This is a genomic window from Salinicoccus cyprini (assembly GCF_007713705.1).
Lineage (GTDB): Bacteria > Bacillota > Bacilli > Staphylococcales > Salinicoccaceae > Salinicoccus > Salinicoccus cyprini.
This window is the reverse complement of record NZ_VMSJ01000001.1, coordinates 344,475-459,817: the sequence shown is the minus strand read 5'-3', so window position 1 is coordinate 459,817 and position 115,343 is coordinate 344,475. Positions and strand designations below refer to the sequence as shown.

At 49.5% G+C, this 115,343-nt stretch carries 117 protein-coding genes and 1 pseudogene (2 of these 118 cut by a window edge); 31 read left to right on the top strand and 87 right to left on the bottom strand.

Annotated elements, in window-relative coordinates; translation table 11 throughout:
• From ftsA to bshC, 9 genes are all read right to left on the bottom strand, one after another.
• Positions 1-582: the 5' portion of a cell division protein FtsA gene (gene ftsA / locus FO441_RS02235; protein ID WP_145285167.1), read on the bottom strand. 876 nt of this gene lie to the left of the window's left edge; only the first 582 of its 1,458 coding nucleotides appear in the window; it begins with the start codon at positions 580-582; its stop codon lies beyond the left edge, outside the window.
• A 116-nt stretch (positions 583-698) separates the two neighbouring features.
• Positions 699-1,829: a cell division protein FtsQ/DivIB gene (locus FO441_RS02230; RefSeq protein ID WP_145285165.1), complete on the bottom strand. Its 1,131-nt coding sequence runs from the start codon at positions 1,827-1,829 to the stop codon at positions 699-701.
• A gap of 17 nt (positions 1,830-1,846) precedes the next feature.
• Entirely contained in the window at positions 1,847-3,178 is a 1,332-nt protein-coding gene (gene murD / locus FO441_RS02225; RefSeq protein ID WP_145285163.1) for a UDP-N-acetylmuramoyl-L-alanine--D-glutamate ligase, read from the bottom strand.
• Complete coding sequence (gene mraY, locus FO441_RS02220; protein ID WP_145285160.1) at positions 3,179-4,141, bottom strand: phospho-N-acetylmuramoyl-pentapeptide-transferase; 963 nt, start codon at positions 4,139-4,141, stop codon at positions 3,179-3,181.
• A gap of 11 nt (positions 4,142-4,152) precedes the next feature.
• Entirely contained in the window at positions 4,153-6,303 is a 2,151-nt protein-coding gene (locus FO441_RS02215) for a penicillin-binding protein (RefSeq protein ID WP_145285157.1), read from the bottom strand.
• Positions 6,290-6,661 carry a cell division protein FtsL gene (gene ftsL, locus FO441_RS02210; RefSeq protein ID WP_145285154.1) on the bottom strand — a complete coding sequence of 124 codons (372 nt, stop codon included), beginning with the start codon at positions 6,659-6,661 and terminating at the stop codon, positions 6,290-6,292. Before ftsL ends, FO441_RS02215 begins: the two co-directional genes overlap by 14 nt.
• Before the next feature lie 11 nt (positions 6,662-6,672).
• Complete coding sequence (gene rsmH / locus FO441_RS02205) at positions 6,673-7,602, bottom strand: 16S rRNA (cytosine(1402)-N(4))-methyltransferase RsmH (protein WP_145285152.1); 930 nt, start codon at positions 7,600-7,602, stop codon at positions 6,673-6,675.
• 11 nt (positions 7,603-7,613) lie between these two features.
• A complete protein-coding gene (mraZ, locus tag FO441_RS02200; protein WP_145285149.1) occupies positions 7,614-8,045 on the bottom strand; it encodes a division/cell wall cluster transcriptional repressor MraZ in 432 nt (143 codons plus the stop codon).
• A gap of 131 nt (positions 8,046-8,176) precedes the next feature.
• Positions 8,177-9,757, bottom strand: a complete 1,581-nt coding sequence (bshC, locus tag FO441_RS02195) for a bacillithiol biosynthesis cysteine-adding enzyme BshC (protein WP_145285146.1) — start codon at positions 9,755-9,757, stop codon at positions 8,177-8,179.
• A 112-nt stretch (positions 9,758-9,869) separates the two neighbouring features.
• On the opposite strand from bshC, the gene FO441_RS02190 reads away from it, so the two are divergent.
• Positions 9,870-10,334 carry an N-acetyltransferase gene (locus FO441_RS02190; RefSeq protein ID WP_145285144.1) on the top strand — a complete coding sequence of 155 codons (465 nt, stop codon included), beginning with the start codon at positions 9,870-9,872 and terminating at the stop codon, positions 10,332-10,334.
• Positions 10,335-10,397: 63 nt separating this feature from the next.
• Here the strand turns inward: FO441_RS02190 and rpmF are convergent, their stop codons facing one another.
• Together rpmF and FO441_RS02180 are read right to left on the bottom strand one after the other, a co-directional pair.
• Entirely contained in the window at positions 10,398-10,571 is a 174-nt protein-coding gene (gene rpmF, locus FO441_RS02185; RefSeq protein ID WP_145285141.1) for a 50S ribosomal protein L32, read from the bottom strand.
• Positions 10,572-10,573: 2 nt separating this feature from the next.
• The gene (locus tag FO441_RS02180) at positions 10,574-11,089 is read right to left on the bottom strand and encodes a YceD family protein (protein ID WP_145285138.1); all 516 of its coding nucleotides are present in this window, start codon (positions 11,087-11,089) and stop codon (positions 10,574-10,576) included.
• A gap of 137 nt (positions 11,090-11,226) precedes the next feature.
• On the opposite strand from FO441_RS02180, the gene FO441_RS02175 reads away from it, so the two are divergent.
• Entirely contained in the window at positions 11,227-12,363 is a 1,137-nt protein-coding gene (locus tag FO441_RS02175; protein WP_145285135.1) for a nucleotidyltransferase, read from the top strand.
• On the opposite strand, the gene coaD is transcribed toward FO441_RS02175, so the two are convergent.
• Entirely contained in the window at positions 12,350-12,835 is a 486-nt protein-coding gene (gene coaD / locus FO441_RS02170) for a pantetheine-phosphate adenylyltransferase (RefSeq protein ID WP_145285132.1), read from the bottom strand. The genes FO441_RS02175 and coaD overlap by 14 nt on opposite strands.
• A complete protein-coding gene (gene rsmD / locus FO441_RS02165) occupies positions 12,835-13,377 on the bottom strand; it encodes a 16S rRNA (guanine(966)-N(2))-methyltransferase RsmD (RefSeq protein WP_145285129.1) in 543 nt (180 codons plus the stop codon). The genes coaD and rsmD overlap by 1 nt, the downstream gene beginning before the upstream one ends.
• A gap of 60 nt (positions 13,378-13,437) precedes the next feature.
• Here rsmD and FO441_RS02160 point away from each other — a divergent pair, with 60 nt between their 5' ends.
• Entirely contained in the window at positions 13,438-13,809 is a 372-nt protein-coding gene (locus tag FO441_RS02160) for a DUF7147 family protein (RefSeq protein WP_145285127.1), read from the top strand.
• Between the two features lie 3 nt (positions 13,810-13,812).
• Here the strand turns inward: FO441_RS02160 and FO441_RS02155 are convergent, their stop codons facing one another.
• A complete protein-coding gene (locus FO441_RS02155) occupies positions 13,813-14,076 on the bottom strand; it encodes a DUF2129 domain-containing protein (RefSeq protein WP_145285124.1) in 264 nt (87 codons plus the stop codon).
• An 88-nt stretch (positions 14,077-14,164) separates the two neighbouring features.
• On the opposite strand from FO441_RS02155, the gene FO441_RS02150 reads away from it, so the two are divergent.
• Positions 14,165-15,085, top strand: a complete 921-nt coding sequence (locus FO441_RS02150) for a glycerophosphodiester phosphodiesterase family protein (protein ID WP_145285121.1) — start codon at positions 14,165-14,167, stop codon at positions 15,083-15,085.
• 34 nt (positions 15,086-15,119) lie between these two features.
• Here the strand turns inward: FO441_RS02150 and FO441_RS02145 are convergent, their stop codons facing one another.
• Positions 15,120-15,563 (bottom strand): YlbF/YmcA family competence regulator, encoded by a 444-nt coding sequence (locus tag FO441_RS02145; RefSeq protein WP_145285118.1) that lies wholly within the window; start codon positions 15,561-15,563, stop codon positions 15,120-15,122.
• Between the two features lie 139 nt (positions 15,564-15,702).
• Between FO441_RS02145 and FO441_RS02140 the strand changes: the two genes are divergently transcribed.
• Positions 15,703-16,059: a YugN family protein gene (locus FO441_RS02140; RefSeq protein WP_145285115.1), complete on the top strand. Its 357-nt coding sequence runs from the start codon at positions 15,703-15,705 to the stop codon at positions 16,057-16,059.
• Positions 16,060-16,101: 42 nt separating this feature from the next.
• Here FO441_RS02140 and FO441_RS02135 read toward each other — a convergent pair whose 3' ends face one another.
• The 7 genes and pseudogenes from FO441_RS02135 to cyoE all read right to left on the bottom strand — a co-directional run bounded on the left by FO441_RS02135 (position 16,102) and on the right by cyoE (position 22,827).
• On the bottom strand, positions 16,102-16,557 hold the full coding sequence (locus tag FO441_RS02135; protein ID WP_145285113.1) for a DUF420 domain-containing protein: 456 nt from the start codon (positions 16,555-16,557) through the stop codon (positions 16,102-16,104).
• 21 nt (positions 16,558-16,578) lie between these two features.
• A complete protein-coding gene (gene ctaG, locus FO441_RS02130; RefSeq protein ID WP_145285111.1) occupies positions 16,579-17,532 on the bottom strand; it encodes a cytochrome c oxidase assembly factor CtaG in 954 nt (317 codons plus the stop codon).
• A gap of 127 nt (positions 17,533-17,659) precedes the next feature.
• Complete coding sequence (locus FO441_RS02125; protein ID WP_145285108.1) at positions 17,660-18,001, bottom strand: cytochrome C oxidase subunit IV family protein; 342 nt, start codon at positions 17,999-18,001, stop codon at positions 17,660-17,662.
• 1 nt (position 18,002) lies between these two features.
• Positions 18,003-18,629 (bottom strand): cytochrome c oxidase subunit 3, encoded by a 627-nt coding sequence (locus FO441_RS02120; protein WP_145285105.1) that lies wholly within the window; start codon positions 18,627-18,629, stop codon positions 18,003-18,005.
• A complete protein-coding gene (locus FO441_RS02115) occupies positions 18,629-20,545 on the bottom strand; it encodes a cytochrome c oxidase subunit I (RefSeq protein WP_145285102.1) in 1,917 nt (638 codons plus the stop codon). The genes FO441_RS02120 and FO441_RS02115 overlap by 1 nt, the downstream gene beginning before the upstream one ends.
• 266 nt (positions 20,546-20,811) lie before the next feature.
• Positions 20,812-21,876: pseudogene (gene coxB / locus FO441_RS02110) on the bottom strand (cytochrome c oxidase subunit II); the annotation flags it as partial.
• A 30-nt stretch (positions 21,877-21,906) separates the two neighbouring features.
• On the bottom strand, positions 21,907-22,827 hold the full coding sequence (gene cyoE / locus FO441_RS02105) for a heme o synthase (protein ID WP_145285097.1): 921 nt from the start codon (positions 22,825-22,827) through the stop codon (positions 21,907-21,909).
• A 310-nt stretch (positions 22,828-23,137) separates the two neighbouring features.
• On the opposite strand from cyoE, the gene FO441_RS02100 reads away from it, so the two are divergent.
• The gene (locus tag FO441_RS02100; protein ID WP_145285094.1) at positions 23,138-24,031 is read left to right on the top strand and encodes a COX15/CtaA family protein; all 894 of its coding nucleotides are present in this window, start codon (positions 23,138-23,140) and stop codon (positions 24,029-24,031) included.
• 30 nt (positions 24,032-24,061) lie between these two features.
• Here FO441_RS02100 and FO441_RS02095 read toward each other — a convergent pair whose 3' ends face one another.
• The 3 genes from FO441_RS02095 to FO441_RS02085 form a co-directional block, all read right to left on the bottom strand.
• Positions 24,062-27,499, bottom strand: a complete 3,438-nt coding sequence (locus FO441_RS02095) for a pyruvate carboxylase (RefSeq protein WP_145285092.1) — start codon at positions 27,497-27,499, stop codon at positions 24,062-24,064.
• Positions 27,500-27,649: 150 nt separating this feature from the next.
• Positions 27,650-28,834 carry an FtsW/RodA/SpoVE family cell cycle protein gene (locus FO441_RS02090; protein ID WP_145285089.1) on the bottom strand — a complete coding sequence of 395 codons (1,185 nt, stop codon included), beginning with the start codon at positions 28,832-28,834 and terminating at the stop codon, positions 27,650-27,652.
• 31 nt (positions 28,835-28,865) lie between these two features.
• The gene (locus tag FO441_RS02085) at positions 28,866-29,165 is read right to left on the bottom strand and encodes an Fpa/YlaN family protein (RefSeq protein WP_145285086.1); all 300 of its coding nucleotides are present in this window, start codon (positions 29,163-29,165) and stop codon (positions 28,866-28,868) included.
• 147 nt (positions 29,166-29,312) lie between these two features.
• Here FO441_RS02085 and FO441_RS02080 point away from each other — a divergent pair, with 147 nt between their 5' ends.
• Entirely contained in the window at positions 29,313-29,795 is a 483-nt protein-coding gene (locus tag FO441_RS02080) for a hypothetical protein (RefSeq protein ID WP_145285084.1), read from the top strand.
• Positions 29,796-29,845: 50 nt separating this feature from the next.
• On the opposite strand, the gene FO441_RS02075 is transcribed toward FO441_RS02080, so the two are convergent.
• Entirely contained in the window at positions 29,846-30,175 is a 330-nt protein-coding gene (locus FO441_RS02075) for a YlaH-like family protein (protein WP_145285081.1), read from the bottom strand.
• 24 nt (positions 30,176-30,199) lie between these two features.
• Positions 30,200-32,041: a translational GTPase TypA gene (gene typA / locus FO441_RS02070; RefSeq protein ID WP_145285078.1), complete on the bottom strand. Its 1,842-nt coding sequence runs from the start codon at positions 32,039-32,041 to the stop codon at positions 30,200-30,202.
• A gap of 156 nt (positions 32,042-32,197) precedes the next feature.
• On the opposite strand from typA, the gene FO441_RS02065 reads away from it, so the two are divergent.
• The 3 genes from FO441_RS02065 to FO441_RS02055 all read left to right on the top strand — a co-directional run bounded on the left by FO441_RS02065 (position 32,198) and on the right by FO441_RS02055 (position 33,441).
• Positions 32,198-32,389 (top strand): DUF5325 family protein, encoded by a 192-nt coding sequence (locus FO441_RS02065; RefSeq protein ID WP_145285075.1) that lies wholly within the window; start codon positions 32,198-32,200, stop codon positions 32,387-32,389.
• 168 nt (positions 32,390-32,557) lie between these two features.
• On the top strand, positions 32,558-33,115 hold the full coding sequence (locus tag FO441_RS02060) for a hypothetical protein (RefSeq protein WP_145285072.1): 558 nt from the start codon (positions 32,558-32,560) through the stop codon (positions 33,113-33,115).
• 14 nt (positions 33,116-33,129) lie between these two features.
• On the top strand, positions 33,130-33,441 hold the full coding sequence (locus tag FO441_RS02055) for a hypothetical protein (RefSeq protein ID WP_186365447.1): 312 nt from the start codon (positions 33,130-33,132) through the stop codon (positions 33,439-33,441).
• On the opposite strand, the gene FO441_RS02050 is transcribed toward FO441_RS02055, so the two are convergent.
• A complete protein-coding gene (locus FO441_RS02050) occupies positions 33,423-34,241 on the bottom strand; it encodes an inositol monophosphatase family protein (RefSeq protein ID WP_145285067.1) in 819 nt (272 codons plus the stop codon). The genes FO441_RS02055 and FO441_RS02050 overlap by 19 nt on opposite strands.
• Positions 34,242-34,317: 76 nt before the next feature.
• On the opposite strand from FO441_RS02050, the gene FO441_RS02045 reads away from it, so the two are divergent.
• Positions 34,318-34,926: a YktB family protein gene (locus FO441_RS02045; RefSeq protein WP_145285064.1), complete on the top strand. Its 609-nt coding sequence runs from the start codon at positions 34,318-34,320 to the stop codon at positions 34,924-34,926.
• 123 nt (positions 34,927-35,049) lie between these two features.
• Here FO441_RS02045 and ilvA read toward each other — a convergent pair whose 3' ends face one another.
• The 21 genes from ilvA to FO441_RS01940 all read right to left on the bottom strand — a co-directional run bounded on the left by ilvA (position 35,050) and on the right by FO441_RS01940 (position 58,764).
• Positions 35,050-36,009, bottom strand: coding sequence for a threonine ammonia-lyase (gene ilvA / locus FO441_RS02040; RefSeq protein WP_145285061.1), 960 nt, complete (start codon positions 36,007-36,009; stop codon positions 35,050-35,052).
• Positions 36,010-36,129: 120 nt separating this feature from the next.
• Positions 36,130-36,720 carry a 3-isopropylmalate dehydratase small subunit gene (leuD, locus tag FO441_RS02035; protein ID WP_145285059.1) on the bottom strand — a complete coding sequence of 197 codons (591 nt, stop codon included), beginning with the start codon at positions 36,718-36,720 and terminating at the stop codon, positions 36,130-36,132.
• Positions 36,721-36,731: 11 nt separating this feature from the next.
• Positions 36,732-38,141, bottom strand: a complete 1,410-nt coding sequence (gene leuC, locus FO441_RS02030; RefSeq protein WP_145285056.1) for a 3-isopropylmalate dehydratase large subunit — start codon at positions 38,139-38,141, stop codon at positions 36,732-36,734.
• An 18-nt stretch (positions 38,142-38,159) separates the two neighbouring features.
• Positions 38,160-39,266 carry a 3-isopropylmalate dehydrogenase gene (gene leuB, locus FO441_RS02025; protein ID WP_145285053.1) on the bottom strand — a complete coding sequence of 369 codons (1,107 nt, stop codon included), beginning with the start codon at positions 39,264-39,266 and terminating at the stop codon, positions 38,160-38,162.
• A 23-nt stretch (positions 39,267-39,289) separates the two neighbouring features.
• Positions 39,290-40,834, bottom strand: coding sequence for a 2-isopropylmalate synthase (locus tag FO441_RS02020; RefSeq protein WP_145285051.1), 1,545 nt, complete (start codon positions 40,832-40,834; stop codon positions 39,290-39,292).
• Positions 40,821-41,855, bottom strand: a complete 1,035-nt coding sequence (gene ilvC / locus FO441_RS02015; RefSeq protein WP_145285048.1) for a ketol-acid reductoisomerase — start codon at positions 41,853-41,855, stop codon at positions 40,821-40,823. The genes FO441_RS02020 and ilvC overlap by 14 nt, the downstream gene beginning before the upstream one ends.
• Before the next feature lie 46 nt (positions 41,856-41,901).
• Positions 41,902-42,417: an acetolactate synthase small subunit gene (gene ilvN / locus FO441_RS02010; RefSeq protein ID WP_145285045.1), complete on the bottom strand. Its 516-nt coding sequence runs from the start codon at positions 42,415-42,417 to the stop codon at positions 41,902-41,904.
• A complete protein-coding gene (ilvB, locus tag FO441_RS02005) occupies positions 42,405-44,138 on the bottom strand; it encodes a biosynthetic-type acetolactate synthase large subunit (protein WP_145285042.1) in 1,734 nt (577 codons plus the stop codon). The genes ilvN and ilvB overlap by 13 nt, the downstream gene beginning before the upstream one ends.
• 589 nt (positions 44,139-44,727) lie before the next feature.
• Positions 44,728-46,431 (bottom strand): dihydroxy-acid dehydratase, encoded by a 1,704-nt coding sequence (gene ilvD / locus FO441_RS02000; RefSeq protein WP_145285038.1) that lies wholly within the window; start codon positions 46,429-46,431, stop codon positions 44,728-44,730.
• A gap of 29 nt (positions 46,432-46,460) precedes the next feature.
• Complete coding sequence (locus FO441_RS01995) at positions 46,461-47,432, bottom strand: bile acid:sodium symporter family protein (RefSeq protein ID WP_145285036.1); 972 nt, start codon at positions 47,430-47,432, stop codon at positions 46,461-46,463.
• Positions 47,433-47,656: 224 nt separating this feature from the next.
• A complete protein-coding gene (locus FO441_RS01990; RefSeq protein WP_145285033.1) occupies positions 47,657-48,718 on the bottom strand; it encodes a DUF4064 domain-containing protein in 1,062 nt (353 codons plus the stop codon).
• A gap of 101 nt (positions 48,719-48,819) precedes the next feature.
• The gene (locus FO441_RS01985; protein WP_145285030.1) at positions 48,820-49,890 is read right to left on the bottom strand and encodes an ABC transporter substrate-binding protein; all 1,071 of its coding nucleotides are present in this window, start codon (positions 49,888-49,890) and stop codon (positions 48,820-48,822) included.
• A complete protein-coding gene (locus tag FO441_RS01980) occupies positions 49,887-50,675 on the bottom strand; it encodes an ABC transporter permease (protein WP_145285027.1) in 789 nt (262 codons plus the stop codon). The genes FO441_RS01985 and FO441_RS01980 overlap by 4 nt, the downstream gene beginning before the upstream one ends.
• Entirely contained in the window at positions 50,672-51,481 is an 810-nt protein-coding gene (locus FO441_RS01975) for an ABC transporter permease (RefSeq protein ID WP_145285024.1), read from the bottom strand. Before FO441_RS01975 ends, FO441_RS01980 begins: the two co-directional genes overlap by 4 nt.
• Complete coding sequence (locus FO441_RS01970; RefSeq protein WP_222927798.1) at positions 51,481-52,569, bottom strand: ABC transporter ATP-binding protein; 1,089 nt, start codon at positions 52,567-52,569, stop codon at positions 51,481-51,483. The genes FO441_RS01975 and FO441_RS01970 overlap by 1 nt, the downstream gene beginning before the upstream one ends.
• Positions 52,570-52,788: 219 nt before the next feature.
• Positions 52,789-53,061, bottom strand: coding sequence for a UPF0223 family protein (locus tag FO441_RS01965; RefSeq protein WP_145285019.1), 273 nt, complete (start codon positions 53,059-53,061; stop codon positions 52,789-52,791).
• A gap of 67 nt (positions 53,062-53,128) precedes the next feature.
• Entirely contained in the window at positions 53,129-54,535 is a 1,407-nt protein-coding gene (lpdA, locus tag FO441_RS01960; protein ID WP_145285016.1) for a dihydrolipoyl dehydrogenase, read from the bottom strand.
• A gap of 6 nt (positions 54,536-54,541) precedes the next feature.
• A complete protein-coding gene (locus FO441_RS01955; RefSeq protein ID WP_145285013.1) occupies positions 54,542-55,855 on the bottom strand; it encodes a dihydrolipoamide acetyltransferase family protein in 1,314 nt (437 codons plus the stop codon).
• 21 nt (positions 55,856-55,876) lie between these two features.
• Positions 55,877-56,854 (bottom strand): alpha-ketoacid dehydrogenase subunit beta, encoded by a 978-nt coding sequence (locus FO441_RS01950; RefSeq protein WP_145285010.1) that lies wholly within the window; start codon positions 56,852-56,854, stop codon positions 55,877-55,879.
• Between the two features lie 3 nt (positions 56,855-56,857).
• A complete protein-coding gene (gene pdhA, locus FO441_RS01945; RefSeq protein ID WP_145285007.1) occupies positions 56,858-57,967 on the bottom strand; it encodes a pyruvate dehydrogenase (acetyl-transferring) E1 component subunit alpha in 1,110 nt (369 codons plus the stop codon).
• Positions 57,968-58,137: 170 nt separating this feature from the next.
• Positions 58,138-58,764 (bottom strand): YkyA family protein, encoded by a 627-nt coding sequence (locus tag FO441_RS01940; protein WP_145285004.1) that lies wholly within the window; start codon positions 58,762-58,764, stop codon positions 58,138-58,140.
• A 111-nt stretch (positions 58,765-58,875) separates the two neighbouring features.
• On the opposite strand from FO441_RS01940, the gene def reads away from it, so the two are divergent.
• Positions 58,876-59,427 (top strand): peptide deformylase, encoded by a 552-nt coding sequence (def, locus tag FO441_RS01935; protein WP_145285001.1) that lies wholly within the window; start codon positions 58,876-58,878, stop codon positions 59,425-59,427.
• Positions 59,428-59,483: 56 nt separating this feature from the next.
• On the opposite strand, the gene FO441_RS01930 is transcribed toward def, so the two are convergent.
• Positions 59,484-59,747 carry a hypothetical protein gene (locus tag FO441_RS01930; RefSeq protein ID WP_145284999.1) on the bottom strand — a complete coding sequence of 88 codons (264 nt, stop codon included), beginning with the start codon at positions 59,745-59,747 and terminating at the stop codon, positions 59,484-59,486.
• Positions 59,748-60,028: 281 nt separating this feature from the next.
• Here FO441_RS01930 and FO441_RS01925 point away from each other — a divergent pair, with 281 nt between their 5' ends.
• Both FO441_RS01925 and rnjA read left to right on the top strand, forming a co-directional pair.
• Positions 60,029-60,244: a DNA-dependent RNA polymerase subunit epsilon gene (locus FO441_RS01925; protein ID WP_145284996.1), complete on the top strand. Its 216-nt coding sequence runs from the start codon at positions 60,029-60,031 to the stop codon at positions 60,242-60,244.
• Complete coding sequence (rnjA, locus tag FO441_RS01920; RefSeq protein WP_145284993.1) at positions 60,244-61,932, top strand: ribonuclease J1; 1,689 nt, start codon at positions 60,244-60,246, stop codon at positions 61,930-61,932. The genes FO441_RS01925 and rnjA overlap by 1 nt, the downstream gene beginning before the upstream one ends.
• A 42-nt stretch (positions 61,933-61,974) precedes the next feature.
• On the opposite strand, the gene FO441_RS01915 is transcribed toward rnjA, so the two are convergent.
• From FO441_RS01915 to auxA, 10 genes are all read right to left on the bottom strand, one after another.
• The gene (locus FO441_RS01915; protein ID WP_145284990.1) at positions 61,975-62,631 is read right to left on the bottom strand and encodes a potassium channel family protein; all 657 of its coding nucleotides are present in this window, start codon (positions 62,629-62,631) and stop codon (positions 61,975-61,977) included.
• Between the two features lie 24 nt (positions 62,632-62,655).
• Positions 62,656-63,681, bottom strand: a complete 1,026-nt coding sequence (locus FO441_RS01910; protein ID WP_145284986.1) for a cytochrome d ubiquinol oxidase subunit II — start codon at positions 63,679-63,681, stop codon at positions 62,656-62,658.
• On the bottom strand, positions 63,678-65,033 hold the full coding sequence (locus tag FO441_RS01905; RefSeq protein ID WP_145284984.1) for a cytochrome ubiquinol oxidase subunit I: 1,356 nt from the start codon (positions 65,031-65,033) through the stop codon (positions 63,678-63,680). The genes FO441_RS01910 and FO441_RS01905 overlap by 4 nt, the downstream gene beginning before the upstream one ends.
• A 145-nt stretch (positions 65,034-65,178) precedes the next feature.
• Positions 65,179-66,474 carry an MFS transporter gene (locus FO441_RS01900; protein ID WP_145284981.1) on the bottom strand — a complete coding sequence of 432 codons (1,296 nt, stop codon included), beginning with the start codon at positions 66,472-66,474 and terminating at the stop codon, positions 65,179-65,181.
• A gap of 77 nt (positions 66,475-66,551) precedes the next feature.
• On the bottom strand, positions 66,552-68,279 hold the full coding sequence (gene ptsP / locus FO441_RS01895) for a phosphoenolpyruvate--protein phosphotransferase (RefSeq protein ID WP_145284980.1): 1,728 nt from the start codon (positions 68,277-68,279) through the stop codon (positions 66,552-66,554).
• On the bottom strand, positions 68,279-68,545 hold the full coding sequence (locus tag FO441_RS01890) for a phosphocarrier protein HPr (protein ID WP_145284977.1): 267 nt from the start codon (positions 68,543-68,545) through the stop codon (positions 68,279-68,281). The genes ptsP and FO441_RS01890 overlap by 1 nt, the downstream gene beginning before the upstream one ends.
• A 220-nt stretch (positions 68,546-68,765) precedes the next feature.
• Complete coding sequence (locus FO441_RS01885; RefSeq protein WP_145284975.1) at positions 68,766-69,221, bottom strand: hypothetical protein; 456 nt, start codon at positions 69,219-69,221, stop codon at positions 68,766-68,768.
• A 77-nt stretch (positions 69,222-69,298) separates the two neighbouring features.
• The gene (locus tag FO441_RS01880; RefSeq protein WP_145284972.1) at positions 69,299-70,477 is read right to left on the bottom strand and encodes a class I SAM-dependent rRNA methyltransferase; all 1,179 of its coding nucleotides are present in this window, start codon (positions 70,475-70,477) and stop codon (positions 69,299-69,301) included.
• Entirely contained in the window at positions 70,474-71,379 is a 906-nt protein-coding gene (gene hutG, locus FO441_RS01875; RefSeq protein ID WP_145284969.1) for a formimidoylglutamase, read from the bottom strand. Before hutG ends, FO441_RS01880 begins: the two co-directional genes overlap by 4 nt.
• A gap of 3 nt (positions 71,380-71,382) precedes the next feature.
• A complete protein-coding gene (auxA, locus tag FO441_RS01870) occupies positions 71,383-72,597 on the bottom strand; it encodes a lipoteichoic acid stability factor AuxA (protein WP_145284966.1) in 1,215 nt (404 codons plus the stop codon).
• Positions 72,598-72,788: 191 nt separating this feature from the next.
• On the opposite strand from auxA, the gene FO441_RS01865 reads away from it, so the two are divergent.
• On the top strand, positions 72,789-73,079 hold the full coding sequence (locus FO441_RS01865; RefSeq protein WP_145284963.1) for a hypothetical protein: 291 nt from the start codon (positions 72,789-72,791) through the stop codon (positions 73,077-73,079).
• Between the two features lie 54 nt (positions 73,080-73,133).
• On the opposite strand, the gene purD is transcribed toward FO441_RS01865, so the two are convergent.
• The 11 genes from purD to purE are packed head-to-tail and all read right to left on the bottom strand — an operon-like array spanning position 73,134 to position 84,280.
• Positions 73,134-74,378 carry a phosphoribosylamine--glycine ligase gene (gene purD / locus FO441_RS01860; protein ID WP_145284960.1) on the bottom strand — a complete coding sequence of 415 codons (1,245 nt, stop codon included), beginning with the start codon at positions 74,376-74,378 and terminating at the stop codon, positions 73,134-73,136.
• Positions 74,379-74,436: 58 nt separating this feature from the next.
• Positions 74,437-75,915: a bifunctional phosphoribosylaminoimidazolecarboxamide formyltransferase/IMP cyclohydrolase gene (gene purH, locus FO441_RS01855; protein WP_145284958.1), complete on the bottom strand. Its 1,479-nt coding sequence runs from the start codon at positions 75,913-75,915 to the stop codon at positions 74,437-74,439.
• The gene (gene purN, locus FO441_RS01850; RefSeq protein WP_186365446.1) at positions 75,896-76,483 is read right to left on the bottom strand and encodes a phosphoribosylglycinamide formyltransferase; all 588 of its coding nucleotides are present in this window, start codon (positions 76,481-76,483) and stop codon (positions 75,896-75,898) included. The genes purH and purN overlap by 20 nt, the downstream gene beginning before the upstream one ends.
• Complete coding sequence (gene purM / locus FO441_RS01845) at positions 76,473-77,495, bottom strand: phosphoribosylformylglycinamidine cyclo-ligase (RefSeq protein ID WP_145284955.1); 1,023 nt, start codon at positions 77,493-77,495, stop codon at positions 76,473-76,475. Before purM ends, purN begins: the two co-directional genes overlap by 11 nt.
• A 1-nt stretch (position 77,496) precedes the next feature.
• A complete protein-coding gene (gene purF, locus FO441_RS01840) occupies positions 77,497-78,915 on the bottom strand; it encodes an amidophosphoribosyltransferase (RefSeq protein WP_145284952.1) in 1,419 nt (472 codons plus the stop codon).
• Positions 78,894-81,071, bottom strand: a complete 2,178-nt coding sequence (gene purL, locus FO441_RS01835; RefSeq protein ID WP_145284949.1) for a phosphoribosylformylglycinamidine synthase subunit PurL — start codon at positions 81,069-81,071, stop codon at positions 78,894-78,896. The genes purF and purL overlap by 22 nt, the downstream gene beginning before the upstream one ends.
• Positions 81,055-81,732 (bottom strand): phosphoribosylformylglycinamidine synthase subunit PurQ, encoded by a 678-nt coding sequence (gene purQ, locus FO441_RS01830; RefSeq protein WP_145284946.1) that lies wholly within the window; start codon positions 81,730-81,732, stop codon positions 81,055-81,057. The genes purL and purQ overlap by 17 nt, the downstream gene beginning before the upstream one ends.
• Positions 81,732-81,989, bottom strand: a complete 258-nt coding sequence (gene purS, locus FO441_RS01825) for a phosphoribosylformylglycinamidine synthase subunit PurS (protein ID WP_145284944.1) — start codon at positions 81,987-81,989, stop codon at positions 81,732-81,734. Before purS ends, purQ begins: the two co-directional genes overlap by 1 nt.
• Positions 81,989-82,693: a phosphoribosylaminoimidazolesuccinocarboxamide synthase gene (gene purC / locus FO441_RS01820; protein WP_145284941.1), complete on the bottom strand. Its 705-nt coding sequence runs from the start codon at positions 82,691-82,693 to the stop codon at positions 81,989-81,991. Before purC ends, purS begins: the two co-directional genes overlap by 1 nt.
• On the bottom strand, positions 82,690-83,811 hold the full coding sequence (purK, locus tag FO441_RS01815; protein WP_246094980.1) for a 5-(carboxyamino)imidazole ribonucleotide synthase: 1,122 nt from the start codon (positions 83,809-83,811) through the stop codon (positions 82,690-82,692). Before purK ends, purC begins: the two co-directional genes overlap by 4 nt.
• The gene (gene purE, locus FO441_RS01810; protein WP_246094978.1) at positions 83,798-84,280 is read right to left on the bottom strand and encodes a 5-(carboxyamino)imidazole ribonucleotide mutase; all 483 of its coding nucleotides are present in this window, start codon (positions 84,278-84,280) and stop codon (positions 83,798-83,800) included. Before purE ends, purK begins: the two co-directional genes overlap by 14 nt.
• Before the next feature lie 282 nt (positions 84,281-84,562).
• On the opposite strand from purE, the gene FO441_RS01805 reads away from it, so the two are divergent.
• A complete protein-coding gene (locus tag FO441_RS01805) occupies positions 84,563-85,414 on the top strand; it encodes a bifunctional 5,10-methylenetetrahydrofolate dehydrogenase/5,10-methenyltetrahydrofolate cyclohydrolase (protein WP_145284936.1) in 852 nt (283 codons plus the stop codon).
• A 182-nt stretch (positions 85,415-85,596) separates the two neighbouring features.
• Here the strand turns inward: FO441_RS01805 and FO441_RS01800 are convergent, their stop codons facing one another.
• The 4 genes from FO441_RS01800 to FO441_RS01785 form a co-directional block, all read right to left on the bottom strand.
• Entirely contained in the window at positions 85,597-86,568 is a 972-nt protein-coding gene (locus tag FO441_RS01800; protein ID WP_145284932.1) for a nuclease-related domain-containing protein, read from the bottom strand.
• A gap of 110 nt (positions 86,569-86,678) precedes the next feature.
• The gene (locus tag FO441_RS01795) at positions 86,679-87,635 is read right to left on the bottom strand and encodes a calcium/sodium antiporter (protein ID WP_145287293.1); all 957 of its coding nucleotides are present in this window, start codon (positions 87,633-87,635) and stop codon (positions 86,679-86,681) included.
• 92 nt (positions 87,636-87,727) lie between these two features.
• Positions 87,728-88,138, bottom strand: coding sequence for a hypothetical protein (locus tag FO441_RS01790; RefSeq protein WP_145284929.1), 411 nt, complete (start codon positions 88,136-88,138; stop codon positions 87,728-87,730).
• Positions 88,139-88,323: 185 nt separating this feature from the next.
• Positions 88,324-89,460 carry a globin domain-containing protein gene (locus FO441_RS01785; RefSeq protein ID WP_145284926.1) on the bottom strand — a complete coding sequence of 379 codons (1,137 nt, stop codon included), beginning with the start codon at positions 89,458-89,460 and terminating at the stop codon, positions 88,324-88,326.
• A 181-nt stretch (positions 89,461-89,641) separates the two neighbouring features.
• Here FO441_RS01785 and FO441_RS01780 point away from each other — a divergent pair, with 181 nt between their 5' ends.
• Both FO441_RS01780 and FO441_RS01775 read left to right on the top strand, forming a co-directional pair.
• Positions 89,642-90,052: an RrF2 family transcriptional regulator gene (locus FO441_RS01780; protein ID WP_145284924.1), complete on the top strand. Its 411-nt coding sequence runs from the start codon at positions 89,642-89,644 to the stop codon at positions 90,050-90,052.
• Between the two features lie 2 nt (positions 90,053-90,054).
• The gene (locus FO441_RS01775; protein ID WP_246094977.1) at positions 90,055-90,798 is read left to right on the top strand and encodes an immunoglobulin-like domain-containing protein; all 744 of its coding nucleotides are present in this window, start codon (positions 90,055-90,057) and stop codon (positions 90,796-90,798) included.
• 389 nt (positions 90,799-91,187) lie between these two features.
• Here FO441_RS01775 and FO441_RS01770 read toward each other — a convergent pair whose 3' ends face one another.
• Positions 91,188-91,700, bottom strand: coding sequence for a type 1 glutamine amidotransferase domain-containing protein (locus FO441_RS01770; RefSeq protein WP_145284920.1), 513 nt, complete (start codon positions 91,698-91,700; stop codon positions 91,188-91,190).
• Positions 91,701-91,846: 146 nt separating this feature from the next.
• On the opposite strand from FO441_RS01770, the gene FO441_RS01765 reads away from it, so the two are divergent.
• A complete protein-coding gene (locus tag FO441_RS01765; protein WP_145284918.1) occupies positions 91,847-92,086 on the top strand; it encodes a hypothetical protein in 240 nt (79 codons plus the stop codon).
• Between the two features lie 55 nt (positions 92,087-92,141).
• Here the strand turns inward: FO441_RS01765 and FO441_RS01760 are convergent, their stop codons facing one another.
• Positions 92,142-92,585, bottom strand: coding sequence for a hypothetical protein (locus FO441_RS01760; RefSeq protein WP_145284915.1), 444 nt, complete (start codon positions 92,583-92,585; stop codon positions 92,142-92,144).
• 97 nt (positions 92,586-92,682) lie between these two features.
• Here FO441_RS01760 and FO441_RS01755 point away from each other — a divergent pair, with 97 nt between their 5' ends.
• The 3 genes from FO441_RS01755 to FO441_RS01745 all read left to right on the top strand — a co-directional run bounded on the left by FO441_RS01755 (position 92,683) and on the right by FO441_RS01745 (position 93,507).
• Complete coding sequence (locus tag FO441_RS01755) at positions 92,683-92,877, top strand: hypothetical protein (protein WP_145284913.1); 195 nt, start codon at positions 92,683-92,685, stop codon at positions 92,875-92,877.
• 69 nt (positions 92,878-92,946) lie between these two features.
• Positions 92,947-93,129, top strand: coding sequence for a CsbD family protein (locus tag FO441_RS01750; RefSeq protein WP_145284910.1), 183 nt, complete (start codon positions 92,947-92,949; stop codon positions 93,127-93,129).
• A gap of 108 nt (positions 93,130-93,237) precedes the next feature.
• Positions 93,238-93,507 (top strand): hypothetical protein, encoded by a 270-nt coding sequence (locus tag FO441_RS01745; RefSeq protein WP_145284907.1) that lies wholly within the window; start codon positions 93,238-93,240, stop codon positions 93,505-93,507.
• Between the two features lie 34 nt (positions 93,508-93,541).
• On the opposite strand, the gene FO441_RS01740 is transcribed toward FO441_RS01745, so the two are convergent.
• The 8 genes from FO441_RS01740 to FO441_RS01705 all read right to left on the bottom strand — a co-directional run bounded on the left by FO441_RS01740 (position 93,542) and on the right by FO441_RS01705 (position 104,947).
• Positions 93,542-94,261, bottom strand: a complete 720-nt coding sequence (locus FO441_RS01740) for a hypothetical protein (RefSeq protein WP_145284904.1) — start codon at positions 94,259-94,261, stop codon at positions 93,542-93,544.
• 152 nt (positions 94,262-94,413) lie between these two features.
• The gene (locus FO441_RS01735; protein ID WP_145284901.1) at positions 94,414-95,838 is read right to left on the bottom strand and encodes an APC family permease; all 1,425 of its coding nucleotides are present in this window, start codon (positions 95,836-95,838) and stop codon (positions 94,414-94,416) included.
• A 476-nt stretch (positions 95,839-96,314) separates the two neighbouring features.
• Positions 96,315-97,925: an SLC13 family permease gene (locus FO441_RS01730; RefSeq protein WP_145284898.1), complete on the bottom strand. Its 1,611-nt coding sequence runs from the start codon at positions 97,923-97,925 to the stop codon at positions 96,315-96,317.
• Positions 97,926-98,054: 129 nt separating this feature from the next.
• Complete coding sequence (locus tag FO441_RS01725; RefSeq protein ID WP_145284895.1) at positions 98,055-99,452, bottom strand: YfcC family protein; 1,398 nt, start codon at positions 99,450-99,452, stop codon at positions 98,055-98,057.
• Positions 99,445-100,647, bottom strand: a complete 1,203-nt coding sequence (locus FO441_RS01720) for a M20 metallopeptidase family protein (protein WP_342782175.1) — start codon at positions 100,645-100,647, stop codon at positions 99,445-99,447. Before FO441_RS01720 ends, FO441_RS01725 begins: the two co-directional genes overlap by 8 nt.
• Positions 100,648-101,678: 1,031 nt before the next feature.
• Positions 101,679-102,044 carry a PH domain-containing protein gene (locus FO441_RS01715; protein ID WP_145284890.1) on the bottom strand — a complete coding sequence of 122 codons (366 nt, stop codon included), beginning with the start codon at positions 102,042-102,044 and terminating at the stop codon, positions 101,679-101,681.
• A gap of 90 nt (positions 102,045-102,134) precedes the next feature.
• The gene (locus FO441_RS01710) at positions 102,135-103,109 is read right to left on the bottom strand and encodes an LLM class flavin-dependent oxidoreductase (protein ID WP_145284887.1); all 975 of its coding nucleotides are present in this window, start codon (positions 103,107-103,109) and stop codon (positions 102,135-102,137) included.
• A 59-nt stretch (positions 103,110-103,168) separates the two neighbouring features.
• Positions 103,169-104,947 (bottom strand): SLC13 family permease, encoded by a 1,779-nt coding sequence (locus FO441_RS01705; protein WP_145284884.1) that lies wholly within the window; start codon positions 104,945-104,947, stop codon positions 103,169-103,171.
• Positions 104,948-105,187: 240 nt separating this feature from the next.
• On the opposite strand from FO441_RS01705, the gene FO441_RS01700 reads away from it, so the two are divergent.
• The 3 genes from FO441_RS01700 (at position 105,188) to FO441_RS01690 (ending at position 106,635) form a co-directional block, all read left to right on the top strand.
• Positions 105,188-105,403 (top strand): hypothetical protein, encoded by a 216-nt coding sequence (locus FO441_RS01700; RefSeq protein WP_145284881.1) that lies wholly within the window; start codon positions 105,188-105,190, stop codon positions 105,401-105,403.
• Positions 105,404-105,492: 89 nt separating this feature from the next.
• Positions 105,493-105,966, top strand: a complete 474-nt coding sequence (locus tag FO441_RS01695) for a glutathione peroxidase (RefSeq protein WP_145284879.1) — start codon at positions 105,493-105,495, stop codon at positions 105,964-105,966.
• 75 nt (positions 105,967-106,041) lie between these two features.
• Positions 106,042-106,635: a pyridoxamine 5'-phosphate oxidase family protein gene (locus tag FO441_RS01690; RefSeq protein WP_145284876.1), complete on the top strand. Its 594-nt coding sequence runs from the start codon at positions 106,042-106,044 to the stop codon at positions 106,633-106,635.
• Positions 106,636-107,309: 674 nt separating this feature from the next.
• Here FO441_RS01690 and FO441_RS01685 read toward each other — a convergent pair.
• Positions 107,310-108,758: a protein adenylyltransferase SelO gene (locus FO441_RS01685; RefSeq protein WP_145284873.1), complete on the bottom strand. Its 1,449-nt coding sequence runs from the start codon at positions 108,756-108,758 to the stop codon at positions 107,310-107,312.
• 175 nt (positions 108,759-108,933) lie between these two features.
• Between FO441_RS01685 and FO441_RS01680 the strand changes: the two genes are divergently transcribed.
• The 6 genes from FO441_RS01680 (at position 108,934) to FO441_RS01655 (ending at position 114,898) form a co-directional block, all read left to right on the top strand.
• Complete coding sequence (locus FO441_RS01680) at positions 108,934-110,118, top strand: M20 metallopeptidase family protein (RefSeq protein ID WP_145284870.1); 1,185 nt, start codon at positions 108,934-108,936, stop codon at positions 110,116-110,118.
• Positions 110,119-110,148: 30 nt separating this feature from the next.
• Entirely contained in the window at positions 110,149-110,859 is a 711-nt protein-coding gene (locus FO441_RS01675) for a DUF5058 family protein (RefSeq protein ID WP_145284867.1), read from the top strand.
• Between the two features lie 24 nt (positions 110,860-110,883).
• Positions 110,884-111,612, top strand: a complete 729-nt coding sequence (locus FO441_RS01670; protein ID WP_246094976.1) for a small-conductance mechanosensitive channel — start codon at positions 110,884-110,886, stop codon at positions 111,610-111,612.
• The gene (locus tag FO441_RS01665) at positions 111,605-112,846 is read left to right on the top strand and encodes a M20 family metallo-hydrolase (RefSeq protein WP_145284864.1); all 1,242 of its coding nucleotides are present in this window, start codon (positions 111,605-111,607) and stop codon (positions 112,844-112,846) included. Before FO441_RS01670 ends, FO441_RS01665 begins: the two co-directional genes overlap by 8 nt.
• Positions 112,847-113,267: 421 nt before the next feature.
• Positions 113,268-114,335 (top strand): LLM class flavin-dependent oxidoreductase, encoded by a 1,068-nt coding sequence (locus FO441_RS01660; RefSeq protein ID WP_145284861.1) that lies wholly within the window; start codon positions 113,268-113,270, stop codon positions 114,333-114,335.
• On the top strand, positions 114,332-114,898 hold the full coding sequence (locus tag FO441_RS01655) for an NADPH-dependent FMN reductase (RefSeq protein ID WP_145284859.1): 567 nt from the start codon (positions 114,332-114,334) through the stop codon (positions 114,896-114,898). The genes FO441_RS01660 and FO441_RS01655 overlap by 4 nt, the downstream gene beginning before the upstream one ends.
• A 64-nt stretch (positions 114,899-114,962) precedes the next feature.
• Here FO441_RS01655 and FO441_RS01650 read toward each other — a convergent pair whose 3' ends face one another.
• Positions 114,963-115,343 carry the 3' end of a metal ABC transporter solute-binding protein, Zn/Mn family gene (locus tag FO441_RS01650; protein ID WP_145284856.1) on the bottom strand. Its footprint extends 1,233 nt past the window's final position, so only the last 381 of its 1,614 coding nucleotides appear in the window; its start codon lies off the right edge, out of view; the stop codon is at positions 114,963-114,965.

Sequence of the window (115,343 nt, the reverse complement as noted above, 5' to 3'; positions counted from 1 at the left end):
CAATATATGCTGATAGTTGACCGCATCGGAGTAGACATCGAGGACTTCAAGACCTGCATCCTCGACACATTTGACTGCATTCATGAGCAGTGTCCTGTTGACAAGAACAATACCTGCCCGTACAAACAGCGATTGGGTCGCCATCATTTCTTTCGGGTCCATCACTTCATGCAGGTCGTCGACCTTGAAATGGACAGGATAGACTGTCACCACTTCGCGGTCCTTGTGGATTTCCCTTTCCCGCAGCGTTTCCAGAAGGTCTTCGATGTGTGTACCGTTGATTTCGGTGGAATTGCCGCCAAAACGCAATTCCTCCTCACTGAACTTGAGTTCCGTTTCAGTAATCGGCATTTTTAAAAAGACTTCATCTATGTCGACTCCAGATGAGATCTTTGCCTTTTTAACCGTATCTATAATGGCATTTCGTGCCAGATCAAAATCTTTTATCTTCCCTTTGGATATTCCATCCGTAAAGGTCTGGCCAGTGCCAATGATGTTGACACCATCATGGAATTTCTCACCGACGACCGCCTTTACACTTGCGGAACCGATATCCAGGGCAACATAATAATGTTCCTTCAACTCATTTGCCTCCTAGCAAGCCTGTTTCAGCTTTCTATCATATAGTTTACATTATACTTTTTATATTGTGAACTATTTATGCATAATAGTCCAGTATAAAAACAGGCGGGGAATCATTACTCCCCGCCGCCGATATCCGTAAGCTGATCTCTTACATCCGCCAGTGCCTGATTTACATCTTCGATGTATTTAGCCTGTACCGGCGTTTCATATATGCCTGCTTTGACTTCCTCTGCCTCCTGGCTGCCGTAGGGCAGGAAACTGCTGCCGATTTCAAAGTCGATGACACCGGAATTCGGGTCCCCGATTTCTTTGCGGACACTTGGATAATAGTTCATCTTTTCATCAATTGTCCGGTAGTCTGCAACAATTTCCTGGCCGTCGTTCATGAACATATGGATGCGTGTCGATGAGTTCTCGGAAGGCCGGTAGTATATCTCGGAAATGCCTTCCAGTATTTCAGCGTCCACCTTATCCAGATTCTCCACCAGCTGGTTGAATTCCCTGCCTTCGAAGTAGTGGAGGATGGGTGCCTTTTTCGGTGCAGAGGGATAGCCCCGCAATATCTGGGCATTTTCGAGAACCGGATAGTAGTCGGCATTGTTGGCAACATACCCGAGTGCCCTGTATTCAGTCACAGTGACATTGATCTGGCTCCACCATTTGCGTTCCAGTTCGACACTTTGGACAGCAGGCAGGAGTGCAATGTTCTCCCTGGCCTGCGACAGGTCGGCACTGAACATTTTCGTCCCTTCATCAAAATGCAGTCGATCCTGTACCTCTTCATCGCTGATCAGTTCATTCCCGGAAATATTGATGGTCTTGATGTCACTTGCACTGCTGAAGACATACCATATCAATGTACCGACGGACAGCAGCAGTACAAGCAGCAGCAGTATATAGAAATGTGCACGGGTGAACTTCGGACGGGGCAGCCTGCGTTTTCTTTCCGGCTGCCTGTCTTCCCGGGGAAAAGTCTCAATTTCATCTTCGTCCACAAAATAATGGCCCGCGGTCTGCCTGTTTTCATTCATCAGCCTGCTGTGGAAGGTGGCAACCGCCTCCTCCTCTTCGGCCTCATCATCAATAGGATCGGATGCACCTTCAGGCACACCACCGTCCGGTTCGTTCTGCTGCGTCTCGGGAGGAGAGCCGCTGTCGAGACGCTCATCCAGCATATGACTGTCCGATTCCTTCGCGCGCTTCAACTTTTTCTTCATTTCTTCTATGTCCGGTCTGTCACTCATCGGCTCACCCCCTTCCTTCATCTATCAAGCGTACTGAACCCTTCCTTGAAGTGGTCGCCTCTGGCTTCATAGTCCTTGTACTGGTCCCAGCTTGCACATGCCGGTGAAAACAGAACCACATCCCCCACCTCTGCATGCTTTGCGGCCACCTGTACTGCATCATGGGGATGCTCTGTAATCAGGACGGTCTTCCCGGTGCTTTCGGCAAGCGCTTTGAACTTATCTTTCGTCTCGCCGAAAGTGATGACCATGCGCACATTGTCCATATGCGGAGCAAGTGACTCGAGCGACTGCCCCCGATCAAGCCCTCCGGCGATCCAGATGATCGGATCTTTGAAACTTTTCAGTGCAAAGGTAGTGGCCAGGTTATTGGTCGCCTTGGAATCGTTATAGTAGGATGCACCCGCATACTCGCCAAGATGCTCCATGCGATGCGGTATACTGCCGAAATGAAGCAGTGTTTCCCTGACCGCTTCGTCGGTTGCTCCATGCCGTTTGGCTGCAAGCAGCGCTGCAAGAATATTCTCGAGGTTGTGATCACCTTTCAGTTTCACCTGGTCGATGTGGATCAATGGCATCCCTTTGTATGTGACCATGCCATCTTCTATTGAAGCCTCCCCGCCGTCGGTAGTGGAGAAGTATTCGACATGCAGGCTGGCAGGATCATGAAGCATTTCCCGCTGCGCCCCATTGAATATCACCGTCTGCTGCTGATCCATATTGGACAGCAGATTCATCTTCGCCTGTACATAGGCTTCCCGGGTGCCATGGTAGTCGATATGGGCTTCGTAGATATTGGTGAATACCGCTGTGTCGGGACGAAATTCCTTTATGCCCATAAGCTGGAACGAGGACAGTTCCATGACCAGAATATCTTCCTTCGCGGCCTCACGTACTGCTTCCGACGCCGGGTATCCGATGTTTCCGCACAATATTGGCGAAAGGCCTGAACGTTCAAGCATTTCACCGATCAGGTGCGTGACTGTCGTCTTTCCATTTGTACCAGTGATGCCGATGATCGGGGCGTCGGACATGTGATATGCCAGTTCGACTTCCGTAATGATTGGAACATCCCTGTCGGCAGCCGACTCAAGAAACGGTATGGAATACGGGATGCCGGGATTCTTGACGATCAGCTCGGCATCATTCAGAAGACTTGTCGGATGGTGGCCATCGACGATTTCAACGCCCCATCCTTTCATCGTCTGCCTGACTTTTTCGTCTGCGATGATTTCATTTGTTGTCAGAGTGACGACCGCCCCGAGAGACACAAGTGCCGAAACGGCACTCCGGCCACTCCGGCCGTATCCGAGGACAACGACGTTTTTATTTTCAAAACTGGCAGTCATCTACAACACCCCCAATAGGACACCGATGGCACCGGCAATGATGCCGGCGGTCCAGAACACGATGACAATCTTCCACTCGCTCCAGCCGCCAAGCTCGAAGTGATGGTGGATCGGTGTCATTCTGAATATTCTCCTGCCCGTCAGCTTGTAGGAAGCCACCTGCATCATCACTGAAGCCGTCTCTACGACGAAGACGATGCCGATGAGGAGAAGCAGCAGGCTCTCGTTGAGCATGATCGAAACTGTGGCGATGATGCCGCCGAGTGCGAGCGAACCCGTGTCACCCATGAACAGCTTTGCTGGATATTTGTTGTAGACGAGAAATCCGAGCAGTGCGCCGATCATTATGAGGAGGAAAAGGGCGATTGCCATCTCTTCCTGCATGATTGCGATGACCAGGAAACTTGAAAAGGCGATGATGGACAGCCCTGTAGCCAGACCATCGAGTCCATCCGTCAGATTGACGGCATTCGAGAATCCCACTTGCCAGAAGACGATCCACAGCATGAACAGTATGCCGAGCGGGATGTTGATGTCCGTGCCCGGTATATGGATGCTTGTCTCTATATCCGTAATGGCCTGGGTCATGATGAAATAGACGATGATTGAAACAATGATCTGTGCAAGAAACTTCTGTTTGGAGGACAGCCCCCTGTTGTCCTTTTTGACGACGATGATGTAGTCATCGATGAAGCCGATCAGACCGAAGCCGACGGTCACAATGACGAGAACAAGCATCTTGTATGCATCATCCACCATCAGTAGCGCAATGATGGACAGGATGATGACCGGAATCAGATAGGTCAACCCGCCCATCGTCGGTGTTCCTGTCTTTACCTGGTGGCTCTTCGGGCCCTCCTCGCGGATGGACTGGCCGAACTTCATCCGCTTCAGAAGTGGTATGGTCACCGGCACCAGTATGACTGTGCTGATGAATGCGATGATTGGAAATAGATAGTTCATTTTGTCCTCCTCTAATCTTCGGGGTCATTCGATGATAGTGTGACTTCGAGTGCTTCTTCATTACTAAGAACAGTACCTGGTGCAATGGACTGGGAGTTTACATAACCTTCCCCTTCCACAGTGACCTCAATACCCACAAAGTCACCAAATAGCACAGCTTCACGCTTTGACAGGCCGGTAAGATCAGGCATTGACGCGTCCCCGTCCGTTTTGACGAAGAACGAATCGTACGGCAGAAGCTTATCATTTTTAGGATAGTGGTCCACCACCTCTTGCCCATTGCCGACTACGATGGTCTGAATCGTGGAGTCGGAAGCAAACGGTATCCCACTCAAAGGTTCGCCGGCATAGTCACCGACTTCGATCACTTCCGCCTCCTGCTCATCTTCCGATTCCCCGACTGTCAGATATTTGAGTGTGCGTTCCATCAGTGGGTTGAATCCTGGCATGACACCGATGTCCCATGTATCGGATTTGTTTTTCGATGCAAGCTTCACCCCGTAGTAGATGATGACTTCCGGGTCATCCTCCGGCGCGTAGCCGATGAATGATGTCAGAAATTCGTAGGGTCCATCCATGTAGCCGCCGTTTTCGGGGTCGATCACCTGTGCCGTTCCGGACTTGCCGGCGACTTCGTAGTCATCGAGCAGATACTGCGGGTTTCTTTCCATGGAACCGCCGACCAGCGTATTGAGCTCTTCATGCGTCTTATCCGCTGCTTCTTCCGAGATGACCTGGCGAACGACTGTCTCCTTGCCCTGATGCAGCACTTCGTCTGTATCCGGATCGGTGATCGATTCTATGACATACGGCTTCTTCATCTTGCCACCGTTCAGAATTGCAGTCATGCCCTGGATCATCTGTATCGGTGTGACTGTCGAACCCTGTCCGAAAGATGTCGTTTTCCTCTGCAGTTCGCTTTCCCAGGAAAGTGTACCGGTCTGCTCATTCGGGAACTCGGAGCCGGTCGTTTCGCCGAAGCCGAACTGCTTGTAGTAGTCGAGCATCTTGTCCTCCCCGACCTTGTCCTGCAGCAGCATCATCAGTGCATTGGAGGAATACTGCATGCCTTCATTATAGGTGATTTCTCCCCATCCTTCAGTTTCCCAGTCATGGATCGTATATCCATTGACATCGTAGGACCCGGATTCGTACAGTGCATTCGGATCATAGACACCGGCATCGATTGCCGCAGCAAGGCCGAACACCTTGAACGTCGAGCCCGGCTCGAAGGAGTACTGGTAGAGCATGTTCAGCCAGCTGTTGCCGAACCCTTCACGGGTTCTCGGGTTGAATGAAGGGCGCTGGCCACTGGCTAGAATTTCGCCCGTTTCTGCATCCGCCACGACGGCGAACAGCTCCTCAGGCTCAAAGTGCTCCTCCATTATATCGAGTGAGTCTTCAAGATACAGCTGGATATTCGAGTCGATCGTCAATTTCATTTCCGCGCCATCTTCGGGCGGTTTTACCGTATCCGAATTCGGTACAATATATCCCCATAGATCCTGCGTATAGTCTATGGTGCCGTCCTGCCCCTGGAGTATATCATCATATGCCCGTTCCAGACCGAGCTGACCCTGCAGCTCATCCGTGTCTCCCTGCTGTTCGGCATAGCCGATCAGATGGGACGCGAAGTCCCCATTCGGATAGAAGCGTTTCGTTTCCGGTGTCAGCACGATGCCCGGAATGCTGCCATCCTCCAGTGCATTTTTCTGGTTGTAGGAAAGGTCTCGCCCCTCCTTGCCGAGCTCCACCTGGAACCTTTCATTCTCGATCCCTTCTTCTATACGTGCCTGTATATCCTGAGCCGGCATATCTATTATCTCCGAGACCGCTTCGGCTGTCTCCTTAGGATCTGTCACGTGGTTCGGGTAGTCCGCATCCGTAATCAATGCCAGACGGTATGCTTCCATATCGCTTGCCAGAACGTTACCGTGGCGGTCCACGATGTCCCCGCGTTCCGCTTCCCTGACGGCTGAGCGTGTAAACTTGTCGTGTCCATGCGCCACCAGGTCTTCATCATCGAGCGTCTTGTATATCATCAGATAGGAGAATTGCCAAAATATGCAAATAAAAAGCACTCCTATACCAAGGTAGATTAGGAGCGCACCAACTGATAGCGTTTTAGTTTTCTCACCAAGCCTGATTCTAATCCTTGCCATACTTCTCAGCAACCTTTACATTTCCATTGTCCAGTTCAAGTCCGAGTTCATTCGCTTTTTCGTAGATTCTTTCATAGGAGCCAAGATCTGTCACTTCCGTCTTCAGTTCACTGATCTCGCCTTCCCTGACGGCAATTTCACTTTCGACCTGGGTATTTTGTGTCTGAAGCGAATAGGCTTCCATCTTGAGCGAAAGTACGTATATTGCAGCTGCTGCAATCAATGTCATAAGTATCAGGTATGCAAGTGCTTCAAATTTCTTGATACCGATGACGCGTCTGGCTTTTCTTGTCTCATGGATCTGTTCCTGCTCTGTATGCGGACGCGGCAAGGTCTGGTGATAGCGTTCTACTGCCATAATAACACTCCCTATTTCTGCTTCTCTGCAATTCTTAGTTTTGCACTGCGTGCACGTGGATTGTCCTCCACCGCCATGTCATCTGCAACAATCGGTTTCTTGTTGACACGCTTCAAAATCGGTTCATAGGCTTCGGGAATGATCGGCATATTACGAGGCAGTTCAGGTCCGGACTCATACTCCATGAACATCTGCTTGCAGATTCTGTCCTCGAGGGAGTGGAATGTAATCACTGATACACGGCCCCCCTTATTCAGAAGGCCGATTGCCTGCTCAAGAGAACGTTCGAAGACGCCAAGTTCATCATTCACTGCAATTCTTAGTGCCTGGAAGACACGCTTGGCCGGGTGGCCGCCTGTTCTTCTGAACTTGTGCGGTATCTGCGATTTGATGATCTCTGTAAGTTCAACAGTTGTTTCAATGGGTTTCACAGCACGCAGACGTTCAATCTCCCGTGCAATCTTCTTGGAAAACTTCTCTTCCCCATATCTGAAGAAGATACTGGTCAGCTGTTCATAGGAATATGTATTGACAATCTCGTATGCATCCAGAGACTGGCTCTGGTCCATCCGCATATCAAGTCTTGCCTCTTTGGAGTGGCTGAACCCTCTTTCCGTAATATCCAATTGGGGGCTTGAAACCCCAAGATCGTACAATATACCATCGATTCCCGTAACGCCCTGCTCGGAAAGCGCTTCTGTCAAATGTTCAAAGTTGGAATGTATGAGTGTGAGGTTATTACTATCTTTGAATTTTTCCTCTGCGTTCTGAATTGCCAGGCTATCCTGATCAAAAGCGAACAGGTGTCCTGTCGTCAGTTGTTCGAGAAGATAGGCACTGTGCCCGCCGCCACCCAATGTGGCATCGACATAAATGCCGTCCGGGCGTATATTCAGCCCGTCCACTGTCTCTTCCAATAGAACGGTATCGTGCCTGAACATATCCTCACATCCTATAAATCAAAATCAATCAGTTCTTCTGCTATATCTTCAAAATGGGATTCCGAATCGTCGTAGAAGGACTCCCATTTTTCTGTGCTCCATATTTCAATCCTCTGCGAAACGCCAATAACCGTACATTCTTTTTTCAAGTCAGCATAATCTCTTAAATTCTGTGGAATGTTGATTCTGCCCTGCTTATCCACTTCAACTTCGGTTGCGCCTGAAAAGAACATTCTCATGAACTTTCTGGCATCCCTTTTCGTCAGTGGCAGGGTGCTCATTTTCTTTTCGATCTGTGCCCATTCTTCCATTGTATAGCCGAACAGACAGTGATCGAGGCCGCGGGTGATGATGAACTGCTTATCAAGGGCATCCCTGAATTTGCTGGGAACAATCAAGCGTCCTTTAGCATCCAGCTGATGCCTGAATTCTCCCATGAACATCCAATCACCTCGCCTATACAAATAATTTACCACATCTCCCCACTCTGTACCACAAATTATGTGCATTTGTGTGAATTTAATTACTTAACATGAAAAAAGACAGTTTCCACGAGAAGGAAACTGCCTTTATGCTAGACGCCTTTTATAATTGTGAGCTTCGTCGTATAGCTTAGATTGCGATGGTCGATTCCAGGGAACATCCAAGGGTGGTAGACACGCTCCTGCAGCGCACCGCCAGGCATGACGCGCTCCGCCACTTCCTCAAGGTCATTCAGCCTGCTTCTCAATGCCTTTTTCACTTCGAGCCTGTACCTCCGTTTCAGATAGGCAAGCTGCTTCTGGTGGACTTTCATGTTCGCTTCAATCAGATGCCCGTACCGCTCCCGGCCATCACCACCCGACAGGGCTCGGTAGTCATCTTCGAGTCTGGTCTTCATCGCATCCACCTCGTCAAGGAATGCCTGGTCGGTCGCCTCCTCCACCAGCCTGTTCTTTCTGTTTTCCACATCTGCATGCAGTGTATTAGATACTTGCAGATCATATTTATCAAGCAGCTTGCCAAGCCGCATATCTTCGTGGATGATCTCCATGCGCTTCAGAACAATCGGCATCGGCATCCCCATTGATTGAAACACTTCGTGGAGTTCGCCCCAGTACTTGACTTCGGCACCGCCGCCCGCGAATATGAGCGTATTGAACAGCATTTCCTGCATGAGGGGTCTCGTAACGACATTATTGCTGAACGTTTCAGGTGCATCCCCAAGTCTTTCGATCAGCGCCTCCTTGTCGATTGTGCCTTTATCTGTCTCGAACCGGCCATCCTGCTGCATCAGCAGTGTCCTGCTTCCTTCGGAACCTGTGAACAGATGGACATTGGTCTCCGTCTCTATCATCGGGGACAGTCCGAGTGTTTCATTGAATTTCTTCTGTCCGCTCCTGAAGGACCGGTCGATGTCTTCATGATGATTGATCATTTGTTCAAACATCGGCACTTCAAAGGCACGTACTGCCTCACTGTGCGCGTTGAAGATGAGCAGTCCTTCCTCCTTGAACACATCATGGACGAGCGCATGAAAGAGTTCAGTCCAGTACTCATGGCGATGGATCATTTCAATGATATGGCTCTTCTTATGGTAAAGCAGACCCGAATCGCCGCATGCTTCGATGATTGCGAGCAGTGTCCTCTCCATTTCGGCAGCATCATACCGGTAGAACCCGAGACTCATCGGTACCGTCAAGTTCGGTTTATAGGAGATTTTACGGCGTCTTCTATGATGCTTGTCATAGATGTAGGTATGATTCACCTCGGCAAAATCATGATCCTCCCCGGCAACCCAGAATACAGGAACCGCATCATAGTCATGCGCTGCTTTGACTTCCTCTGTGAGCACAAGCAGTGTGATGATCTTATGCATGATATAGCTCGGACTCATGAACAGGCCAGCCTGCTGGCCGCCGATGATGACCCGATGTCCGGCCTTGAGCTTTTCTATATTTTCACGCTGCGCATCACTCAGCCCATACTGCTCCATATCGCTCCGTATGATGCCCGCAAGCTTTTCCGTATGCGGATGCACAGGGCGATCCAGCACCTTTTCCACGCTTTCCCTATCATAGGAAAGATGATCATAGAACTGCAGTGTCCCTTGATCTTTATTATTGAAGTTTTTTGTAAATTCATCCTGTCCGAAATTCAAACATTCGATTTCCATAATCCGTCTCCTTCTTCGGGGTAGTAATTAGATTATAAATATTATAAACATATAAAACAATTGAACGGTTTTGAAGAAATATACTATAATGAAACCAAAGGAGAGAATAAAAATGTCAGAAGTGAAACATTTAGCAATCAATTATAAGACCGCAGAAGATTTCAAGAAATTCCGTGAGTATGGTGCGCAGGAACTGCATATGATGAAAGAACTCGAAGGCAATATGATTGACGCTGATATCGACTCCCCATTCTATGGCATCTACGTCGGCGACACACTGGCCGCCCGCATGTGCCTGTACCGCAAAGAGGACGAGCAGCAGCCGATATTCGATCCGCCACATGACTACATGGTCATCTGGAAGCTTGAAGTACTCGAGAAGTACCAGGGCCGGGGATTCGGCGGTAAAATGATCGAATTCGCCAAGAATTACGCACTTCCCATCAAGGCGATCAGCCGCCAGAATGCGCGCGGATTCTTCGAAAAGCATGGCTTTGAACCGATGAAATATGACATTGACCGGGACATGGCGGATGATCCGTTGATCTGGTATCCGGAAGGCTATGTACTGAACTAGATGGGAAAACACAAAAAGTCGCTGGCGGATTCATTCCGCCAGCGACTTTTCATATCGCATCAATTAGTTTGCTACGACGTCTTCACCTTTATAGCTGCCACATTCTTTACATACACGGTGGGAAAGCTTCATTTCACCACAGTTCGGGCATTCGACCATACCAGGCACTGAAAGTTTCAGGTGCGTACGGCGTTTTCTTTTGCGTGTGATTGAGGTTCTTCTTTTTGGTACTGCCATTTCTATTCCTCCTTATTTTCACTGTCGTCTAGCAGCGATTTCAACTTTGCCATTCTCGGATCCACTTTTTCCGCATCTTCCGCCAGTTCCTCTTCTTTCATGACCGACCAGTTACTACCACCTGTCAGCGTTTCATCACTTTTGGTGATGACGTAGGGAATATTGACGACAATCAGTTCACGGACAATCGGTTCGAGATCCAAAGTGTGGGTCACTGGATGAACATTTTCAGCCAGTTCGTCGGTCTCACCCGGCTCTTCAACGAATACTTCCTGTGATTCGATGTGAAGAGGTACCTCTATATCTTCGGAAGTACGGCTATCGAGCATATTGACCACTGTATCTATCATGAGATCGACTAGAATCTCACGATTCCGTATATGGATCTCACCTTCCACTGAAGTCTCTTCAGTGCCGGTGACATCCTTGCGATCTGTTATCTCTCCGAACTGGACCTTTTCATTTACAGCGATTGATTTCTGTTTGAACTTATTAAGCTGTGTTAATGACCATCTCATATAGTTTCACCTCTTATGAGCACAAAAAACATTGTACCTTCAACAAGGTTTTCTGTCAAGTTTTTTTCTTAACACTACACATTATTCCAATGGCATTTTCTGTTACAATATCATTGAAGAGAAAGGAGTGTCTAACCATGATTATTACATCTTTAATTACTGAATACAATCCCTTTCATAATGGACATATCCATCATATCGAAGCCTCCAGGCGGCTGACCGGGGCAGACGTCGTCATCGCAATCATGTCAGGCAGTTTTACACAGCGTGGCGAAATTGCCGTCACCGACAAGTTCACGCGTGCTCAGGCGGCCATTGGACATGTCGATCTCGTGGTCGAGCTGCCCATGCCCTGGGCGGTGAGCTTTGCCGATGACTTTGCACTCGGCGGTGTGCATATTGCAGAACTGCTCGGCAGCGACCATATCGTCTTCGGCAGTGAGTCCGGGGATATCGATGCGCTTCATGATACGTACCATAAGCTGAAGGATCATGATATAAGGGAGAAGATGGAGGTATTGACGAAGCAGGGCTACAGCTACCCCCGCGCCATCAACGCAGCCATCGGCTCCGACATCTTCAATGGTGCCAATAACACTCTTGGTCTGTCCTATCTGCGCGCAATCGATTCACTCGGCGCCGAGATCACACCGCTGACCATACCAAGGCTCGGCAACCAGTACAATGAGACCGCCCTGTCCGAATCCCGCTTCTCCAGTGCCACCAGTCTGAGGCAGGCCATCCAGGAAGGCAGGACCGAGGAAGCAGCGCAATATATGCCGGAAGACCTGGTGCGTAGCATCCATGCCAAAGGTCCACTGTCCAACGAAGTGCTGTTCGATACTCTGAAGCTCCTCATCCAGCGCAGTACGCCACGCGACTTGCGTGAAATCTATATGATGACCGAAGGCATAGAGCACAGATTGCTCGCCAAAATAAGAAAACATCGTTCCTATGATGCTTTCCTTTCCGATGTCAAGACGAAGCGCTATACGATGACGCGTCTCAACCGGCTCATGATCTATATACTGCTCAATATTACGCAGACGCAGATGGCTGGATTGCAGTTGCCTGAGGCCATCAGAGTGCTGGCCATGAACCGAACAGGGCAGACCTTGCTGAAAACCCTGCCTGAAGCGCTTGAAGTCATCACCAACGTCAACAGCAGGAACAGCGGATATATCCGAAACGATATCATCGCCACCGATATCCATAATATCTACAGCGGCTCGGACAGGAACGACTTCAATACGCCGGTCATCATCGCAGACTGAATTTCTGTTTCAGGGCATCCTCCACAAGCGGCGGGACCAGGTCCTCTATTCTGCCACCATATTTGGCCACCTCTTTGACAATCGAGGAGGAGATGAACGAATAGTTGTTGTTGGTCATCATGTATATCGTCTCTATGGAGCTGTTGAGCTTGCGGTTCATGGAGGTCAGCTGCATCTCGTACTCGAAATCGCTGACTGCACGCAGGCCTCTGACAATCGACCTGGCCCCCACTTCCTCACAGAAGTCGATCAGCAGGCCATTGAAACTCCTCACTTCGACATTCGGCAGATGGGCGGTCACCGCTTCTATCATCGCCACCCGCTCCTCTGTCGAGAAGAGCCCCTTCTTTGATGAATTTTTCAGCACGGACACATAGACTGTATCAAAAATCTTGCTCGTCCGCTCTATGATATCAAGATGACCGTAGGTGATCGGGTCGAAACTTCCCGGGCATACTGCGATTCTACTCATTATAGTTCCCCTTCCTTTGTCAGTACATTGATGCGGATCGTGCCATATACCGCTTCTTTCAGGCTGGCGTAGCCGGGTGTTCCGTAGGCTTCGTCCTTATGCGTCTCAACCACAATACGGCCGTCTCGGGCGAGTATGTCCAGTGAATCGATCAGTTCAAGTGCTACTTCGACCATCCCCTTATGGTATGGCGGATCCAGGAAAATCAGATCGAACTGCCTGCCTCGCCTGCTCATGGCCCGAAGCGCACGCCGGTAGTCGTTGCGGAAGATCTCCACCGGTTCATCGATGTCCTCCGTATTCTGCCTTATGATGCCGACCGCATCCTTCGCCCCATCTATGAACATGGCATCCGTCCCTCCGCGGCTCAGCGCCTCGATGCCGAGTGCGCCGCTTCCGGCAAACAGGTCCAGGACACTGCCGTCGATCGGACCGAGTATGTTGAATATATTTTCCCGTACCTTGTCGGTCGTCGGCCTCGTATCATTCGACTTCAGTACCGCAAGTTTTTTTGATTTATATTTTCCACTGATTATTCTCATGAGAAACCTGCTTTCTTTCCTTACATGGTTGGTTTAGAATGATGAATGGGAGTTGATAATATGCAGAAATTCATCACACTTGGAGAAGGTCATGGCGACCTTTTCGAGCTTGAAGCACTGATAGAGAATGACCATGGAAGAATCGATAAAGGAATCTTCCTCCATACCGCAGAAGGCATGTCGACATTTCTTCTCGTCATGTCACCGCTCCGCGGAAATTTCCAGGCCATATATGCCATCTACAGAGGCATCCTTCATAAGGAGGGCACAGGAAAGAAATATGCGATGATCAGTGAATGGTGCCGGGGGCAGAATATTCCGGTCATTGAATTCTCCACGCGGGATCCAAAAGATTTCCACGAAAGAGAGCAGTTCTACCAGTACATTACCGGGGTACTGCGGCTGAACCATCTGATTCCGCCCCTGACATGAAAATCAGATGACCCGGTAGTCCTTCGGTTCAAAGTTCTCGGTACCGTATTCCCTTTTGATATTCGGATATTCGCTCGCCACCACATCGCTGACATACTTCAGCCGGTTCAAAGCCTCCATTGTTTGAGAGAGGTCGGTTTCGTATATATATAGTAATAAGTACTTTTTTTCCTTATTGACGTATATGAGGTGGCCGTACCGTTTCAATTGTCGTATGAATTTATTTTGTTTAAAATAAATGTATATGCCGATGCGTTTCTCAAGCATACTACCCCACCTTATATATTTTTATACAGTTATGATACCATGGAAATAGGAAGTTTTAAACGAAACTATAATTGGAGGCATAATTACTATGAAAAAGTGTACGAAGAGCCTACTTGCAGCAATCGGGGTCACAGGCGGACTCGTCGGTGGACTCTGGGTGGGAACCAGAGTGGCGAGTGAACCGAAGATCAGAGACATCAAACCGTACTTCAGACACCGCTCCCCCTATATCTTTGCACATCGCGGCGGCATGGGACTTGCACCGGAGCATACCATTGCGGCCTTCGACAAGGCGGGCAGATTCGAAGTCGACGGATTTGAAGTCGATATCCGCATGACAAAGGATGAAGAGATTGTCGTCTTCCACGATGCCTATGTGGACCGTACTTCCAATGGTGCCGGACGCATAAGCAACCTGACACTCGACGAACTCAGAAAACTCGATTTCGGCTACCATTTCCGGGATGCTGAAGGAAACCACCCTTACAGGGAATCTGAAGATGCACGCATTGTAACACTCAGAGAGCTGATCGAGAAGTATCCCGACAAGCTCATCAACATCGATATCAAGGACGATCCGAATTCATATGAAGGCAGTCTGATGCCAAGCCTGCTCTACCGTCTGATCGATGAGCTTGACGTCCGCGATCGTGTCCTCATCACAAGCTTCCACGATGCACAGATTGAGCGGTTCCAGCTCTACTCGGGCGATGACATCGCTCTTGGGGCCGGAGAAGAACAGGTCAGAAATGCCTACTTGGCATATGCTTCAGGATTCAAGCATCTATTCAATCCTAAAGCGGATACTTTCCAGATTCCACCACGCTACAACAACATTCCGCTCGACAAGGAAGGCTTCATAGACTATCTGCAGAGCCTGAACATTGCGGTCGGATACTGGGTCATCAATGAAATGGACGAGATGGATGAACTCATCCAAAAAGGTGCGCACACGATTGTCACCGATTATCCGGACATCAGCCACCACCTGATGAAGGAAAGATACTAGAAAAGGCTCCCCGATGGGGAGCCTTTCGCATATCCTAGCTTGCACTCTGGCATCCGCAGCTGCCACCTGTTGCGCATCCGGACTCTCCGGATACGGAGAAGAACGGGTTGCTGCTGACTACATTGACATTGCTGCTGACACTCGTGCTCACGTGATAGAGCACTTCATCAAGCAGAGCCTGCAGCTGATATTCGGTCCTTCTGTATTCCATGATGACGGGGTGCATATCCAGTTTCTTTTTGAACTGGTTGATCTCCCGACGTTTTGTACTGAAGTCGGGATGGTATCTGCCAAACCTCTGGACTTCCTCGAAATCCATCTTCAGACGTGTGAACTGATCTATGAGCTGTGATACTTCCTGATCTTCATCAAGAAGTGCACGGTATCTGCAATACTGCTGATAGGCTTCGGTCTGCCTTATTTTTTCATTTAAGGCATCGAGCTGATCTAGAATTTCCATTTCTGTTTCTGTAACCATTTACAACACCTCCCCCACATAATATCACATATCCATGGTTTTCCACCACCAGCATTTTCAGTTTTCAAATACCATTTGCAACTGTCGGGACAATAGATTAAAATTAAAGTAATGGAAAAATGCTTAGGGAGGAAAATTCATGGTTTTCGAAAACTCTACTCTTGAGACGATGGTCGTTTCTCAGGATATACTGCAAGATGTTATGAATAAGAACGGACTGGTACTTGGCGGCTCATGGGATTATGAACGGATGACCTTCGACTATAAATATGAACTGCCTGAAGGCATCTATTACCTGCGTATCCCTGGATATGCAATAGAGGGGGATGTTGGTGCCAAAAATGCCATCCTCCAGCTGATGGACCCATACATGGGCAAACACTACTACCCGACTGGTCTCGAGTACGGAAGCGATGAACATTTCCCTGAACGTATCGTGAACCACGCCGTACAGAAAATCAGAGCTGTCGCACAGGACCTGAAAGCAATCGCATAAATCTTCATAGAAAAAGGGCTGCTCATTCGAGCAGCCCTTTTTCTATCCCTGAAGGATGGCTTTGATCAGTGAAGTCGTCTCGCCACCCGGGTAAAGTACGTACAGCAGTACATAGACCATGACACCAGTAATCGCTGTACCGAACCAGATGGTAGATGCCCATGGCGCAATCTTCCTGTGTCGCGCCAGTTTCCTCTTGTAGCCCAGGTAGACCTGGACGCCCCCGAGGATGCCCCCTGATGTAGCCAGTATGATATGGAATATCAGAAACACCGTATAGAAAGGAACGAGACCTTCCGGTCCTCCAAATGCCGTGTTTCCTATGAATACTGTCCTTGAGGCATAGATGATGAAAAAGATCAGTGCGCTGACTGCTGCATAGGTCATCATCTTCTGATGTCCGTCAATCTGTCCATTTCTGACTTTGGCGATGCCGATGGCCATGAAGACTGCACTGATTACGATGAATAATGTACTGATGGTCGGTAAAATGTGCACGGTGTGATTCTCCTTATTCCATTATCTGTATTGGTTGAAAAGTTCTTTCTGTAGGCGTGCCTCTTCCATGGAGCGGCGTGTCACTTCATCTTCATCCCTGCGCTCATTTCTGTACCAATTATAGAAGAGATGTCCGAGCATGAAGGCGAAGAAGATCTCCTGCAGCACTTTCATGATGATGCCGCCTGTCTGCTGGTCCATGATCGGCGTTGTATTGGTGAAGTACTCGGGACCTGAAATGAGGCCCTGCCCTCTCAATCCATCAAGAACACCGGAAGGTACACACAGTGCCATTGCGGAAAGCCACGCATCTCCATCTGTATAGGTGTTGTAGAGCGGTTCACCTGCAAAGATGATCAATGCACAGGCAGGTGTCAACAGCGCTCCGATCGCAAAGACATACAGAAGCTTGAACAGCCCACCCATATGATTCTCCTGCGGCTCTACCCTGTTGAAGATCGGATAGAAAAGTAGAATTGCCAGCATGAAGAGCAGAATGTTGAATCCGGAGTGCAATGGCGCATTCTGTTTAAGGTAGTCGAGCACGACCGGAATATGATAGATGGAAAAGATTCCATTGAACAGTATCAGCGGTATCAAAGGCTTCCGGGCGATTGCAAAGAACTGCTTCAGAACGGGCAGTTCCACGATGTATTTCCATAGGTACTCGGGTATGGCGAAGTACATCAGCGGAGCAATCAACAGAAATACCACGGCCATCTGCAGCATATGGAAGCTGAACAGAATATGGCTCAGTATGTCCACCGGCGCACCATACATGGCATAGAGCAGCAGCATGCAAGTGGCAAAAAGCGAACCTTCCTTGAGTTTAAGAGGCCGGCCGCCTTCAAACTTCCGATACCACTTTTTGGTGGTCAGGAAATAGACGACGGTAATAAAAACGACAAAAGCCAGGAAATACGGACTCCAGTTTGCGATAAAACCGAATATTGATATAGATGACAAGTTTTCCATTTAGAATCATCCCTTTATAAAATCACTTAATCCCAGTATAGTTTCCAGGCGTTTATTGGGCAAGGTAATACCATGACAATATGATGACAAATAAAGACCGGCACAGTGTGCCGGTCTTTATGCTGACTTAGATTGGTTTGCCAATCCATACGATATAGATGAACGTAACTACAAAGGATAATGCAAAGAATATCCCCGTCATGATGAACAGCTTGGCGAATTCATGCCCTTTGTCCTTCATATGCATGAAGTAGTAGAACTGGAGGATGACCTGAATGAAAGCCATGCCTATCACAATAGGAATGACGAACTGCGGACTCACATCCATCGCCACCAGTCCGAAAGCGACGAACGTGAGGAAAATCATCAGTGAGAATGAGATGATCTGCTGACGCATTTCCCTGGTGCGCTCACGACGGACGTAATCGAGCTTCTTTTTAGACATTGGTTCCTGTTTGATTTCTGCCATGCTACATCACTCCCAGCAAGTAGACTATTGTGAAGATGAACACCCACACAACATCGATAAAGTGCCAGTAAAGGGACGCTGTATTCACTTTAGCCGCCGTATAGACGGAAATACCTCGTCTCGCATTACGCAGGATGAGCAGTGTGATCCATCCAAGACCGATGACGACGTGGAAACCGTGTGTACCGAGCAGGAAGTAGAACGCACTACCGAAGGCACTGGATCTGAATGTATGACCGTGGTGCACATATTCGATGAACTCGTAGATTTCCAATGAAAGGAATCCGAGTCCAAGGAGTACGGTAATACCGAGCCATAGCTGCATCTTGGCAAAGTTGTTGTTTCTCATGTGATAGATTGCATAGACACTTGTCAGTGATGATGTCAGTAGAAACATTGTCATGACAAATGCAAGCGGTAGCGCGAAGAGATCAGCAGCCAGGGGATGATCTTCCCCTGGTACTGAATCTTTCAGAGCAAGATACGTCGCAAAGAGAGATGCGAAAAGTGTAGTCTCACCTGCAAGGAAAATCCAGAAGCCGATGAACTTGTTCTTACCTTCCATTGTCGCAGTTTCAGGATGGGCCGGCCATCTTTCGCTTGGCACATTATATTCCATGTGAGCCATTATTTCGCCCTCCTTTCTTCTTCTTCAAGATCTCTGAGTACTTCTTCCTTGGTTACATAGTAGCCGAGGTCATCTTTTACAGAACGTGTAATCATTGCACCGATTGTAATAGCCAGTCCAAGACCCAGTACCCATGGCGCCCATGGATGTACAGGAAGACCACTTACTGCATCAATCGCCCAGTCCTTGCCTGATGCAAAGTACAGTGCGCCGAAACCAGCAACGAACAGTCCGAATGACATGACGAACGGAATGAATGAGTTATTCGGCATGTGGAAGTCTTCCAATGATTCGGAAGGCATCATTCTACCGTTGTTCGCTTTTTTCTCGATCCAGTATGCATCCAGTCCACGGACGAGTGGAATCTGTGCAAAGTTATAGTATGGTACAGGAAGCGGCAGTGACCATTCGAGTGTACGGCCATCTCCCCATGGATCACGTCCAACTTTCTGATTCTTGGCGATTGTCATAATGATGTTGATGACGAGTATGATTACAGCAATTGCCATCATCAATGCCCCGATCGAGGATATGAGGTTGGCTGTATTGTACCCCTGCCCATCCAGGTAGGTGAACACACGTCTAGGCATACCCCATAGTCCGAGGAAGTGCTGGATCAGGAATGTCATGTGGAAGCCGATGACGAAGATGACGAAAGTGATCTTGCCGAGCTTTTCACTGAGCATTGTACCGAACATCAGCGGCCAGTAGTAGTGCAGTCCTGCAAGCAGTCCGAACACGACACCACCGACGATGACGTAGTGGAAGTGTGCAACGATGAAGTAGGAGTCGTGGTACTGGTAGTCGGCTGGTGCCGCTGCCTGCATGACACCTGTAACTCCACCCATCGTAAATGATGGAATGAATGCAAGAGCGTAGAGCATCGGTGTCGTGAATTCTATGCTTCCGCCCCAGACGGTTGCGATCCAGTTGAATATTTTGATACCGGTCGGCACCGCAATGGCCATCGTAGCCAAGGCGAAGATCGCGTTCGCTGTCGGTCCAAGACCTACTGTGAACATGTGGTGCGCCCAGACCATGAATCCGAAGAATCCGATGATGATTGTGGCGAATACCATTGCCGAGTAGCCGAATAGACGTTTACGTGCAAATGTTGCGAATATCTCCGAGAATATACCGAATGCCGGCAGAATCAGGATATATACTTCCGGGTGTCCGAATATCCAGAACAGATGCTCCCAGATGATCGTGTTGCCCCCTGTTTCGACCAGGAAGAAACTGGATCCGAACATGCGGTCGAAAATAAGGAGGAACAATCCGATTGTGAGCGGCGGGAATGCGAATACGATAAGTACGGAAGCGACCAGTGTCGTCCATGTCATAAGCGGCATTCTCATGTATGTCATACCGGGTGCTCTCATGTTGATGATTGTAGTTACAAAGTTGATACCTGATATCAATGTACCTGCACCACTGATCTGAAGACCGAGTGCATAGAAGTCGATACCATGTCCAGCTGACGCGATTGAAAGTGAAGCATAGCTTGTCCAGCCTGCATCCGGCGCGCCTCCAAGGAACCATGATAGGTTCAAGAAGATACCACCGAAAATGAATAGCCAGACACCGAGTGCGTTCAGGAACGGAAACGCAACGTCACGCGCCCCGATCTGAAGTGGCACTGTCGCATTCATGAATGCGAACAATAACGGCATTGCTGCCAGGAAAATCATTGTCGTACCGTGCATGGTGATCATTTCGTTGAACAGTCCTGCTGAGAGGAAGTCATTATTTGGTACTGCAAGCTGAATTCTTATCATCATTGCTTCAATACCACCAACTACGAAGAAGAAACCACCAGCAATCAAGTAGAGTATTGCTATTTTCTTATGGTCTACTGTAGTCAGGTATTCCCAGATTACAGAGCCGACACCTTGCTTTTTAGCTGTGGATGCCATTACTAGTTACCTCCTTCTTCATCGGATTCCGAAGTGGATTCTTCAGAATCTGATGCACTTTCTTCGCTAGGTTCCGAGGAGGCTTCTTCTGAAGCTTCTTCACCAGACTCGGGAGACGCTTCTTCCGTGGATTCTTCGCCCTCTGCAGCAGGCTCTTCCGAGGAAGCTTCTTCTGCAGAACCTTCGCTTTCTCCACTGGATTCAGTGGATCCCTCTTCCGAGGATTCTTCAGCGTTTTGTCTTAGCGTTTCAACATCACCTGAACCCTCTTCAACTTTGAGTTCCATCAAGTACGCGGCAACAGATGCGATTTCCTCATCTGTCAGATCGTATGCGCCTGTCATCTTGTTGTCCGGCTTGAATGCTTCCGGATCCGAGATCCAGTTGATGAGGTTCTCTTCACTGTGAGCCAGATAGCCCGCAATCAGTTCACGGTCTCCAAAGTTTGTCAGGTTAGGTCCTTGTGCCCCTGCTCCAGTTGGTGTGACAGCGTGGCAGCCGATACATGAGTTGTTGAAGATTTCCTGGCCTTCAGCTGCATCGGATGCAGATGCCTGTACAGGTTCTTCGATACTCTTCATGTCTGCGAGCCATTGATTGTATTCGTCTTCAGGGAGGGTTTTCACTTTGAAGTCCATCAGTGCGTGGGATGGACCACAAAGCTCAGCACATTTACCATAGAACAGACGGTTGGAATCCTGTGCTTTTTCGTCATCAAATGTAAGGTAGAAACTGTTGATACCTTCAACGTTCGTATCCATCTTACCACCGGCGGCCGGCACCCAGAATGAGTGTTTTACATCGGAAGCCTGAAGATTGAAGTATACTTTCGTATCCGTTGGAACGACAAGTTCCTGGCCAGTAACGACGCCTACATTCGGATACTCGAATTCCCACCAGTACTGGTTTGCAGTAACGTTGATGACTACTTCTTCGCTGTTCACTTCGCCAGCATCATTTTCACTTGCCTCAGTATCTGACTGTTTGAATGTCAGGTAGACGGTCGGAACAGCAAGGATAATAAGTAATATGATCGGGATTGCGGTCCATATCACTTCAAGTGTATGGTTTCCGGCAATATCCTTGGGCTCGAAATCCTCGCCCATGTTTTTCCTGCGGCTCTTTACTACAGCGATAGTAAAGACGATTGAAACTGCAATAACAACAAACAGCATAATAATGATGGATAGCAGCATCAGATCGAACTGTTCCTGTCCAACTTCACCAGCTGGTCTTAAAGTGCTGAGATGATTCTTACCACACCCGGATGCGAATGCAGCCAAGATCGTGATAAGTCCAAGCCACTTGGCATTCATCCAACGATTTTTCATGTAAATAGCCCTCTCTTTCATTCTTAAGCTTTAGAAATTTCCTAATAGACCGGCGACAATGATCATTACGAAGAAAATCATAATGTAGTTCAATGAGAAGATGAATACCTTGCCGGCATGCCGGTTATCATCTTCGACTGGACGGAACTTGTTGAACGAGATGACCAGCCATATGATGTTCAATGCGGTTGCAAGAACGACGAACCATAAGCCAAGTTCAGTCATCATGATGGGAGTAAAAAGAAGCAGTGCCACCCAGAAGACAATTGATATCCTCGTGCGATGATTCCCTTTTACGGAAGGAAGCATAGGCACTCCTGCCATGCTGTACTCATCGCTTCGTTTTATTGCTAATGCGTAGAAGTGTGGGGGTTGCCACAAGAACATCACGATGAACATCGCCCAGGCAAGTATATGAAGATCCGGTTCAATTACGGCCCAGCCGATAAGCGGTGGCATAGCTCCGGGAATTGCACCGATGACCGTATTCGATAGAAGGTGACGCTTTGCAAATATCGAGTAGACGACCGCGTACCCGAAAGCGGCAATCAGACCGAGTGTTCCGGCAGTCGAATTGATCGAGTACAGAAGGATCTCCCCGACAGCCAGGCTGCCGTATCCGATCATCAGAATATCCCGACCGGAGAAAGTACCGTCTACACTTGGTCTCGACTGCTTCGATGCCATCACAGCATCGATGTCACGATCGTAGTAGTTGTTCAGTGCGGCAACGCCGCCTATGACAAGTCCGGTTGCTGCAACCATCAGCAGCAGAAGTGGCACATTGGAGAAGAAAGACTGATTATAATACATTACAGCCAGAAATCCTGCGGCAAAGGCCGGAATCAGGTTCGCCTTGATAATACCATCTTTGACCAGTGTCTTCACTGCCTTGAAGGTGATTCCCTTACTATCATGATGCACATCATTACCATATACATCACTTTGCATCCATACGCCTCCTTTCACCACAGACACATTTACAGATAATAATAAATTAAAAATGACACATTTACTATACATTTCTGAAATAAAAACGTTACATTTTATATTGTTCAAAAATTGTTCATCAATGTGCCACAATCTCATTCCTTTTGTGTTTTATACTGGGAATAGTTGTTTGTTGTACATTTCGATTTTACCATATATTCTGGAATTGTTAAGGGCAATCGGATATATTCGTGATTGCATGGACAAGTTCTTTCATATATATTAGTTATCTGTGACCACTTACAGCAAAAGAACTATTGAGGTGTTACCATTGTATAAAAACTTAAAAGTATTGGCCGTCGTCACGACACTCATGATGGTCTTCGTGCAGATCGGTGGTGCATTGGTAACAAAAACCGGTTCTGCAGACGGATGTGGACGGTCATGGCCATTATGCCACGGACAGATCATCCCGAGCTCATGGCCTATTGAAACAATCATCGAACTTGCCCACCGGGGCGTCTCCGGCATGGCCATCATAATGGTCGGTCTGCTGGGCTGGCTGGCACTCAAGCTGCTGCCGCACAAAAGGGAAACGCGCTTTCTTGTCATTCTGAGCATCAGTTTCATTCTTGTTCAGGCACTGATTGGAGCAGGCGCAGTCATCTGGGGGCAGAACGACTTCATTCTTGCAGCGCATTTCGGTATTTCACTGATCAGCTTTGCTGCAGTTTTTCTGCTTACACTACTCGTATTCGAGGTCGATCAGAAATTTGAGGCACAGTCCCTTGCCATTGGTTCCTACCTCAGATATCATACAATATTCCTGACAATCTATATCTATCTCGTTGTCTATAGCGGCGCACTAGTAAGGCATACGGATTCATCACTTGCCTGTCTGGGCTGGCCGCACTGTGGACAGGGGCAGCTATGGGCGGCTGACTTCTACCAATGGGTGCAGATGAGCCACCGTGTACTTGCCGGCATCATCGTCATCTGGATATTCATCATACTGATCCATGTACTCAGACACTACAGCCAGTATAGAATATTGAAGTATGGCTGGACGATTGCATTCATACTCGTGCTCCTTCAGGCACTGACCGGAATGCTGAGTGTACTGACACTCGTCAACATATTCATCGCCCTGCTGCACGCGCTGTTCATCACGCTGCTGTTCGGCCTGCTATGCTACTTCATTCTTCTGCTGTCGAGATCCAAATAAATATACCCACACAGTTGTGTGGGTATATTTTTATGCCTTTTCCACTGTCATCATCAGATCCATGGACTCGACTTTATCTCCAGCAGCCACAAACACTTCGGATACTTTGCCATCAAATGGTGCCTTTACAGAGTTCTCCATCTTCATGGCTTCTGTAATGATGATGACTTCCCCTTTTTTGAATGTGTCGCCTGCCTTGTACTTCACTGTACTTACTGTGCCCGGCATCTGGGCGCCGATATCTCCAAGTGCGGTTGGATCCGCCTTCTTCAGACGTGCTGACGTGGACTCTACATTCTCATCATTGATATAGACCTTTCTCGGGAATCCGTTCAGTTCAAAATACATCCAGCGGCAGCCGTCTTCATGAACGTGCCCGATTGAAAGCAGATTGACGATCAGTGTTTTGCCCTTGTCAATTTCGATTTCGAGCACTTCATTTTTCCGCATGCCGAAAAGGAACGTCGGCGTATCCAGCACTTCAACATTGCCGAACCGGTCATTTGTGCTGATGAATTCCTTGAATACTTTCGGATAGAGCGCATACGACAGAACATCCTTATCGGTTATCCGCCGCTCGCAGAATTGTGACATCTCCTCTTTCAGCGCATCGAAATCCACAGGCTCCATCACTTTTCCTGCACGCTCCGTCAGCGGTTCGCTGCCCTTCAGAACAACTTTCTGGAGTTCGGTATTGAAGCCTGTTGCCGGTCTGCCGATTTCACCTTTAAAGAAGCTGACGACGGAATCCGGGAAGTCGAGATGCTGACCGCGATCGATGACGCTTTCCTCATCCAGATCATTTTGAACCATGAACAGTGCCATATCGCCGACCACTTTGGATGACGGGGTCACTTTGACAATGTCACCGAACAGCAAGTTCACCTTCTGGTACATTTTCTTCACTTCACCATAACGCTCGCCGAGTCCGAGGGACTTGGCCTGGCTGAACAGGTTGGAATACTGTCCACCCGGCATTTCGTGCTTGTAGATTTCTGTGTTCGGACTCTTGATGTCACTTTCAAAATCAGTGTAGTATCTTCTTACGCCCTCCCAGTACTGGCTGAGCCGCTCAAGACCATCTATATCCGCACGGATCTGCCTGTCCTGGCTGCTCTGTGCATAATAGAGGGTGTTGGCACTCGGCTGCGAAGTCAATCCACTCATCGCCCCGAGGGCGGTATCGACAACATCCACACCGGCTTCAATCGCCTTGTGATACATCAGTACGCCATTGCCGCTCGTATCATGCGTATGCAGATGGATCGGAATATCCACGGTGGCCTTCAGTTCGCCGATCAGTTCGTAGGCTGCCTGCGGCTTCAGAAGACCTGCCATATCCTTGATTGCGAGAATATGGACACCTTCCGCTTCGAGGGCTTTGGCCATATTTCTATAATAGTCGAGTGTATAGACATTGGAACGCTCCGGATTCAGAATATCTCCTGTGTAGCAGATGGCACCTTCCGCCACCTTGCCTGTCCTGAGCACCGCCTCGATTGGCTGCTTCATCGCCTCCATCCAGTTCAGGGAGTCGAATATTCTGAACACATCGATACCGGCATCCGCGCTTTCCTGCACGAACTTCTCCACGACATTATCCGGATAGTTCTTGTAGCCCACCGCATTGGATGCACGCAGCAGCATCTGGAAGAGTACGTTCGGTATTTCCCTGCGGAGTACCTCAAGACGTCTCCAAGGGTCCTCCTTCAGGAAGTTGTAGGCGACATCGAACGTTGCCCCACCCCACATTTCAAGGGAGAATGCATCCTTCAGATCATGCGCTGTATAAGGTGCAATCTTCTTCATATCGTAAGTCCGGACACGTGTCGTCAGAAGCGACTGGTGGGCGTCCCGCATCGTCGTATCGGTGATGAGCACATCATTCTGGTCCTTCAGCCATTTTGCGAGCCCCTCCGGCCCTTCACGATCCAGAATCTGCTTTGTCCCCTCTTTGATATCCGGCTCATAGTCCGGCAGCACAGGAGGATCAAAGTGCGGCTTCTGTCGCTTCTCTACACCCGGGAAACCATTTACGGTAATTGTCGAGATGTATTCCAGCGTCTTTGTTCCCCGGTCCTTCGGCTTTTCGAACTCGAAAAGGGATGGCGTCGTATCGATGAACTTCGTCGAGTAGTCGCCTTTCTGGAAGTCCTTGTTGCCGATGACATTGATCAGGAATTGGAGGTTCGTCTTGATGCCGCGGATCCGCATCTCCTTCAGGCTGCGTGTCATCTTCTCATTGGCATCCTTATACGTCAGTCCATGCGTCGAGAGCTTTACAAGCAGGGAATCGTAGTACGGGGAGATGACTGCACCCTGGAAACCGTCTCCGGCGTCCAGACGGACACCAAAACCACCACTGGAACGGTACGCCATGATTTCACCGGTATCCGGCATGAAGCCGTTCAAAGGATCCTCTGTTGTAATACGGCACTGTACCGCATAGCCCATGAGCGGGATGTCCTCCTGCTTCGGGAGGTTGATGACTTCACCGAACAGTGTATTGCCATCGGCGATCTGGATCTGTGTCTTGACGATATCGATGCCTGTGACCATTTCGGTGATTGTATGCTCGACTTGGACACGCGGGTTGACTTCGATGAAATAGAATTCATCATCCGCTACAAGAAACTCCACTGTACCGGCATTGACATAGCCGACCTGTTCGCCCATATTCTTTGCAGCCTCACATATTTCAAGGCGCAGTTCATCAGTCAGACCGACTGAAGGGGCAACCTCCACCACTTTCTGGTGACGCCTCTGGACGGAACAGTCCCGCTCATACAGATGAAGCATGTTGCCGTCCGTATCACCGATGATCTGCACTTCGATGTGCTTCGGCCTATCAATATATTTTTCAAGGTAGACCTCACTGTTGCCGAATGACTTCGACGCCTCACTTTTTGCACGCTCGTAGCTGTCTTTAAGATCGTCATCACTTTCGACGATGCGCATGCCTTTGCCGCCGCCGCCTGAAATGGCCTTGATGATGATCGGATAGCCGTGCGTCTCGATGAACGCCTCCACTTCGTCGAAGGACTGCACCGCACCATCCGTGCCTGGAATGACAGGCAGGCCTGTGGCGACTGCAGTCTCGCGTGCCTTGACCTTGTCCCCGAACATGTCGAGGTGACGGAGCTCGGGACCGACGAATATGATGCCCTCCTCCTCACAGCGTCTTGCAAATTCCATGTTTTCACTCAGGAAGCCGTAGCCCGGGTGGATTGCGTCCACTCCAGCATTCTTTGCTACTCTGATGATTGCTTCTATATTGAGGTAGCTCTCAGTCGGCGATAGATTTTCACCGACCAGATAAGCTTCATCCGCCTTATATCTATGTAGCGCACCTTTGTCTTCATTGCTATAGATTGCCACAGTAGTGATATCCAGTTCTGTACATGCCCGGAAAATACGAATTGCGATTTCTCCTCTGTTGGCGACAAGCAGCTTGTTGATTCTATTCATGATCTTCCTCCTTTACTATATCAATCAATTATATTAAATATTCAAAAAATAAACAATGAAATTCATTACGAAATTTTCATACTATTTTTGAAACATTTACGGAACCGCTCACATAGTATATAAAAAAACTGGACATCAATGATGTCCGGTTCAGATACGTCCCATCTCTTTTGATTTTTTTACGTGCTTGGCCGCTATGATCAAAAGACCGATAGCAATCGAAATGCTCAGGAACGAAGATCCACCATAGCTTAGAAGCGGCAATGGTACACCTGTCAGTGGAATCAGCTTGGAGATGCCTCCAAGATTGATGAACAGCTGGAAAGCAACATATATTGCAACACCGATGCAGACCAGGCGGTAGAACATGTCTTTCGATATGGCAGCGTACCTGAGTGCTTTGATGACGATGATCAGATAGAGGCAGAGTATGAACACGACACCGATCAACCCGAGTTCTTCTGCAATGATTGCGAAGATGAAATCGGTATGCGGCTCAGGCAGGTAGCCGAGCTTCATTACGCTGTCGCCGATGCCGGTACCGGTAATGCCGCCATGTGATATGGAGACAAGTGCATTGGTCAGCTGGTACCCGGTACCTGTCGGATCATTGAACGGGTGCAGGAACGTATCGATCCTTGCCTGCTGATAAGGGGAAAGAATGCTGCCTTTGATAAGGTACGTAAATATGCCGACAACACCGGCAGCGACAGCAAGTACACCCCCTGCTTTCGCAAGAAAGCCGATCGGGATGCCGGAATAGAGGAAGATGCCCGCTATGATCCCCATGATGACGAGACCCGTTCCGAAATCATTGGTGATGACGATCATCGTACAGAAGCCGATAAAAAGAAGAGGAACAAGGTGGCCGCCCTCCAGATGCTTCAGCCGGTCTCTCTTGCGATCGTAAATATAGGCCAGGTAAAGAATGGTGACAATCTTGAAGAACTCGGAAGTCTGAAAGTTGAAGCCTACTCCAGGAATCGGGATCCAGTTTTTCTCACCATTGACCTCCATACCGAAGAGTGCTGTATATACCAGTAGAATGAAGATGCTGCCTGTGGCAATCATCTGGAAATACTTGTTCTTCAGAAACTCTCCAGACATGAAGTATGCCATGATGAAGACGATTGTAAATCCGAGAACAATGGCAACCAGCTGTTTTATGTAGAAGCTCTCCGGGCTGCCCCCGTCTTTCCAGGCTGTCACCATGCTCGCACTATAGATCATGACAAGGCCGATCAGGCTCAGCAGTACGTATGTAATGACTATGGTGAAATCGACATATTTTGAATAAACTCTTACGTAATTGAAGAAATCTTTTATGAATGACAATGTATCGCCTCATTTAAAAAAAGTCTAAAGATTACATTCCTTTAGACTCGAATTTTTCATCTTTCATATATGCATCGTGGACTTTGGAGACTTCCTTCTCGAGTTTCTCCAGCAGTGCACGGCCATCTTGAGGATCGATCAGGCCAAGCCTGGCAGCAAAATGAACTTCTTTGGATAGCCCGAACATCTGGGTGTCCAGTACTTCTTCATAGACAGGGCATTGGGGCATTGTCAAATTGTCCATCTGCACTTCGATCAGCTGAACAATCTTCTCTGCGTCTTTCTCCAGCTGGTCATAAGCTTGTTTACTCAGTTCATTTAATGTGGACACGAAATAACCCCTTTCTATAAACTCTCTATAAAATTTTATATCACCATACGTAAAAAAGCAAGCGAAGACGAGCATATGAAAGCAGTTGCGGACATTTATATATGCTGTTCAAGTCTGTTATAATTACACCATAAGGAGCGAATGAATATGATAATACAGATTATGGGTAATGTACGTTTTCAGATCACACTGGATCCTTCCACATGGATCTTCGATGACCGTAAAGAGGAGCTTGATAAAATACTCCGAAATGATGCGGATGAGGAACAGATCGACTTCTCCGATTCGAAAGAATGGAACCGTCAGATCATAGAAGGCACAACGAAGCCGCCGACCCTTAAATCCGAAAAGAAGTTCAAGAAGCAGCAGCTGCTGGATGGGACTTTCGCCATCTGCCTGAAGCCATTTCTTGAATACGCAGAACCGGTCCGTGGCGAAGATGCCATGATCACCTTCACTCATGAAGCTGATACGACAACCCTCCCATACGACGCGCGCCACACTTTCTATGCCCATTTCAGCCGGGATGGGAAGCAGCTGTATGAAGATGGCCTCATCGATGTGCTCGTCATCAAAGAGGGAGAGATCGAGACACGCCTCGAACACGTCAGCGGCATCAGGTTCGACTAGTACCATTCAGCAAAAAAAAGCTGTTCATCCTATGGATGAACAGCTTTTTTCTATTTTCCGGAAGTCTTGATATTACCGGCCTTGCGTTCCTGATGCAGTCTGAAACGATAGAGTGCCAGGATGATGGCAGCAACAACCAGACTTTCTGCAACCGGCAGGAAAGCGCCGAAGAACGTCAGCATTATACAACCGAAAAACATGACGATGTAGATGATCACGTTCTGCCATATCTTGATTTTGCGCGCAAATCCAAGGTTATAGACAAGAATCGACAGCACGAAGATGGTAATGAACAAGTACCACATGCCCGCCCCTGGATTCGTATCCAGGCCGAAGATTCTGCCGAAAAACGTCAGGCGTTCCGTTACATTTACATTCATCAGTTCAGGGAGAAACAATTAGATTCACTCCGCTTCAAGTTTAAACTTTTCTTTCTTCTGTGATCTTTCTCTTTCGCTCTTATCAAGAATCTTCTTCCTGATGCGAACAGATTCCGGTGTCACTTCCACCAGTTCGTCTTCGTTGATGAACTCAAGTGCTTCCTCGAGTGTCATTGCTCTTGGTTTCTTCATTGTTGTCGTCTGTTCCTTCGTTGCAGAACGGATGTTGTTGGCAGCTTTCACTTTAGTGATATTGACGGTAAGGTCATTATCTCTCGAGTTTTCCCCAACAACCATGCCTTCATATACTTCAGTTCCCGGTTCCATGAAGTTCACACCACGGTCTTCAAGCTGAAGAATGGAATAGGTGGATGCTGCACCTTTATCGATTGAGACGAGTACACCATTGCGTCTGCCGCCGATACGGCCTTTAAACAGTGGTCTATAGTCTTCGAATGTGTGATTCAGTATACCATAGCCGCGTGTCATGGACATGAACTCGGTACGGTAGCCGATCAGCCCTCTTGCAGGTACATAGAAGATGAGGCGGGTCTGACCATTGCCGGTGTTGGCCATATCGACCATTTCACCCTTGCGCTGACCGAGAGATTCGATGACACTGCCTGTATTTTCTTCAGGTACATCGATCTGAACGCGCTCATATGGTTCACATTTGACGCCGTCGACTTCCTTGACGATAACTTCAGGTTTGGAGACCTGCAGCTCAAAGCCTTCACGTCTCATATTCTCGATCAGAATGGACAGATGGAGTTCACCTCTGCCCGATACTTTCCAGGCATCCGGCTGATCCGTCGGTTCAACTTTCAATGAAACGTCGGTCTCAAGCTGCTGATCGAGTCTTTCTTCAATCTTGCGTGCTGTGACAAATTTGCCTTCCTTGCCTGCAAATGGAGAGTTGTTGACGGAGAATGTCATCTGCAGTGTCGGTTCATCGATGCGCAGTACCGGCAGTGCTTCCGGTGTATCTATCGGTGTGACCGTTTCGCCGACGTTGATGTCCTCCATGCCACTTACTGCAATCAGGTCACCTGCTTTGGCGGATTCGATCTCAAGACGCTTCAGTCCGAAGAAACCGAAAATCTTGGTCACTCTGAAGTTTTTCACTGTGCCATCTATTTTGATCAGTGACACCTGCTGGCCGACTTTCATTTCCCCTCTGAAGACACGTCCAATACCGATTCTGCCGACGTAGTCATTGTAGTCGAGCAGTGCGACCTGGAACTGGAGCGGCTCGTCGCTGTTGTCTACAGGTGCCGGTACATGTTCAACAATCATATCGAAGATGGACTGCATGTTCTCATCCTGCTGGTCCATTTCAAGACTTGCTGTACCATTGATTGCAGAAGCATATGCCACCGGGAATTCCAGCTGCTCATCATTGGCATCAAGTTCGATGAAGAGTTCAAGCACTTCGTCGATGACCTGTTCCGGACGTGCAGTATCCTTGTCGATCTTGTTGACGACAACAAGTGGTTTGAGATTTTGTTCAAGTGCCTTCTTCAAGACGAAACGTGTCTGCGGCATCGTACCTTCGTACGCATCCACAACGAGGATGACACCGTCAACAAGTTTCATGATACGTTCAACTTCACCACCGAAGTCGGCGTGTCCAGGTGTATCGAGGATGTTGATTCTTTTATCTTTGTAGTCGATCGCAGTATTTTTCGCAAGAATCGTGATGCCCCGCTCACGTTCAATATCATTCGAATCCATTGCACGTTCTTCGACATGCTCATTTTCTCTAAAAATACCAGATTGCTTAAGCAGTTCGTCCACCAGTGTCGTCTTCCCATGGTCAACGTGCGCTATGATTGCAATATTCCGTATATCATCTCTTAAATTCATAGGTCTTTCCCTTCATGTTTAGATTCGTTACTTCACAACCTAATTATTATAACATGGAACCCGTGTGTTTTTCCACTATGTAATATTCCGTACAGCTGTAATGACGCGTGATATATGGTATAATGGCGGCAATATACATCGAAAGGACGATCGCTTATGGAACAAACGAAATCCAAAGCCATCTTTGCTCTACTCGCTGTAATGGCTGTACTGATGATGATTGCCTTCTCCGTTTTCATTGCAGAGGCGATGCCGCTTGCGGCCATACTGACCGTAGTCGTCTTCATAGCCATTTTCGGTGTCGGTTTCACCCTGAAAAAGAAATACCGCGAAAATGGATGGCTGTAGGCACTGCATTTTTTGATATTTCGTCTTTACCCTGCAGGACAAATGACTGAACCTGGTTCAGTTTCCCCATTTGTCCTGTTTTTTCATGGCAATTTTCTTGAATCCGTACTTTGACCAGAATCGCCCCATGCTGAACAATTAAGCCATCATAACAGAGGGGGCAATGCCATGAGAGATAAGCCGGACCGACTGAAAGTATATGAATTCCTGTATAATAGACTGCCATTTTCAGAAAGTGAAGTGATTGAATACGAAGCGATGCAGCGGATGGAGAAGCTTGAAGCCCGGTTCGAACAGTACTTGATGAAAATAAAGACGAGCAACATGTTCATCCACTGGCATGCCGAAATCCTTGTTGATAAGAGGATGGAGATCGTCAATGTACTCATCGTCACCGACTACTGCTACTACCTGTTCGTGCTCCATGACCTGGAAGGAGAATACTACATCAACCCCTTCAACATCCTGTGCAATATGTCGCACGAAGCTGTGCTTGACCTCAATCGCAGCAGACAGCTTTTCGATATGTTCAGAGAGCAGCTCATCGACGAAGGCAAGTATCAGCGCCCCATCATACTCAAGTACGTCATGATGAACAAAGCCTTCAGGATGAAGGGAAAACGTTCCGACCTGTTTCTTGAAGAACAGAATCTTCCCTACTACCTGAAAGCCATTGAACACTCTGCGGTGATCAGAAAAAAGAACCATCACCCCGCCTCGACATGATGCTGAAGGCGCGGGTGCCCCTGCCCATCGTTACGCGCAATATCCGCCGCGGCATCAAATGCAGGCGATGCCATGCTTTCGACTGGCAGGCCATCGGCGGCAGCATCGGGAAGTGCGGCCGATGCGGTCAGGTGGAGTCGGTCCAGCGGATTGCCGCCGACTACTTTACAAGGCTTGATCTCCTCTATCCGGGTGATATTTATAAAAGACGCGATATTATGGATCATCTGAAGCTGGCCGTCTCCGAATACACACTGCAGAAGATCATACACGCCAACTTCAGAAGACTTGAACATCGTAAGAGAATCTACTTCTTCTCACCGTGAACGTGCCTATGGGCCTCGATGAATGCTTCATCATCTGCAAAGTACTGTACAAGTTCTCCATGCAATGCCCGATTTCCAGCCAGAATACTATCCTTATGAAGTATATCTATTTCTTCGCCGAGCAGATTCGTCGTTCTGCCCCCGACTTCATCGATGATGATCATGCCAGCGGCATAGTCCCATGGATGGAGACGGAAGAAAAGCGTTGCGCTGACGATGCCTGTTGCAGTGTACGCCAGATCGAGTGCCGCGGAGCCATATGAACGGGTGCTGCGGGCATCCTTCACCACTCCCGCGAATGCGGAACCGATTCTTTCCTTGATCACCCAGTTCGGATTGAGACTGACGAGAGACGTGGCAAGTTCAGTGCTGCCGATTGGTTCAAGGCGCCTATCATCCATGTATGCACCTTTGCCCGACTGGGCATGATAGAGCGTATCGTTCATCACATCGAGAATCAGGCCACAATGCTTTTCCCCATCGATATAGACACCAATGGAAATGGCGAAGTTCTGGAGCTGATGCACGAAATTCAACGTACCGTCGATTGGGTCCACTATCCATAGGACGCCCGAGGCATCATCAATTTCTGTACCATGCCCTTCTTCTCCAATGATGTGATGGTCCGGGTACATTTCATTTATACGGTCGTATATGAAGGTTTCTGTTTCGCGGTCTACGTCCGTTACAAGGTCGTTCGGATTCAATTTGGAATCCACACGGAAATCCTCCAGCATGCGCTGTCGGACAAATTCTCCTGCTTCTTTGATCAGACGTTGTCCAAATTCGTATATTTCCATTCCATCCACTCCAAATAATTGATTGACAACACTACTTATTCTATCATATAAGTAATGACCTGAAAGGAGTAGTAAAATGCCTGATTACCGTTTTACCAATGATGATTTTAAAGTATTTGATATTGAGGGTCTTGAACCGCGAATGACCGAACTGAAAAAGAACATCCGCCCAAAGCTGGTCAAGCTCGGTGAACACTTCAGCGATTACCTGACTGAAATAACCGGTGATCAGCATTATGCCCATGTGGCTCAGCACGCAAGACGCACGGTCAACCCGCCCGATGACACTTGGGTGAGCTTCAGTACCAATCCGAGGGGCTATAAGATGCTGCCCCATTTCCAGATCGGACTGTTTGGCGACCACGCCTTCTGCATGTATGGCGTCATATACGAGACAGCCGACAAGACTGCAGTTGCAGACAAGTGGCTCGATCGGATCGACCAGATACAGTCGATGCCGGATAACTATGTCTTTTCCATGAACCATATGAAGCCTGAGAAGGCGCCGCTCAAAGATCTGAGTGATGACGATCTTAAAGCAGCACTTGTCAAACTGAAGAACCAGAAAAATGCAGAGCTCCTCATCGGGAAAAGCTACCTGCCATCAAACAGCATACTGGATAATGATAATGTATTCATCTATGAACTGGAAGCAGTTCTGCAGGAACTGGTTCGTCTGTACTAGAATCAGTATTTCGTATACTTTTCAATGTATGAACCACACAGACCCCATCATCCAGAAAAAACAACCCGTCATCTCAGGATGACGGCTTGTTTGGTTGTATTCAGAAATCACTTCAGATCCGATCTACAATACGAGGGCCTTGTGTGAAACTTCGGGCTTCAGCTGCCTGGCCAGCGCCTGGATATGAGAGAGCTTGCTGATATCCAGATTCCCGCCACTGACGATTACGCCACAATGTCTGGAATCGATCTTGTCATTATGCGACAACAGCCCTGCCAGCCCTGCTGCACCAGCACCTTCGACCAGTGTCTTGCCGCGCTCGAGCATATAGATGATGGCATGGGCAATTTCCGCTTCACTCACTGTGATGATATCATCAACATAATGTCTGATGATCGGGAGCGTCTTTTCCCCCGGCTGCTTTACAGCAATTCCTTCCGCAATCGTGGAGACCTTGTCCAGCTTTTTCACGGCACCTTCATGATAGGCGGTATGTGTTGCTGCAGCAGATGCTGCCTGCACACCGATCACTCTGATATTCGGTTTTACGGATTTGGCAGCGACTGCAATACCACTGATAAGTCCGCCACCACCGATTGGTACCATGATGGTATCGATTCTGCTTTCCTGTTCCAGAAGCTCGAGTGCAATCGTTCCCTGTCCTGCCATGATGTCGTAGTCATCGAAAGGATGGACGTAGGTCGCACCGCATTTCTTCTGATGCTCCACTGATGCTTCATAGGCCTCCTGGAAACTTTCTCCTATCAGAACGACCTCGGCACCATATCCTCTCGTCGCCTCCACCTTGGCGTCCGGCGTGGACTCTGCCATGTAGATTGTTGCTTTCACACCAAGCTTGTAGGCAGCCAGCGCGAGCCCCTGGGCATGATTGCCGGCGGAAGCCGTGATCACACCACAGGCAAGCTGCTCGTCCGTCAGACGCATCAGCTTATAGCTGGCACCTCTGAATTTGAAAGCACCTGTCTTCTGCTGGTTCTCCATTTTAAAGTAGACATTTTTCTGTGTGCGCTTATTCGTTGTAGCTGACGTACGTAACGTTGTGTGATGGACAATATGATCCAGACGCCCCCAGGCGTCGTGGACTAATCCACCAGTCAGGAAATCCCCATGCGGTCACACTCCTCGATAATTTTAGTTGGACATCATCTATTTTTATGATTGATCCCATTATTAATGAAGCAGTCAGACTCTGGCAGCCTGCTTCTCTTCGTATGCCTTGATCTTGTCGTCAAGCAGCAGTGTCAGTGCAATATCATCCCAGCCATTCAGAAGCTTTTCCTTATGATACGAAGGGATGTCGAACGGCACCTGCTTTTCTCCATCGGAAATTGTCTGGTTCACAAGGTCGACATGCGGATGGAATGTGCCATCCTTAGCCTGTGCCATCCATTCCTCTATCTGCGTCTCATCCGCCTTGATCAGGATGATGCCGTTCTTGAAGGCATTGTTGTAGAATATGTCGGCAAAACTTGGAGCGATGATGACCTTGAAGCCGAAATCAAGCAATGCCCATGGCGCGTGTTCCCTGGAGGAACCGCAGCCGAAGTTCTCACCGGCAACCAGAATGGATGCATCCTTGTACTTGTCACTGTCCAGCTCGAAGTTGGATTTTGTATTGCCATCATCATCAAAACGCCAGTTATAGAAGACGAATTGGCCGAAGCCTGTCCGTTCTACACGTTTCAGGAACTGCTTCGGGATGATCTGGTCCGTGTCCACATTACTGCGGTCGAGTGGGAAAACTTTACCTGTATGTTCTTTGATTGCTTCCATATGAATTCCTCCTAGCTCAGCACACCGGTCTGAAATTTTCTGACGTCCATGAAGTTGCCTTCAATCGCTGCAACGGCTGCCATTTCAGGGCTGACAAGGTGTGTTCGTGCCCCGCTGCCCTGGCGGCCTTCAAAATTGCGGTTGGAAGTGGAAGCGCAGCGTCCGCCAGCCGGTACGACATCGTCATTCATCGCGAGGCACATGCTGCATCCCGACTCGCGCCATTCGAATCCGGCATCTTTGAATACCTGGTCTATACCGAGTTCTTCAGCCTGTAGCTTGACACTGAATGAACCCGGTACAACGATGGCACGGACGCCCTGCTTCACCTTATGGCCTTTGACGATATTGGCTGCATTGACCAGGTCTGGCAGTCTTGAGTTTGTACAGGAACCGATGAATACGTGATCGACTTCGATCGAAGTGATCGGCTGATTCTCCTGAAGTCCCATGTACTCGAGGGCACGCCGGACTTCATCCTTATTTTCAACATCATCAATGGAAGGTGTGTGTCCACTGACCGGCACAACCATGCTCGGATTCGTTCCCCAGGAGACCTGAGGCTCGACTTCCTGGGCATCGATTTCCAGTGTCATATCATAGGATGCATCCCGATCGGAAGCGAGTGACAGCCACTCCTTGGTCTTTTGTTCAAATGCTTCACCTTCAGGCACGTATTCCCTGCCCCGCAGGAATTCGACAGTCGTTTCATCCGGACTGATCAGACCCGCACGGGCACCGCCCTCGATGGACATGTTGCACACTGTCATGCGGCCTTCCATCGACAGGCTGCGAATCGCTTCGCCCGTATACTCGATGACATGCCCTGTTCCGAACTTGACGCCGAATTTGGCGATGATCGCAAGAATCAGATCCTTTGCGGTGACACCGGCAGGCAGGTCGCCGTTCACTTTTACATTCATCGTCTTTGGACGGCTCTGCATCAGTGTCTGCGTCGCAAGCACATGCTCCACTTCGCTTGTGCCGATACCGAATGCCAGCGCCCCGAAAGCACCATGTGTAGATGTATGGCTGTCACCGCATACGATTGTCCTGCCCGGCTGGGTCAGCCCGAGCTGGGGACCGATGACGTGGACGATGCCCTGATCCGGATGATGCATATCAGCGAGCTCGATACCGAATTCCTCACAGTTTCTTCTCAGAGTCTCCATCTGCGTTCTGGAAATTTCATCCTTGATCACTTCCCGGTTGGCCGTCGGCACGTTGTGGTCCATCGTGGCATATGTCAAGTCCGGGCGCCGCACCTTGCGGTTATTGAGCCTGAGGCCTTCGAATGCCTGTGGAGATGTCACTTCGTGAACGAGATGCTGATCTATGTAGATCAGATCCGGTTTTTCCGGTTCACTATGAACAACGTGGGTTTCCCATATCTTTTCAATTACCGTTTTTCCTTTTCCCATATTCTACACACCTTTTCCTTACATATAAGAACTGCAGATTGAATTTGAAATGCTTTCTGTGGAGAGATGATCAATGACTTTGCCGATTATACCTTCTGTATCGACGACTTTGCCACCTTCTACATCGAGATCGCGGGTATGATACCCGTCAGCGAGAGTCTGGCTGACCGCGCGCTCAATCTCTTCGGCTTCCTTCTCCATACCGAATGAATACTTCAGCATCATGGCAGTGGAGAGGATCATACCGAGCGGATTGACGATGCCCTGACCTGCAATATCCGGGGCAGACCCGTGGACCGGTTCATAGAGTCCGACTCCATCTGTCCGGACACTTGCTGAAGGCAGCATGCCGAGCGAGCCGGTGAGCACCGATGCTTCATCACTCAGAATATCACCGAAAAGGTTCTCGGTAACAATGACATCGAAATGCTTCGGGTTGGTGATGAGCTTCATCGCTGCAGAATCGACCAGCTGGTGTTCCACTGTCACATCCGGGTAGTCCGCCGCCTTTTCATTGACGACTTCCCGCCACATGCGACTGGATTCGAGTACATTCGCCTTATCGACGGATGTCAGATGCCCGCTTCTCATCTGCGCAGCCTCGAAGCCCTTCTCCACAATACGTTCAATCTCTTCACGCGTGTAGGACAGTGTATCCACTACCGACTGCCCATCTTCACTGCGGCCGCTCGGTTCACCGAAATAAAGGCCGCCGGTCAGTTCACGGACGATGAGGATATCGCATCCATCAACCAGTTCGGTCTTGAGTGGAGACGCATGGACAAGTGGACCAAATCCCTGGACAGGCCGCAGGTTGGCAAAAAGTCCGAGTCTTTTGCGGATGCCGAGCAGCCCTTTTTCCGGGCGCTTGTCAGCGGGCATATCATCCCACTTCGGACCACCGACTGCACCGAGCAGCACCGCATCTGCCGCTTCGCATGCCTTCACTGTGTCATCCGGCAGCGGTACGCCATAGCGGTCGATGGCATCGCCGCCGATGGCATGCTCATGAAATACAAATTCATGGTCGTATTCACTCGCCACAGTTTCCAGTACTGTCCTGGCACCTTTCATGATCTCCTGACCGACTCCGTCACCAGGTAGTAGAACTACTTCTTTCCTCATCTCGAACGCCTCCACTTCTTTTTTTATCCGTTGACGACTTCTTCCTTGTTCGCCTGTGTTTTCAAAATATAACGATTGACCGCGTTGATGTAGGCGTTGGCGGATGCTTCGATGACATCCTGCGCTGTGCCCCGTCCGTTGACCGCTTCACCTTCAACCGACAGCTGGACGTGCGACTCGGCCAGCGCATCCTTGCCGCCTCCGACCGAATTGATCTGGTAGTCGAGCAGCTTCTGATCGTAGTCGATCAGTTCCGAGATGGTCCGGTAGAGCGCCTCGACGCTGCCGTTTCCCGTTGCTGCCGTCTGGATGGTTTCACCGGACGGCGTATTCAGCGACACGGTTGCTGTCGTGATGTTCTGTGTACCATAGTTGACCTGGAAAGTTTCAAGCGTATACTTCTCGATTGACGACTGTTCCGTCTTGACTTCCATGATCAGTGTATAGATGTCATCATCCGTCACTTCACGCTTATGATCTGTCAGCGTCTTGAAGTTTTTGAAAGCTGTCCTGATCTCTTCCTCAGTCATCTCGACACCAAAGGCGTTGATCTTGTCCTTGAAGGCGTGACGTCCCGAGTGCTTGCCCATGAATAGTGTATTGGATGAGACACCGACCAGTTCAGGTGTGATGATTTCATACGTCTCTGCATTCTTCAGCACACCATCCTGGTGGATGCCGGATTCATGTGCATAGGCATTGCGGCCGACAATGGCCTTGTTGGCCTGAACATACATTCCGGTCAGTTTCGCGACCAGATCGCTGGAGCGTTTGATTTCATTCAGCTTCAGTCCTGTTTCGTAACCGTAGCGGTCGCCACGGATCTTCAGTGCCACTGCCACTTCTTCTAATGCCACGTTGCCTGCACGCTCACCGATGCCATTGATTGTGCCCTCGACCTGGGTGGCCCCATTTTCTATGGCCGCCATCGTGTTGGCTGCCGCCATACCGAGATCGTTATGACAATGGCATGAAAGATCGACACGATCGATGTTCGGTACATTCTCCTTCATATACCTGAACATGTTTCCGTACTCTTTTGGTGTCGTGTAGCCGACCGTATCCGGCAGATTGATGACCGTCGCGCCTGCGTCAATGACCTGCTCGATCAGTTCGGCGAGGAAAGGCCATTCGGAACGGGTCGCATCTTCAGCAGACCACTCGACTTCCGGGAAGCTCTGCTTGGCGTATTTCACCATCTCCACCGACTGTGCCGTCACCTGTTCAGGTGTCATCTTGAGCTTGTATGTCATATGGATGGGTGACGTTGCGAGAAACACATGGATTCTTGGATGCGGCGTATTTTTAAGTGCCTCATAGGCCCGGTCGATATCTTCCTTGCGTGTCCGGGCAAGTGCTGTGACGGATACATTTCTGACGGTATCCGCAATCAGCTTGACTGCCTGGAAATCACCTTCCGATGCTGCGGGAAAACCGGCTTCCATGACATCTACACCGAGCCGTTCAAGCTGTTTTGCAATTTCAAGCTTCTCCATCTTGTTCAGGTTCACACCCGGGGACTGTTCACCATCCCGCAGTGTCGTATCGAAAATTCTAATTCGTGACATGGGCCTTCCCTTCTTTCTTTTTGTCATTGACAGGCTGTTTGACGAATGGCATCAGGTCACGCAGGTCCTGTCCGACTTTAGTGATCGGATGGTTGTACTCGTTATTGTTGATTGCATTGAACTGTGGACGGCCAGCCTGGTTCTCAAGGATCCAGCCTTTGGCGAACTGGCCATTCTGGATTTCCGTCAGCACATCCTTCATGCGTGCTTTTGTTTCTTCATTGACGACGCGTGGTCCGGATACGAAGTCACCCCATTGTGCAGTATCGGAGATGGAATACCTCATGTTCTCCATGCCGCCTTCATACATGAGGTCGACGATGAGTTTCATTTCATGGAGACATTCGAAGTATGCCACTTCAGGCTGGTACCCTGCTTCAGTCAATGTTTCGAATCCTGCTTTGACGAGGCTTGTCAGCCCGCCGCAAAGAACTGCCTGTTCACCAAACAGATCCGTTTCGGTCTCTTCCTGGAATGATGTTTCAAGTACACCGGCTCTCGCTGAACCGATGCCTGCAGCATATGCCATCGCCACGTCTGCCGCATTGCCCGATACATCCTGGAACACACCGTAGAGCGCCGGGACGCCCGCTTCTTCTTCGAAAGTTCTTCTGACCAGGTGACCAGGTCCTTTAGGTGCTACAAGGAAGACATCGACATCTTCTCTTGGTACAACCTGGTTGAAGTGGATATTGAAACCGTGGGCGAAAGCGAGTGCACTGCCCGGCTTCATATTATCCCTGATGCTCTCCTCATATACTTTCGGCTGGTTTTCATCCGGCAGGAGGATCATAGTGACATCCGCTTCTGCGACTGCTTCTGCAACAGGTTTTGTATCGAAGCCGTCTTCCTTGGCCTTGTCGTGGGATTTGCCTGGTCTGAGTCCGACAACAACATCATGTCCGCTGTCTCTCAAGTTCTGTGCGTGTGCATGTCCTTGTGAGCCATAGCCGACGATTGCGATCTTCTTTCCTTGGAGTACCTCTTTGTTGATGTCCTTGTCATAGAATACTTTAGTCATTATGATCTTCCTCTCATGTGTATGATTTATTTTTATATTTTTATTACTAGATGCTCATTGTGAATTCCTGGATCTGCCTGGGCTGCTTTCCTCTTGGGAAAGCGGTCACCCCTGTACGCGTCATGTCTTTGATGCCATATGGCTGGAGCAGGTCGATGAGTGCCTCGATCTTATCCGGCTTGCCTGTCACTTCGATGACGAGGCTGTCTCTTGAAACATCCAGTACACGCGCTCTGAATGGTTCGATGACACCCTGTATTTCAGCCCTCGAGGCACTGGTGCTGGCCACTTTTATCAGTGCCAGTTCCCTCTGCACGATGGCCTTGTCGGTAATGTCGTTGACCTTCAGCACATCGATCTGCTTGTTCAGCTGCTTTGTCAGCTGTTCGATTTTGTTCGTATCGGATATTTCGACGACGAAAGTCATTTTGGATACGCCCTCCACTTCGGTGGTACCGACTGTAATGCTCTCGATATTGAACGCCCGCTTTGACAGCATCCCGGTAATCCGGTTCAGTACACCGCTCGAGTTCTGTACGGTGGCAGTGATTATTCTTCGCATCGTTTCACTCCTATCATTTCGTGGTTCCCTTTGCCCGGCGCGACCATCGGGAACACCTTATCGAGCTTCTGGACTCTGGCGTCGAGCAGTACCGGTCCGTCATGAGAAAAGACTTCCTTGATGGCCCGTGGGACATCCATTTCCTTTGAAACCTGTATCCCTTTGACGCCGAATCCTTCAGCGAGTTTGATGAAGTCCGGGTTCTCGGTCATCAGTGAGGAGGAGTAGCGCTCCTCGTAGAATTTCTCCTGCCACTGGCGTACCATGCCGAGTGCCTCATTGTTGACGATGATGACCTTGACCGGAAGGTTGTACTGCTTCAGCACCGCCATTTCCTGCATCGTCATCTGGAAGCCGCCGTCACCGACGATGGCGACCACCGTCTCCTGCGGCCGTCCAAGCTGTGCACCGATGGCTGACGGCAATCCGAATCCCATTGTGCCGAGTCCGCCGGATGTGACCCATTTGTGCGGCTTGTCGAACTGGTAGAACTGTGCGGCCCACATCTGGTGCTGGCCGACATCGGTCGTTACAATCGCATGTCCGTCCGTTTCACGGTATATCGCTTCGATCAACCATTGCGGCGAGATGAGATCATCGGAACGCTCGAACCAGAACGGGTAGTGCTCCTTGTTGTACATCGCCTGTTCGGTCCAGCCGGAATGGTCGATGCATTCGATGTCTATCTCGAGCAGTCCGTTCAGTGCCTCCTTGGCATCTGCAACAACCGGAATCTTCGTTTCGATGTTCTTGCCGATCTCAGCCGGGTCGATATCGATATGGGCAACAGTGGCTTCCGGCGCGAAATGCTGGATGGCACCTGTCAGGCGGTCATCGAATCGTGCACCGATATTGATGAGCAGGTCCGCTTCATAGATTGCCATGTTGGCACTGTAGGAGCCGTGCATGCCTGCCATGCCGAGCGCCTGTTCATGGCCACCAGGGAAGCTGCCAAGGCCAAGCAGTGTCGTTGTGACCGGTAATTCGTATTTTTCAGCGAAGGCAACCAGCTCTTCTGAGGCATCTGCAAAATGGACACCTGCACCTGCAAGCAGTACCGGCCTTTCCGCTTTGGCCAGCGCTTCAGCCAGCCTTCTGATCTGCAGCGGATTCGGTTTGATTGTCGGCTGGTAGCCCGGAAGGCTGAACGATGTGTCGAAAGTCCGATCTGTGATCTCCTGGGCGATATTTTTAGGGATATCCACGACGACCGGCCCTGGCCGACCTGTAGTTGCGATGTGGAACGCCGCCTTGATGATGCGCGGCAGGTCCTTGATATCCGTCACCTGATAGTTATGCTTTGTGATCGGTGTTGTCAGACCGATGACATCCGCTTCCTGGAAAGCGTCGGAGCCGATGACTGCTGTGGATACCTGGCCGGTGAATACGACGACTGGGAGCGAATCCATCATGGCATCAGTGATGCCTGTGATCAGGTTTGTCGCGCCTGGTCCTGAAGTGGCAATGACCACACCAGGTTTTCCTGTCACCCTGGCGTATCCTTCTGCAGCATGGATGAGGCCCTGTTCATGTCTGCATAGAATATGCTGAAACGGTGCCTCCGCCCGGTAGAGGGCATCGTAGATCGGCAGCACTGCACCACCCGGATAACCGAATACGGTATCCACTTTCTCCTCAACAAGTGACTGGACAAAAAGATCGGCGCCAGTTCGGAGCTTCTGTTCAACCGGTTGTGTGTGCGTTTCAGTTTGTGTTTTCATTACCACTTACCTCCTTAATAGATCTTCAAATAATTCATCGGTTCGGCCACTGAAATAAAAAACAGCCCTTCTCTCCCACAAGCCACCCGCAGATCAGACTGCAGGCATATCATGGGGCGAAAAGAGCTGTTTCACGGTACCACCCAGTTTTACATCCTTCTTGCGAAGCATGCCTTATGGACTTTATATAAAGTCCGTTTTGGTAACGGGTGGTGTACACCCGGCCGAACCTACTCAAGGAACTTTCAATCCGGCACTCTGGGTCGAGATAGAAGAAAGTGTCGATCCCGGTTTCCAGCATGTCCCGGGTCTCTGGTAATCGCTCCATCTTTCCTCTACGTTCCCATCGTCGTTTTAGTTATCAGATATTTCTGATACGTGATATTGACAGTAATCTTATAACGAATGAAACGATAAATCAACCGTTGATTTATGAATTTATTTAAATTATCTAATATTTCTGATAATGTAACCGTTTACAATGTTGTCATGTCAACGTTTAGAAAAAATTAAGTTTTTTATTGATTTTTGCAGAAATAAGGCATCAGAGCATGAAAATGCACGGCACATGAGTGCCGTGCAGCTGCTGCTACTTATTCAGATAGTCTGTTACAGCGCCCTCGGAAGCACATGTAACATTGTGTGCATATTTTCCAAGTACGCCTTTTTTATACAATGGTGGCGCCTGCCACTGGCTGCGGCGGTTTTTGAATTCCTCTTCCGAAACATCACAGGATATCTCCTTCTTCGTGGAATCGATGGTGACCGTGTCCCCTTCCTTGAGCAAGGCAATCGGACCGCCACTCTGTGCTTCCGGTGCGATATGGCCGACAACAAGACCATGCGTCCCGCCTGAGAAGCGTCCATCTGTCAGCAGTGCGACCTTTTCGCCCAGTCCTTTGCCGACGAGCAGACTAGAAATGGAGAGCATCTCCGGCATGCCCGGTCCACCTTTAGGTCCGACGTAGCGGATGACCAGGACGTCGCCTTCATTGATTTTGTTGTTCAGTACTGCATCCGACGCATCCTTCTCATTGTCGAAGACACGCGCTGGTCCGACATGACGGGATACTTTGACGCCGGATACTTTGGCGACGGAACCGACAGGAGACAGGTTGCCTTTCAGGACGATGAGTGGTCCGTCTGCACGCTTTGGATTATCGAATGGCATGATGACGTCCTGACCTTCAGCCAGATCATCGACTGCTTCAAGATTTTCTGCAATCGTCTTCCCTGTCACCGTGAGGCAGTCGCCATGGAGATAGCCTTCCTTAAGCAGCATCTTCATGACACCCTGGACGCCGCCCACCTTGTATAGATCCTGCATCACATAGCGGCCGCTCGGCTTCAGGTCGGCAAGATGCGGCACCTTCTCCTGGAGACGGTTGAAATCGTCGATTGTCAGATCCACTTCCGCGGCATGTGCAATCGCCAGGATATGAAGGATGGCATTGGTCGATCCACCGAGCGCCATGACGACAGTGATGGCATTCTCAAATGCTTTCTTCGTCATGATATCCTTCGGATAGATGCCCGCTTCAAGCAGCTTGTAGACCGCTTCGCCCGCTGCTTTGACATCCTTGGCTTTCGCTTCGGATACAGCCGGATTCGATGCACTGCCCGGCAGACTGAGTCCAAGCGCCTCCATCGCTGAAGCCATCGTATTGGCAGTGTACATGCCACCGCATGCCCCTGCACCTGGACAGGCGCTGCATTCAATCTTATTGAGTTCCTCGTCATCTATTTCACCGGCATTCAGCTTGCCGACCCCTTCGAATACACTGACAAGATCGATGTCTCCCCCGCGGTGCTGCCCTGGTGCAATTGTGCCACCGTAGACGAATACTGCCGGCACTTCAGCGTTGGCAATCGCAATCGCGCAGCCAGGAATATTCTTATCGCATGCCCCGATTGCGACCAGTGCATCCAGATTTTCAGCGCCGACAACCGTCTCGATGGAATCGGCGATCAGATCACGTGACGGCAGGGAATAGCGCATACCTTGTGTACCCATGGAGATGCCATCGGAGACGGTGATGGTATTGAACTGGAGCGGGACTCCGCCCGCTTCCCGGGCTCCGGCCTTCGCCTCCTGAGCAAGTTCGTTCAGATGGATGTTGCATGGTGTGACTTCCGCCCACGTACTTGCGATACCGATCTGAGGCTTTGTAAAGCTTTCATCCGTAAAACCGACAGCACGAAGCATCGCCCTGTTCGGCGCCTTGATATTACTCTCCGTATAGACTTTACTTTTGATGCGCAGATCTTTCTTATTATTTTCTTCTGTAGACATTCTATGACATCCTTTCTGATTATGAAAACTTAAATATGGACTTTACTGCTGCTGACTGCTTTTTCATTCTCTTTGTCTTCACGCTGCTTGCTCATCCATGTCGCCACGACTGATCCGGATATGTTGTGCCAGACGCTGAACAGTGCAGCCGGTACAGCTGATAGTGGCGAAAAGTGAGCGGCGGACAATGCTGCGGCAAGCCCTGAATTCTGCATGCCGACTTCGATCGAGACCGCCTTCTGATCGGCGAGATCAAAGCGCAGAACTTTGGCAAGGACGAAGCCGATTACGTATCCAAGCACATTATGCAGCATCACCACACCGAAAATAAGAAGACCCGACTGCATGATGGCTTCGGTATTATTCGATACGACAGCTGCCACGACACCGACAATGCCGACCACTGAAACGAGCGGCAGTACGGCAATGCCCTTTTCAACCTGATCACCAAGCAGCGTCCTCGCAATGAGTCCGAGTGCTATCGGTACCAGTACAATCTGGATGATCGAAACAAACAGATCCATGAATGATACAGGCAGCCATGTACTTGCCAGAAGCAGTGTGAGTGCAGGCGTCAGTATAGGCGCAAGCACCGTCGAGACGGCAGTCGCCGTCACGGACAGTGCCGTATTGCCTTTGGCCAGGAACGTCATGACATTGGATGACGTGCCGCCAGGCGTACATCCTACAAGAATGACGCCGACCGCAAGTTCAGGCGGCAGCTGGAAAAGCACAGCCAGTCCGAGTGCCAGAAGCGGCATGATCGTATACTGTGCCAGCACAACGATCAGAACGAGCTTCGGGGCCTTCAGTACCCGTTTAAAATCTGACGGCTTCAATGTAAGACCCATGCCGAACATGATGATGCCGAGCAGTAGGCTTATGTATGGTGCAATCCATGTAAAGCCGTCTGGAGCGATAAATGACAGGATGGCGAAAATGATCACCCATATGCCAAACGTGTTTCCTACAAATTGACTCAGTCTTGCTAACGCATTCATCGATATCACTCCCCAGGTTTTTTAGCTTAAAACTATAGAGAGTATCTTAACAGATAAAAACGAAATAGCCTAGGTATTTTATTTAATTTTTTGAATAATTGGAACTATAACTTTTTTTGTGTAGAAAAACATCTCTTCAACTTTCTTGAGAGCGATTGCTGCAATAGACGTGATCAAACAAAAAAGTCCGGCTTCATAAGCCGGACTTTGACAGAATCATTCAATTATAGATCATCATTGTTGCGTCGATTGACATTATCCCTGCGTTCCTTGGTTGCGTCATAATCGTAGTCTGCACCACGACGCTTGTCGGCAGTGTCGTTCAATGTCGTATCATTATCCTTCTCGTTGCCGCCAGCCGTACCGCCCCGACGTGTATACTCCTGTTCGGTCACAGGACCAGTTGCTTCTGAAGAGTCGATGTTACGGTCGATGAAGCGATCATTGTCATCGGAGCCACGATTGCGTCCCGTCTGGTCGTCATAAGTGACGCTGCTGGAACGTGAATTGGCATCATGATCATCAAGACTGCGGAAGGTTCTTGTCTCTTCAAGGTCATTCGACCTTTCTCCACGTCTTCTTTCATCGATTTCATCTGCACGACGCTGATTTTCGCGATCCTGTTCGTATCTTCCTACAGGGTCATCACCATGACGATTCATCTGATTGTCTTCGAGGTCGTTTTCCATGTCGCGACGACGGTTGTAGGCCGCATCATCTGTTGCCACGCCTCTTCTGCCGTCGTATGCATTGCTGCGGTTGCGGTCGTAATCATTTCTTCTGTTATCCAGCGGTTCCATATCATCATTCTTGACGACACGGTCTTTTCTGACGAAAAGAAGAATTGCCGCAATGACGAAGAATAGAGGAATCAGTCCTGCAATGACACCCAGAACAAGTGGTGCAGTGAAGATCGCTGCCAGCAGCAGCAGGAAACCTGCAAGTATTCTACGACGCATCGTCAATAGTCCGAATAGTCCCAGGATCAGAGGGATCATCAGGTAGAGCGCAATCAGCCAGACATTGTTCATCCAGCTGACCACAAGGTCGGTAATCTCTTCAGGTGCTGCACCGAGATCCTGCCCCTGCTGGGCCATCTGCTGGAACTGTGCCATCATATCCTGACGGAAATTCTCGACAAATGCTGCATCATTCATTGTGACCAGTGAGAAGAATAGTAGTAGAGCAGTAATCGCGAGCAGAGCAATCCAGGCCAGCCACCCGAAGATCTTTTCAGCAATCCGGCTGACAGGTTCTACTGTTTGTGTGTAATTTTTTCTAGCCATGTTAACCTCCCGTGATATTATGTCTTCACTTTGAATAATACCCTACAGTCAAGATTTTAATCAACCATGAGCGGTATCGGGAAGTTGTTTTGATCATGCAGCTACTCCAGTGTCATCTTGAACTTCAGGAACAGTTCGTTGTACTTGGAGATCATCTCAGGACCAAGGTTCCTGTACACCTCCAGTTCCTCCTGCTGCTCTGGTCTCGGATAGAATCTTTCATCCTGCCGGACCTCTTCATCAAGGAGCTGGTAGGCCGCTTCGTTCGGCGTCGCATATCCGACCCATTCCGTATTCTGCGCCCCATTTTCCGCATCGAGCAGGAAGTTCATGAACTGGTGCGCCCCTTCGACATTCTGTGCCGTCTTCGGAATCACCATCGTGTCGAACCACAGATTGGAGCCGCCTTCCGGCACAGTGAAATCCAGTGCTTCATTTTCCCACATGATATCCTGTGCCATGCCGCTCCAGACGACTGCAGCCTTTGCTTCGTTCACTTCCATCATCGCAGCGATTTCATCACCGACGATGCCACGGATATTCGGACCCAGTGCCTCAAGCTTTTCTTCAGCCTGACGCAGTGCATCCATATCAGTTTCATTCTGTGAGTATCCGAGTGAAGCCAGTCCGACACCCATGACTTCCCGGGCGCCGTCGACCATCAGTATGTCATTCTCAAGGCGCGCATCCCACAGTGTATCCCAATCCGAAAAATCAAGACCTTCCGTCGTCTCTGGATGGAAGAGTACGCCGACAGTCCCCCAGAAATAAGGCAGGGAGTACGTATTGCCCGGATCAAATGGCTGATCGAGGAAATTATCGCCGATGTTTTTCATGTTTGGTATCTGCTCATGATCGAGCGGCAGCAGCATATCCTCAGCCACCATCTTCTCGACCATATATTCACTTGGGAAGACCACATCATAGTTCGTCCCGCCCTGATCGACTTTGACCTTCATGGCTTCATTGGAATCGAAAGTTTCATAGATGACGCGTATACCCGTCTCCTCCTCGAACTGCGCCAGCAGTTCCGGGTCGATATACTCGCCCCAGTTATAGACGTGAAGGACATTGCCTTCCTCATTCGGGACCGGATTGATGAATCTTGTGCCGAAAAGGATCAGTGCCCCGATGCCGATGGCAGCGAGAATCATTGAAACAATACTTTTCATGTTATTCCTCCTCGTTTGACCGATGCGCGTGAAGTGATGAAGTAGTAGCCCAGCGCAATCACCAGAACAACCAGGAAGACGAGTGTTGATATCGCATTGATTTCAAGCGATATGCCACGCCTCGCCATGGCATATATTTCTACAGAGAGTACCGAGAAGCCGCTTCCGGTCACAAAGAATGTCACAGCAAAGTCATCCAGCGAGTATGTCAGCGCCATGAAGAAGCCGGCAAGAATACCCGGTTTGATATGCGGGATGATGACGCGCCATAGCACATCAAAGGAACTCGCCCCGAGGTCACGGGCGGCATCCAGGTAGGACGACTTCATATCCTGCAGTTTCGGCAGGATCATCAGGACGACGATCGGAACCGAGAACGCAATATGCGCCATGATGACGGAGAATGCACCCAGGCTGATGCCGAGCACAGTAAACAGGATGAGCAGTGACGCACCGATGATGACATCCGGAGATACGATCATGACATTGTTCAGGCTGAGCAGCGACTGCTTCAGCCGCTTCATCCTGATGTTGTACAGGCCGATGGCGCCTCCGATGCCGATCAGTGTAGCAAGACCGGCTGAAACCAGCGCCACCGCCACCGTATTGAGCAGGATGACGATCAGCCTGCTGTCTGTAAATACGCTTTGATAATGCTCAAGTGTAAAGCCGTCGAAACTGGTCATTGTTCCCCCGCTATTTAAGGAATAGAAAATCAGATAGGCAATCGGGAGATACAGACAGATGAATATGACGACCATATAGGATCGGCCCAGTGTTTTCATAGACGTCCCACCCTTCCTGTTTCTTTATTGCTGCGGCCTGATGTCACCGTCATGACAAGCATCATGGCGAGAATCAGGAACACACCGATTGTGGCACCCATGCCCCAGTTTTCCGTTGTCAGAAACTGCTGCTCGATTGCTGTTCCCAGTGTGATCACCTTATTTCCTGTAATCAGGCGGGTGATCATGAACAGGCTCAGACTCGGAATGAAGACGACCTGTATGCCGGTCTTTATTCCCGGCAGCGAGAGGGGCAGCAGCACACGCCGCAATGTATCCCATTTTGAAGCGCCAAGATCCCTTGCAGCGGACAGCAGATTGCTGTCGATGCCGTCCACCGCATTGAAAATCGGCAGCAGCATGAATGGAATGAAAATGTAGACACTGACGATGATGAAGGCAACGTCACTGAACAGCAGTTGCAGTTCTCCGAGCCCAAATGCAGCCGCAACTGCGTTGACCAGCCCCTCTTTCCCGAACATGCCGATGAAGGCATACGTTTTTAAAAGCAGGTTGATCCACGTCGGCAGTATGATCAGCAGCAGCCAGAACATCTTGTGCTTTGTCTGGCGGATTGCCAGTGCCAGCGGGTAGCTGACCAGAAGTGAGAACAGCGTGATCAGAAAAGCATACCAGAAAGATGACAGCGTCATTTCGAAATATTCGCTGCTGAAGAATGCGCCATAGTTCTCAAGCGTCGGGTTGCCGGATATATCGAAGAATGAATAGCCGACCATGAGGCCGAGTGGTGCCACCACGAACAGCACAATCCAGATGAGATAGGGAATGAAAAGAAGCTTCCGCATTATACCTCGTCCTCCTGATATGATTCCAGACGTTCGTTGAAGGCATCCTCATCCTCACCCGGCACCATGACATGGATATTGACTCTTTCAAAGTCGAGCGCAGCCTTTTGGCCGATTTCCGCATCTTTCGTCGAATGGACGATCCATTCGTAGCCATCCTGGTCGATGCACCCGATTTCGTAATGCACACCCCGGAAGAGTGAGGAATCGATGGTGACATTCATTTTCCCCTTGTCGTGTCCAGTGATGAGCAGGTCCTCAGGACGTATCATGACATCAACCGATGTATTCGGCTTAAGACCACCATCCACGCAGGAATAGTTCCGTCCATAGATGCTGACCAGATTATCCTCAACCATGACACCACGGACAATATTCGAGTCTCCGATGAATTCAGCCACATAGCGGTTGAGCGGCTCATCATAAATATCTTTCGGCGGTCCCGCCTGGACGATTTCTCCATTATTCATGACAAGAATCTCATCCGAGAGCGCAAGCGCCTCCTCCTGGTCATGTGTCACGAATATGAAGGTGATGCCAAGACGCTTTTGTATCTCCTTCAATTCATACTGCATATCGACACGCAAGTTCTGATCGAGTGCACTGAGCGGTTCATCCAGCAGCAGGACATCCGGTTCATTGACAATCGCCCGTGCAATTGCCACCCTCTGGCGCTGACCGCCGGATAGCGCATCAATCGGACGGTCCCTGAAGTCGGCGAGGTTGACGAAGCGAAGCGCTTCCTCCACCTTGGTTCTGATTTCATTTTTGGATATTCTGCGCACCTTCAGACCGAAGGCGATATTTTCATATACGTTAAGGTGGGGGAACAGTGCGTAGTCCTGAAACACCGTGTTGACTTTCCGCCGGTTCGCATCGATGCCGTTCATCGTTCTGCCATCAAAAGAAACCTTACCATCCGTCGGATGGATGAACCCGCCGATCATTTTTAGTATGGTCGTCTTGCCGCATCCTGACGGGCCGAGAATGGTATAGAAGCGCCCCGCCTCGAATGTATGCTCTATATTTTTAAGTATTACCGTGTCACCGTATTGATAGTTGATATTCTGTAGATTGATATTAGTCATTGCCATCTCCTTTTATCAGACATTCTGGGTGTAAAAACAGCCTTATTCATTATATTCGCAGTGACTGTCAAAGACAATAGAAATATTTTCTACACTTTTAGATTGACGAGGATTCTGATTTGCATAGACTACTGGCCCCAGTGCACGTCAAGCCGAACATCGCACCAGATCGCATAAAAAAACCTGCTCCGCTCTGGAACAGGTCTTCTAATTCTATTTCTATATCTTGATGACATCACTGTCGTCTGCATCTTTCAGCATCTTGACTGCGGAGTAGGCTTCAAGGTCGCTGTTCTCCTTGAATTCTCTGAAAAGCGCCTTCTCCTGGGCTTTGCCTGGAACGACTACTTTGAACTTCCGGTATTTATCCTTCAGTTCAGATGCTATGATGCCTTTTTCATCAGCCTTTTCAATGGCCTCAAAGAAATCGACGACATCAATGATTTCTTCCGTTGTCCAATCTACATCGATTGGATAGCTGTATTCTTCCATCTTAAAGACTCCTTACTTTGTAAAATAAATAAAGGCGCCCCAATTAGGACGCCATTTAAAGTTATGACTACATCGTGTGGATCGGTTTGCCGAGTACCACTTCTGCAGCTTCCATCGGAATTTCTCCCAATGTCGGGTGTGCATGGATAGTGAGTGAGATATCTTCGGCTGTCATGCCAGTTTCGATTGCAAGACCGAGTTCAGCGATGATATCGGATGCGCCTGTGCCTGCAACCTGAGCGCCGATCAGAAGGCCATCTTCCTTGCGTGAAACCAGTTTGACGAAGCCGTCAGTCTCATTCAGACCAAGCGCGCGACCGTTCGCTGCGAATGGGAATTTACCTGTTTTCACTTCGAATCCTGCATCTTTGGCATCTGCTTCACTGAAGCCGACTGTCGCCAGCTCTGGCTCGGAGAAGCAGACAGCCGGCATTGCGAGGTAATCCACTTCGGATTTCTCTCCAGCAATCGCTTCAGCTGCCACCTTGCCTTCGTAGCTTGCTTTGTGGGCAAGCGGAAGACCAGGAACGATATCTCCGATAGCGAAGATGTTATCGATGGAAGTTCTGGACTGCTTGTCGACCTCGATCAAACCACGGTCGGTCATTTTGACGCCGAGTTCTTCAAGTCCGATTTCTTCCGTGTTCGGCTTCCGTCCTACAGTAACCAGAACGTAGTCCGCTTCGATTTCCTTTGTCTCGCCTTTAACTTCATAAGTCACTTTGACGCCGTCATCTGTTTCTTCAGCAGATTTAGCCATTGCTTCCGTTTCGATTTCAACGCCTTTGTTCTTGAGGTTCTTTTTGACAACCTGGGTCATCTGTTTCTCAAAACCACCCAGAATGTCTTTTGCACCTTCAAGTACAGTCACTTCAGTACCGAAGTTGGCATACGCTGTACCGAGTTCGGTACCGATGTAGCCGCCGCCGATAACGACGAGCTTTTCAGGCTTTTCTTCAAGTGCCAGTGCGCCAGTGGAATCCAGCACACGCTTGCCGAACTTGAATCCAGGAATCTCGATTGGACGGGAGCCTGTAGCGATGATCGCATTTTTGAACTCGTAAGTCTGGGACTGCTTGTCGTCCATGACTTTCATTTTGTTTGCCTCGACGAAGTATGCTTCGCCTCTGACGATTTCAACTTTGTTTCCTTTGAGCAGGCTTTCAACGCCACCAGTAAGCTTTTTGACTACACTGTCCTTGAAAGATTGCACTTTGGAAAAATCAAGTTTGACGCCTTCAGTCACGATACCCATATCTTCGGAGTGCTGTGCCTGATGGAAACGGTGGGATGAGGAGATCATTGCTTTGGAAGGGATACATCCGACGTTCAGACATACACCACCAAGGTCTCCTTTTTCGACGATTGTTACTTTCTGGCCGAGCTGGGCTGCACGGATTGCTGCAACATAGCCTCCTGGGCCGGCGCCAACTACAACTGTATCAGTTTCAATAGGAAAATCTCCAACTACCATGTGTAATTATCCCTCCATTAATAGTAATTCCGGATTGTTAAGCAGACGCTTGACGTGGTTCAGAGCATTCTGTGCTGTTGCGCCGTCAATCTGTCTATGGTCATAGCTGAGTGACAGTGCCAGTACAGGTGCTGCAATAACTTCTCCATCTCTTACAATTGCTTTCTGTTCAATGCGGCCGATACCGATGATTGCAACTTCAGGCTGGTTGATGACAGGTGTGAACCATTGTCCACCTGCAGAACCAAGGTTTGAGATCGTCATGGATCCGCCTTTCATTTCATCACCGGAAAGCTTGCCGTCTCTTGCTTTGACAGCGAGATTGTTGATTTCATCGGAAATTTCGAACATGGATTTCTTGTCTGCATTTTTGACGACAGGTACAACAAGTCCACGTTCCGTATCCGCAGCAATACCCACATTATAATAATGTTTCTGGATAACTTCAAATGATTCATTATCGATTGAAGTGTTGAACTGAGGATATTTCTTGAGCATGGATACGAGCGCTTTGACGACATATGGAAGGAATGTCAGCTTGACGCCCTGCTCTTCTGCGATGCTCTTGAATTTCTTTCTGTGATCCCATAGTGCCTGTACTTCGACTTCGTCGAGGTGTGTAACGTGAGGAGATGTCTGCTTGGAGTTGACCATCGCTTTCGCAATCGCTTTTCTCATACCGCTCATCTTCTCGCGTGTTTCAGGGAAGTCGCCTTCAGGCGCTTTTTGTGCTGATGCACTTTCTTTGGATTCTGTTCCAGCTGTTTCCGCTTCCGTCTCCTCGGCAGATTCGCCGGAAGTCTGGTCGCCATTCATGAATGCTTCGACATCTTCCTTGACGACACGGCCATTCTTGCCGCTGCCGCTGACTTCATGGATATCGATGTCATTATCGCGCGCAAATTTGCGAACGGATGGCATCGCAATGACACGTTCACCAGTTTTGGAATCCTTCGATTCTTCTTCTGATCCAGGTGCCTCTTCTCCAACATCGCGCTGTTCCTTCTGCGCAGTGGAAGCTGCTTCTGGTTCCGCCTCTTTCTTTTCTTCTTTCGCAGGCTCAGAGCTGCCTGTATCTTCTGAACCGTCGTCGATTGTAACGATTGTTTCACCAACAGTTGTTACAGTACCTTCTTCAACGTGAAGTTTCTTGATCGTGCCATCCACTGGAGATGGTATTTCGACTACTGCCTTATCATTCTGCACTTCTGCGAGTACGTCGTCTTCTTTAATCTCGTCGCCTTCAGCTATGAACCACTTGACGATTTCACCTTCATGGATACCTTCACCGATATCCGGCAGTTTAAATTCAAATGCCACAGTATTTCCTCCTTTTGCTAATTAAAAGTCCAATACTTGCTTTGCACGCTCGATGATATCATCTTTGTTCGGGAGCCACACGCCTTCTGCCTGTGTAAACGAATAGACTGTATCCGGTGCTGCGACACGCATGATTGGTGCCTCGAGACTGAGGATTGCACGTTCCGACAGTTCAGCTGCAACATTTGCAGATACGCCTGCCTGACGCTGCGCTTCCTGGATGACAACTGCACGGTTCGTCTTTTCAACGGATTTCACAAGTGTGTCGTAGTCGATTGGAGAAACAGTCCTCAAGTCGATGACTTCTGCAGATACGTTTTCCTCTGCAAGTGCATCTGCTGCCTTGATCGCTTCCTGCACCATTGCACCATAGGCGATCAGTGTGATGTCGTCCCCTTCACGCTTGACGTTGGCCTTGCCGATTTCGACAGTGTACTCTTCTTCCGGCACATCCTCACGGAATGAACGGTAGAGCTTCATGTGCTCGAGGAACACGACAGGGTCATTCGAACGGATCGCTTCGATGAGCAGTCCTTTCGCATCCACCGGGTTGGAAGGGATGACAACTTTGAGACCTGGCGTCTGCGCCATCAGTCCTTCCAGTGAATCTGCGTGAAGCTCAGGTGTGTGGACACCGCCGCCGAATGGCGCACGGATTACAACCGGCATCTCTTTGGAGCCGCCGGAACGGTATCTGTGACGTGCAATCTGACCTGCGATGCCGTCCATTGCTTCGAAAACGAAGCCGAAGAACTGGATCTCGACAACAGGGCGGAATCCTTCAACTGCGAGTCCAAGACCCATGGAAGCAAGTCCACTCTCGGCGAGGGGTGTATCGAATACACGCTCATCGCCAAATTCTTTCTGCAGGCCTTCAGTCGCACGGAACACACCGCCGTTTACGCCGACATCTTCACCGAAGACGAGAACATTCTCGTCATTTCTAAGTTCAGTGGCCATCGCATCAGTGATTGCCTGAATCATTGTCATCTGTGCCATTGATTATTTCGACTCCTTTTCTTTGTAGACTTCATACTGCTCTTTGAGATTGCTCGGCATTTCGTCATACATGATCTCCATAAGCTCTGTTACGGATTGTTTTTCTGTATTATCTGCTTCTTTGATGGCTTTCTTGACATCTTCCTTCGCCTGTTCCATCACTTCATTTTCCTTATCTTCACTCCAGAGACCCTTCTCTTCGAGGTACTGGCGGAAGCGGACAAGCGGATCTTTCTTCTCCCAGTCGGAATCTTCATCGGAAGTTCTGTAGCGTGTCGGGTCGTCCCCTGCCATCGTATGCGGTCCATAGCGGTAGCACAGCATTTCGATGACTGTCGGTCCTTCACCGGCAACTGCGCGGTCACGTGCGTCTTTTGTCACTTTATAGACCGCAAGTGGATCCATGCCATCGACGAGTACACTTGGTACACCTGAAGCAACACCTTTCTGCGCCAGTGTCTTCGCTGCCGTCTGCAGTTCACGTGGTGTGGAGATGGCATAGTTGTTGTTCTGGATGACAAAGATTGCCGGCGCCTTATAGGCACTTGCAAAGTTGATGCCTTCATAGAAGTCACCCTGTGACGTACCGCCATCACCAGTATATGTGATTGCGACAGCATCCTTGCCACGCTTTTTGATACCGAGCGCAACACCGGCAGTCTGCACGTACTGTGCACCGATGATGATCTGCGGGCTCAGTGCATTGACGCCTTCAGGGAACTGGTTCCCTTTATAGTGGCCTCTGGAAAATAGAAACGCCTGAGTCAGAGGCAGACCATGCCAGATCAGCTGCGGTACATCGCGGTAGCCCGGCAGGATGTAGTCTCCTCCTTCAAGTGCGTATTGGCTTGCAAGCTGGGAAGCTTCCTGTCCAGCTGTCGGTGCGTAGAAGCCGAGACGGCCCTGACGGTTGAGTGAGATGGAACGCTGATCAAGTACACGTGTCCATACCATGCGTCTCATCAGTTCTACCAGTTCATCATCGGATAGTTCCGGCAGATAGTCTTCATTGACTACTTTGCCATCCTGGTCCAGAATCTGAAACATTTCAAATTTGCTTTCAATCTCTTCAAGTGTTTTGACGGGATCGAAGCTCTTTTTCCTCGGTGCCATAAACAGTTCACCATACCTTTCAGTTTTTCATTTAATATAAATAATTTTATCACATGCTGTTATAATAGTAAATCAAACACAACTGTAACAGTACATTGAAAAAGGCTTTAAATCAACGTTCTCTGTACTAAAACAGTAATATCTGTTATATAATAGAGCGCTTCCATTGTCTATCCCTCAATACGTGATTCGATTTCCCTCTTTATTTCATTGACGTTTTCGGTCTGTTCGCTGAAAGTCTGTGCATCTTCCTGTACCTGCTGGTATTCTTCATTGAGGTTGTTCAGACGCTCATCCACTTCGTCCTGGGAGATGTCCTCCTCTCCAAGATATTCGAATATGCTCCTTTCACTTTCAAGGACTGTCTTGTAGCTGCCGATCATCTCCCCGTGTGCGCTGTATCTTTCCTTCATCGCATCGACCAGGGACTGCGCCTGCTCCTGATTGGATTCATTCGAAATCTTACTGATGTACTGCTCGGACGTCTCCATGCGGCTTCTGCTTTCCGCCATGATGGCCACTTCCTCATCAAGCTGCGCCACTCTTGCCTCCGTATTCTCGACAAGGTCGGCGCTGATCTCCGGCAGCTCTTCTATCGAGGCAGTTTCGAGGGATTCCTGCAGTTCCGCCTTTTCAGCTTCCAGTTCGTCAAATCTTGCTGTCACGTCCCCTATCTCCTTTTCCACCTCGACAGTCTCTTGAAACGCATTATAAAAATCCATGAGTTCATCCTCGTCCGAGGAACATCCTGTGAGCACTACTGAAAAAATCAGCAGGCCGCCTAACAGTTTCTTCATTATCCTACCTCCGATTATTGGCTTTCCAGTGGAAAAATGTTTGTGCTTTCCACGTTCTCCTGGGTATTATAGTATAATAAAAACGACTTAGATGAAACTGGAGGGTTTATTTTGCTTACAATGAAAGATATCATCCGTGATCCGGATCCGTTTCTCAGGATCAGGACAGCGGAAGTGGAAGAAATAGATGAGGAGACGATCAGCCAGCTTAAAGAGATGCGGGAATACCTTGTCAACTCGCAGAATGAAGAGACGGCCGAGAGATACGGCCTGCGTCCCGGAGTAGGCCTTGCTGCGCCCCAGATCGGTCTCGACAAGCGCATGCTCGCCGTCTACATCGAAGGTGAGGAAGGCGAAGTACTGCATGACTATATGCTCATCAACCCCAAGGTGAAGAGCCATTCCGTTACGGAAACGTACCTGCCGAACGGCGAGGGCTGCCTGAGTGTGGATGAGGAGATGCCGGGGCTCGTCCATCGCTATCAGAGAGTGAAAGTCACTGCCACCGACATACACGGTGAACCGGTGGAAGTGAAGGCGAAAGGCATGCTTGCCGTCGTACTCCAGCACGAGCTCGACCATCTTGATGGCATTATGTTCTACGACCGGATTGATCAGGACATGCCGATGGAACCGAAAATCGGTGCCAGACCGGTGGAATAGAGAAAAGCGGCTTCCCGAAGGGAGCCGCTTTTCCTATTTGTAATCAATAGCCGGATTTAGATGAACGCATCGCGTCTTTCCCTGTATGGCACGTTATGTTCAATAAGCTTTTCCTTTACGGCTTCAAAAGTGTTGCGGTCGAGTATTTCCGGATCACGGTCATGACGCTTCCTATGTACATCACCGCCATCATCATGATCGTCGTACACATAGTTCATCACAACCATGTCAGGATGGATGTTGAACTCGATCATGATCATGTTGCGATCCTGGCGCTCGCGCTCAAGCAGCACTGCTTCGAATATACGCCTGTCTTTCATCTGTATCCCTCCATTCAAGGCAATTATAAAGTCTTTGCATGTCCTTCGTCTATAATGTAAAATGAACTTAAGCTGATAAAGGGATGTGGTCTTGAATGCTTAAACGTTTGAGGAAGAAGCTGAAACAGAGGCTCGGACGCATTCTCGGTAGGAAAGGGTTGCTCAACAACGAATACATGAAGAAGGACTGACCCCCCTTCTTTTCTGTGTTGCTTCTTACAGCACACAATTCCTAGAACAACAATATCATTGGACACAACCAGCAAAAGGAGAATATATAAATGGCAGTTTTTAAAGTTTTCTTCCAGGAAACCCTGGATAACCGTATCATCCGTGAGGATACACTCACACGCTACTATGAAGCGGGTTCGGAATCCGAAGTCCGCAAGATGCTCGATGACGACCCGTATAACATTGAATTCGTACAGGAACTGAGTCCCTCACACCTTGAGTACGAAAAAGCAAACAACGAAGATTTCAAGGTCGAGAATACCTGATGACGCTTGAAAAAGGAGAAGTAGGCGTATTTGCCCTCGGGGGACTCGGGGAAATCGGTAAAAACACCTATTGTATCGAATATAAAGATGAGATCATCATGATCGACGCAGGCATCAAGTTCCCGGATGATGAGCAGCTCGGTATAGACTATGTCATTCCGGACTACACATACCTGAAGGAGAACAAGGAGCGCATCAGTGCACTCATCGTCACACATGGACACGAAGACCACATCGGCGGCATTCCATTTCTTCTAAAGGAAATCAATGTACCGATCTATTCCGGTCCACTTGCGCTCGGACTGATCCGCAACAAGCTTGAAGAGCACCACCTTCTGCGCACGACGGAGCTCAATCCGGTCAAGGAGGAGACAGTGCTCAATTTCAAGCACATGTCCGTCGAGTTCTATCTGACGACCCACTCCATTCCGGAAGCGTACGGTGTCGTTGTCCGTACACCGGAAGGGACCATCGTCCATACCGGCGACTTCAAATTCGACTTCACCCCTGTCGGCGAACCCGCAAATATTGCGAAAATGGCACAGCTCGGTGAAGAAGGCGTATTGTGCCTCCTGTCCGATTCCACCAATGCGACAGTACCGAACTTTACAATCAGCGAAAAGGAAGTCGGTCAGAATGTGGAGGATATCTTCAGGAAATGTACCGGAAGAATCATCTTTGCGACATTCGCTTCCAATATCTACCGTGTTCAGCAGGCCATCGATGCCGCCATCAAATTCGACCGCAAAATATGCATCTTCGGCCGCAGCATGGAAAACAACATCAAGATCGGTCTCGAACTCGGCTATATCAAAGCGCCGCCTGAAACATTCATCGAACCAAGAATGATCAACAGCATCGAAAAGCACAAGGTCATGATGCTGTGTACAGGTTCACAGGGTGAGCCGATGGCAGCCCTCTCAAGAATTGCCAACGGTACACACCGCCAGATCAGCATCATACCTGACGACACAGTCGTTTTCAGTTCTTCACCGATTCCTGGCAACACGCTCAGCATCAACCGTACAATCAATGCACTCTACAAGGCTGGAGCGGATGTCATTCATGGCAAACTGTCCAACATCCACACTTCCGGCCACGGTTCCCAGGAAGAGCAGAAACTGATGCTCAGACTGATGCGTCCGAAGTATTTCATGCCGATCCACGGTGAATACCGCATGCTGCACCTGCATAAGGAACTTGCAGTGAATACAGGCATGGATCCCGACAATATCTTCCTGATGGAGATCGGAGATGTCCTGGCACTGAAGAAAGACAGTGCCAGACATAGCCACCGTGTACCTGCCGGTACGGTATTTGTAGACGGCATCGGCATCGGGGATATCGGCAATATCGTTCTGCGTGACAGAAAAGACCTTTCAGAAGAGGGACTTGCGATTGTTGTCGTCTCCATCGACTTCAGCACAAAGACACTGCTCAGTGGTCCCGACATCATCTCACGCGGTTTCGTCTACATGCGTGAGTCATACGGGCTCATCCGCAGCGCCGAGAAGAAGATCAAAGGTGATGTCATCAACCTTCTGAACTCGAAGGAGAATGTCGAATGGTACCATGTGAAGCAGCTCATCATCGAAGAGCTGAGCAACCATCTGTACCGCAAGACACATAGAAAACCGATGATACTGCCGACCATCATGAGAGTGGAAGACAAGCAGGAGCAGGAATAAAAAAATGACATCAGACCATATGGTCTGATGTCATTTTTATTTTCATATCAATGATTTTTCAAAGCGAGTCAGATCGGCATCATTGCCGATGACGATCAGTATGTCATCTTCCTTGATATTGACTGTAGGGTCGGGGCTGACGATGATGTCATCGCCACGCTTGATGGCAATGACGCTGACGCCGTATTCCGCCCGGATATCAAGGTCCAATAATGAATTATCCGCAAGCTTTTCCTGGGCCACGAGCTCGACGATCGAGTGTTCATCAGAGAGCTCAAGGTAGTCGAGTACTGAACTAGACGCCAGCTTGTGGGCAATGCGACGACCCATATCCCGTTCGGGATGGATGACATAGTCGGCACCGATCTTCTCGAGTACTCTTGCATGATAGTCATTCTGCGCCTTGACGCTGACCTTCTTGACACCAAGATCCTTGAGCAGCAGTGTTGTCAGTATGCTCGACTGGATATTGTCGCCGATTGCCACGATGACATTATCAAAATTGCCAAGCCCAAGATCTTTGAGGACTGTTTCTTCAGTCGTATCACCAATGACTGCCTGTGTTGCGATATCGACATACTCGTTGACCCGGTTTTCATCCAGGTCGACTGCCAGCACATCCATTTCAAGTTCGATCAGCTCGCGGACAATACTGCCCCCGAACCGTCCGAGCCCGATTACTGCATAATCCTTATTCATATAATCACCAGTCCATCTCAATTGTCAGTACTTATTACTGCTCTTCCCTCTTACATATTCCTTATCGAACAGGAACAGCCTCATCACCAGAACAAGACTAGGAATCAATAATAGTAAACCTAAAATGAACACAATTGTCAAACTGAATGCCATAGCGTCATTCACAACTGAAGTATTGATATCGATATATGGATAGAGTATATACGGCAGCTTGCTGATGCCATAGCCGTAGAAGGCGAATGCAAACTGCAGCATGATCATGATGAAGGCCAGTCCAAAGAACCGCCTGCGCCACATCAGGAATACTGCAATGCCCATCGACACGAGGCTCAGGCCGAACAGATACCAGTAGTCCTGTGCGCGCTGGAAGTGCTCGAGGTTGTGTTCCCTGAGACCAAGGAATACAAACTGGGAAATGAACAGCATCGGCAACGCCCAGATGAGGAACCATCTGCGTACCAACTCCAGTGCCTGATTATCCTCGGCACGTGCGGCATAGAACGTCAGGAAGCCGCTCGATACATAGAGTACTGTAATGATGGCCAGGAATACTACCGACCAGCCATACGTACTGAAGAGCAGTTCTTCAAGCTGCAGCTGGATGCCATCTCCCCCATCCACGATATAGCCGCCTTCCGATATGACGAGTGCCATCGACAGTGAAGCAGGTATCAGGAGGCCTGTTACACCATACAGGAACGTCCATGAAAGCTTCGGCTCCTTATTATACGAGTTGAAGGCATAGTACGCCCCCCTGATCGCAAGCAGTATCAGTGCAATGCTCGCAGGAATGAGAAGCGCCGTACCATAATAGTAGGCTGTATCCGGATAGAAGCCGATGATTCCGACGAAGAAGAAGACGAAAAATACATTGGTCACTTCCCACACCGGGTTCAGATAGCGCTGGATGATTGGACTGATGACATTATCATCACCGGTCAGTTTCGAGTAGAAATTGAAGAAACCGGCACCGAAATCAATCGATGCCACAATGATATAGCCATACAGGAACGTCCACAGAACCGTTACGCCAATCAGTTCATAGTTCATGGCAGCAGACCCCCTCTGTCTTTATCTCCGTACATCTCAAGGTGATCCGCATGCACGCTCTTGTTCTGGAACATCCTGAGCAGTACGTATACGCATGTCGCACCGAGTACGATGTACAGCATTACGAATGCGATCAGAGTGATACCGAGACCTTCGGCGTTCGTCACCGCTTCCGACACACGCATGTAGCCTCTTAGAATCCATGGCTGGCGGCCGAGTTCCGCCAGGAACCAGCCGGATTCGATGGCAGCAACAGACAGAGGGCCGGTCAGTACATAAAGGTACAGCAGTGCCGGATGGTGTTCATTGAACCTCGTAAACTTCGCAATATGGTAGATGATTGCTACACTCAGTCCGAACATGCCGAAGAATACCATCGTATCGAAGAAGTAGTGTATGATCAGCGGCGGCCGTTCATCCTCCGGTATATCATTCAGCCCTGTGACTTCCGTATCGAATGAACTGCCTGCAAGGAAGCTGAGTGCGCTCGGCACCCTGATTTCATAGCTTACTTCCTGTGTCTCTTCATCGAGCATTCCGAAAAGCACAAGATCGGCGTTATCTTCAGTTTCAAAGTGCCATTCCATTGCTGCCAGCTTTTCCGGCTGGTTTTCATGAAGGAACTTGGCGGAAAGGTCACCTGCAAGTGCACTCATAGCAGCTGCAATGAGTCCGATCACCATCATGACCCTGAGCGCTTTCTTGTGGTACTCTCGATCCTCCTTGTGTTTGGAACGAAGGAGTTTGAAAGCAGCAATTGATGCAATGATGAAAGCAGCAGTCGTATAGGCTGTTACAACAACGTGGAATATTCTGACGTAGCTCGACGGATTGAACATTGCTGCCAGTGGATCGACATTTACAAATACATCATCTACAAGATCGAACCCTGCTGGTGTATTCATGAAGGAATTGACTGTAGTGATGAATACAGCAGACAGAGTGGAACCGACCACGATCGGGATGTTCAGAAGCCAGTGGTGCCAAGGATTTCTGAAGCGGTCCCACGTATATAGGAATATTCCAAGGAATATTGCTTCAAAGAAAAATGCAAAAGTTTCCATGAACAGCGGAAGCGCGATGATCTGTCCACCAAACTGCATGAATTCCGGCCAGATGAGAGACAGCTGCAGCCCTATGATCGTGCCGGTTACAACACCGACGGCTACGGTCACCGTATACCCTTTCGCTATTCTGCGTGCCATCGTCAAGTACTTGTCGTCTTTCTTACGCAAGCCCAGGAATTCCAATACCATGAAGACAAGCGGCATACCTACACCTATTGTTGCAAAGATAATATGGAATCCAAGAGTCGACGCAGTGAGCACCCGACCAATGATCACATCATCCATTCAATCACCTCTCCGACAATGGATTGCAGCCCATGACCTGTCTACCGATTCATGGACCGTTCACCATTTATATTTTGGATAATTTGTGAAATAATTATCATACTGTTTCTTTATTCTACCCTATTTTGCCCTGAATATCAAAGAATTAAACCGTGTATTTTTGATCTCTTACTCTAAGATGGAATATGAGACCGATTATGACCATGATGATCAGGCTTGTAATGGCCATGCGTGAGGCAAGCGTGCCATAGTCCGCCATGGCAAGTGTAATCGATCCATAGATGAACGGCCCCACGATGGCACTCATCTTCGCACTGAAGGCAAACAGTCCGAAAAACTGCCCTTCCTTCCCTTCCGGAGCAAGTTCAATGATCATCGTCCTGCTGACCACCCATGTGGATCCCATTGCGATTCCGAAAAGTGCAGCAGCAATCCAGAACGTCCACATCGGCAAGGGCAGGGCTGCAATCGCCACAGCAAGGGCAAGCAGCAGCGCAACAATGGTGAATGTCTTCTTGGAGCCGATATTCCTATTGATGAAGCTGAATATTATGGCGCCGACGATGCTGAACAGTGTTGCAACCATGAAGATGATGAGAAAAGTGCCTGCTTCAAAACCGACGACCGTCGTTGCATAGGGCTGCATCATGGCGATTGCTGTCGCCAGCGCATCGTTTATAAAGAAGTAGGCAATCATGAAATAGAATATGGAGGGATAAGAGCGTGCCTCCCTGAAAGTCTGGTAGATATCTTTATACCCTTTCAGAAATTGCTGTCTTGGCTTTGTCTGTTGCGGCTGATCCCTATTAATGAAGAAAAGCGGCAGTGAGAATATAAGAAACAGGATGCCGGACAGCCAGAATGTATGATGGACAGCCCGGTCTCCGATAAGCAGAAGAACGGAGAATATGCCGAACAATGTCCCCATGTATCCGAGTGCGACACCGTAGCCCGAAATGAGCGGGATCTCCTTCTTGTTGCCGAGCCCGGAAAGCATCGCATCATAGAAGACATTGCCGGAGTTGAATGCAAATTTTGCAAAGACGAATAGCAGCACTGCAAGCACAAAGCCGTTCGGCAGGCCGAACCACCGGGCAGTATCCATCCCTCCGAATATCCCCATGCCGATGGCAGCCGATACACACAGCAGTGTAAAGATGACGACATACTTCTTGCGTCTGCCGGTACGGTCCATCGTTACCCCGTAGAGTGGCGCAAATGCAACAAGCAGTATGGCAGCCAGTGCATTGGCATAGGCGATGATGGTGGAAGCAATCTGTTCAAGCCTGGGGTTTGTACCTACTGTTTCTGTAATATACTGCGGGAAAAACAGCGTGACGATATTGGCACTGAAGATGGTGTTTGCAAAGTCGTAGAATGCAAAAGCAAGGATCGGCAAGGTGAGATAAAGCTCAAGCGGTCGACGTGCAGTCTGATTCATCGGTAGTTCTCCTCTGCTCTTTTTCTGTCATTATAACAAGAAAAACACGCATGGTGGTGTACCATGCGTGTTCCAAACTATGCTCTCTGCGTATATTCTTCTACAAGTGCAAGCACTTCTTCAGTGCTGCTGCATTCGACTGCCGCCTGTGCCAGACGTTCCATGTCGGTCTTCTTGAGTTCCGAAATCTGCTTGCGCGCTTTCAGAACGGAAGAAGCGCTCATGGAGAATTCATCCAGACCGAGACCGACGAGCAACGGCACTGCATGCGCATCTCCTGCCATCTCTCCGCACATGCCGGCCCATTTGCCTTCTTTATGCGCTGCATCGATGACCATCTTGATCAGTCTGAGGAGCGCCGGGTGGTACGGCTGGTAGAGATAGCTGACAGATTCGTTCATACGGTCCGCAGCCATTGTATACTGGATCAGATCGTTTGTACCGATCGAGAAGAAATCGACCACTTTTGCAAACTGGTCTGCAATGATTGCAGCTGAAGGAATCTCGATCATGATACCGACTTCGATATCTTCCTTGACCTTCTCTCCTTCATCAGTCAGCTTATCCTTCTCTTCTATCAGCATTGCTTTCGCACGGTTGAATTCATCGATTGTTGCGATCATCGGGAACATGATTTTCAGATTGCCGTGCTGGGATGCACGCAGCAGTGCACGCAACTGGGTTCTGAACAGATCCTGATTATCCAGTGCCATGCGTATCGCACGGTATCCGAGGAATGGATTCATTTCTTTAGGGAGATCCATGTAAGGCAGTTCCTTATCTCCACCGATATCGATTGTACGTACAACAACCGGCTTGTCGCCCATATCCTTCAGTACTTTCTTGTAGGCTTCATACTGTTCATCTTCTGTAGGTAGCTCGTTTCTGCCCATATAGAGGAATTCAGTACGGTAGAGGCCGATGCCTTCGGCACCATTGGATCTGACACCGTCAAGATCATCCGGTGTGCCGATATTGGCAGCAAGCTCGACTGAGATGCCATCCATCGTCTTGCTCGGTTCATCCACAAGCTTCTGAAGCTCTGCCCTCTCTTCCTGGACTTTCGCTTCCTTATCCTTATAGACAAGTACTTCCTCTTCCGTCGGGTTGACGATGACTTCACCCGCACTGCCATCCACGATGATGTGGTCACCAGCATTCGCACGTGACGTAATATCCTTTGTACCGACAACAGCCGGAATTTCAAGGGAACGGGACATGATCGCAGAGTGTGAAGTCCTTCCGCCGATATTCGTCACAAAGCCCTTGACAAAATTCTTATCAAGCTGTGCCGTATCGGAAGGCGTCAGGTCTTCGGCTACAATGACGACCGGTGTATCGATCTTGCTTGGATCCGGAAGTTCCTTCCCGAGCATGTGCGCGAGCACACGCTTCGAAACGTCCTTGATGTCTGCCGCGCGCTCTTTCATATAATCGTTGTCCATGTTCTCAAAAATGGCAACGAACTGGTCCCTAGTTTCCAGAAGTGCCTGAGGCGCACTCTTCTGGTCATTGCGGATATGGGATTCGATCGGTCCAAGGAACTCCGGATCGTCTAGCACAAGCAGGTGTGCATCGAAGATGGCCGCATGTTCAGGACCTACTGATTCCTCCGCATGGTTTCTGATTTTTGTAATTTCGACTTTGGACTGGTTGAAAGCGGCTTTGAAGCGTTCCACTTCAGCGTCTTCCTGACCGGCATCGATGGATTTGCTGTCAAAAGACAGATCCGGCTCTTCCAGAGAGTATACCGGTGCAATGGCTACACCGTCACTCGCACCAATCCCTTTAAGAATATCAGACATCAGTCGGTCAATCCTTCTTTGGACAGTGTTTCAGTAATCGCTTCAATAGCCTCAGTTTCATCTTTGCCTTCAGCATAGACCGTCACTTCAGAGTCCTTGCCTACACCAAGTGACATAACGCCCATGATGGATTTCAGATTCACCTTTTTACTGTTGTATTCGAGCTGGATGTCAGCATCATATTTGGATGCTGTCTGTACGAGAATTGTTGCTGGTCTTGCGTGAATTCCTGTTTCGTCTGTAATGAGATAAGATTTTTGTTCCATTGCGTTAGTCTCCTTTTGAATGCGTTATAATATTACATGATAAGCACACATGTTTAGCAACATTATACCATGTATGCCAACGATATTCTAATATACCACCATCAATCATGGCGTAAACTTTTTCACCATCCGGCCCATCCAGGACACATTTCGGACACATGAATGTACATCAGCGAGAAATAAAAGACCCTTTCGGAACAGCTGTCCGAAAGGGCATCATTTATGAAACTGTCTGGTTTCTGGCTGCTTCTGCACATCTGTCCACATAATCATGTCCGAGCTTCTTCATCAGCATATAGCTGACTCCTGCACCAAGTGCATTCGTTGCGAGCGGGGCAATTCCGAACTTGGCCACCTTGGAATTTTTCGCTGCACCTTTGAATAGAACCTTGGATGCGTTGCGGCCGATGAATTCGCTGCCCATGCTTGTCGCCATGACAAGCGCCCGGTTCATCAGGTCATCGGAAAGTTCATTCACCTGGCTGTGGTCGAGTTCGAAAATCTTTTCCGCCTCTTGTCTGATGTCTTTCATCAGCTTCATGTCCGTACCAATATCAAGCAGTGGAATCGGCAGCACAGCGGCAATCGAGGAATACAATGCTTTCTTGTTGACCATTTCGCGCGCTTCCTGTTCCTTCATCTGTATTTCATTTTCAGTGAGCGGTTGGGCACCCATTGCCAAAACTCCTTTGTATTAGAATTTGAGTGTTGTCGTTTAAGTATACCCATTGTCACCTGATGATAATCAGATTTCTAGCCGTGGATCTGTACAGTGACCACTTTGAGGTACTTGCCGTTCCTATAGCCCTTCACTGTCGGAAAGTCTTTCGGCAGTCCTTTGACATCAGTAAGCGTATACGACCGTCCCGCTTCTGCAAGCGTCCTGTCGATCTGCTTTTTGAACTGGTTCAGCGTAGCGCTTTCGAGGTTCTGGCTAAGTATCAGATGCCCATCCGGTTTCAGTATTTCGAGCGCTGCCCTGATCAGCTTTGGAAAGTCGCGTTCGACTTTGAATACTTTCTTTCCGGAACGGGCAAAGCTTGGCGGATCCATCAGTATTACGTCGAAGTGATGCCTGTTTCTTGCCGCATAGCCCAGATATTCGAATGCTTCCATTATATAGATGTTCTGTCCATCGGTGGACAGGTTGTTTGCATTGAAGTTTTCTGTAATCAGTTCGCGGCTCCGCTTTGCCAGATCGACACTTGTCGTCATCATGCCGCCCTTACGCGCCGCAATGGAAAATGTCCCGCTGTAGGCAAACATATTAAGGAAGGACTTTGCATGATATGGATTCTGCTCCAGTGCTTTACGTGTCTCCCGCTGATCCAGGAACAGCCGGGTCATCGGACCTTCGTCGAGATGCACGCTGTAGGTCACGCCTGACTCGAGCACGGTGATCGGAAACTCGACATTGCCTGTCACTTGGCGATTCTTCACTTCCATTTTGCCCTGATCGCTGAATCGTGTCTGCTCCGTGATGGAATCCGGGTTGAGTTCGACCATCAGTGTCTTGATGATGAGATCACGGATCTTGTAGATGCCGCGGGAGTAGAAAGTGATGAGCAGATGGTCATCATAATTGTCGACAGTGAGTCCGCCGATGCCATCACCGATCTCATTGAATAGACGAAAGGCGGTCGTATCGGTTTGGTTGTACAGTGGTGTCCGCTTCTCCACCGCCTCCCTGATGCGCTTTACGATGAATGTATCATCAATCGTCTCCTGTTCATCATGGGTCAGTATCCAGCCTCTTGTCTTCTGCTCGAAGCTCAGCATGGCGATGCCGATCAGCTTGCCGAATGGATCTTCGACCCTGACAATCTCACCGTCCTTCAGAAAAGTATCATCACTCAGGTCATCTCTGTCGATATTCAGCTGACCATTCATGTATGGCCGTTCATGGCCTTTTTTCAATTGTATCGTATTCATTGGAATGTCTCCCTTTCTGTCATGAAACTATGGAATAGGCTTGCTGCCAGACTGCTCGTCCGGCCATCGATATCAAGTGAAGGTGCCACCTCGCTGATGTCGAAGCTTGTCAGATTCCGGAGTTTTGCAAGCTGTGCCACCATATCATGGATTTCCTGGGACGTATAGCCGTTCTGCGCAGGTGCGCTCGTGCCCGGCGCCACACTCTGCTGGACTGAGTCCATGCACAGCGTCGCAAATACTGCATCATATTCCCTGAGCGACCGAAGTGCCCGGGTATAGACATCCGTCTGCCGCACTTCATTCATCGATGCATACTTGACGCCGAAACGGTCTGCCGTCTCAAACAGTGTCCGTGTGTTCCCGGAAGCCTGGATTCCGAAAACGTAGTAGTCGACATTCGGGTCACCGGAGAGGATCTGATGGAACATCGTTCCCGATGACGGCCGCTCATCCCTGAGGTCAAAGTGTGCATCGAAGTTGACGACAGCGAGCCTACTATCCGGAAATGCCTGCCGTACTCCAAGGTAGTGCCCATACAGCGTTTCATGTCCGCCACCGATGATGAGCGGAAACTGATCATTCGACAGCACTTCGGCCACGCTTTGTCCAAGAGCCGCCTGTGATGCTTCCAGTTCTTCATCCCCGATAATGCTGCCGTAGTCGAATACCGGTTTTTCGTAGGGCATCGATGCGATTTTCTGCCGTACAGCGACCGGGCCATCGTAGGCACCAGGGCGGCCTTTATTCCGCTTCACCCCTTCTTCCGAACGAAAGCCGATGAATACCGGTGCACCTGCAGGCGTACTGGCATCCCACTTTTCTATGACCTGGTGGAGCCGCTCCTTGACGGCGGGGTCATCCACCCTGCCCGAGTAGTCGTGATGTTCAATTTTCTTCATAACCTATCTCCCCTTATCGAATTCCTTGAATATGCTGATGATCAGAAGCGGTGTTGTCAGCAGGACGAGAAGAATATTGAACGGCAGTATGAAGAGCGACAGCTCCACATCCTTGAATACCGTAATATACAGGCTGACCGTCACTTTGAGCCATAGGGCGGTGATGAAGATCATCTGCCTGTTGTAGAACCTGTTCTGGGTCATGTTGAAGAATGTTGTAAATAGATAGGCGACCGCAAGTGCCAAGGATAGGAACAAGTTCACCCATTCGTATATATACTGCATATCCGACAGATTGAAATACCCTTCCGTAAAGACACCCTGCCTGTTATTGAACTCGATCAGGATGAAGATCAGAACGAGTGCACCGAGCAGCAGCTCGATATAGTTCGGCCTGAGCCATGATGGAAACTCGACTTCCATGAACGTCTTCACTTTGTGCAGCAGTCCACTGCGCATATCGTAGAGATGTTTTGAAAATTTGAGATATTCATCCGGATGCAGACTGCGCCGCTTGTGTTGTCTGGAAAGCGTCGCCGCATCCCCCTTCTTCGGTTTCTTAAGCAGGTTTTTCGATTTCGACAGGAATACACCCACCCATAGCGCCATCAGTGACAGCACCCAGATGATCGCAAAGAACATGTCGATCGACAGGACATCAGTCGGTGACAGTGTCGTTTCTATATTCGAGTACACTGCATTCTGCGTAAAGAAGTAGGCCAGTCCATAGAAGAACAGGATGACCATATAGTGCTCCTTGCGGTGCCTCGGATCCAGATGCTCGTTGAAGATGCTGTAGAGCATATGGACAATGAAGGCAAGCATGAAGAACAGTGCAAACCAGCCGTACACCTGGAACATCAGTAATGTCGTCACCAGGAACAGGACGAACGAAAGACCAAGAAAGAAAAGAGAAAGACCTGTATCGAATTCCGTCGTCCGCCGGATGAGCTGCGCCACCTTGAACATGCCGGCTCCAAACAGGATGAGCAGAATGCCGGCGATGATCGGAAAACCGCCGATGACGATGCCGAGTATATTGATGACTTCCACAAAGAACGCATTGAACAGATCGAAGAACGTTTCGATCCTGGAAATTTCCAATGCCTCTCCTCTGATCCTGCCTGTGTTGAACAGGATGAACAATCCTGATATGACAAAAAACACTCCGAGAAGAATGCTTATGATCACTTCACTTTGCTGTTTCAACCATTTCATTTTCATTTCACCTCAATATCCCTTCCCATTATAGAGGATTTAGTGGTTGAATGCACCGAATCCCCTTTTCATCAAAAATAAATATCCTTTATTTTGTTTAATGGTCCAAAGTGCGGGGTATTTCTCAACTAACAGCAGATAAGAAATAATAATATGTGATATCAAAACAGTTATAACAGGAGTGATTTGAAGTGAATTTCAACGATAAAGAACAAGAAGAAAAGACACAGGAACAGAACGCACCAACGAAGGAAAATCCGCAGGAAGGCATGGATACCGAAGCGGATCGAGATGGTGACAACAACAGCAAAGACAAGCAGTCCGACATGAAGGATGCAGCAAAGGAAGCACGTACTAAAGAAAATCCAGCAGAAGATATCGATACTGAAGCAGACAGAAAAGTCGACAAGGGCAAGGATAAGGAAAGCGATGCGTCCGGTTCTGAAAAGACCGAAGAGGAAATTCAGGATTCATTCGAATAATGGAAAATGCGTTGCCAGTTTTTCTGGCAACGCATTTTTTGTTGATCCGTTCAATTATTTCAGAGCGTGACGGCCGATATCCCGGCGGATGAAAACTTCGCCTTCGTTGAATTTCACCTGATCGACGTTGTGGTAGGCCGAATCGATTGCTGATTCTATCGTTTCGCCCTCGCCTGTCACAAGCAGTACCCTGCCGCCAGCCGTCACCCAACCCTCATTCTCCTGCTTGAGCCCGCTGACGAAGCTTTTCTCGCGTACTGCTTCAAAATCGATGGTATGCCCCTTGTCATAGGAACCCGGATAGCCGGCGCTCGCCAGCATGACGCCGACCTGGTAGCGGGGCGAAAACGTCAGCGTGAACGCCTCTTTCCTGTCCACCTTCTCAAGTACGTCAACAAGATCATCCTCCATCAGGGATAGGAGGATCTGTGCTTCCGGATCGCCGAAGCGCGCATTGAACTCGATGGTCTTGACCCCTTTGTCCGTGACGATGGCGCCGAGATACAGTACCCCGAAGTAGTCCAGCCCTTCAGAGACCATGGCTCGAGCCATCGGCCCCACGATCTGGTCCACTGCTTCCTGTCTCACACTTTCAGGAATATGCCTGACCGGCGCATATGCCCCCATGCCGCCGGTATTCGGCCCTTCATCATTATCGAATGCACGCTTATGGTCCTGCGCGATGATTTCGAATGAATGCGTGTAGTCGCCATTGACGAGTACCATCAGGGAAAACTCCTCCCCTTCCAGAAACTCCTCGATGACGATCGGTGCATCGGAATCCGCCATCAGGGCGTCAAGCCCTGCAAGCGCCTCGTCCATATCGGTCGCCACGATGACACCCTTGCCGGCAGCCAGTCCATCCTTTTTCAGAACGATCGGTGCGCCGACGGATTCTATGTAGCTGTACGCAGCGTCATAATCTGTAAATGCCTTATATCGTGCAGTCGGTATATCATACTTCTCCATGATATCTTTAGTGAAGGCTTTCGAGGATTCGATCTTCGCCTCCTCTTTTCTCGGACCGAAAACTTTGATGCCCCGTCCTTCAAGGTAGTCTGCAATGCCCTCGCTGAGCGGCGCTTCCGGTCCGACGACCACCCACGCCACCTGCTTGCTGGTGCATAGTGCTGCTATCTTCTCGAAGTCGGTCTCCCCGATTTCAGGGACGACTTCCGCGACATCGCGCATGCCATCATTTCCAGGAATTGCATAGACCGTTTCAATACGATCGGACTGCGCGAGTTTTCTCGCCAGGGCATGCTCCCTGCCCCCGCCGCCGATTACTGCAACATTCATCTTGACTGCTCCCTTCATTTTCAAAAATAAAATAGCCGGATCTCTCCGGCTCATATCTCTAGTGCTTGAAATGCCTCATGCCTGTAAACACCATCGACATGCCATTTTCGTTGCAGAAATCGATGGATTCCTGATCGCGTTTCGATCCGCCCGGCTGGATGACTGCCCGGATGCCATTCTCGTGCGCCAGTTCAACACTGTCCGGCATCGGGAAGAAGCCATCACTCGCCATGACGACGTTTTCTCCGAGTTCGAGTGCACGGTTGATGGCAATCTCGAGTGCACCGACCCGGTTCATCTGGCCGGCACCGATACCGACGGTCTGCTTTTCATTCGCCAGCACGATCGCATTGCTTTTTACATGCTTCGATACTTCCCATGCAAGCGCCATGGCAGCCATCTGATCGCGTGACGGCTTGTTTTCGGTAACGACTTTAATATCGGATTCATCGAGTGCGCCGGTATCCTGCGTCTGGACGAGATAGCCACCGGATACGCTGACAAACTCCTCGGCATGCGCGTCTTCATGATAGTCCGCTTCAAGCAGACGGATATTCTTCTTCTGCGTCAGGATCTCGAGCGCCGCCTCGTCATAGGAAGGCGCAATGATGACTTCAAGGAAGATGGAATGCAGCTGTTCGGCCGTCTCACGATTGACCGGCTTGTTCAGTGCAACGATGCCGCCGAAGATGGACTGGCTGTCCGCTTCGTGTGCATTCTTGAATGCTTCCGAGATGGTTTCGCCTGTGCCGACACCACACGGATTCATATGCTTCACTGCAACCGCAACCGGCATCGTGAACTTCTTGGCCAGCTGGAACGCAGCATCCGCGTCGCGGATGTTGTTGTAGGACAGTGCCTTGCCGTGAAGGACATCCGCGTTCAGTATCGTATTGCGATCTTCGGTCGTCCGGACGAGACGTGCCGCCTGATGCGGATTCTCACCATAGCGCAGCGTCTCTTCAGCCTGGCTGAAGTGGTTGACAATCGCCTGGTCGTAGTCGTTCGTATGACGGAAAACCTTGACCATCAATGAACGGCGATAGGCCTCATCAAGCGTATTCGATTCGATGCGCTGAATGATCTCGCCGTAGTCTTCAGGAGAGACGATGGTCGTGACATGCTTGAAGTTTTTCGCAGCCGCACGGAGCATCGTCGGTCCGCCGATATCGATATTCTCGACCGCTTCAGATTCCGAAACATCTTCTTTTGCCACCGTCTCCTTGAACGGGTAGAGGTTGACAGCGACAAGGTCGATGGTTGAAATGCCCTGTGCATCCAGTGCCGCCATATGGTCCTTGTTGTCACGGTCTGCCAGAATGCCCCCATGGACTGCAGGATGGAGCGTCTTCACGCGTCCGTCGAGTATTTCCTCAAATCCTGTCAGATCACTGACATTCTGCACCTTCACACCAAATGATTCGATGACTTTCAATGTACCGCCTGTGGAATAGATTTCAAAGTCGTTGCGCGCCAGTCCACGTACAAACGGCTCCAGTCCTCTCTTATCGGAAACGCTAATGAGTGCCTTCTTCATCGTCTCTCTCCTTCAAAACTTTTTTTATTGCTGCGGGATAGAGTGCATACTCCACCGCATGGATCTTTTTTTCAACATCTTCCAATGTATCCCCTGCTTCGATCAGAACCGGCACTTGTGCAATGATCTCTCCTGTATCGATGCCGGCATCGACATAATGGATGGTCACACCCGTCACCTTCACCCCGTATTCATAGGCATCCCGGATGCCGTCGCGTCCTTTGAAGCTTGGCAGGAGCGAGGGATGCAGATTGATGATGCGGCGATCATAGGTCTCGATGAACTGCGGTGACAGGATGCGCATGAACCCTGCCAGCAGTACGTAGGAAACATCGTGTGCCGCCAGTGTTTCGAGTATCGCCGCTTCATGCGCCGCTTTCTGGTCGAAGTCCTTGCGGCTATGTACGTGATGCGGAATGCCGAGATTCTGTGCCCGCGTAATGGCGAAGGCATCATGCTTATCCGAGATCAGTACGGCAATCTCCATACCGATCCCAGACGCATGACGTGCCAGATTTTCAAAGTTGGTACCGCCACCTGAAGCGAGTACAGCCACTCTAATAGCCATGGATCTTAAGACCGCTTCCTTCGGTCACCTGGCCGATCAGTTCAGGGGATTCTCCAGCCGACTGCAGAATCTCCAATGTCTCATCAACATCTTCCGGATCGACACACAGTATGAAGCCGATACCCATGTTGAATACGTTATAGGCTTCATTCCGGTCCATTTCACCGAGTGATATCAGCCATTCGATGACTTTCGGCACTTTGACGCCGGAAACATCGATATCGATGCCGACATCCGCCGGGAATGCACGCGGTATATTTTCAATGAAGCCGCCCCCTGTAATATGGCTCATCGCTTTGACGTCGATACGGTCGATGACTTTAAGCACGCTTTTTACATAGATGCGTGTCGGTGCCATCAGCAGATCGATGATCGGTGTACCATCAAGGTCATCTTCAACATCAACAGAATAGTTATCCAGCCATTTTCTGACCAGACTGTAGCCATTGGAATGAATGCCGCTTGAAGGCAGGCCGATGATACGGTCGCCCGGTTTGGCATGTGAGCCATCGATGTACTTCGTCTTCTCCACTGCACCGACACTGAAGCCGGCAATATCATATTCGCCATGGCCGTACATATCACCCATTTCGGCCGTCTCACCGCCGATCAGTGCACAGCCTGCAGCTTCACAGCCGGTCGCTACCCCTTCGACGATATCGGCAATGTGCTTCGGAACGACTCTGTTGACGGCAATATAATCCAGAAAATAGAGCGGTTCTGCGCCTGTCGTCAGAATATCGTTGACGCACATTGCGACAGCATCGATGCCGATCGTCGTATGACGGTCATGATCGATGGCAAGTTTCAGCTTCGTACCGACACCATCCGTTCCGGAGACGAGCACAGGGGATTTCATATTCAGCTTCGACAGATCGAATGCGGCACCAAAGCCGCCGAGTCCACCGATGACTTCTTTGCGCATCGTACGCTTGACATGCGTCCTGATCTGGTTGACTGCCTGGTATCCTGCTTCTATATCTACGCCGGCATCTCTATATTGTTCTGACATGTCAGACCCCTTTCGTTTTCAGATCCTTCTCCTGCGGGAGGAGACGATCGATGATTTCAATTGGATAGTTGCCTGTGAAGCAGGCGTCACACTGGCCCTTCGAGCCATAGGAGTAGTACACATCGTGCATCGCATCGACGGAAAGGTAGTTCAGTGAGTCCGCACCGATTTCGTCACGGATCTCTTCTGTCGACTTTGTCGAAGCAATGATTTCTGCATGGGTCGATACATCGATGCCATAGAAGCACGGGTTTTTGAGCGGTGGTGAGGAGACGCCCATATGCACTTCCTTCGCCCCTGCTTTTTTCAATGCCTTGACGATGAAGCGGCTCGTCGTGCCCCGCACGATGGAGTCATCGATGACGATGACCCGCTTGCCTTCCACAACATCCCGGACAGGCGACAGCTTCATGCGTACCGCACGCTCCCGCGCCTCCTGGCCTTTCGATATGAATGTCCGGCCGACGTAGCGGTTCTTGATCAGACCCTGCTCCTGCGGTATGCCGGATGCTTCCGAGAACCCTTTTGCCGCTGCAAGGCTTGAATCCGGTACACCGATGACGATATCGGCCTCGATATCCATCTCGCGTGCCAGCTGCTGGCCGAGCAATTTGCGGATCGTGTACGTCGATGTGCCGCGAAATTCGGAATCCGCACGGGCGAAATAGATGTATTCCATCGAGCACAGATTCGGTTTCGACACATCCGTGTAGTGGTCGAATTCGATGCCCTGCTCATTCAGCGTGATCAGTTCACCGGGTTCGATATCGCGAATGTACTCGGCACCAATTGCCGTAAACGCACACGTTTCGCTGGCGACGCAATACGCATCATCCACCATGCCGAGCATGAGCGGACGGACACCATGGTCATCGAGTGCGATTGTCAGTGAATCCTCGTCCAGGATGACGAATGCAAAGGCACCCTTCAATTGGCGCAAGGCCGTCTTGATGCGCTGCTTTTTGTCCGGGCTTTTATTTTTACGGATCAGGTGAGCCAGTACTTCGGAGTCCGAGGATGTCTGGAAAATGGCACCGTCATCCTCAAGTGCTTCGCGTACGCTCAGTGCATTGACGAGGTTGCCGTTGTGGGCAAGGCCAAGGTCGCCCTTGTGGCTTTTGAACAGGAACGGCTGGACGTTCGACAGTTCACTGCCGCCTGTTGTCGCATAGCGGACGTGTCCGATGGCATGCGGAAACGTATCAAGTGACATGAGCTGCTCCTTCGACAGTGCTTCCGTCAGAAGGCCCATGCCGCGTGCGCCGAACAGGTATTCACCATTGGAGCAGACGATGCCTGCACCTTCCTGCCCGCGGTGCTGCAGGCTGTGCAGTGCAATATAGGTCAGTTCACTGGCTTGTGGATGGTTGAAGATTCCGAACACGCCACATTCTTCATTTAGTCCACGGATGTCATACATTGTGGAATTGCCCCTTCCCAAATACTTGAAATCGTTTCAATGCTTCTGTCGATTGTAAGATCACGTGCTGCGATATGGAACTCTTCATCCGTCAGTCTGCCGATTTCTTTTCCGTCCGTGATATTCTGGCCGGAAGGTGCAATCACGATATAGCGGGACGCATTCTCTGCAAAAAGATCTTCACCGTCGAGGTCAAGTGTCGCGTCGATGCCGAGCTGGTGGAACGCTGAGAGCTGTGCCAGTTTGATGGCGATGCCGCCACGACCGACCGGTGCAATCTTCTTCACTTCTTTATTGATGAGACGCTCGCGCAGGTCCATGCCGCGCGCATATTCCAGTTCAAGGTCGATATGGCGTGTCTGCTTTCTGATATCATTGTCGATCAGCTTCTCGATCTGGCTGCCGGCGAATGCCTTTTCCGTCTCGCCGACGAGGTAGACGGCGTCGCCTGATTCGACTTTGAGATCGGCCATGAAGTTGACATCCTCGATCAGGCCGACCATGCCGATGACCGGGGTCGGCAGGATGGTGCCTTTCGATTCATTGTACAGACTGACGTTTCCGGATACGACCGGTGTCGACAGCGCGGCACATGCTTCAGCCATACCGCGTGTCGATTCGCCCAGCTGATGATAGATTTCCGGTTTTTCCGGGCTGCCGTAGTTCAGGCAGTCCGTCATCGCCAGTGGAACCGCACCGGTGGAAATGATGCTGCGGAAAGTCTGGGCCACTGCTTCCTTGCCGCCATTCAACGGGTCGGCATAGACGTAGCGGCTCTTGCCGTCGATGGCCATCGCAATCGCCTTGTCCGTCCCTTCGACACGCACGATGCCGGAACCGAAACCGGATTTCTGTACCGTGTTCGCGCCGACCTGATTGTCATACTGTTCATATATATAGCGTTTCGAACCGTGTGTCGGGTGGCCGATCAATGCATCGAAGACGGTGTTCAGATCCTGATCTCCATAATGATGCGCTGTGTCGTCTATTGCCGGTGCCGCGCCTTCCAGAATGTAGACCGGTGCTTCGTCGGATAGCGGCTGAACCGGAATGTCCGCATATTTTTCGCCGTGGAAGAAAAGCTCAAGACGGTCGGTATTGGTCACTTCTCCGATGACTGCTGCATCGAGCTCGAAGTCTTCGAACATCGACAGGAACTTATCTTCTGTACCGTCCTTGACGACGAGCAGCATGCGTTCCTGTGTTTCCGACAGCATCATTTCGTAAGGTGTGATGCCGGCTTCCCTGACCGGTACCTGATCGAGATGCAGCGCAATACCGGACTCGCCTTTAGCTGCCATTTCAGCACTTGAAGATGTCAGACCGGCTGCGCCCATATCCTGGATGCCGACGAGTTCCGGCTGCTGGATTGCTTCGAGTGTCGCCTCCATCAGCTTCTTGCCTGTGAATGGATCACCGATCTGTACGGATGGACGCTTGGACTCGGATTCCTCCGTCAGTTCCTCTGATGCGAAAGTCGCACCGTGAATGCCGTCGCGCCCTGTTTTCAGACCGACGTAGATGACTTTATTGCCGATGCCTTTCGCCGTCCCCTTCTGGATCTTGTCATGATCGATGATGCCGACACACATTGCGTTGACGAGCGGGTTACCGTCATAGGAGCGGTCGAACTCGACTTCACCGGAGACGGTCGGGATGCCGATGCAGTTGCCGTAGCCGCCGATGCCGGCAACGACACCTCTGAGCAGACGGCGATTGTTCGCTTCTGAAAGTTCACCGAAACGCAGTGAGTTCAAGAGACCGATCGGACGTGCACCAATCGAGACGATGTCGCGGATGATGCCTCCAACACCCGTTGCTGCACCCTGGTAGGGTTCGACAGCGGATGGGTGGTTGTGGGATTCCACTTTGAACACGACCGCCTGATTATCGCCGATATCCACAACGCCTGCACCCTCGCCCGGTCCCATCAGTACATGTTCGCCGGTTGTCGGGAACTGTGTCAGGAAAGGCTTCGAGTGCTTATAGGAGCAGTGCTCACTCCACATGACCGAAAAGATGCCGGTTTCCGTGTAGTTCGGCTGTCTGCCGAGAATTTCGACGACCTTGTCATACTCCTTGTCGGAGAGCCCCATATCGGCATACAGTTTTTCTTCTTTTATCACCTGTTCGTTCGGCTCAGTGAATGTAATCATGTTCTGCCTCCCATTCCGTCATTCTTGCAAAAAGTCTCATGCCATCGTCGCTGCCGAGCAGTGCTTCCAGTGCGCGCTCCGGATGCGGCATCATACCGAGGACATTGCCGTTTTCATTGATGATGCCGGCGATGTCATTTCTTGATCCGTTCGGGTTATCGTTGTACGTCAGTACAATCTGGTTGTTGGCTACGAGCTGCTGGTACGTTTCGTCGTCACAGTAGTAGTGCCCTTCTCCATGCGCCACCGGGTAGACGACCGTTTCCCCTTCTTCGTACTCGCTTGTAAATGGTGTGTCGTTATTTGTAATCGTCAGCGTCTCATTGCGTGAAATGAAAGTATGTGTATCGTTGAAGATGAGCGCACCCGGCAGGAGGCCGATTTCGGTAAGAATCTGGAATCCATTGCATACGCCGAGCACCGGCTTATTATCTGCCGCCACTTCTTTGATGGCCGCTGTGATCGGTGCCACACTTGCCATCGCGCCGCTCCTCAAGTAGTCGCCGAATGAAAAGCCGCCCGGAATAAGTACGCCGTCGAAGCCGGAGAGCGTTGTCTCACGATAGTCGACGTATTCCGCTTCGCCGCCCGCCTTGACGATTGCGTTCAGCATATCTCTGTCACAGTTGGACCCTGGAAATCTGATGACTGCAAACTTCATTACTGGGACACCTCTTCGAGCACCTTGTATGAGTACGTCTCGATGACTGTATTGGTGAACAGTTTCTCGGACAGCTGGCGCACATTCTCATCGATCTTCGCGTCATCCGTCTCGTCGATGTCGAAATAAAGCACCTTGCCGACGCGGATGTTGTTGATTTCGTCATGATCCAGTTCGTGCACCGCGCGATTCAGTGCTTCACCCTGCGTATCCAGTACCTGCGGTTTCAATGTAACGATCAGTTCTACTTTTTTCATTATTTAAGGGCCTCCATCTTGTTATAGAATTCACTGTACGTATCGAGCAGCGAACCGGTGCTGTTGCGGTATACATCCTTATCGAAGTTCTCTTTCGTCTCCATATCGACGATGCGGCACGTATCCGGGGAAATCTCATCCGCCAGAACGATGTTGCCGGCCTGGTCCTTGCCGAACTCTACTTTGAAGTCGATGAGCGACAGCTGCATCTCTTCCATCATCCGGCTGAGGACACTATTTATTTTCAAAGCAGCTGATTTCAGTGCTTCGATTTCATCAGGTGTTGCGAGTCCGAGCATCTCCACATGCGCGTCCGTCAGAATCGGATCGTTCAATTCGTCCTTCTTATAGTAGAATTCCACGAGTGGGGGTGTCATCAGCTGATAGGGCTCGAGTCCGAGACGTTTGACGATGCTGCCGGATGCATAGTTGCGGACGACCACTTCAAGCGGAATGATTTCGACCGAACGGACGAGCTGTTCCGTTTCGCTGATGCGCTCGATGAAATGGGAAGCGACACCATGATCGGCCATATACTGGAAGATATCGGAGGAGATCAGGTTGTTGAGCCTGCCCTTGCCTGTAAGGAAATCATGCTTCTCCCCATTGCCTGCCGTCACTTCATCCTTATATTCGATGCGGTAGACATCCTCCGCCTCTGTACGGTAGACCCTTTTTGCCTTGCCTTCATATAACAGCATCATACTTCGACTCCCTTGATAAATTTTTGCTCGAGCTGGTCAAGCGTAGTGTCCAGATCATCAGTCAGTACAGTAACATGTCCCATCTTGCGGGCAGGCTTGCGCCCTGTCTTGCCGTAGACGTGGACACGCCAGTCGGGTTCGGTGAAAAGCTTCTCTTCAAGGCGATCGAGGTCATCACCAAGCAGGTTCATCATGACCGCAGGCTGATGCTGATGGACTTCGGGCATCGGATGGTCGAGAATCGCCAGAATGTGTGCGTCGAACTGGCTGATGCTGCATGATTCGATCGTATGATGCGCCGAGTTGTGTGGTCTCGGTGCAATCTCATTGACGTAGAGCTTGCCTTCCTGATCGATGAAGCACTCGACCGTGAATACACCGACAAAGTGCATCGCAGCCATGATCTTGTCGACTGCTGTTTTCGCCTCTTCCATATAGTCGACACGCGCCGGTGCAATCGTACGGTAGAGTATCTGATCCTTATGCAGATTCTCCTGCAGTGGAAAATAGACGACCTGGCCGCTCGTGCTGCGTGCAACGGTCAGTGACACTTCCCGTTCGAGCTGCAGATATTTCTCCACCACCCATTCCGCTTCATCAAATGGAATGTCGAGTGTGTCGAGTTCGGCTTCTGTCTCGATCAGCACCTGGCCCTTGCCGTCGTATCCGCCTGTCGACGTCTTGACGATGACGGGGAGCTGATGGCTTTCGATGAACTGTTCGAGTTGAGCTTTGCCTGCAAGCTTTTCGTAAGGAACGACATCGGCTCCGGAATTCCGGATCGCCGTCTTTTCAAGATCACGGTTCTGAAGTGTCAGGACCGTTTCGGCACCTTGCGGCACATGATAGTCGTTGACGAGTGTGCGCAGAATGTGTGCGTCTATATTTTCAAATTCGTAGGTGACGACGTCGGATTGTTCGCATAGCTGCTTCAGTGCATCAAAATCGCTGAAGGCTGCATGGATGAATGTATGGCATGTGCTGCGTGCCGGTGCATCTTCAGAAGGATCCAGAATGGCAACTCTATAGCCCATCCTGAGCGCGCTCTGCGCCAGCATCTTACCGAGCTGTCCGCCGCCGATGATACCGATTGTGCCACCCAGTCTAATTGAGGTCATTCTGCATCGCCTCCACTTTCTCTTCCAATGATGTCGTGTATGCTTCAAGTTTTTCGTACAGCCCGGAATCGCCCACGGCCAGCATCCTTGCCGCCAGTATGCCGGCATTCGTGCTGCCTGCCTTGCCGATCGCCGTCGTAGCAACCGGTATGCCGCCAGGCATCTGGACGATTGACAGGAGTGAATCAAGACCTTGCAGCGCCTTCGATTCAATCGGTACGCCGATGACCGGTACGTTTGTCATCGATGCCACCATTCCAGGCAGGTGTGCAGCGCCCCCTGCACCTGCGATGATCACCTTGATACCGCGTTCATGTGCCGTTTTTGCATAATCCATCATCATCTCCGGTGTACGATGGGCACTCACCACTTTTTTCTCATAGGGGACCGAAAAAGTATCCAGCATATCGCATGCATGCTTCATCGTCGGCCAGTCCGAAGAACTGCCCATAATAATTCCAACTGTCATGAATAAATACCCTCTCTGCATTCAGATGTTTTTTCCTCATGTATAGCTTAACAATTTGGATATGGATAATCAACCTAAAAGCGAACGTTTTTATTTATTTATATTATATAGTTTGTATTTTGTTATCATTCAGGTTGCTTTTTTAAATAAACATACGGTATTATGTGGGTTAAACGGCTTTACGAAGTCGGATACGTATGGTGTTTATTCTGCTTGAAAATGGAGATTTGAAGCAAAGTCATGGATAATGGAAATGGAATATCATTCAGGAGGCGTTTTTAAATGACAGCAGAACTTTTGAACGGCAGGGAAATTGCGAAGGCCTATCGCGCAGGTCTCGCGGAAGAAGTCGAGAAGTTGAAAGCTCAGGGCATCACCCCGAATCTGACAGTGGTCATCGTTGGAAACGATGGCGCTTCGTTGAGCTACGTCCGCTCAAAAAACAAGGCGGCCGAGAAGATCGGCATGTCTTCCGGCATCATCCATCTGGATGCAGATGTTGCGGAAACGGAACTGCTCGATACGATCGAACGACTGAACAACGATGACACCGTCAATGGCATTCTCGTCCAGGTGCCGCTGCCTGAGCAGATCAGCGAAGAGAAAGTGCTCGAAGCGATTGCCCCACATAAAGATGTTGACGGTTTCCACCCGACGAACATCGGTCGACTCTACACCGGCCAACGCACTTTTGTACCGTGTACACCACTCGGCATCATGGAACTGCTCAAGCACACCGGACCACTGGAAGGAAAGGACGTCGCAGTCATCGGACGCTCCCACATCGTCGGCCAGCCCGTCGCCAAGTTGCTCACTGATGCCCATGCAACTGTTACGTTGATGCACTCCCGGACACAGGGCATGATTGATAAACTGAAACACTTTGACGTCGTCATCAGTGCCGTCGGGGCACCCGGACTCGTTACCGGGATGCATCTGAAGGAAGGCGCCATCGTCGTCGATGTCGGCAATAGCGTCGTCGACGAAAAACTCGTCGGAGACGTCGACTTCGAATCCGCCAAGGCAGTCGCCAGCTACATCACCCCGGTGCCCGGCGGCGTCGGCCCCATGACCATTACGATGGTCCTCAACAATACACTGCTCGCTGCCAAATGGCATAACGGGCTTGAATAGGAGAAACCCCGGATTTCATCTGATTGCGTAATTGCAGTCGGATGGAATCCGGGGTTTTTGAGTTTATGCGGGGATGTTGAGCGATGAGACACCTAATTGTTACTCGTCGGGCGCACGAACGTCAATTGGACGCCTAATTGTCACTCGTCGGATGCACGAACGTCAGTTGGACTTAAAATTTATCAAATTTTCCTATCTTTGTACTTGCTCGTGACATTAATATCACAGTATTCCCATACTTGCCTCATATTTTTGTAAGCGGCGTGCTTGCCTCTTGATATTGCCTCAAAATGTTTAGCCAGTAAAAAACGAACGTACCTTTCAGACACAATATTATCCACAAAATGAATAATATTTCTAACTCGGAGGTTCCTATCATTACGCAGCACGCCATATTCACAGATGGACCTTAGAACTGCACGTTCTTTGGCTTCTTTATTTCCACACCCCAAACACTTCAGATGATATCTCATCACCATGTGCCGGAAACCGCCGCAGCCAGCACACCGGACGCCTTTCTTCAGTCTTGAATATACATCATCGTCGCATGCGGGTGCCGGATATGGATTGTCTATAAAATAAGACTCAATCCGGCGACACAGCATATCGATCGGCATCCGCATCACTACACTCCCCTCATCCATCGTCTGCAGGTGCTTCTTCAAAGTATGACGCATCACGAATCTTTCATCGATACCCGCTTCCGATTCAAAAGTAAAGTGCTCATTGATGAAAACAATCAATCCTTCCGCCTGCAGGGATAAATCGATCTGCCGCAGCATGAGATGCACCTTCTCCATCGACCGCTTCAGCTGTACAAAGATATCCTTGATGATGGGGCGTCCATTGACGGACCACCTGCCATTGAGATAGGCGTAGTCCCCGGAGTAGTTCTTCACATCGAAAATGAAGACCCCCGTTTCTGTCACCACCATCGTATCCACCTGCGTCGGCCCGCCGGCATCAATCCATATATCCCGGTACACACGCCATTGTTCATCACCATACCGTTCCATCCAGAAATCGAATGTGCATTCCCCTTCATGTCCGATTTCAAGCGCCTCCAGCCTGCGCTGGTCTTCTGTAGACAGCCCCCCTCTGATATCCATGAGTTCCAGCCACTGGTGTTCAATCGTTTTTCTTCTTTTATGCATAATAAAAAACCTCCTTTCCTATATATGGTGGAAAAGAGGCATTTTGATTTTTTTTAGATGTAGATAATTAATATAATTCGAATCAATAAATTAACTATCGCAATTTTATACTAGTTTCTTATGATGATATAGATCAGATAAGCGACATATGCTACAAGCAGTACAGCCCCTTCTTTTCGTCCGATCTTGAAATGCGTTCGTGAGAAGATCAGCAGCAGTACAGTCAATGCAACCATCACCCAGCCATCGAAGAACAGCTTGGATTCGGCAGCGATCGGTGCGACGGTCGCTGCAGTACCTGTTACAAACAGGATGTTGAAAATGTTACTGCCGACGACGTTACCGATTGCCATGTCGCCCTTCCCTTTCATGGCTGCTGTTACAGAAGTCATGATTTCAGGCAGGGATGTGCCCACAGCGACAATTGTCAGCCCGACCAGTGCTTCACTCATGCCGAGCGCCAGTGCGATTTCAGTGGCGCTGCTGACGACCATTTCTCCGCCGATGATGATTGCGACCAGCCCGCCAATTGTGAAAAGAATGTTTTTCAGCCACGATTCACCGACATCCGTGTTCACTTCTTCTACATTGTTCGAACGGTTTTTACGTGCCATCTCGAATACATAGTATAGAAATACTGCGAAGAACAGCAGGATGATCAGACCATCGCCACGGGTGATGATATTTTCTCCACCGCTCTGAAGTGCGACATCGACCATCAGTATCATCATGACGATTGCCGCAAGCAGTGCAAAAGGAATTTCCTTCCGCACGGTTTCACTCTGTACGGTCAGTGGTGCAATCAGCGCAGTAAGACCGACAACGACAGTTATGTTCACAATGTTACTTCCGATGACATTACCGAGGACAACGCCGGAACTCCCATCGATTGCTGCCAGAATGGCAACTGTCGCTTCCGGCGAGCTGGTGCCCATCGCCACAATCGTCAAGCCGACGAGGAGTGGCGACACATTGAGTTTCACCGCAATGTTGGACGCTCCTTCAACAAAATAATCAGCACCCTTGATCAGCAGTACGAAGCCGACGATCAGAAGAATATATTCCAAAGGTTTCAACTCACTTTCCATATAGTTGTTATAGACAGTACATTCCCTTAAAAATCAACTCAAACACAAAAAAATTCTTTAGCTGAGCGGAATTACCAATTCTGGTCGCTACGCCCGTCCTTTTCGACAAAAAATGTCACAATGATGAAAAGTAGGAAGGCGATGAGCAGTACGCTGCCGCCGACAATGAAGTAGACTGTTGTGAATGTCTCATTGAAATTGAATGGGTTGAGCATATAGAAGTACATGCCGCTCGTCAGCATGATGGCGCCGACCATGCCCGTTACGCCATGAATATGTACAAGTATTCTGCTCTTCACACGGTATATGCTGTAGAAGATGCCCCATGCAAACATGGACAGCCAGCCGACCAGCAATACATGGGTATGGATCGGACGGATGCTGTAGTCGACTTCACCCGCCATCTGCGACCCGATGAAAACGCCGAGCAGACCGAACAAGGACGCCACTCTGATAAAATTGATTCCCCATTTTCTCTCCATTGAAATGCCTCCGGTTCTCCTGAAATGAAACAATCAGATTTTGAAATTACCCCTTTGCATTAATTATATTACGTCATCCATCGCTGCTATGAAACTGTTTTATTCCATTGTGCCATAAAAAAGCACACACCTGACTCTGACAGATGCGTGCATGGATTTCATATTGAATTTCAGGAGCTGTAATCCTAGACTTTCTGAAGGCTCATTTTTGGACCGAATGGCTCGAAGTGGATGCGGGAATCATCGATGCCCATCTCACCCAGTTCGTTGATCATTGCATTCATGAACACCATAGAGCCGCAGATATAGATTTCACGATTTTCATTGCCGGCGAAATCTTCCCTGTTCAGAAAACCTTCAGTTTCGCTTAATTTGATCCTGATGTCGGCGCCTTCCGCTTCCAGGTTTTCAAACTGGTCCTTGAATGGCAGATGCGTTTCATTGATGGCACTGTAGAGGAATTTCACATCATTGCCTTTTGCGATGGCTTCTTCCGCCATTGCCATGACAGGTGTGGCGCCGACACCGCCCGCGATGAACAACAGCTCACTGTGATCGTCCTCAACTTTGAAGTCGCCTGCAGGTGCAGATAGGAATAGTGCATCTCCCACTTCAATTTCGTCGTGCATGTAGTTGGATACGACACCTTTCGTATCGTCGGTACCTTCACGCTTCACAGCGAACGTGATGCCATCCACTGTTTTATTTGAACAGATGGAATAGTGGCGCAGCGCTTCATATGGATAGTCAGCCGGTTTCACTTTTACAGTAATGTACTGTCCAGCTGTAAACGACTTGTCCACTTCATCGGAATCCACTGTAAATCTGACGATGTCTGGCGTCATGAATTCTTTCTTTTTGACAGTGAATGGTCTGAAGCCATCCCACGCTGCACTCTGGTACATATCCTGCTCCACATCGATGAATACTTGGGCGATCTGATTGTAGTAGTCGCCCCAGGCATCGATGATTTCAGGTGTTGCCTGATCACCGAGCACTTCCTGGATGCCTTCGAGAAGATGCTTGCCGACGATCGGATAGTGTTCCGGTTTGATTTCAAGGGCACGGTGCTTATGGGCGATGCCGACCACATGCGGCACAATGGCCTCCAGATTGTCGATGTGCTTGGCGGCTGCAAGTACTGTCATCGCCAGCGCCTTCGGTTGATTGCCGACTTTCTGGTTTGTCTGGTTGAAGATGTTGAGAAGTTCAGGGTGTGCTTTGAACATGTTCTGATAGAATGTTGTTGTGATTTCAGTTCCATGTGCTTCGAGTACTGGGATTGTGGCTTTGATAACATCTTTTTTAGCTTCCGTAATCATTTGAATAACCCCTTCAATTAAAAGATATATTTTTAATACATCTTTATCTTAATCTTTTGAAATATAAATTACAACCTTTTGTGTTTAAATTCACAATATGTTCACATAACAATTTTAAGGAGAGCACTTTATTTATATAAAAATGAAATGCGTGTATAATCATATGAAGGAGTTGATTCCATTGAAACTTACATTATATACGGACTATTCCTTGAGGGTTCTGATGTATCTCGGAATGCGGGAGGAAGAAAAGGTTCAGATTGATGAGATTGCAAATTTCTATAACATATCTAAAAATCATCTGACAAAAGTTGTCCATAACCTTTCCAAACTCGGATATATTACAACCGTCCGTGGTCGTGGGGGCGGGATTATGCTAAACTATAAGGCAGAAGCAATCAATATCGGCGAAGTCGTCCGACATACGGAAGACAACTTTCATATGGCCGAATGCTTTTCTGAAGGCAACCAGTGTGTACTTACACCTGTGTGCGGTCTGAGATTCGTACTGAACGACGCACTTGACGCATACTTTGAAGTGCTCGATAAATATACATTGAAAGACATTATTCCTAAAGCAATGTTGAGGTGACCATGATGAACTCAAGCACAGTAATAAAAATCATGGCAGGTCTGCTGCCTGCCGCTCCGATCACCGGCGAACTGCTCGACACGCAGATCAGCCAGGTGAACATATCCGATTCCGAATCCAGCACTGAGGGCGATTCCAAATATGCCGATTACGAAGGTCCGACGATGGAGGAAGAGATTGCTGCTCATGGCGGCAGCAATCCGATCATCAAAGATACCGGCGCCTTCAACGTCCAGGTCGGCGATACCTTCAATCCGTTGGAAGGTGTCTACGCCATCGATAGTCAGGATGGAGATCTGACGGAAAACATTGAAGTCATTTCAGACAACGTGGATACAAGCGAGCCCGGATCCTATACAGTCGAGTACCGCGTCGAAGACTCCAGCAACAGATGGTACGAATATAGACGCGCCATCGAGGTGACCAATGCACCGAGTGATCCCGTACCGATGATTCCACCGACAGAAGCAGAACTTGAAGGTGGCTCGGAAGATTCCGATGAAGAATCTGCGAGTTCAGCCATCACGTTCATCGGCCTTGAAGACATCACCATCCAGCAAGGTGAAGAATTCAATCCGAAGGAAGACGTCGAAATCATCGATGTCGACGGCAGTGATATTACACACCGCGCCTACATTTCAGGCGAAGTCGATACCAGTACACCTGGCGAATACACAATTGCCTACGCAGTTTTCGATCATTTCGGAGATCCACACGCCAAGGCCCGCACCATTACAGTAGAATAAAGATGCAAAGCCGCCTCCTTATTGGAATTGCGGCTTTTTTATATGTCTGAATCTGGAGTTGGAAGAATTAATTGTCACTCGCCAGGCGCGCGAACGTCAGTTGGACGCCTAATTATCACTCGCCGGACGCACGAACGTCAGTTGGACGCCCAATTGTCACTCGCCGGACGCATGAACGTCAGTTAAACGCCCAATTGTCACTCGTCGGACGCATGAACGTCAGTTGGACGCCTAATTGTCACTCGTCGGGCGCACGAACGTCAGTTGGACGCCCAATTGTCACTCGCCGGCCACATGAAAGACAGTCTATACCATATCATCACCGACTCCACCCCACCCCACAAAAAAAAGCCAAAACCCCAAAAGGTTTTGGCTTACACACTCATCTGCTAGGCAAGTTGTGCTGTGATTTCACGGTTGAAGTCTTCAAGATCATCCGGATTACGGCTGGATACAAGATTGCTACATACAACAACAGATTTATCATGCACTTTGGCGCCTGCGTTTTCCAAGTCTTTTCTTACTGATGTGAAACCAGTGATGTTACGGTCTTTCAGTAGATCCGTATCAATCAGAACTTGCGGTCCGTGACAGATTGCGAATGTCGGCTTGTCCTGTTCGAGGAAGTGTTTTGCGAATTTACCGAAACGGCCTTCCTCGTCGGAACGCAAGAGGTCTGGGGAGAATCCGCCAGGCACGAATACTGCATCGTAGTCCTCTGGGCTCACGTCTGAAATACTTTTATCTGCTGTGAATTTGCCACCTTGCTTGCCTTCAATTTCACCTGCTTCAGGTGCGATGACTTCTATTTCGTGGCCTTCATTCCGAAGTGCCTCTACCGGGCTTGTATATTCGATGTCTTCTACCATGTTGGTCATGATTACAGCGACTTTCTTAGTCAAAATCAATCACTCCTTCTTGAATATCGTTACATGGATAGTATTCCACATATGACGTCTTTTCAAACATCATCAACAAATTTATTATGAATAAATGCCATTGACAAACAGAACAAACGTTCCTATACTATATTATCAGGAGTGATCATATGCATTATTCATACGATAGGAATCTGGAATATAAAATTCTATACAACGTCAAGCATCAGCTCTTCCCCTACCCGAATACGAGCATGGCAGAATACGATATCCGTACGGTCGATTTCCATATGAAACTGATGGAGCAAAAAGGCCTGATTACATTGACACCTTTCGACTACGACTTCTACTACAGCAATATCGAGCTGACTGACGCGGGAGAAACGCTGCTCGCAGAGAAAGCTTCATAAATAGAACAAACGCATCCCCTGCCACCGGACGAACCTCCGGCTGCAGGGGATTTTTTCATTTTCTGACGTTGAACACGTCCATGACTGCATCCTTCTGCGTCTCATCAAGCAGCACGACCGGATCTTTCGAATCGAACGTGCCAAAGTCGATCGCTTCTTCAAGCGAAGAGACCAGCCCCAGCCATTCGACCCGCATGACGTATTCCTCCTTGGCGAAATGAGGATTGATGCGCCCTATTTCCTTGAACGGATACTGATCATACTCGATGAGCCGTCCGCCCTGGCGCATTTCAAACTCCCCGAACGGAACCGCAGGTTCGACCACACGACCGACCCCGAGCCAGCCATTGCCACTGCTGTAGAGTGCAAACCGCTCCCCGGGCTTCATTTTCATCAGATTCTCCTTGAAGCGCGTTGTCGTGACACTCACTATGCCGAGCTGCCTATACAGTTCAAAATCCCTGAATGTACGATTGAACCTACCATTGATTGCATACATATATCGATGCCTCCTTACTGGCTTCTACCCGGTGCAGCGGTGTTTCACACTGTTTCACGACGGGTACAGTTTTAAAAAGGAAAGGAGCGATTGTCTGATGGTAAAAAAGGATAAGACGGATAGAATGTTCGAAGAATCATCCGAAGATAAACTGGGACAGCGCGATTCGAAAGACGACTCCATGGAAGATGTCCTTTCCGACATCAATAAGAAGCGGAAAGACTTCTATACGGACGAGGAGACCGATAAGAGTGCCTTCCACGATAACCGTTACGACAGCGGAAACCGCTAGACGTTTAAACAGGAAGCCGGACGGGAAAAACCAATTATAGAGAAAAATAAATTAAATGAGGTGAGCACTATGAGTAAAGATACCAGCAAGAAGGATCAGTTCATGGGCAAGGCGAAAAAGGCCGCCGGCAACATGATGAATGATGATAAGACGAAAGAAGAAGGCAAGCGCCAGGAAACAGAAGGCAAGATCAAAGATGCAGCCAATGATGTGAAAAATAAAGCCGACGATGCTTTCAACAACAGAAAGTAGTGGACCTGATTGGAAAGTGACAAGCATGAACTACTCATTTCATGTTTAACCTTTCCAAGCGAAAGGTAGCCATATGGTATAGGCAACATTAGAAAGGAGATGTCAACAATGGCAGAGAATAATAAAGGACTATTTGATAAAGCAAAAGATGCAGTGAACAATTTCAAGAGCGGTGACGGCAGCAATAATAAAAGCGTCAAAGATACTTGGGACAGCGTCAAGGAAAAAGGTGACCAGGTAGTCGATCGTTTCGGAAATAATGATGATAGCACTGAAAAAAGCACGCCGGACCGTGAAGTGACTCAGGAAGACACGACAACGCGTGCAGGTGACGACCATAATGACAAAGGTAATGACGGCAGTCACCCGAATAGATAAAGAAAAGGTGGATTCATATGAATCCACCTTTTTTCTATTTCTCGACGACTACAAATTTATCATCCGGCTTTTCCGCTCCGGATTCAATGACTTCAAGCCTACCCAGTGACTCATCTGCACTGCTCAAATACTTGCTGCTGTTCTGAAGATGGATATCAAGCATTGCTTCGTTCATTGTATACTCTTCATCCTCGTTCATCAGTTTGAATTCAATCAATGCAAGCGTCCGGTTTGATATCGCCAGATAAAGATCATCTTTCAGCTGCTCAAGCACCTTCCCATGTTCTTCGTCCATGAAATCGGGTGTCTTCAAGCTGTCCAGCTCCGCCTCGAGCTGGCCGTATGACTCGTGCAGCAACTCAAGGTTTTCTGCCGCCTTTTCCTTTTCCAGTCCATTCCATAGAAACTGGTTATACATGGGTGTAAACTGGTTCTTCCAGATGCTTGTCACATCCTGTTTGATATGTTCCACCTGCTGTGTCATATCTTCAAGCTGCACAGCCTCCTGTTCTGTATAATCCATGCTGACAGTGTCCATATCGGAATCGGGGACTGCAGATGCCACACTGTCGCTATTTGCATAAGTTCTTTTCCCCGGCTGATTGATTGCAGAGCTCAGTTGTATATTCTGATGTTTCATCGTGTCTATATATGGCCTTTCGGAAGTCAGGTCCTCAAAACCGGCATATTGTTCTGTTTCAGTGCCACATGCTGCAAGTAGCGCCACAGCGAATATTAAGATTATCGGTTTCACTTTGTTGTCTCCCTATACTCAAGTTATGCACTCGTAATATAACGAACTTATTGTAACATAACTGTAATATTCAGAAAAGAAGAAAGCGTTTTATAATGCGAGGATCAGAAGAGAGCTTCCATGCATATTGCATGGAAGCTCTGCCTCACCATCTATTTATCTTTATTGAGAATCAGGTAGTCCAGCTCTTCTTTTGACATTGAATTGATTTTCCTGAACTGTGTCATGAAGAAGATTGCCCCGAGTACAATCCATGCACCAAGCGCAATGTATGATGGCGCACTGAGGGATGCTGGCGATCCTGGGTATAGAAGCAGTACCAGGAATACAACCGAGATCAGCGCGCCCATGACACCGAACACGACATAGACCATGTTGTAGTGCGCTTTCTGCCTGAAGAACTTCACAGCGACCAGGCTGGTGATCAGGAATGCAACGGATACGCCAGTTGATGACATGTCGACAATCCAGCTGAGTGCGGTACGGCCGAGCCACGGTGCGACAAGGCAGACTGCCATGATGAAGAGTACTGATACATAAGGTGTTTTATTCTTGCCGAGCTTCATGAATACGGAAGGAATGAAGCGGGCACGTCCCAATGCGAACAGCAGTCTTGAGGATGACATATAGAATCCGTTCAGCCCTGTAAATACACCGAATGAGATTGCCATTGCAAGAATGGTCATGCCAAGTGCCCCCATTGACGATTGTACGACGGAACCCGTTACCCATAATGCACCATCTATCGACTGCTCATCCGGGTAAACCCATGAAGTGACAAGAATCATCAGAACATAGGTGATGATGGAAGCGATGATGCCGAATACAATCAATTTGAATGTCTTATCCGGGCTGAAATTGAATTCTTCTGCGGCCTGTGGAATATTGTCGAAACCGACATACATCCATGGAGCAACTGCAACAATCAGAATGATGGATGTCCAGATGCCATTTTCACTGTTGAACAGTGGTTCGGCATTCGATAGTGTGAATTCTCCTGTGAAGAATGACCATACGAACAGGATGGTTACTACAATGGCCATGAACAGGCAGAACAGGAACTGCAGATTGCCAGACAGCCCGCTGCCACGTATTGATATGAAAGCGAAGATGATCAGGATGAGTGAGGATAGGACCACTTCCATAATGTAGACATCCCAGCCTGCGATGGTATAGAGATAACCGACTTCAAGAAAATCAGGCAGGACAAATTTAAAAAGCAGACTGAATGCACTCGCATTCAGGGCGACGACGCATATGTAACCCAGCGCAAGGAACCACGAAGCGATGAAGCTGACATATTTTCCAAAACCGACGTAACTGAATGCAAATTCCCCACCTGATACAGGAAACTCTGTTGTCAGTCCCCCGTAGGCAACTGCGATGATCAGCATCAGAATACCACCGATCGTAATACCAAGTGTCGATCCAAGCGTGCCGGAAGAAAGCAGCCAGTCACCAGGAAGAATAAAAGCCCCCCAACCGATGCTCGAGCCGTATGCGATGGCCCAGATGAACCGCTTGGACATGGTATTGTCAAGCTCCGTACGTTCTACGTTAGATATTTGGTTTTCCATTGAGAATTGACGCTCCTCTTTTTTCTTTTATAGAATATTAGCCTAACAGACCAGGCTTCAAACGTAAAATACAGTTTTTAATCCATAATACTGCAGGAGGATATCATGGGATTTCCAGAAATGATGAAAACTTGCGTATTGACCGGCATCATCTTCCTCGGCGCCTGACCGGACGCACAGGATGCTGCGGCTGAAAAATTCGAGCAGAAGCGTTCGGTGCAAAATAATGGACGCAGTAAAGCCACGGCCCGAATAAGAATGCAGTCACCGATTCCGACCATGAGCCACTCGGATATACAGCATTTGAAACCGGAAATGAAGTGTGTGCGACCCTGTAGTTGCGGATGGCAAAGTGTTTATCGGCACCCAGGACACAAATGTCCATGTCGTCCATCTGGCCATTTTGAAGATGCAGCAGAATAACACAGCACGAATAATGCCCCCGTCTTCAATTAGGCGGGGGCATTATTAACGTTCTATTGGCTGAAGTTCATCAGTTCGATACCAAAAATGAACGGCATCAGAAGATACACAAACGAGACGATCAGTACGACGGCAATGATATTCAATGCAAAGCCGGCCTTCGCCATCTCCTGGATGCTGATCTTGCCGGTACCGAAGACAATTGCGTTCGGCGGTGTACCTACAGGCAGCATGAATGCACAGTTGGCAGCCATGGCAGCCGGCACCATCAATGTCAGCGGATGCACTTCAAGTGCAATCGTCAGTCCTGCAAGTACTGGCAGGATCATCGTTGCTGTCGCTGTATTGGAAGTGATTTCTGTCAGGAACAGGATGGCCAGTGCGACGATTGAAATGATGAGGATGATGTGTATGCCTTCAACAGTCGTCAGCAGATCACCGATCCACTGGTCAACACCCGTCTCAACAATGGCCGCTGCAAGTGCAAGACCGCCTCCGAACAGGAGCAGGACACCCCACGGAAGATCACGGGCGACAGACCAGTCGAGGATGCGCCCAGGTTTTCTCCGTGTCGGCAGCAGGAACAGGATCACTGAAGCGATCATCGCAATCGAGCCATCTGTCAGCATGCTTGTCAGTTCAATGTTGCTCCAGATGAATCCACGTGTCACCCACATGAATGCAGCAAATATGAAGACAAGCAGGACGAGAATTTCTTCCCTTGTAATCCTGCCGAGCTTTTCAAGTTCACTGTTGATGATCTTGCGGCCACCCGGCAGTTCCTTCATGCCGTGCTTGAAACCGAAGAAGTTCATGTATGCCCAGGCGATTGCAAGGAACAGAATGACAATCGGCACACCGAACAGCATCCATTGGGCAAAGCTCATCTCGATATTGAAGAGCTCCTGCATCTGGCCTGCCATGATGATCAAAGGCGGCGTCCCGATCAGTGTACCGAGACCACCGATGGTACCCGCGTAGCCGATACCAAGGACCAGTGACTTTTCAAACTTCATCAAGTCGTTTTCAAGATCATTTTTCGTCATGGCATGCGCTTCGTTGATGATCGCCATACCAATCGGTATCATGATCATGACGGCTGCCGTGTTGCTGACGAACATCGACAGGAACCCTGTCGCAATCATGAAACCAAGAAGAATCGTCGCTGTTGTCGTTCCGATGGCACTGATGATGGTCAGCGCAATACGCGTGTGCAGGTTCCATCTCTCCATCGCCAGTGCAATCAGGAATCCGCCAAGAAACAGGAAGATGATATCATTCCCGTATGCACTGGTTGTCGTATCACTGTCCATGACACCACCGAGCGGAAAGAGGAACAATGGCAGCAGAGATGTGGCAGGAATCGGAATGGCTTCCGTAATCCACCACGTTGCAATCCATAATGTCGAAGCAACAACAAATACGCCCGCCTGATCCAGACCATCCGCATTCAAAAACAGCAATGTCAGAACAAACAGCAATGGACCGAGAATCAGTCCGATGAATTGTCTACGGTTGTATGGTGTTGCCGGTGGTTCATCGTCCTTCCCTTTCATGGCCTGCTCTTTTGCCGCTTCTGCGCTGAAAAATTTCAGCATCGACTTCGTCCGTCTGGACTCACGCCATAAATTCCTGTAAGACTGTTTTAATTTTGAACCACTCATGACTTCCCCTCCTGGAAAACGCTTTCTGTTTACTAGATTAGAAGATACCATATTTATGGCAAGTGTGCCATATCTTTCTGTATTTTTAGAAAAAATAAAAACGACGTCATTCAGACGCCGTTCGATATGCTATAAAGGTCCCCAATTGATCATGACACCGATTCCGAGGATGATCATGGCAATGACCGACCAGATGAGGAACAGCGGGAGCAGCCATTTCGCCCATTTGATCCATGGCACACCAGCAACTGCAAGGCTTGCCATCAGAGGTCCGGACGTCGGGAAGATGCTGTTGGAGAAGCCATCCCCGAACTGGTATGCCTGTACTGCGACCTGCCGCGTCACACCAACCATGTCGGCAAGCGGTGTCTGGATCGGCATGATGATCGCCGCCTGGCCACTGCCTGACGGGACAAAGAAGTTGAAGATGGTGTTCGCAATGAACATGCCGATGGCTGCAAGCACAGGTGACAAGGTGCTTAACGGTACGGACAGCGCCTGGACGATGGTATCGAGTATGCTCGCCTGCTCCATGACGACAAGTACCGCACGGGCGACTCCGATGATCAGTGCACCATAGACCAGGTTCTTGCACCCTTCAAGAAATGTAAGTGTCAGTGTATTGTAGTTCATTCCGGCAATGATGCCTGAAACGATGCCGATGATGATGAAGAAGGCAGCCATGTGATTGGTCGTCCATTGGAATCGGATGACCGCAAAGACGAAGAATGCAAGTGCCAGCGCCACCCAGCCCAGGATGAGCTTGTGCCTCAAGGTGAACGGTGCTTTCTCGATTTCAGTGCCATCCGCTTCATCCTGGAGGATGCCCATCAGGCTGCGGGAAGGATCCTTCATGATGCGTCTGGCGTACATCCATGTATACCAGATTGTCACACCGACCAGCACAATGAATGTGATGATGCGGAACAGCATGCCCGAGAACAGCGGCAGTTCGGCAATCGCATGGGCGATGCCCACCGTATAAGGATTCAGGAAGCCTGCCCCAAAGCCGATGAACGTTGCCCCGAATGTAATGGCCACAGCAACAATGGCATCCAGTTTCAACGCCCGGGCCAGCATGACACCGATGGCGACAAACGGAATGACAGAGTTGGCAACGGCACCTGTGGCACCACCAAGTGCAAACAGCACGGAAATGACGGCGATCAGCATGAATTCCCGGCCACGCATTCTGTCCACTGCGCTCATGATGCCACCCGTGATGGCACCGGATCGTTCGACGACTTCAAACATGCCGCCGGCGAAAAGTACAAGGAAAATAAGTCCGGCTGAATCGATCATGCCGGTCTGCAGCGCAAGGAATACATCCATGAAGCCGACCGGGTTCTGTGGTGCACTTGCGAATGTACCGGAGACGACGCGCTCTACACCGTCCACCGTCTCCCTTTCATAGGCTCCCGCCGGCACGAAATATGTCGCAATTGCCGTCGCGACCAGTACGAGGAACAATATGACATATGTATCCGGCATTTCAAAACGCTTTTTACGTGTATGATCATCATTCATTATTCTCTTCCTCCAGACATTTCATATGATGCAGTACGGCAAGCACAAAGACTTTGCCGATATGGACCATCGAACGTTCGTCCACATCGAATTTCGGATGATGGTGCGGGTAGATGGCATCAATCTCCGGATTGCGCCCGCCGACGAAGAAAAAGCACCCCGGTACTTGCTGCAAATAGTATGCAAAGTCCTCAGACGTCATCATGGCCTGCTTATCCATGACAGTCACATCGGGCATATAGTCTTCGGCAAGAGATTTCAGCTGAATCGTCTCCGCTTCACTATTGATCAGCGGGTCACAGCCGTATGTAAACTCGATTTCTGCTGTCGCTCCGTTCTGAGCGGCCGTCATTCCGCTGATCTGCCGGATCCACCTCTCCATCTCCTTCTTTGTGTCCACTTCGAAGCTTCTCGTCGTGCCGGAAATGGATGCAGTATCCGGAATGACATTCATCGCCTCTCCGCTTTGGAACTTGCCGATTGTAAGGACATTCGCTCCATCCGGATCCATCTTGCGGCTGACAACCTGCTGCAGATTGACGACCAGCTGGCTCATGGTCACAAGCGGATCCACCGTCGTGTGCGGCATTGCCCCATGGCCACCCTTCCCCTGTATGGTAATTTCAAAGTTGTCCCCGCCTGCCATCATGCTGCCCGTCTTGAAACCAATGGTGCCATAGTCATCATCCGCCCATACATGGGCGCCATACACATGATCCACTCCTTTAAGACAACCATCTGCAATCATCAGCTGCGCCCCACCCGGCGGCAGTTCCTCAGCAAACTGATGAATAAAAACGACTGTTCCTGCCAGTTCCTCTTTTACACCGGACAGTACCGTTTCCACTGCCATCAGGGCAGCCGTATGTATATCATGTCCACATGCATGGCTGACCCCATCAATGGTCGATCTGTAGGGGACGTCCTTTTCATCCTGTATCGGCAGGGCGTCGAAGTCTGCACGCAGTGCCACCGTCGGACCCGGGCGGCCCCCTTCCAAAGTGCCGATGACACCATTGCCGCCAACGTTCATCCTGTATTCGATTCCGAGAGATTCAAGGTGCTGGCGCACGTACTCCGGTGTAAACTGCTCCTTGAAAGAAAGTTCCGGGTACATATGCAGATGCCTGCGCATCTTGATCATTTCGGGCAGTAGATTCTCGAGCTGTTCAAATAGTACCTTCTGCAAAGTCATCATCCTTCAATTTTTATCATATGCACATTATTATATAAAAATACATCAATAAAAAGGGCGCATCTTAATTCCCATCCCTGAATACGTGGAAATCCGCGTAATTGAAACACGAAAAAACACCTCGAATGTTATCTCTCTCACATTCGAGGTGCACTTCTCCTATTTCACAGCAGGAACCGCAGTGTGGATGAGACCACAGTTCCACCATGAGGGCGGAGATAATCTAAATACCTGCGCTGATATATTTCATTCATATCTTCCAATTACCTATTTTTCTCAACGAAAAACAAACCCTTAAGTGGCTAAGAACCAGCCGCCTAACCAGAAATGGTCCCGACCAAGGTGCAGCTGGCTCCATATGTGTCCAATTTCCAATACATCAAAAATCATGAGTACCGTATTGTCGCGCAACTTCCATAAGATTTCCTGTGGGACACTGCACATCTATCTATCTCGCAGCATTTATTATTAGAATGAAGCTCCCTGCACCCTTGAACCTGCCTCCTCCCGATTGGTCTGGAACTTCAATTAATAATCATAAAGGTGTAGAATACTTTCAATATTTCCCTTAATCAGATGTCTGTTCAACATGCTTCTGCAGTAGCTTGATATCATTATAGTACGATGGCAATGGATATACAACAATAATTTATAAAATATTCTGAAAGCTTGAAATTATTACATTAATATACAGAATTACATTCTAAAAATATGAAATTAATCCTCATTCCTCTACCAGAACTTGCTATCGGATATATTGAAAATAATTCTAATATGCATTTTATATGTATAATATTGAATGTACCCAGAAAGACCCCCATGTCATTTCCATATACAGTAACGTAGACACGGTGTTCGATTATCTTGTTTATTCATTCTATTCATAATGTGCATTCCCTTGCCCTTGGCCGCTTCTGATGCTTTCACTTACTATTGAAAAGCTGGTAATAATTATGTAAATTATTTAATTGGAAAATTTCATCCATGAATTCATTAAAAATCCGTCTTCCATAATGAAAGACGGATTCCGGCTACAGTACAGCTTCGGCAATCAGCTGGTCCAGGCGTCTGATATCGATCTTTTTGCCGAGATTGATCTTTATGCGGCCCACTCTTGTCCACAGCTCCAATTCAGCATTCACATCGAACATGCCGGCTGCATTTTCAGTCGACCACATATGTATGGAACTGTACGGCAGGGAATACATCTCCACCTTCTTGCCTGTCATCCCCTGCGAATCGCGTATGATCATCCGTTTGTCTGTAAATACTGCTGAATCCCTCAAAGTCTTATAGGCAGCGATCGGCCGTTCATTGCCGATAAGAATATCATCAATATCATTCGGAATATCCGTTTCAAACTGCAGTGTCCACACAAGCATGTTCTGCGCTTCCATAAATACCCTTCATCTATTCTTATTTCTTCCAGTGTACTATAAAATTCCAGGTGCTGTCCTGCTTCAGCTGATCTGATAATAGTATTTCACCTAAAGATAAATGCCGGCAAGCCGTTCGAAAGAACGCTTCCTCTCTTCCCAGTCGTGTATGTTGCACAATACGAGCCAGTCTTCACACTGGTACAGATTGCTGAAATGATCCAGTTCAGCCTTGACTGTCCCAGGTCCACCGATGATCATACGCCGGCGGTTGTTTTTTATTTTCTGCACTTCGTCTTCAGTCAATGCATCGATCTTTTCCTTTGCCGCTTGTGGTGTCGGCACTTGGCTGTCGAGACCTTTTTCGACATTCAACAGCCAGATATCCTGGCTCTCGGCCAGCTGTTCTGCATGCCGGTCATTTCTACCACAGATGATGAAGACGCACGCCCGGGCAGCCGGTTCATCCATGAAACCCGGACTGAAAGCATCGCGGTATGTCTGGAAGGCGGCAGCGCCGCGGTCCGGTCTGATGAAATGGCCGAATACATATCCGATGCCGAGCAGTCCTGCCAGCAGGGCGCTGTTTTCGCCGAGCCCGAGAGAGTAGAGCTCCGGCCTATCCGTTGTACGGGGTGCTGCACGTACATGTGCACTGCCGTCCAGGTACTGGATCAGATTTTTAAGTTTATCCGGGTATGCCTCCATCTGATTCGGCTTGTCATCCGCCAGCAGTCTGCGGATGAACTCGCCACCGCCGGGTGACCGTCCCACTCCCGCTTCAATGCGGCCGGGGAACAGTGATTCGAGCTGGGCAATCTGGGAGGCGACTTTGAATGCACTGTACTGCGGCAGCAGGATGCCGCCGCTGCCTACTTTAATCTTCTTCGTCCGACTGGCTGCAGCAGCCATCATGATTTCCGGTGCGCTGGATACCATGCCGCGTGTGGCATGATGTTCTGCGAACCAGTACCTCCCGTAGCCCAGTGCCTCAGCCAGCTGTGCCATTTCAATCGTATGTGCTGCCGTTTCCTCAGCCGTCCTGCCTTTCGGCTTCGGCATCTGATCCAATATACCCAGTTTCATTGCCTTCGATCCTTTCCTTCTTCATAATATGCATCTCAGAACCATACTGCATATGCATCTCAGAACCATACTGCGTGGATGATCAGCGTCGAGATGACCATGGTCACCACTGACAATGGTACACCAACTTTGACATAATCGGTAAATTTATATCCTCCAGGACCATAGACAATCAAGTTTGTCTGATAGCCGATCGGTGTAATGAAGCTTGCCGAGGCCGCAATCGCGATGGTGACGATGAGTCCCATGTAGTCCATGTCCATCTGTGTGGCCATTTCCATCGCAATCGGAAACATCAGGACGGCTGCACCGGTATTGGTGATCAGCTCTGTAAAAATATTCGTCATGATATAGAGGATCGCGATGATACCGATGGCACCGAGCGGCCTTGCGATGGTCAGCATATTCTCAGCGAGAAACTGGGCAAGTCCTGATTCCATCATGGCGGCGCCGACACCGAAGGCACTCGCAATGAGCAGGATGACATTGAACTGGATATAGCTGAGCATCTCATCCGCATCGATGAACTTGAACAGCATCAGCAGTACGACAGTGATCAGCATGGCTTCGAACATCGACAGTATGCCGATGGTGACGGAAGCAATCATGACAAGCAGCAGCGCGAGGCCACCCCACCCTTTTGCGCTGCTCTGATGCAGAGCTTCCGGTGGCGCCAAGGATGTGACGACATAGAAGTCGTTCTCGTGCATATGCTGCTCGAGGAAGCTCTTGCCGGCAAGCAGCAGTACCGTATCCCCGGGTTTGAAGATGATGTCGCCGACACGGCTCTTGATTCTTTCATTGTTCCTATGGACTGCAATGACACCTGCATTGTACCGTGTGCGGAAACGCGTGGATTTTACGGACTTTCCCAACAGACCCGACTGGTGGGAAATGACCGCTTCAATCAGCTCGAATTCGTCATCCATCATACTGTCCAATGTCTGGTCGGTTCCGGTGATCAGCGTGATGCCCTTCTGCTTCTGGACAGCAGCAATCGTATTCAGTGTTCCGGAAAATAGAAGATGGTCACCCTCCTCGATTACAGTGGTCGGTGTCACCGGAAATATGCGTGTATCCCCTCTTAGAATTTCTATGATGTATATGCCCTTCAGCGATGCATCGACCGCTTCGACCACATGCCGGCCCGTATGCTCGTATTCCTTTTCAATCACAGCTTCAGCCAGGAATTCCTTCACTTCCTCACGGATCTGCTCTTTTGCACCGAGTGTATCCGGCAGCAGTCTGTAGCCCAGTGTAAAAATATAGATCATGCCTGCGATCGCGATCGGCACACCGACGATGGTCAACTGGAAGAAATCGAATCCTTCCCGCCCCGACTGGATCAGAAGACCATGCACCACCAGATTCGTCGACGTGCCAATCAGCGTCATCGTTCCCCCGAGTATGGTGACGTAGGACAACGGAATGAGAAATTTGGACGGTGCGATGCCATTTTTCTGACACCATTTTTTGATGATCGGTGTCAGTGTAACGACAATCGGTGTATTGTTCAGAAAACCGGAGAAAAGCGCAACCGGTGCAAGCAGCTTGATCATCGAGCGTTTCGGTCCTCTGTGCCTACTCAGCAGGCGGTCGATATAGTTTTCAATGATGCCATGCTTCTGTATGGCACCAGCAACGATGAACAGCAGCAGCACAGTCAGCATGCCTTCATTTGAAAAACCACTGAGTGCCTGTTCGGTGGAAATGATGCCTGTCAGCAGAAAGACGACCAGAAAGAAGAAGACAATCAGATCCGCACGTACGATTTCAAAAAGCAGACCAAGAAGCATCAGTACAATCATCAGAGCGACAAAAATCATCTCAACCGTCATCGGCAGCCCTCCTCCATCATTTTTCCGATTATTTAGAATATATCATAGCATAAACGCTGGATTTCGGATAAGTACAAGATTTGAGTGGTGAAATTTATTTTCTATAAATTTGTAATATTTCATATTGTAAAAATTCACCGCAGAATGATTAACCACTCTCGAAACCGGTTATATAAAACTATCAGCATATGAATGAATGCCTATATAAAACACTTACTCATACGAATGGAGGCAGGAAAAATGGAAAAGTATTCAAGCGAGCAGATAGACAGGCTGCTTGAACAGAAAAGAGAAAACAATCAGCTGAAAAGTCATGAGAACTGCACGCATGAAGATATTGTAAAGTGCTTTCTTAATGGCAAGGCCCACAGCTATGTATGCATGGACTGTGGCTACTCCAATAAAAGCCGTGCAGCATTCTTCTCCTATCCCGAGTCCGACAGGCAGATGGGATGACGTGATGATCCCGGGCACAAGCCGAAATGATGGAGCTTATGTCCTGGATTACATATAATATGGATATCATCCCCTAAAGGAGCATTCGTATGAGTATTTATGATATAAGTGTCAAAAAAGCGAACGGGCAATCCTATACCCTCGACAAATATAAAGGCAAGCCGATGCTGATAGCCAACACCGCAAGCAAATGCGGCCTGCGCGGGCAGTACGATGAACTGGAGACACTCCATAAGGAATATAAGGATCAGGACCTCGTCGTCCTCGGATTTCCTTCCAATCAGTTCAACAACCAGGAACCGGGCTCCGACTCAGATGCCGAAGAAGCATGCCGCGTCAACCACGGCGTCACATTCGACATACACGAAATCATAGACGTCAATGGCGACGATGCCCACCCGCTTTTCAAGCATCTCAGAAGTGAATCCAAAGGCATGATGGGAGATAGGATAAAGTGGAATTTCACCAAATTCCTCATCGACCGTGACGGTAATGTCGTCACCCGTACAGCACCGACGACATCTCCTCTAAAAATGAAAAAAGATATCGAAAAATTACTGTAGTCATGCAGGTGAGCACACAATCTTCCAAGATTTGTGCCCACCTTTTTTATGGCGCGATGAAGAAAGGGACATAGCATGTCTCAAGGTGAACGCAAGCTCCAGTCACAGTTCGGTACAGAACGGCGTGCCGCAGCATTCTATAGAAATCAGATGCTCGATCATGTGAATACGGATATGGCAGACTTCATTTCCGAGCAGGAAATGGTTTTCGTCGCCACATCAGACAGCGGCGGCAACTGCGACAATACATTTCGTGCAGGCGATCCGGGGTTCGTCAGAGCACTTGATGCATATACACTGCTCTACCCCGAATACCGTGGCAATGGCGTCATGGCAAGCCTTGGCAATATTAGCGAAAATCCCCATATCGGGCTGATGTTCATTGATTTCTATACCCATCATATCGGCCTCCACGTCAATGGCACCGCAGAAATTGTAGAGAATGAAGCCCTGTCCTCACTCGGCATCGACGACGACACCCTCCTGAGGATGCATCAGGAAGAGAATGGCCGCGCCGAACGCTGGGTGGTCATCCGGGTGGATGAAGCCTACATCCACTGCTCCAAGCATATCCCCCATCTCGTAAAGAAATCCGAAACCGTCGACTGGGGCACAGATGACGAAAAGAAAAAAGGCGGCGACTTCTTCAATGTCAAGCGGAGGAAATGAGGATGGGATATCGATGCGTTAACTGTCACTCGTGAACCAGGCCAACGGCAATTAGGCGGCCAACTGTCACTCGCGAGCCAGACGAACGGCAATTAGACGTCCAACTGTCACTCGTGGAACCGACGAACGGCAATTAGGCGTCCAACTGTCACTCGTGAACCCGACGAGCGGCAATTAGGCGGCCAACTGTCACTCGTGAGCCCGACGAACGACAATTAGGTCTCCAACTGTCACTCGTGAGCCAGGCCAACGGCAATTAGGCGTTAACTGTCACTCGTGAGCCAGACGAACGGCAATTAGGTATCCAACTGTCACTCGTGGAACCGACGAACGGCAATTAGGCGTCCAACTGTCACTCGTGGAACCGACGAACGGCAATTAGGCGGCCAACTGTCACTCGTGAACCCGATGAGCGGCAATTAGGCGGCCAACTGTCACTCGTGAACCCGACGAGCGGCAATTAGGCATCCAACTGTCACTCGTGAACCCGACGAGCGGCAATTAGGCATCCAACTGTCACTCGTGAGCCAGACGAACGGCAATTAGGCGGCCAACTGTCACTCGTGAGCCAGACGAACGGCGTCCCGAGCCATACCCCGACCTATAAAATGAACGGCCACACAAAAAGCGTATTCATCAACCTGATGAATACGCTTTCCTTCATATTATATACTTCATGTACCGCAGAATGTCATATGCACTCTTTCTTCATCCTCCGGCGGCTCCTTGAACATTTTGTCGTGGCCATCATCATACGGATTGCTCAGTACTTCGATCAGTTTGGACGCCTTGCTGAAGTCGCCTTTCTCGACTGCCGAATCCAGTGCTTCTTCCACAAGATGATTCCGTGGGATGACAGCAGGATTAACACTGCGCATCCGTTCGTATGCCGCTTCAACTGAGATGCTCTGAGACTCCAGACGTTTCTGCCATCTCTCGTACCAGTCTTTGAATGCTTCAACTGCGTAAAGGGGCATATCCTCCAATGCGTCGAGCGACAGCATTCTGAATGTCTTCGTAAAGTCGGCCTTATACTGATGCATCAGATCAAGCAGTTCGTCCGCCAGACTGTCATCAGCTTCTTCTGCGTCCACCAGTCCGATCTTTTCTCTCATGCCTGACTGCCAGTACATATTATACTGCTTGCCAAAGTCCCCGAGAGAAGCCTGTGCAATTCCCACCGCTTCCTCCTTGTCATCGTGGATCAGCGGCAGCAGTGTCTCGGCAAGGCGCGCAAGATTCCACTGTGCGATGCCCGGCTGATTGCGATATCTGTACCGTTTATTCACATCAATCGAGCTGAACGCGGTTTCCGGATCATACGCGTCCATGAAAGCACATGGTCCATAGTCGATCGTCTCTCCGCTGATCGTCATATTGTCGGTGTTCATCACTCCATGAATGAATCCGACGAGCTGCCATCTGCTGATGAGTGCGGCCTGGCGATCGATGACCGCATTGAAAAATTGCAGGTATTTATTTTCCCCTTCGATTTCCGGATAGTGGCGCTCAATGGCATAGTCGGCCAAAGTTCTGATATGTGACTTGTCTTCCAGACGTGCTGCATATTCAAAAGTCCCGACTCTCAGATGGCTCGCTGCCACCCGGGTGAGCACTGCACCCGGCAGCATGCGTTCACGGCTGACCGCTTCACCGGTCGTCACCAGTGCCAGTGCACGGGTCGATGGAATATTGAGCGCATGCATCGCCTCACTGATGATGTATTCACGCAGCATCGGACCAAGCGGTGAGCGGCCATCGCCCATACGAGAAAACACTGTCCGCCCTGCCCCTTTCAGCTGGATGTCCACGCGTCTGCCATCCGGTGCCACCTGCTCTCCGAGCAGGATTGCACGTCCATCACCAAGCATGGTGAAGTTGCCGAACTGGTGGCCGGCATAGGCTTGTGCAATCGGCAGTCCGCCATCCGGAATTCTATTGCCTGAAAACACCTCACTCGATTCCAGCTGCAGATTTCTCGGGTCCAGCCCAAGCGATTTTGCCAGATTCCAGTTGAACAGCACAATTTCCGGAAACTCTGCAGTCTCCGGCTTTGTCTCTTTATAGAACACATCCGGAAGATCGGCATAGCTGTGTTCCAATTGCCATCCGCTTTCTTTCATATGATCCCTTCCCTTTGAAATACATGTTTTGTACCTCTATTTTACCAAAATCAAGATGCAATTCCCAATCCGATGAAGATCAACTGGTATATATTAACACCTTACATGGATTTGACACCCTCATAGTTATTGATTATTCTGAATACTATCTTATTTCAGAAATGAGGATGATGTTTTGCAAGCACAACTTTTTCAACGTCTTGAAGCACTCTATTCAGATATGGTCCAGTTCCGCAGAGATCTACATATGTACCCTGAACTGTCCCACCACGAAGTCGATACACCGAAGAAAGTCGCCGACTTTCTCACAGACCTTGGACTCGACGTCAGAACCGAGGTCGGTTCGAGAGGTGTTGTCGGCACCCTGAAAGGCGGCAAGCCCGGAAAAACGGTGGCATTGCGTGCCGACTTCGATGCCCTGCCGATACAGGACGAGAAGGACGTGCCGTATAGATCACGGATCGATGGTGTCATGCATGCCTGCGGCCACGATATCCATACATCCGGTCTGCTGCACGTCGCTAGAGTACTGAGCGAAAATAAAGAAGAGCTTCCCGGCACCGTTGTATTCATCCACCAGTTTGCCGAAGAGGTCATTCCAGGTGGTGCCAAATTCATGATCGAGGATGGCTGCATGGATGGTGTCGATGCAGTATTCGGCGCTCATGTCAGTTCGAATGAGCCGCTCGGCACTGTCGGCTACCGGGAAGGTCCGGTCATGGCCAATGGAGATACGTTCGAAATCACCATCCAGGGGCGTGGCGGGCATGCCGCCTCACCACACCTGACCATCGATCCGCTCGCCATCGGCGGCCAGCTGATGGGGTCGCTGCAGCAGATTGTCAGCCGGCAGACCGATCCGCTGAAGTCTGCAGTCGTCACTGTCGCCTCCTTCAATAGTGGAGACAGCTTCAACGTCATTCCCGATTCCGCAACATTGAAAGGCACCGTGCGTACGTTCGAGCCGGAAGTCCGGGATCATGTCCAGGCAAGGATTGAATCCATCGCCAAGTCGACGTGCGAAGGCTTCGGTGCCACAGCCATCGTGGACTACGTCAGAGGCTATCCGGCCGTTGTCAATGACCCTGCTGAAACCGCCCGCTACCGCCGGGTGGCCGAGACACTCTTCGGTGCAGACAATGTAAATGAAATGACACCGATGATGGGCATGGAAGACTTCGCCTACTACTTGAAGGAAGCCCCAGGTTCATTTGCATGGGTAGGCGGTGCCATGCCGGACGAAAGCGATATCTACCCGCACCACCACCCGAAGTTCGACGTTCAGGAAGCAGCCATGCTCGATATTGGTAAACTTTTCATTGCCACAGTGCTCGACTATATGAATGATAGTGCTTCCTGACCGGCAAGCACATTATAGGAGGATTCAATCATGGGAGATATTCTACAGATTGCAAACAGTACCGTATTCTGGATTTTCGCATTCATCGTCGTCGCCATCGTCGCTTTCCAGGCCATCATATTCCTATGGATCGCAAGCCGTTCTGCTGGACAGGCGGATATGAACCCGAGCGAAGTCAGAACAGCCATCCGTTCAGGGTTCATCAGCTCGATCGGTCCGTCATTCGGCATCGCAATCATACTCATATCCCTGATTGCCCTGATCGGTTCTCCGATCACCCTCATGCGAATCGGCATCATCGGATCGGCTGCCACGGAATCCAGCGCAGCATCCATCGGTGCCTCCGCCTTCGGTGCGGAACTCGGTGCAGACAACTTCCCGATTGAAGCATTGGCCGCTGTCATGTGGACCATGTTTCTCGGCGGTACAGGCTGGCTGATCGTTACGATGCTGTTCACCAAATCATTGGGCAGGACACAACAGAAGATCCAGAAGCATAACCCTAAGATCATGGCCGGTGTCTCTCTCGCTGCCATGCTCGGCGCCTTCGCCTATCTCGCAAGCCAGCAGATGATCACCAGTATGAATCATGCCGTCGCCGGTATCATTTCAGTCGCCGCCATGATCCTCATGATGAAATACGCCGATCACAGAAATATCAGCTGGCTGAAGGAATGGGCCCTAGGTTTCGCACTGCTCATCGGCATGACGACCGGCTATCTGACGACATTCATTCTATAAAATAAATGAAAAGGGGTTTTTCTTATGAGTAATGCAGCAGAACAGACGCAAGTTGTGCTTAATAACCCGATGCCCGAAACGCCCGGAATTGCCGGATCATCGTCAATGGAACTTTTTTATAGACGTTCCCACTTCTGGGGCAGGCTGACGCTCTTCGTCATCATCCTCATGTCACTCGTACCCCCACTGTATATTTCTTTCGTCATGGACGCCCACCCAGGCTGGGGTGTCATTGGAACAGGGCTTGTCGGTTACGCATCATTCATCGGCATCATGTGGATACTCGAACCGATCACCTACTACCCGACACTCGGCGTTGCCGGAACGTATCTTGCATTTCTGACAGGCAACATCGCAAATATGTGCCTGCCCTGCTCCTCAGCAGCACAGAAGGCAGTCGGTGCAGAACCCGGTTCAGAAAAGGCGGAAGTAGCCGGCGTCTTCGGCATTGCTGTCGCTTCGCTGACAAATATCATCATCCTTGTCATCATGATTCTCGGCGGCACCTATATCATTTCCGTACTGCCGCCATTCGTTGAGAGCATGTTCGGCTTCATCCTGCCTTCCATTTTCGGCGCAGTACTCGGCCAGTTCGCCTACCGTACACCGAAGTATGGCATCATCGCACTGATCATCGGCATGGCTGTACTGTTTGCACCGATCTTCAGCCTGATCAAAATACCAATCTGCGTTGCGCTGACCATCGCAGTTGTGCTGTTCATGGAGAAGCAGAAGGGTAATCTGAATGGATAGAGCAATCAATGCATCACGACTATCTGAACGCCTGCATGCTCTGAGTAGGATAGGAAAAATAGAAGAGACCGGCGTCAACCGCCTCGCCCTGTCCGCGACTTATAAGGAAGGCATGGATCTCGTCCGAAGCTGGATGGATGATGCCGGGCTCGCTACACGCTATGACAACTTCGGCAACCTCATCGGCCGCATCGAAGGAAAGAAAAAGGACGCGCCTGCGGTCATGCTCGGTTCGCATATCGATTCCCAGCCCTATGGCGGCCGCTTCGACGGCACCATCGGTGTACTGGGTGGACTCGAAGCTGTACAGACGATGATCGATAATGGCATCGAACCCGATGTCCCCATCGAAGTCATGTCATTCTGTGATGAAGAAGGCCACCGTTTCGGAGTCGGCCTATTCGGTTCACGCGGCATTACCGGACAGCTTGATCCCGGTGAACTGGAGCGTACGGATAAAGACGGCATCACAAGGCGGGAAGCACTGATTGAATTCGGCGCCGATCCCGACCAGTTGGAAGCATCGGTGTACGACCCTTCAGCCATCTCTGCCTATTTGGAAATGCATATCGAGCAGGGACCGAATCTCGAAGCCCTGGACCAGCCGGTCGGCATCGTCAGTGGCATCGCCGGCCCACGGTGGATGACAGTCGAACTCACCGGCATATCCGGCCATGCCGGTACCGTCCCCATGGAAAAACGACAGGACCCGCTCGTCGGTGCGTCATATATCATTGCCGCTTTCAATGGCCTCGTCCAGTCGGAAGCCGGTGCACCATCCGTCGGTACGGTCGGCAGCCTCGATGTCTTTCCTGGCGGCCGATCCATCATCCCTGAGCGTGTCACATTCACCATTGATTTGAGAGATAGCGATCTCAACCGCCGCGATACTTACGAAGCCGCTTTGGAAAATATCATCGACAAGACGGCGTTCGAATACAGTCTCGAATACACGATCTACGATGATGGCGGCACCACCCCGAAGGATGCGAGTGAAAATATCATCAGTATCATGAAGGAAGAAAGTAGATCACTTGGACTCGAGCCGCCCGTGCTGATGAGCGGCGCCTTCCATGACGCCAGCAACATGGCTGATATTTGTGATATGGGCATGATCTTCGTCCGCTGCAAAGACGGCATCAGCCATAATCCAGCCGAGTACGCATCGGATGAAGATATCGCGGCAGGCACCGAGCTGCTCTACCGTACCATGCTGAAACTGGTAGGAAAATAAAATATATATGATTGGATTCATCGCTCCAACTTGCGTTCGTTATTCATACGAGGGTGAGTTGGAGCTTTTATTGTCATTCGTCCAGGCCACGAGTGTCAGTTGGCCGCTTAATTGTCATTCGTCCAGGCCACGAGTGTCAGTTGGACCTCTAATTGTCGTTCGTCCAGGCCACGAGTGTCAATTGGACGCCTAATTGCCATTCGTCCAGGCCGCGAGTGTCAATTGGACCTCCAATTTGCACTCACCAAATCACTCAGTGCACGTTAAACGCGCATAACCCTGACTACACCCCTCCCAAAATCAGTCCTGGGCAGTATTTTAAGCCGTACACATTCAATACCAAACGGATTATTTCTCATTTCATCAATTACAATACATAATGGAAGCAACACCATACTTACTACAGGAAAGGACGGCTTCCATGGAACAATATCGCATCCAGAAAGACAAAGGCCTTGAGTTCGGTCTGTATACGCTCGGCGATCATCTCGCAGACCCGAATACCGGGCAACGGATATCCGCCCAGCAGCGCCTGAATGAAATCATCGAACTGGCAAAACTGGCGGAATCAGCTGGCATCGACTTCTTCAGTGTCGGAGAAAGCCACCAGGAATATTTCACCACCCAGGCGCACTCGGTAGTACTTGCGGCCATCGCCCAGGCGACTGAGAAAATAAAAATATCCAGCTCCTCGACGATCATCAGTACGCTCGACCCTGTGCGTGTCTATGAAGATTTTGCCACAATCGACCTGATATCGAATGGACGCGCGGAAATCATCGCCGGCCGGGCGTCGAGAGTCGGTCTGTTCGATCTGCTCGGATACAGCCTCAATGATTATGAGGCACTCTATGAAGAGAAATTCGACCTGCTGCTTAAAATAAATGAAAATGAAATCATCAACTGGGAAGGGGAATTCCGCCCACCACTTAAAAATGCCAAGGTCCTCCCCCGCCCGCTCAACGGCAGCCTGCCGATCTGGCGTGCTGTCGGTGGTCATTCAGCAAGCGCCATCAAGGCCGGGGCTGCAGGTGTACCGATGCAGATTGCGATGCTGGCCGGTCCGACGCAGAATTTCAAGGAGACGATCGACATGTACCGCGAAGCGGCGAGAAACTACGGGCACGATCCCGCCGAGCTGCCCGTGGCCACGGCCGGCTTCTTCCACATTGCGGAAACGACCCAGCAGGCGCAGCGCGAAGTCTATCCGCATATCAATGAAGGCATGAAGCTGACAAACGGGGCCGGCTTCCCGAAGCGTGGCTTCGCGATGGGCGCCGACAGGCGCAATGTGCTGAATGTCGGCAGTCCACAGGAAGTCATCGAAAAGATCCTCTACCAGCATGAGCAGTTTGATCACCAACGCTATATTGCACAGATGGACTTCGGCGGTGTGCCATTCGACCAGCTGATGCGTAATATAGAATGGATCGGCAACGAAGTGCTCCCCGCCATCAGAAAATATACCAAGAAGGAGACAGATAAATGAAAATTGTAGGACTCTCAGGCTCCAATATCGGATCAAAGACACGTACGACCATGAAATATGTATCGGAAAAACTGACCAGTCAGTACTCACATGTCGACTGGAAATTCATCGACCTTGCAGATCACACGCTCGAATTCAGCGATGGTCGAAACTATCTTGACTACGAAGGGGACACTGGCTATATTGCCAAAACAATCATGGAGGCGGATGCCATCATCATCGGCACACCCATCTTCCAGGCATCCATTCCGGCGACATTGAAGAATGTCTTTGACCTCCTGCCGATCAATGCGCTCTCGGGTAAGATTGTCAGCTTTTTCGTCACCGCCGGCACATCAAAGCACTTCCTTATTCCTGAAACCCAGCTCAAGCCCATCCTCAGCTATATGAAGGCACAGACTGTGAGCACCTACGTATTTATTGAAGAAAAAGATTTTCTGAATAAAGAGATCGTCAATGAGGATGTGCTGTTCCGGCTTGATGCACTGGTCGAGGACACAGTTATGCTGACGGACACGTACCAGCGGATCCGCAGCGAAAAAGAGTCGATGTATGATTTCTAGCACCATAAAAATACACCCTGAAGGCTGATTCAAAACCAGCGTTCAAGGTGTATTATTTTTTATTCTAGTGTGCCATCATTTCTTCTGCAATTTCTTCTCCGGAAAGATCGGATGGGTAGTATGTCGGCCAATGATCCATTTCTTCAAGCAGTGCTGCGTTGTCATCTCCCATGTAGATATGGAAGTGGTAGCTGTCCATAGGGGAAATTGCATGGTCACTGAACTGGATGACGCGAGGCAATGCTTCGTCTGCTTCTTCAGGGTTTTCCAGTTTGAAGATATATCTTACACCTCTATTGCCTGCTTCGTACTCCAGTATTTCATAGCCATCACTGACGTAAGTACCAGTGTGGGATTCACCGTTCTGATGGAATGTCATTTCAGAATCCGTAATTTCGATGCGCTCGACATCTGTCTGGTAGCCGGTCGTATAGTATTCCTTGTA

What these genes read in the sequence shown, in the direction of transcription:
- FO441_RS01925 (WP_145284996.1), top strand. Translation starts at nt 60,029, where the DNA reads ATGGCAGTTTTTAAAGTTTTCTTCCAGGAAACCCTGGATAACCGTATC.
- FO441_RS01890 (WP_145284977.1), bottom strand. Translation starts at nt 68,545, where the DNA reads ATGGAACAAAAATCTTATCTCATTACAGACGAAACAGGAATTCACGCA.
- FO441_RS01655 (WP_145284859.1), top strand. Translation starts at nt 114,332, where the DNA reads ATGAAAATTGTAGGACTCTCAGGCTCCAATATCGGATCAAAGACACGT.
- FO441_RS02050 (WP_145285067.1), bottom strand. Translation starts at nt 34,241, where the DNA reads ATGGAAATATACGAATTTGGACAACGTCTGATCAAAGAAGCAGGAGAA.
- FO441_RS01705 (WP_145284884.1), bottom strand. Translation starts at nt 104,947, where the DNA reads ATGACGGTTGAGATGATTTTTGTCGCTCTGATGATTGTACTGATGCTT.
- FO441_RS01675 (WP_145284867.1), top strand. Translation starts at nt 110,149, where the DNA reads ATGGGAGATATTCTACAGATTGCAAACAGTACCGTATTCTGGATTTTC.
- FO441_RS01745 (WP_145284907.1), top strand. Translation starts at nt 93,238, where the DNA reads ATGGCAGAGAATAATAAAGGACTATTTGATAAAGCAAAAGATGCAGTG.
- FO441_RS01985 (WP_145285030.1), bottom strand. Translation starts at nt 49,890, where the DNA reads ATGAAAAGTATTGTTTCAATGATTCTCGCTGCCATCGGCATCGGGGCA.
- purD (WP_145284960.1), bottom strand. Translation starts at nt 74,378, where the DNA reads ATGAATGTTGCAGTAATCGGCGGCGGGGGCAGGGAGCATGCCCTGGCG.
- FO441_RS01790 (WP_145284929.1), bottom strand. Translation starts at nt 88,138, where the DNA reads ATGGAGAGAAAATGGGGAATCAATTTTATCAGAGTGGCGTCCTTGTTC.
- FO441_RS02115 (WP_145285102.1), bottom strand. Translation starts at nt 20,545, where the DNA reads ATGGCATCCACAGCTAAAAAGCAAGGTGTCGGCTCTGTAATCTGGGAA.
- FO441_RS01950 (WP_145285010.1), bottom strand. Translation starts at nt 56,854, where the DNA reads ATGGCACAGATGACAATGATTCAGGCAATCACTGATGCGATGGCCACT.
- ilvN (WP_145285045.1), bottom strand. Translation starts at nt 42,417, where the DNA reads ATGCGAAGAATAATCACTGCCACCGTACAGAACTCGAGCGGTGTACTG.
- ilvD (WP_145285038.1), bottom strand. Translation starts at nt 46,431, where the DNA reads ATGTCTACAGAAGAAAATAATAAGAAAGATCTGCGCATCAAAAGTAAA.
- ptsP (WP_145284980.1), bottom strand. Translation starts at nt 68,279, where the DNA reads ATGTCTGATATTCTTAAAGGGATTGGTGCGAGTGACGGTGTAGCCATT.
- purH (WP_145284958.1), bottom strand. Translation starts at nt 75,915, where the DNA reads ATGAAGAAGGCACTCATTAGCGTTTCCGATAAGAGAGGACTGGAGCCG.
- FO441_RS01755 (WP_145284913.1), top strand. Translation starts at nt 92,683, where the DNA reads ATGGTAAAAAAGGATAAGACGGATAGAATGTTCGAAGAATCATCCGAA.
- FO441_RS01880 (WP_145284972.1), bottom strand. Translation starts at nt 70,477, where the DNA reads ATGAATACGATACAATTGAAAAAAGGCCATGAACGGCCATACATGAAT.
- FO441_RS02045 (WP_145285064.1), top strand. Translation starts at nt 34,318, where the DNA reads ATGCCTGATTACCGTTTTACCAATGATGATTTTAAAGTATTTGATATT.
- FO441_RS02155 (WP_145285124.1), bottom strand. Translation starts at nt 14,076, where the DNA reads ATGCTTGAGAAACGCATCGGCATATACATTTATTTTAAACAAAATAAA.
- rnjA (WP_145284993.1), top strand. Translation starts at nt 60,244, where the DNA reads ATGACGCTTGAAAAAGGAGAAGTAGGCGTATTTGCCCTCGGGGGACTC.
- rsmH (WP_145285152.1), bottom strand. Translation starts at nt 7,602, where the DNA reads ATGTTCAGGCACGATACCGTTCTATTGGAAGAGACAGTGGACGGGCTG.
- FO441_RS01800 (WP_145284932.1), bottom strand. Translation starts at nt 86,568, where the DNA reads ATGCATAAAAGAAGAAAAACGATTGAACACCAGTGGCTGGAACTCATG.
- coaD (WP_145285132.1), bottom strand. Translation starts at nt 12,835, where the DNA reads ATGAGTAGAATCGCAGTATGCCCGGGAAGTTTCGACCCGATCACCTAC.
- FO441_RS01915 (WP_145284990.1), bottom strand. Translation starts at nt 62,631, where the DNA reads ATGAATAAGGATTATGCAGTAATCGGGCTCGGACGGTTCGGGGGCAGT.
- leuB (WP_145285053.1), bottom strand. Translation starts at nt 39,266, where the DNA reads ATGAGGAAAGAAGTAGTTCTACTACCTGGTGACGGAGTCGGTCAGGAG.
- FO441_RS02065 (WP_145285075.1), top strand. Translation starts at nt 32,198, where the DNA reads ATGGAACAAACGAAATCCAAAGCCATCTTTGCTCTACTCGCTGTAATG.
- FO441_RS01735 (WP_145284901.1), bottom strand. Translation starts at nt 95,838, where the DNA reads ATGGAAAACCAAATATCTAACGTAGAACGTACGGAGCTTGACAATACC.
- FO441_RS01995 (WP_145285036.1), bottom strand. Translation starts at nt 47,432, where the DNA reads ATGAATGCGTTAGCAAGACTGAGTCAATTTGTAGGAAACACGTTTGGC.
- FO441_RS02190 (WP_145285144.1), top strand. Translation starts at nt 9,870, where the DNA reads ATGTCAGAAGTGAAACATTTAGCAATCAATTATAAGACCGCAGAAGAT.
- FO441_RS01885 (WP_145284975.1), bottom strand. Translation starts at nt 69,221, where the DNA reads ATGGGTGCCCAACCGCTCACTGAAAATGAAATACAGATGAAGGAACAG.
- FO441_RS01900 (WP_145284981.1), bottom strand. Translation starts at nt 66,474, where the DNA reads ATGAATCAGACTGCACGTCGACCGCTTGAGCTTTATCTCACCTTGCCG.
- lpdA (WP_145285016.1), bottom strand. Translation starts at nt 54,535, where the DNA reads ATGGTAGTTGGAGATTTTCCTATTGAAACTGATACAGTTGTAGTTGGC.
- purQ (WP_145284946.1), bottom strand. Translation starts at nt 81,732, where the DNA reads ATGAAGTTTGCAGTCATCAGATTTCCAGGGTCCAACTGTGACAGAGAT.
- FO441_RS02125 (WP_145285108.1), bottom strand. Translation starts at nt 18,001, where the DNA reads ATGGCAGAAATCAAACAGGAACCAATGTCTAAAAAGAAGCTCGATTAC.
- hutG (WP_145284969.1), bottom strand. Translation starts at nt 71,379, where the DNA reads ATGAAGAAAATTGAACATCACGACTACTCGGGCAGGGTGGATGACCCC.
- FO441_RS01785 (WP_145284926.1), bottom strand. Translation starts at nt 89,460, where the DNA reads ATGATTACGGAAGCTAAAAAAGATGTTATCAAAGCCACAATCCCAGTA.
- FO441_RS02080 (WP_145285084.1), top strand. Translation starts at nt 29,313, where the DNA reads ATGATAATACAGATTATGGGTAATGTACGTTTTCAGATCACACTGGAT.
- cyoE (WP_145285097.1), bottom strand. Translation starts at nt 22,827, where the DNA reads ATGCAAAGTGATGTATATGGTAATGATGTGCATCATGATAGTAAGGGA.
- FO441_RS02060 (WP_145285072.1), top strand. Translation starts at nt 32,558, where the DNA reads ATGAGAGATAAGCCGGACCGACTGAAAGTATATGAATTCCTGTATAAT.
- bshC (WP_145285146.1), bottom strand. Translation starts at nt 9,757, where the DNA reads ATGGAAATCGAATGTTTGAATTTCGGACAGGATGAATTTACAAAAAAC.
- FO441_RS01905 (WP_145284984.1), bottom strand. Translation starts at nt 65,033, where the DNA reads ATGGATGATGTGATCATTGGTCGGGTGCTCACTGCGTCGACTCTTGGA.
- FO441_RS02140 (WP_145285115.1), top strand. Translation starts at nt 15,703, where the DNA reads ATGGTTTTCGAAAACTCTACTCTTGAGACGATGGTCGTTTCTCAGGAT.
- ilvC (WP_145285048.1), bottom strand. Translation starts at nt 41,855, where the DNA reads ATGACTAAAGTATTCTATGACAAGGACATCAACAAAGAGGTACTCCAA.
- FO441_RS01970 (WP_222927798.1), bottom strand. Translation starts at nt 52,569, where the DNA reads ATGACTAATATCAATCTACAGAATATCAACTATCAATACGGTGACACG.
- FO441_RS02145 (WP_145285118.1), bottom strand. Translation starts at nt 15,563, where the DNA reads ATGGTTACAGAAACAGAAATGGAAATTCTAGATCAGCTCGATGCCTTA.
- purN (WP_186365446.1), bottom strand. Translation starts at nt 76,483, where the DNA reads ATGGCTATTAGAGTGGCTGTACTCGCTTCAGGTGGCGGTACCAACTTT.
- FO441_RS02230 (WP_145285165.1), bottom strand. Translation starts at nt 1,829, where the DNA reads ATGAGTGACAGACCGGACATAGAAGAAATGAAGAAAAAGTTGAAGCGC.
- FO441_RS01775 (WP_246094977.1), top strand. Translation starts at nt 90,055, where the DNA reads ATGATGAACTCAAGCACAGTAATAAAAATCATGGCAGGTCTGCTGCCT.
- FO441_RS01980 (WP_145285027.1), bottom strand. Translation starts at nt 50,675, where the DNA reads ATGAAAACACTGGGCCGATCCTATATGGTCGTCATATTCATCTGTCTG.
- FO441_RS01990 (WP_145285033.1), bottom strand. Translation starts at nt 48,718, where the DNA reads ATGGCTAGAAAAAATTACACACAAACAGTAGAACCTGTCAGCCGGATT.
- FO441_RS02150 (WP_145285121.1), top strand. Translation starts at nt 14,165, where the DNA reads ATGAAAAAGTGTACGAAGAGCCTACTTGCAGCAATCGGGGTCACAGGC.
- purM (WP_145284955.1), bottom strand. Translation starts at nt 77,495, where the DNA reads ATGTCAGAACAATATAGAGATGCCGGCGTAGATATAGAAGCAGGATAC.
- FO441_RS02160 (WP_145285127.1), top strand. Translation starts at nt 13,438, where the DNA reads ATGCAGAAATTCATCACACTTGGAGAAGGTCATGGCGACCTTTTCGAG.
- FO441_RS01975 (WP_145285024.1), bottom strand. Translation starts at nt 51,481, where the DNA reads ATGCGGAAGCTTCTTTTCATTCCCTATCTCATCTGGATTGTGCTGTTC.
- ctaG (WP_145285111.1), bottom strand. Translation starts at nt 17,532, where the DNA reads ATGGAAAACTTGTCATCTATATCAATATTCGGTTTTATCGCAAACTGG.
- FO441_RS01965 (WP_145285019.1), bottom strand. Translation starts at nt 53,061, where the DNA reads ATGGAAGAATACAGCTATCCAATCGATGTAGATTGGACAACGGAAGAA.
- FO441_RS01710 (WP_145284887.1), bottom strand. Translation starts at nt 103,109, where the DNA reads ATGAAACTGGGTATATTGGATCAGATGCCGAAGCCGAAAGGCAGGACG.
- purF (WP_145284952.1), bottom strand. Translation starts at nt 78,915, where the DNA reads ATGTATGACATCCGTGGACTAAATGAAGAATGTGGCGTGTTCGGAATC.
- FO441_RS02095 (WP_145285092.1), bottom strand. Translation starts at nt 27,499, where the DNA reads ATGAATAGAATCAACAAGCTGCTTGTCGCCAACAGAGGAGAAATCGCA.
- FO441_RS02075 (WP_145285081.1), bottom strand. Translation starts at nt 30,175, where the DNA reads ATGAATGTAAATGTAACGGAACGCCTGACGTTTTTCGGCAGAATCTTC.
- FO441_RS01665 (WP_145284864.1), top strand. Translation starts at nt 111,605, where the DNA reads ATGGATAGAGCAATCAATGCATCACGACTATCTGAACGCCTGCATGCT.
- FO441_RS01930 (WP_145284999.1), bottom strand. Translation starts at nt 59,747, where the DNA reads ATGAAAGACAGGCGTATATTCGAAGCAGTGCTGCTTGAGCGCGAGCGC.
- purC (WP_145284941.1), bottom strand. Translation starts at nt 82,693, where the DNA reads ATGATGCTGTTATATGAAGGCAAGGCAAAAAGGGTCTACCGTACAGAG.
- ilvB (WP_145285042.1), bottom strand. Translation starts at nt 44,138, where the DNA reads ATGAAAACACAAACTGAAACGCACACACAACCGGTTGAACAGAAGCTC.
- FO441_RS01750 (WP_145284910.1), top strand. Translation starts at nt 92,947, where the DNA reads ATGAGTAAAGATACCAGCAAGAAGGATCAGTTCATGGGCAAGGCGAAA.
- purE (WP_246094978.1), bottom strand. Translation starts at nt 84,280, where the DNA reads ATGACAGTTGGAATTATTATGGGCAGTTCTTCGGACTGGCCGACGATG.
- pdhA (WP_145285007.1), bottom strand. Translation starts at nt 57,967, where the DNA reads ATGGCACCGAGGAAAAAGAGCTTCGATCCCGTCAAAACACTTGAAGAG.
- FO441_RS01670 (WP_246094976.1), top strand. Translation starts at nt 110,884, where the DNA reads ATGAGTAATGCAGCAGAACAGACGCAAGTTGTGCTTAATAACCCGATG.
- FO441_RS02175 (WP_145285135.1), top strand. Translation starts at nt 11,227, where the DNA reads ATGATTATTACATCTTTAATTACTGAATACAATCCCTTTCATAATGGA.
- FO441_RS01690 (WP_145284876.1), top strand. Translation starts at nt 106,042, where the DNA reads ATGTCTCAAGGTGAACGCAAGCTCCAGTCACAGTTCGGTACAGAACGG.
- FO441_RS01720 (WP_342782175.1), bottom strand. Translation starts at nt 100,647, where the DNA reads ATGACTTTGCAGAAGGTACTATTTGAACAGCTCGAGAATCTACTGCCC.
- FO441_RS01730 (WP_145284898.1), bottom strand. Translation starts at nt 97,925, where the DNA reads ATGAGTGGTTCAAAATTAAAACAGTCTTACAGGAATTTATGGCGTGAG.
- FO441_RS01700 (WP_145284881.1), top strand. Translation starts at nt 105,188, where the DNA reads ATGGAAAAGTATTCAAGCGAGCAGATAGACAGGCTGCTTGAACAGAAA.
- FO441_RS01660 (WP_145284861.1), top strand. Translation starts at nt 113,268, where the DNA reads ATGGAACAATATCGCATCCAGAAAGACAAAGGCCTTGAGTTCGGTCTG.
- leuC (WP_145285056.1), bottom strand. Translation starts at nt 38,141, where the DNA reads ATGGGAAAAGGAAAAACGGTAATTGAAAAGATATGGGAAACCCACGTT.
- auxA (WP_145284966.1), bottom strand. Translation starts at nt 72,597, where the DNA reads ATGAAATGGTTGAAACAGCAAAGTGAAGTGATCATAAGCATTCTTCTC.
- mraY (WP_145285160.1), bottom strand. Translation starts at nt 4,141, where the DNA reads ATGAACTATCTATTTCCAATCATCGCATTCATCAGCACAGTCATACTG.
- typA (WP_145285078.1), bottom strand. Translation starts at nt 32,041, where the DNA reads ATGAATTTAAGAGATGATATACGGAATATTGCAATCATAGCGCACGTT.
- FO441_RS01715 (WP_145284890.1), bottom strand. Translation starts at nt 102,044, where the DNA reads ATGGAAGCGCAGAACATGCTTGTGTGGACACTGCAGTTTGAAACGGAT.
- FO441_RS02180 (WP_145285138.1), bottom strand. Translation starts at nt 11,089, where the DNA reads ATGAGATGGTCATTAACACAGCTTAATAAGTTCAAACAGAAATCAATC.
- FO441_RS01760 (WP_145284915.1), bottom strand. Translation starts at nt 92,585, where the DNA reads ATGTATGCAATCAATGGTAGGTTCAATCGTACATTCAGGGATTTTGAA.
- leuD (WP_145285059.1), bottom strand. Translation starts at nt 36,720, where the DNA reads ATGGAAGCAATCAAAGAACATACAGGTAAAGTTTTCCCACTCGACCGC.
- FO441_RS01695 (WP_145284879.1), top strand. Translation starts at nt 105,493, where the DNA reads ATGAGTATTTATGATATAAGTGTCAAAAAAGCGAACGGGCAATCCTAT.
- mraZ (WP_145285149.1), bottom strand. Translation starts at nt 8,045, where the DNA reads ATGTTCATGGGAGAATTCAGGCATCAGCTGGATGCTAAAGGACGCTTG.
- FO441_RS02215 (WP_145285157.1), bottom strand. Translation starts at nt 6,303, where the DNA reads ATGGCAAGGATTAGAATCAGGCTTGGTGAGAAAACTAAAACGCTATCA.
- purL (WP_145284949.1), bottom strand. Translation starts at nt 81,071, where the DNA reads ATGATTACATTCACTGAGCCGAACGAACAGGTGATAAAAGAAGAAAAA.
- FO441_RS01725 (WP_145284895.1), bottom strand. Translation starts at nt 99,452, where the DNA reads ATGAATGATGATCATACACGTAAAAAGCGTTTTGAAATGCCGGATACA.
- rsmD (WP_145285129.1), bottom strand. Translation starts at nt 13,377, where the DNA reads ATGAGAATAATCAGTGGAAAATATAAATCAAAAAAACTTGCGGTACTG.
- rpmF (WP_145285141.1), bottom strand. Translation starts at nt 10,571, where the DNA reads ATGGCAGTACCAAAAAGAAGAACCTCAATCACACGCAAAAGAAAACGC.
- FO441_RS01765 (WP_145284918.1), top strand. Translation starts at nt 91,847, where the DNA reads ATGCATTATTCATACGATAGGAATCTGGAATATAAAATTCTATACAAC.
- FO441_RS02120 (WP_145285105.1), bottom strand. Translation starts at nt 18,629, where the DNA reads ATGGCTCACATGGAATATAATGTGCCAAGCGAAAGATGGCCGGCCCAT.
- ftsL (WP_145285154.1), bottom strand. Translation starts at nt 6,661, where the DNA reads ATGGCAGTAGAACGCTATCACCAGACCTTGCCGCGTCCGCATACAGAG.
- FO441_RS01685 (WP_145284873.1), bottom strand. Translation starts at nt 108,758, where the DNA reads ATGAAAGAAAGCGGATGGCAATTGGAACACAGCTATGCCGATCTTCCG.
- FO441_RS02020 (WP_145285051.1), bottom strand. Translation starts at nt 40,834, where the DNA reads ATGTCACGAATTAGAATTTTCGATACGACACTGCGGGATGGTGAACAG.
- purS (WP_145284944.1), bottom strand. Translation starts at nt 81,989, where the DNA reads ATGAAAAAAGTAGAACTGATCGTTACATTGAAACCGCAGGTACTGGAT.
- purK (WP_246094980.1), bottom strand. Translation starts at nt 83,811, where the DNA reads ATGACCTCAATTAGACTGGGTGGCACAATCGGTATCATCGGCGGCGGA.
- murD (WP_145285163.1), bottom strand. Translation starts at nt 3,178, where the DNA reads ATGACTGCCAGTTTTGAAAATAAAAACGTCGTTGTCCTCGGATACGGC.
- FO441_RS01940 (WP_145285004.1), bottom strand. Translation starts at nt 58,764, where the DNA reads ATGAAGAAACTGTTAGGCGGCCTGCTGATTTTTTCAGTAGTGCTCACA.
- FO441_RS01805 (WP_145284936.1), top strand. Translation starts at nt 84,563, where the DNA reads ATGACAGCAGAACTTTTGAACGGCAGGGAAATTGCGAAGGCCTATCGC.
- FO441_RS01910 (WP_145284986.1), bottom strand. Translation starts at nt 63,681, where the DNA reads ATGAACTATGAACTGATTGGCGTAACGGTTCTGTGGACGTTCCTGTAT.